This is a genomic window from Enterobacter sp. BNK-8 (assembly GCF_048685095.1).
Classification (GTDB): Bacteria; Pseudomonadota; Gammaproteobacteria; order Enterobacterales; family Enterobacteriaceae; genus Enterobacter; species Enterobacter quasiroggenkampii.
The window spans coordinates 1,367,797-1,482,000 of the sequence record NZ_JBLQTN010000001.1; the positions used below are offsets into that span (position 1 = coordinate 1,367,797).

A 114,204-nucleotide genomic window follows, 5' to 3' on the forward strand; every position below is an offset into this window, starting at 1 on the left:
TGCTAACTCCATGCAGCAGAACACCGGTGCGAACAATATCGTCGCGACCAGCCAGAATGGTTTTAAACCAGGCGACCTGGTGAGCTATCAAATCAACGACGACGGCACTGTGGTCGGTAACTATTCCAACGAACAGACCCAGGTTCTGGGCCAGATCGTGCTGGCAAACTTCGCCAACAACGAAGGTCTGAAATCAGAAGGTGACAACGTCTGGTCTGCCACCCAGTCCTCCGGCGTGGCGCTGCTGGGTACTGCCGGAAGCGGTAACTTCGGTACGCTGACCAACGGTGCGCTGGAAGCCTCTAACGTCGATCTGAGTAAAGAGTTGGTGAACATGATCGTCGCGCAGCGTAACTATCAGTCTAATGCGCAGACCATCAAAACCCAGGACCAGATCCTCAACACGCTGGTTAACCTGCGTTAAGCGGCTAACAGGAAAGCGCAATGGATCACGCAATATATACCGCGATGGGCGCGGCAAGTCAGACGCTCAATCAGCAGGCCGTTACCGCCAGCAACCTGGCAAACGCCTCAACGCCGGGCTTTCGCGCGCAGCTTAATGCGCTGCGCGCGGTGCCGGTAGAAGGGCTTTCCCTGCCGACCCGTACACTGGTGACCGCATCGACCCCTGGCGCCGATATGACGCCAGGGCAGATGGATTACACCTCACGCCCGCTGGACGTGGCTCTGCAGCAGGACGGCTGGCTGGCGGTGCAAACGGCGGACGGCAGTGAAGGCTATACCCGTAACGGGAACATCCAGGTGAGCGCGACGGGCCAGCTGACGATTCAGGGGCATCCGGTGATGGGGGAAGCGGGTCCGCTGACCGTACCGGAAGGCTCTGAGCTGACTATCGCTGCGGACGGCACCATTTCGGCGCTCAACCCGGGCGACCCGGCCAATACCGTTGCGCCCGTCGGTCGTCTGAAGCTGGTCAAAGCGGAAGGCAAAGAGGTGCAGCGTGGCGACGACGGCATGTTCCGTCTGACCCAGGCGGCACAGGCAACGCGGGGTGCCACCTTACAGGCCGACCCGAGCATCCGCGTGATGTCCGGCGTTCTGGAAGGCAGTAACGTCAAGCCGGTCGAAGCCATGACCGACATGATCGCCAGCGCCCGCCGCTTTGAAATGCAGATGAAGATCATCAGCAGCGTGGATGAAAACGCGGGCAAGGCTAACCAACTTCTGGCTATGAGCTAACAGGATTCCTTATGATCAGTTCTTTATGGATCGCGAAAACTGGCCTGGACGCCCAGCAAACCAATATGGACGTGATTGCCAACAACCTGGCAAACGTCAGCACCAATGGTTTCAAGCGTCAGCGCGCCGTTTTCGAAGATTTGCTTTATCAAACCATCCGCCAGCCGGGGGCGCAGTCTTCTGAACAGACGACGCTGCCTTCGGGTCTGCAGATCGGTACCGGTGTTCGCCCGGTGGCCACCGAGCGTCTGCACAGTCAGGGCAACCTGTCTCAGACCAACAACAGCAAAGACGTGGCGATCAAAGGCCAGGGCTTCTTCCAGGTGCAGCTGCCTGACGGGACTTCTGCCTACACCCGCGACGGCTCGTTCCAGGTCGATCAGAACGGCCAGCTGGTGACGGCGGGCGGTTTCCAGGTCCAGCCTGCGATTACCATCCCGGCGAACGCCCTGAGCATCACCATCGGTCGTGACGGTGTGGTCAGCGTAACCCAGCAGGGGCAGGCCGCGCCGGTTCAGGTTGGGCAGCTTAACCTGACCACCTTCATGAACGATACCGGTCTGGAAAGCATTGGTGAGAACCTCTACACCGAGACGCAATCCTCCGGTACGCCAAATGAAAGTACCCCGGGCCTGAACGGCGCGGGCCTGCTGTATCAGGGCTATGTTGAAACCTCCAACGTGAACGTGGCGGAAGAGCTGGTGAATATGATCCAGGTCCAGCGCGCGTATGAAATTAACAGTAAAGCAGTGTCGACGACCGACCAGATGCTGCAGAAACTGACGCAACTCTAAGGTGTAGCCCGGTGCGGTAAACGCCGCGCCGGCTCCCTGTTTTCGAAGATGAAGGCAATGCAAAAAAACGCGGCGTTTCGTTATCCGATACTGACTGTTCTGGCCGTCACCCTCAGCGGGTGTGCCTGGATCCCGTCTAAACCTTTGGTCCAGGGTGCGACGACTGCCCAACCCGTTCCTGGCCCTGCGCCAGTGGTAAACGGCTCCATTTTCCAGACCGCGCAGCCGATTAATTACGGCTATCAGCCGCTGTTTGAAGATCGCCGCCCGCGTAACGTCGGCGATACATTGACCATTGTGCTGCAGGAAAACGTCAGCGCGAGCAAGAGCTCGTCGGCGAACGCCAGCCGCGATGGCAAAACGAATTTTGGCTTCGACACCGTGCCACGCTATCTCGAAGGGCTGTTCGGCAACGCGCGTGCTGATGTGAACGCGTCCGGCGGCAATACCTTTAACGGTAAAGGCGGCGCGAATGCCAGCAACACCTTCAGCGGTACGCTGACGGTGACGGTTGACCAGGTACTGGTTAACGGCAACCTACATGTTGTGGGTGAAAAACAGATCGCCATCAACCAGGGCACTGAATTCATTCGCTTCTCGGGCGTGGTTAACCCTCGCACCATCAGCGGCACCAACACCGTTCCGTCCACTCAGGTGGCGGATGCGCGCATTGAGTACGTCGGGAACGGCTATATCAATGAAGCGCAAAATATGGGTTGGCTGCAGCGCTTCTTCCTTAATTTATCGCCGATGTAAGCGAGGTGACCCATGTTTAAATCGATCTTCGCCGTGGCGCTCGCGCTGGTGGCTACCTTTGCCCAGGCTGACCGTATTCGCGATCTCACCAGCGTCCAGGGCGTGCGTGAAAACTCGCTGATTGGCTACGGCCTGGTGGTGGGGCTGGACGGTACCGGTGACCAGACGACCCAGACCCCCTTTACCACCCAAAGCCTGAACAACATGCTTTCCCAGCTCGGCATTACCGTGCCAGCGGGAACTAACATGCAGTTGAAAAACGTGGCGGCAGTAATGGTCACCGCGTCCTACCCGGCGTTTGCGCGCCAGGGACAGACCATTGACGTGGTGGTCTCCTCAATGGGTAACGCCAAAAGCCTGCGCGGCGGTACGCTGCTGATGACCCCGCTGAAAGGCGTCGACAGCCAGGTCTATGCGCTGGCGCAGGGGAACATTCTGGTCGGCGGTGCGGGAGCATCCGCAGGCGGAAGCAGCGTGCAGGTGAACCAGCTCAACGGTGGACGGATTACCAACGGGGCGATCATTGAGCGTGAACTGCCGACCCAGTTTGGCGCGGGCAACACCATCAACCTGCAGCTCAATAATGAAGACTTCACGATGGCGCAGCAGATTGCCGATACCATCAACCGCAGCCGCGGCTACGGTAACGCAACGGCACTCGATGCGCGCACCGTGCAGATCCGTACCTCCACCGGCAGCAGCAATCAGGTGCGCATGCTGGCCGATATCCAGAATATGGAAGTGAACGTTCCGGTCCAGGATGCGAAGGTGATCATCAACTCCCGTACCGGCTCGGTGGTCATGAACCGGGAAGTGTCGCTCGACAGCTGCGCCGTGGCGCAGGGGAACCTCTCCGTGACGGTAAACCGCTCCGCGAACGTGAGCCAGCCGAATACGCCATTTGGTGGCGGTCAGACGGTGGTGACGCCGCAAACGCAGATTGATATGCGCCAGAGCGGCGGGTCACTGCAAAGCGTGCGCTCCAGCGCCAACCTGAACAGCGTGGTGCGTGCTCTGAACGCCCTGGGGGCAACGCCGATGGATCTGATGTCCATCCTGCAATCGATGCAAAGCGCGGGCTGCCTGCGCGCCAAACTGGAAATCATCTAATGCTGACCGATAGCAAACTGTTGACCAGTGCAGCCTGGGACGCCCAGTCGCTCAACGAACTGAAAACCAAAGCAGGAAAAGACCCGGCGGCGAATATCCGCCCGGTCGCCCGCCAGGTGGAAGGGATGTTTGTACAGATGATGCTGAAAAGCATGCGCGAAACCCTGCCGAAAGACGGGATGTTCAGCAGTGATTCAACGCGTCTCTACACCAGCATGTATGACCAGCAGATTGCGCAGCAGATGACCGCCGGGAAAGGCCTCGGTCTGGCTGACATGATTGTCAAGCAGACCGAAGCCGCGCAGGGCATTCAGCCTCAGGATCAGCCGCAGCAGGTACCGATGAAGTTCGACCTGGAAACGGTGACCAGCTATCAGAACCAGGCTCTGACGCAAATGGTGCGTAAAGCCATGCCGAAAGCCACGGGCAGCGGCGATGAGCCGCTCTCCGGTGACAGCAAAGACTTCCTGGCGCAGCTTTCTCTGCCTGCGCGCCTTGCCAGCGAACAGAGCGGCGTGCCGCATCACCTGATTCTGGCGCAGGCTGCGCTGGAGTCGGGCTGGGGTCAGCGCCAGATCCGCAAGGAAAACGGCGAGCCGAGCTTCAACATCTTCGGCGTGAAGGCTACCTCCAGCTGGAAGGGGCCAACCACGGAGATCACGACCACCGAATACGAGAACGGTGCGGCGGTGAAGGTGAAAGCCAAATTCCGCGTCTACAGCTCGTATCTGGAAGCCTTGTCCGATTATGTTGGCCTGCTGAGCCGAAATCCGCGCTATACCGCCGTGACGCAGGCGGCGACGGCGGAGCAGGGCGCTCAGGCGCTGCAAAACGCGGGCTACGCGACCGACCCGAACTATGCGCGTAAGCTCACCAGCATGATCCAGCAGTTGAAATCAATGGGCGAGAAGGTCAGCAAAGCCTATAGCACAGATATTGAAAATCTGTTCTGAAAGTTCTCAAGTCCCGGTGGAGGTTGCCGATAACCTTCATCAGGACTCGTGTCTGAACGTATAAAAGGAACCCCCATGTCCAGTTTGATTAACAGCGCCATGAGTGGCCTCAGTGCTGCGCAGTCGGCACTCAATACCGTCAGTAATAATATTTCAAGCTATAACGTGGCAGGCTATACCCGCCAGACCACGGTGCTGGGCGCATCTAACAGCACGCTGACCGGCGGTGGCTGGGTGGGTAACGGGGTGTATGTCTCCGGTGTCCAGCGTGAGTATGACGCCTTCATCACCAACCAGCTGCGCGCCGCGCAGACGCAGAGCAGCGGCCTGACGACGCGCTACCAGCAGATGTCAAAAATCGACGACGTGCTCTCCGATACCACCAACTCGCTCTCCACCACGCTGCAGGACTTCTTCAAGAGCCTGCAAACGCTGGTGAGCAACGCGGAAGACCCGGCGGCACGTCAGACGGTGCTGGGTAAAGCGGGCGGTCTGGTCAATCAGTTTAAAACCAACGATCAGTATCTTCGCGACCAGGATACGCAGGTGAATACCGCGATTAGCACCAGCGTTTCTCAGATCAACAACTATGCCAAACAGATTGCCAATCTGAACGATCAGATTTCCCGTCTGACCGGCGTCGGCGCGGGCGCATCGCCTAACGATCTGCTTGATCAGCGCGATCAGCTCGTCAATGAGCTGAACAAAATCGTCGGCGTGGAAGTCTCTGTCCAGGATAGCGGCACGTTTAACATCTCTTTCGGCAACGGTTACAGCCTGGTTCAGGGCAGCAAAGCCAACCAGCTGGCTGCCGTGAAGTCGAGTGCCGATCCGACCCGTACTACCGTGGCCTATGTCGATGACGTGGCCGGGAACGTCGAGATCCCGGAAAAAATGATCACCACCGGTTCATTAGGCGGTTTACTGACTTTCCGTACGGAAGATCTGGATAAAGCCCGTAATACCCTGAACCAGATGGCGCTGGCCTTTGCCGATTCGATGAACACGCAGCATGAAGCCGGTTTTGACGCTAACGGTGATGCGGGAGGTAAGCTGTTCAACTTTGGTTCTCCGGCGGTGCTGTCCAACAGCAAGAACGGCGGATCGGCGGTTGTTACGGCCTCTGTGACGGACAGCAAACAGGTCCAGGCGACAGACTATAAGCTGCAGTTCAATGGCACTGACTGGACGATCACCCGTACATCAGACAAAACCAGCTTTACGATGAGCCCGGATGCCAGCGGCAATCTGTCGTTTGATGGTCTTAACGTCAACGTGAGCGGCACGGCAAATACCAAAGACAGCTTTACCGTGAAGCCGGTTTCCGACGTCATCATGAACATGGATCTGGCGATCAGCGACGAGTCCAAACTGGCGATGGCGTCAGTGCAGAACGGCGGCGAAAGTGATAACCGTAACGGCCAGAAACTGCTCGATCTGCAAAACGCGAAAGTCGTGGGGGGCAACAAAACCTTCAACGATGCGTATGCCTCTCTCGTCAGTACCGTGGGTAGCTCAACGGCGTCACTGAAGGTGAGCAGCCAGACGAAAGCTAACGTAGAGACGCAGTTAATCAAGCAGCAGCAGACCATCTCTGGGGTAAACCTCGACGAAGAGTATGGCAATTTGCAGCGTTATCAGCAGTATTACCTGGCGAACGCCCAGGTTCTCCAGACTGCCAGTACGCTCTTCGATGCAATTATCAACATTCGTTAAGGTTGAGGTGAACAATGCGTATTAGCACCCAGATGATGTATGAGCAGAACATGCGTGGGATCACCGATTCCCAGAGCAGATGGCTGAGCTACGGTGAACAGATGTCCACCGGCAAGCGCGTCAACCGTCCGTCGGACGATCCTATCGCCGCGTCGCAGGCCATCGTTCTGTCACAATCGCAGTCGCAAAACAGCCAGTTCGCGCTTGCGCGTACCTTCGCCACGCAAAAAGTCTCGCTGGAAGATAACGTGTTAACTCAGGTGAACACCGCGATCTCAAGCGTGCGCGAGAAGCTCGTTTACGCCTCGAACGGCACATTAAGCGATGACGACCGTCTTTCTCTGGCGACCGATATTCAGGGGATCCGCGATCAGCTTATGAACCTGGCCAACACGACGGATGGTAATGGTCGCTTTATCTTTGCGGGATACAAAACCGAGAGCGCACCGTTTGATGCCGCGACCGGGGATTATAACGGCGGCGCTGAGGCCATCACGCAGCAGGTTGATACGGCGCGTAATATGGCCATTAGCCATACCGGGCAGCAAATTTTCGAAAGCATTACCAGTAATGCGGAACAGCTGCCGGGCGGTGGATATGGCGAGACGAACATGTTCAAAATCCTGGATTCTGCGATTGCGTCGCTGAAGACGCCGATTGAGAACGATCCGGCTGCCGCAACGGCGCAAAGCCAGGTGATTGCCAATGCGCAAATCGGCATCAAAAACTCTCAGAACAATATTCTGACGGTCGTTGCGGATGTGGGCACCAAGATGAACGAGCTGGAAAAACTCGATACGCTGGGCGATGACCGCGCGCTGGGTCAGACCAAGCAGATGAGCGACCTGGTTGATGTCGACTGGAACGAAGCGATTTCCTCTTACACCATGCAGCAGGCGGCCTTGCAGGCGTCTTATAAAGCGTTTAGCGATATGCAGGGCATGTCTCTGTTCCAGCTGAACAAATAACATCTTGACCTCTTGGAACATGTCTTGAAACTGGGCATGTTTTACTGCCCAATCCGTCTGGATTGGGCATTTTTTTTATGCGGCTTCCGCCGGTACGGAGGCGACACGCGCACTTTCTATCAGACGGATGGCCAGCGCAATGACGCCACAGACGGTGGCCAGCGCGACCACGCCCGTCCAGCCAGCCAGCGAGTAGATATTGCTGCCTAACGCGGATCCCAGCGCCATCCCGATAAAGACCACCGTAAAGAGCAGGGCGTTGAGACGACCACGCGCCTGCGGTTCAAGGCTGTACACCAGGTTCTGGTGGGCGACCAGGCTGGACTGCAGGCCCAGGTCGAACCCGACGGCAGAGATGGCGATCAGCATCAGCTGTCCATGAACGCCCAATGCGGGCATCAGGAACATCAGGGCGAAAGAGACGGTCACAAGAACGGCACCAAGCTGCGTGACTTTTCCGGCCCCCAGTTTGTCCGCCAGACCCCCCGCCAGTGGGGCAACTAACGCACCCGCGGCACCGGCAATACCAAAACCACCTGCGACGGCACTACCCAGGTGATAGCGTTCCAGCAGCATGACCGCAAGCGTTGACCAGAAGGCGCTAAAGGCAATCGACAGGAAACCCTGAGCCAGCGCCGCGCGGCGCAGCGCCGGATAGCGACGCCACAGGTGTTCCATCGAGCGCATCAGCGCGGGGTAGCTCAGCGTGGAGTGAATGGCAAAACGGGGAAGTACAAACCACATCATTACCCCGATGAACGCAATGCTCGCCGCTGCCAGCTGGTACATGACGCGCCAGCCAAACGCTTCGCCCACTACGCCGCTTACGGTTCTGGATAATAAGATACCCAGTAGCAGCCCGGTCATTACCGTGCCCACGGTTTTCCCCTGTTTGCCTTCCGGCGCAAGAATGGCCGCGGCAGGGACGATATCCTGTGCCATGGTGGCGGCCATGCCAATAAGCAGGCTTGCCAGCAGCAGAGAGTGGATCTGCCCGGTCAGGCTACAGCCGAGAAGAAACAGCGCCAGCGCCGCACTCTTTATCAGGATTAACGTCCTGCGGTCGTGGCGATCGCCCAGAGGAAGCAGGAACAGGATGCCAAGCGCGTAGCCTGCCTGCGTTAATGTTGGCACCAGGCCCATACCTTCAATACTCAAATGCAGGTCGGCACCCATCAGCGGCAGCAGGGGCTGCGCGTAATAGATTGATGCCACGCTGAAGCCAGCCCCCAGAGCCAGCATAAAGATCACCCAGCGGCTTGCAGCATGGGGAGTCGTTGTTGTGTTCATAAGTTGTTCCTCATTCATCGTGTGCGGCTATTTTTTATCAGTACGCCTTGCGACGGTAGCGGGCCCGGTGGTAAAACGCTTATACGTTGAACGTATAAGTGAAAATGCGATGAAAAGAGCTGAGCGTATAGACAGGGTAGAGCTAATGCGGACGTTTGTCCGCATTGTCGAGGCGGGTTCGCTCTCAGCGGCGGCGCGGCAGCTGGCAACAACCCAGGCCACGGTAAGCCGACGGTTGCAGTCGCTTGAAACCATGCTGGGCGTGCGCCTGTTGTTGCGCACCACCCACACGACGCGGCTAACGGATGACGGCGAGCGCTGCTATCAGCACGCCCGTCGGGTGATTGACAGCTGGCTGGCGCTGGAGGATGAGGTGGGGCAGACGGAAGATGAGCCGGTAGGCGTGCTGCGGGTGCGCGCCCCCCACGCGTTTGGTCAGGACCAGCTTCTGAAACCCGTAACCGAATTTTTGCAACGCTATCCGCAGCTTTCGATTGAGTGGATGCTCAACGATCGGTCGGCAGATTTTCTGGGCGACAACCTTGACTGCGCTATTCGGGTGGGTGTGGAGGTCGATCCGGCGACCGTATCCGTGCTGCTGGCGGAAGTGCCGCGCTCGGTGGTGGCCGCGCCGGCGCTGCTGGCCCGCTTCCCGGCGGTGAATACGCCGGAAGATTTGCAGCAGTTTCCCTGGATAGCCATCAGCTCTTTCTACCAGCGCCACGTGGAGCTATTTCACGATGCTTCGCCCGCCACCGCGCGGATTGCTATTACGCCACGCCTCAGCACCGACAGCCTGTACGTTGCACGCAATACGGCACTGACCGGGCTCGGTGTGGCGGTCGTATCAAGCTGGACGGTACAGGATGATATTCGGGAAGGGCGGCTGGTGCATTTGCTGCCGGAGTGGCAGCCAGCGGCGCTACCGGTGCATCTGGTTTATCCCTGGTCCCGTTATTATCCGGCACGCTTGCGGCGTTTTCTTGAGCTGATGCGGCAGGTCATGCCGGAGGTGACCGGAATGAGGAAGCCCGTACAGCAGCCATAAAAAAAGCCGACCTTAAGGTCGGCTTTTTACTTTCAGCGTTGTTTGTCGTTATTCGACAGACTGTGGACGCGTCGCGGGTGCAGTCGCCTGGTGCGTTGCACTGTGACCACCGGCTGCGCCTTTACCGTCGAAGCTGAAGGCCGGGCGAACCCAGTCGCTGTGACGCGGTGCTTCTGGCACGTAATCCGGCGCCGGAGCGCGGGTCATCGGTGCTGTCGCCACGTGGGCAGCGGCTGGTGCAGAGACAACCGGCTCAGGTTTCACTTCAGGCGCTTTCGGTTCTTCAACAACCGGTTCAACCGCAATCTCAACGTCCTGAACGATTTCTTCAGTGGTCGTTTCGACGATGGCTTCAGCGGTGTCTTCCACGGCGACTACAGGTTCAGCTTCTTCAGCGATTTCCTCAGCCACCACCACATCTTCTTCAGCAATAAGCTGCGGCGCGGCATCAACCGGCGCGGCAATCACTTCCGGATGCGTGGTTTCGACCTCAGCTGCCTGAGGTGCTTCCGCTTCAACAACCTGAGGTTCAACCACGGTTGCCGCTTCAGTCACAACGTCTTCTACCGCTGCCGCAGGTGCAATGATCTCTTCCGCAACTGGCTGTTCTTCAACAACCTGCTCCGGACGCGCTACCGGGTAGCGGATCCAGACTTTGCCGGAAGCCATTTCTGGCGAAGCACAGGCAATGGTCAGTGGCATTGGCGACTGAGTCGGGTAACGCTCGTCACGATAGCGGCGACGGCGCTGACCGCTGACGCGCAGATGACGTGGGGAACGACGTGAACGGCGCGGCATGCCGGCGTTATCACGGTTTTCACCGTTTTCATCCTGCTCAACGTTGTTATCAACGACCGCTGGCAGGTCAACTTTTGCCAGCTGCGTGCCGGTTGCGCTCTCGCGGGTTTCAACCGCGACGATTGCTGACTCTTCGGTTGCTTCGGAGGCGAAGCGGACTTTCTGAGCAAGCTGGCGCTGCTTACGACGTGGCATGACCTGAGTACGTTCTTCCTGCTCGCCGTCCTGCTGTTCAACCGGCTCTTCGCGGTTCAGGTTTTTGACTTCCTGCTGTGCCTGACGCTTCTCGTCGTTACGGCGACGGTTGCGTTCACGGCGCGGTTGCTGGTCGTCACGCTGTTTGCTCTTCTCAGACTCATCGCCCGCCTGCTGGCGAATTTCACGATCTTCAACATTCTGCTGCTGTTTCTCGCGACGGTTGCGACGATTGTCTTCGCGTTGCTCACGGCCTTCATTGTTCTCAGAGCGGTTGTCACGGTTGTCACGACGCTCGCTGCGGTCATTACGATCGCTACGGTCATTACGGTCGCGGCGGTTGTTCTGACGCTTACGGCGGTCCTGCTGACGTTCTGGCTTGGCCGCTTTTGGCTCTTCTTTCGGCTGCTCTGGCTGAACTTCCTCACCGGCAAACATCTTCTTCAGCGCGCCGAAGAAGCGGCTCAGCAGACCCGGCTGCGCCGGCTGGGCTTTCGCTGCGGTTGCTTCTGGTTTCTGCGCCGCAGGTTTGGCCGCTGGTTTTTCCAGGGCTGCTTCCGGTGGGGCTTCTGGCATGATGAAGGTGGCTAACGCAGGCTGCTCTGGCAGTTTACGCTCTGCTGGCTCTTCATCTGAAGGCAGGGCCATCTCTTCTTCGTGCAGCTTCGGCAGCAGGTAGCTGAGCGTTGACGTCTCTTCGCCTTTACGGACACGCAGCACGTGATAGTGCGGGGTTTCCATCTGATCGTTTGGCACGATGATGCAGCGAACGCCACCCTGACGCGCTTCAATCGCACTGACCGCTGCACGTTTTTCGTTCAGCAGGTAAGAGGCAATTGGCACAGGGACAATCGCGTGCACCTCTTTGGTATTCTCTTTCAGCGCTTCTTCTTCAATCAGACGCAGAATCGAGAGGGACAGCGATTCGTTATCACGCACGGTACCGGTGCCGGAGCAGCGCGGACAAACGTGATGGCTGGACTCACCCAGCGACGGGCTCAGACGCTGGCGGGACATCTCCAGCAGGCCAAAGCGTGAGATATGGCTAATCTGGATACGCGCACGATCCTGACGCACCGCTTCGCGCAGACGGTTTTCTACCGCACGCTGGTGGCGAACAGGAGTCATGTCGATGAAGTCGATAACAATCAGACCACCCAGGTCGCGCAGGCGGAGCTGGCGGGCGATTTCATCAGCGGCTTCAAGGTTAGTGTTGAAGGCGGTCTCTTCGATATCGCCACCGCGCGTTGCGCGAGCGGAGTTGATGTCGATAGCGGTCAGCGCTTCAGTGGTATCGATAACGATAGAACCGCCGGACGGCAGGCGCACTTCACGCTGGAAGGCGGATTCAATCTGGGATTCGATCTGATAGTGGCTGAACAGCGGGATTTCACCGGTGTACAGTTTAATTTTGCTGGTGAAATCCGGACGACCCAGCGCGGCGATGTGCTGGCGGGCCAGCTCAAGCACTTTCGGGTTATCGATCAGAATCTCACCGATGTCCTGACGCAGGTAGTCACGGAAGGCACGCACGATCACGTTGCTTTCCTGGTGGATCAGGAACGGAGCAGGGCGGCTTTCCGCTGCTTTCTGGATGGCTTCCCAGTGCTTCAGACGGAAGCTCAGGTCCCACTGCAGCGCTTCGGCGGATTTGCCGACGCCCGCGGTACGCACGATAAGCCCCATGCCATCAGGCAGTTCAAGGCTTGCCAGCGCTTCTTTCAGTTCGGTACGGTCATCACCTTCGATACGGCGAGAGATGCCACCCGCACGCGGGTTGTTAGGCATCAGCACCAGATAGCTCCCTGCCAGGCTGATAAAGGTAGTCAGTGCGGCACCTTTGTTGCCACGCTCTTCTTTATCAATCTGAACGATAACTTCCTGACCTTCACGCAGAACATCTTTGATGTTTGGTCGGCCATGGGCGTTGTAGTTTGCAGGGAAATATTCGCGGGCGATTTCTTTCAGAGGGAGGAAACCATGACGCTCAGCACCGTAATCGACAAATGCAGCTTCAAGGCTTGGTTCAATGCGGGTGATTTTACCTTTGTAAATGTTCGCTTTTTTCTGTTCGTGTCCAGGACTTTCGATATCCAGATCGTACAGGCGCTGCCCATCCACAAGGGCGACACGCAACTCTTCTTGCTGAGTTGCGTTGATTAACATTCTTTTCATCGTAACTTACTCGTTATTCTTACATTGACGACAAAGCTGCGGGCAAGGTGACGCTTTCCGGGGTATGAACCGATGGCCTCGTGTCTGTTCACGTCGCCAACCTCACGGTTGTCGCTCGCTTAAGAGGCGCAGAGTGTCGGTTGCCTGTATTTCATACGGAAACACAGCGCAATTATCAGGGGAATTGCCTGGGTAGAACTCTCCAGAGAACAATCCTTATACCGGGAAGTACTGCAACCCGCAGCCCGCTAACTGCCTGAAAGATCAATACGTCTTACGCCATTGCTGCGTGGATGATCGGTCAGACAAAATTGGTCATTCCGTCAACATCCTTACTTAACCAGGATTTAACACGGAAAACAGCCTCATTATTCCACTGCTCGCCGGGTTATAGCAAGATGACTTTTACCAATTATCACCCGGTTACTCACAGTTTCTTCACTTCAGAATGGCGATTGGTTTAATAACCACCAAATCGGTTGCGCGAAACGGGGGACAGGCCGGATAAAAGTAAATATAAGCATAGAAAAATGAGTGGCGCTAATGGCTGTCGATATTTAGAATCGCCAACCATGAAAACAGAGACTCCAGCCGTAAAAATGGTTGCCATCGCCGACGATGAAGCGGGGCAACGTATCGATAACTTTTTGCGTACCCAGCTGAAAGGGGTGCCAAAGAGCATGATTTATCGCATCCTGCGTAAGGGCGAGGTGCGGGTTAACAAAAAACGCGTGAAGCCTGAGTATAAGCTCGAAGCCGGTGACGAAGTGCGTATTCCGCCGGTGCGCGTGGCAGAGCGCGAAGAAGAGACCGTTTCACCAAAGCTGCAGAAAGTGGCGGCCCTGAGCGATGTCATCCTTTACGAAGACGACCATATTCTGGTGCTGAATAAACCGTCAGGAACGGCAGTCCATGGCGGTAGCGGTCTGAGCTTCGGCGTGATTGAAGGGCTGCGTGCCCTGCGTCCGGAAGCGCGCTTCCTTGAGCTGGTGCACCGTCTTGACCGCGACACTTCAGGCGTACTGCTGGTGGCGAAAAAGCGTTCCGCGCTACGTTCGCTGCATGAACAGCTGCGTGAAAAAGGGATGCAGAAAGACTATCTGGCGCTGGTGCGCGGCCAGTGGCAGTCCCATGTAAAAGTGGTGCAGGCGCCGCTGCTGAAGAACATTCTGCAAAGCGGTGAGCGTATTGTCCGCGTGAGCCAGGAAGGGAAACCGTCTGAGACGCGCTTTAAGGTTGAAGAGCGCTATGAGTTTGCCACGCTGGTGCGCTGCAGTCCGGTGACCGGTCGTACCCACCAGATCCGTGTGCATACGCAGTTTGCAGGGCACCCCATCGCCTTTGATGACCGCTATGGCGACCGCGAGTTTGATAAGCAGCTGGCGGGGACGGGACTGTCGCGTCTGTTCCTGCATGCGGCAGCGCTGAAGTTTACCCATCCGAATACCGGTGAAGTGATCCGTATTGAAGCGCCGCTGGATGAGCAGCTGAAACGCTGTCTTAAGGTTCTGCGCGGCTGATTTTGCCCGGCGGCGCTGCGCTTGCACGGGCCTACGGTTTTGTAGGCCGGGTAAGCGCAGCGCCACCCGGCGAAGGTCACATCGTCAGCGGATTACACTCTTCTCGCCGTAACATCTGACACAAGGCAATCAGCGGTAACCCCACCAGGGTGTTGGGATCGCGACCGTCCAGCTTGTCGAACAGCGCAATCCCCAATCCTTCACTTTTAAAGCTCCCCGCGCAGTTCAGCGGTCGCTCACGGCGCACATAATCCATAATCTCTTGTTCGCTGAGATGACGGAAGTGTACGTCGAACGGCTCACACTCGGTTTGCAGATGGCCTGACGCGGAGTTATAGAGGGCCAGGCCCGTATAGAAGGTCACGATAGTACCGCGCGCACGCAGAAGCTGCTGGCAGGCATTTTCCTCAGTATGGGGCTTGCCGGTGATTTCGCCGTCCAGCACGCAAACCTGATCGGAGCCTATAATCAAATGCGAAGGATAGTGTGCGGCCAGCGACTGCGCCTTCTCCTTAGCAAGACGCGTCACCAGATGGCGCGGTGACTCGCCCGGCTGTGGCGTCTCATCCACCTCTGGCGCGGCGCATTCAAACGGGATCCCGAGCTTTTCCAGCAGCATTCGGCGGTAGGGAGACGTGGAAGCAAGGACGAGATTTGGCATATTTTTATCACCAGATATAGCGTATCGATGCCAGCCATTTTAAACTACAGGCCGCAATGTGTGCGAATAATTGGCAAAAGGCAGCTCTGGTTGCCTTTTTCTTTGACTCTATGACGTTACAAAGTTAATATGCGCGCCCTATGCAAAAGGTAAAATTACCCCTGACTCTTGATCCGGTTCGTACGGCTCAAAAACGCCTCGATTACGAAGGTATCTATACTTCCGATCAGGCTGAGCGTATTGCCGAATCCGTAGTCAGTGTGGACAGTGATGTAGAATGCTCCATGTCGTTCGCTATCGACAACCAGCGTCTCGCCGTTTTAACCGGTGATGCAAAGGTGACGGTAACGCTCGAGTGTCAGCGTTGCGGGAAACCGTTTGTACAGCATGTTCACACAACGTATTGTTTCAGTCCGGTTCGTTCTGACGAACAGGCTGAAGCACTCCCGGAAGCGTATGAGCCGATTGAGGTTAACGAATTCGGTGAAATCGATCTTCTGGCTCTGGTTGAAGATGAAATCATCCTCACCTTGCCAGTGGTTCCGGTGCATGATTCTGAACACTGTGAAGTGTCCGAGGCGGACATGGTCTTTGGGGAACTGCCTGATGAAGCGCAAAAACCAAACCCATTTGCCGTATTAGCCAGCTTAAAGCGTAAGTAATTGAGGAGTAAGGTCCATGGCCGTACAACAGAATAAACCAACCCGTTCCAAACGTGGCATGCGTCGTTCCCATGACGCGCTGACTGCAGTTACCAGCCTGTCTGTAGACAAGACTTCTGGTGAGAAACACCTGCGTCACCACATCACCGCTGACGGTTTCTACCGCGGCCGCAAGGTTATCACTAAGTAATCACGCGTCAGCGTGATTAGGCTTAGTGAGGAGCTCCCCGTGCAAACGGGGAACTTACCGAACCAGGCTGCGACGATACCTTGACACGTCTAACCCTGGCGTTAGATGTCATGGGGGGAGATTTTGGCCCTTCCGTGACAGTGCCTGCAGCATTGCAGGCACTGAATTCTAATTCGCAACTCACTCTTCTTTTAGTCGGCAATCCCGACACAATCACGCCATTACTTGCAAAAGCTGACTTTGAACAACGTTCACGTCTGCAGATTATTCCTGCGCAGTCAGTTATTGCCAGTGATGCCCGACCCTCGCAGGCGATTCGTAATAGCCGCGGCAGCTCGATGCGGATAGCGCTGGAGCTGGTGAAAGAAGGTCGAGCCCAGGCTTGCGTTAGCGCGGGAAATACCGGCGCGCTGATGGGGCTGTCGAAATTATTGCTCAAACCGATTGACGGTATTGAGCGTCCGGCGCTGGTGACGGTGTTGCCGCATCAGCAAAAGGGCAAGACGGTGGTGCTCGATTTGGGCGCAAACGTCGATTGTGATAGTACAATGCTGGCTCAGTTTGCCGTCATGGGATCGGTGCTGGCAGAAGAGGTGGTCGGGATCAACACTCCCCGTGTTGCGTTACTGAACATTGGTGAAGAAGAGACCAAAGGCCTGGACAGCATTCGCGAAGCAGCTGAATTGCTCAAACAGGTTCCCTCCATCAACTATATTGGTTATCTCGAAGCCAATGAGTTGTTGACGGGTAAAACGGATGTTCTGGTGTGCGATGGCTTCACCGGGAACGTGACGTTGAAAACCATGGAAGGGGTCGTGCGGATGTTTCTTTCTCTGCTGAAATCACAGGGAGAGGGCAAAAAAAGCGCCTGGTGGCTGATTTTATTGAAGCGTTGGTTACAAAAGAGCCTGACGCGGCGATTCAGTCACCTCAACCCCGACCAGTATAATGGCGCCTGTCTGTTAGGATTGCGCGGCATCGTGATTAAGAGTCATGGCGCCGCCAATCAGCGAGCATTTGCTGTCGCGATTGAACAGGCAGTGCAGGCGGTGCAGCGACAAGTCCCTCAGCGGATTGCCGCTCGCCTGGGATCTGTATTAGCTAAAAGTGACTGAGCGTACATGTATACGAAGATTTTAGGTACCGGCAGCTACCTGCCAAAACAGGTGCGTACCAACGCCGATCTGGAAAAAATGGTAGATACGTCTGACGAGTGGATTGTCACGCGCACAGGTATCCGTGAACGTCGTATTGCCGCGCCAGACGAAACCGTGTCGACCATGGGTTACGAAGCCGCACAGCGTGCTATCGAAATGGCGGGCATTGATAAAGAACAGATCGGTTTGATCGTGGTGGCCACGACGTCTGCCACGCATGCTTTCCCAAGCGCGGCGTGCCAGGTGCAAAACATGCTCGGTATTAAGGGCTGCCCGGCGTTTGACGTCGCTGCCGCATGCGCAGGTTTTACCTATGCGCTGAGCGTAGCCGATCAGTACGTGAAGTCCGGTGCCGTTAAATATGCGCTGGTGATCGGTGCTGACGTGCTGGCGCGTACCTGCGATCCGACCGATCGCGGAACGATCATTATTTTTGGTGATGGTGCGGGTGCGGTGCTGCTGGGGCAGTCCGAAGAGCCGGGTATCATCTCTACGCATCTGCATGCTGACGGCAGCTATGGCGAACTGTTGACCCTGCCTAACGCCGATCGCGTAAATCCGGACAACTCGATTTACCTGACGATGGCAGGGAACGAGGTGTTCAAGGTGGCGGTGACTGAGCTTGCGCACATCGTTGATGAAACGCTGGAAGCGAATAACCTTGAACGCTCCGCGCTCGACTGGCTGGTGCCGCATCAGGCGAACCTGCGTATCATCAGCGCAACCGCGAAAAAGCTGGGCATGTCGATGGATAACGTTGTGGTGACGCTGGATCGTCACGGCAACACCTCTGCGGCGTCAGTACCGTGCGCATTTGATGAAGCGGTACGCGACGGGCGAATCAAACGGGGCCAGCTGGTCTTGCTTGAAGCCTTCGGTGGCGGGTTCACCTGGGGTTCCGCGCTGGTTCGTTTCTAGGATAAGGAATAAAAAATGACGCAATTTGCTTTTGTGTTCCCGGGGCAGGGCTCTCAAACCGTTGGGATGTTGTCTGAAATGGCAGCAACCTATCCGGTCATTGAAGAGACTTTCCGTGAAGCTTCTGATGCACTGGGTTATGATTTATGGGCGCTGACCCAGCAGGGTCCTGCCGAAGAGCTGAACAAAACCTGGCAGACCCAGCCCGCGCTGCTGACCGCGTCCGTTGCGCTGTGGCGTGTCTGGCAGCAGCAGGGCGGTAAAGCGCCCGCGCTGCTCGCAGGACATAGCCTGGGTGAATACTCAGCCCTGGTCTGTGCCGGTGTGATCGCGTTTGCTGACGCGGTACGTCTGGTGGAACTGCGCGGTAAATTCATGCAGGAAGCAGTGCCAGAAGGCACGGGCGGCATGTCAGCTATCATCGGTCTGGATGATGCCGCGATTGCAAAAGCGTGTGAAGAGTCTGCTGAAGGTCAGGTTGTCTCTCCGGTTAACTTCAACTCGCCGGGCCAGGTGGTTATCGCCGGTCATAAAGAAGCGGTTGAGCGTGCCGGTGCAGCCTGTAAAGCTGCGGGTGCCAAACGTGCGCTGCCGCTGCCGGTCAGCGTGCCGTCTCACTGTGCGCTGATGAAGCCCGCTGCCGAGAAACTGGCGGTTGAGCTGGAAAAAATTACGTTTAACGCACCGACGATTTCCGTTGTGAACAACGTCGATGTGAAATGCGAAACCGCGCCGGAAGCTATCCGCGACGCGCTTGTTCGCCAGCTCTACAGCCCGGTACAGTGGACCAAAACCGTTGAGTTTATGGCCTCTCAGGGCGTTGAGCATCTGTATGAAGTCGGCCCAGGGAAAGTCCTCACCGGTCTGACAAAACGTATTGTTGACACCCTGACAGCCTCGGCGATTAACGAGCCGGAAGCGATGTCAGCGGCACTCTCGCAATAAAAGAGGAATACCATGAGTTTTGAAGGAAAAATTGCCCTGGTCACTGGCGCAAGCCGCGGTATCGGGCGTGCAATTGCTGAAACACTGGTTGCGCGCGGCGCGAAGGTGATTGGGACAGCAACCAGCGAGAATGGCGCTCAGGCTATCAGTGAATATCTGGGTGCAAACGGTAAAGGTCTGGTACTGAATGTGACCGAACCTGCATCTATCGAATCTGTTCTGGAAAATATTCGCGCAGAGTTTGGCGAAGTGGATATTCTGGTAAACAACGCCGGGATCACTCGCGATAACCTGTTAATGCGAATGAAAGACGACGAGTGGAACGATATTATCGAAACCAACCTGTCATCTGTATTCCGTCTGTCAAAAGCGGTAATGCGCGCTATGATGAAAAAGCGTCATGGTCGTATTATCACTGTCGGTTCTGTGGTTGGTACCATGGGAAATGCTGGTCAGGCTAACTACGCTGCGGCGAAAGCCGGTCTGATTGGTTTCAGTAAGTCGCTGGCGCGTGAAGTCGCGTCCCGCGGTATTACGGTAAACGTTGTTGCTCCGGGCTTTATTGAAACGGACATGACGCGTGCGCTGACTGATGAGCAGCGTGCGGGTACGCTGGCGGCAGTTCCGGCGGGTCGTCTTGGCGACCCTAAAGAAATCGCCAGTGCGGTTGCATTTTTAGCCTCTGACGAAGCGGGTTACATCACTGGTGAGACCCTCCACGTCAACGGCGGGATGTATATGGTTTAACCACGATGAAAAATATTTGCGTTATTAGGGCGAATGGCCTCAAAATAACGTAAAATCGTGGTAAGAACTGCCGGGATTTAGTTGCAAATTTTTCAACATTTTATACACTACGAAAACCATCGCGAAAGCGAGTTTTGATAGGAAATTTAAGAGTATGAGCACTATCGAAGAACGCGTTAAGAAAATTATCGGCGAACAGCTGGGCGTTAAGCAGGAAGAAGTTGTGAACTCCGCTTCCTTCGTTGAAGACCTGGGCGCAGATTCTCTTGACACCGTTGAGCTGGTAATGGCTCTGGAAGAAGAGTTTGATACTGAGATTCCGGACGAAGAAGCTGAGAAGATCACCACCGTTCAGGCTGCCATTGATTACATCAACGGTCACCAGGCGTAAGTGAACATCTCCAGGCGGTCATTCGACCGCCTGAGTTTTATCTTTTTTAGTCCCACGAATCTCTTTTTTTATCCCTCCCTGGAGGACAAACGTGTCTAAGCGTCGTGTAGTTGTGACCGGACTTGGCATGTTGTCTCCTGTCGGCAATACCGTAGAGTCCACCTGGAAAGCTCTCCTTGCCGGTCAGAGCGGCATCAGCCTAATCGACCATTTCGATACTAGCGCCTATGCAACGAAATTTGCTGGCTTAGTAAAGGATTTTAACTGTGAAGAGATCATCTCGCGCAAAGAGCAGCGCAAGATGGATGCCTTCATTCAATATGGAATTGTCGCTGGCGTTCAGGCCATGCAGGATTCTGGCCTTGTGATTACGGAAGAGAACGCAACCCGTATCGGCGCCGCTATCGGCTCCGGGATTGGCGGTCTTGGCCTGATCGAGGAAAACCATACATCCCTGATGAATGGCGGCCCGCGTAAGATCAGTCCGTTCTTCGTTCCGTCCACGATTGTTAATATGGTGGCAGGTCACCTGACCATCATGTTCGGCCTGCGTGGGCCAAGCATTTCTATCGCCACCGCCTGTACGTCTGGCGTACATAACATCGGCCAGGCCGCGCGCATTATTGCGTACGGCGATGCAGATGCTATGGTTGCCGGCGGTGCTGAAAAAGCCAGTACCCCACTGGGTGTCGGCGGTTTCGGCGCGGCCCGTGCGCTCTCTACCCGCAACGATAATCCACAGGCGGCAAGCCGTCCGTGGGATAAAGACCGTGATGGCTTCGTGCTGGGCGACGGTGCGGGCATGATCGTACTGGAAGAGTACGAACACGCGAAAAAACGCGGTGCGAAAATTTATGCTGAAGTCGTTGGCTTTGGTATGAGCAGCGATGCGTATCACATGACGTCTCCTCCGGAGAACGGTGCAGGTGCTGCGCTGGCGATGGAAAACGCGATCCGTGATGCGGGTATTACCCCGGCTCAGATTGGCTACGTCAACGCGCACGGCACATCTACACCTGCAGGCGATAAAGCGGAAGCTCAGGCGGTTAAGTCTATCTTCGGCGAATCTGCCAGCCGCGTACTGGTGAGCTCCACGAAATCCATGACCGGTCACCTGTTGGGTGCGGCGGGTGCAGTAGAGTCAATCTACTCCATCCTTGCGCTGCGCGATCAGGCTGTTCCACCAACCATCAACCTGGATAACCCGGATGAAGGTTGCGATCTGGACTTCGTTCCTCACGAAGCGCGCCAGGTTAGCGGAATGGAGTATACCCTGTGTAACTCCTTCGGCTTTGGCGGTACCAACGGTTCTCTGATCTTCAAAAAGATCTGATCCTGACGTTCCGATCGCACTAAAAAAGGTCCGCTTGCCGGACCTTTTTTATTAAGGCTAATCTTCTTGTCGACTGCATGACATCCTGCCAGACTAAACGTCCACGCATAAGGAGCCACCATGTTTTTAATCAATGGCCTTGAGCAGGACACGCTGCCTGCCAGCGACAGGGCGGTACAGTTCGGGGATGGTTGCTTTACGACGGCGCGCATTCTGGATGGCCATGTTTGCCTTCTGGAAGCGCACATGCGACGCCTGCAGCATGGCTGTGAAAAGCTCATGATCCCCTTTACGTACTGGGACACCTTACGTCAGGAAATGTGCCAGCTCGCATCGGGGAAGCACAGCGGCGTACTCAAGGTTATCATCAGCCGCGGCAGTGGTGGAAGGGGTTACAGCGCTGCATCTTGTCTCGCCCCAACGCGTATTCTTTCCGTGTCTGCTTATCCCGCGCATTACTCTCGCTGGCGAGAAGACGGCGTCACGCTGACGCTAAGCCCGGTACGACTGGGACGAAACCCGATGCTGGCCGGGATTAAGCATCTCAATCGCCTGGAACAGGTGCTCATTCGTATTCATCTTGAACAGACGGACGCTGATGAGGCGCTGGTCCTTGACAGCGAAGGGTTCGTTACGGAATGCTGTGCGGCTAATTTGTTCTGGCGACAGGGCAGGAACGTGTTCACCCCCGCGCTGGATCAGGCTGGCGTGAACGGCATAATGCGCCAATTTTGTTTGCAGCAGCTGGCACACTCTGACTTTCACGTTGTCGAAGTTAACGCAAAGGAAGAGGTGCTACAGACTGCTGATGAAGTCATTATTTGTAACGCGCTGATGCCTGTTGTGCCCGTTCGCGCCTGTGGCCAGCTACGCTGGTCGTCGCGCGAGCTGTTTCAGTTTTTAGCCCCGATATGTGAGCAAACCAGATAGTCATGAAAAAAATGTTGCGCTTTGTCCTTCTCCTCATTGTTGCGCTGGGCGTTGCTGGCGGAGCAGGCGTATGGAAAGTTCGCCAGCTGGCAGACAGCAAGATCTTGGTTAAAGACGAAACGATCTTTACCCTGAAAGCGGGAACCGGCCGCCAGGCGCTTGGGGAACAGCTCTACGGTGATAAAATTATCAATCGTCCACGGGTATTCCAGTGGTTATTGCGTGTGGAGCCTGAACTGTCACATTTCAAAGCCGGTACCTATCGCTTTACGCCGGGAATGACCGTCAGAGAGATGCTGCAGCTGCTGGAAAGCGGCAAAGAAGCCCAGTTTCCGCTGCGATTTGTGGAAGGGATGCGCCTGAGTGATTACCTCAAACAGTTGCGCGATGCGCCGTATATCAAACATACCCTGAAGGATGACAGCTACCAGACGGTGGCCGACGTGCTCAAGTTTGAGCATCCCGAATGGGTGGAAGGCTGGTTCTGGCCAGATACCTGGATGTACACCGCCGGTACGACCGATGTGGCGATCCTGAAGCGGGCGCACAAAAAAATGGTCGCCGCCGTGGATGCGGCCTGGGAAGGGCGAATGGAGGGGTTACCCTATAAAGATCAAAACCAGTTTGTCACCATGGCCTCGATTATCGAGAAAGAGACCGCCGTTGCCGCCGAGCGCGATCGGGTGGCGTCAGTATTTATCAACCGTCTGCGCATTGGCATGCGCCTGCAAACCGACCCTACCGTCATCTACGGCATGGGCGAGAGCTATGCCGGTAAGATCTCCAGAAAAGATCTGGAGACGCCAACGGCGTATAATACCTACGTGATTAGCGGTTTACCGCCTGGCCCGATTGCCACGCCGAGCGAGGCTTCTCTCAAAGCCGCCGCGCATCCGGCGAAAACACCGTATCTCTATTTTGTGGCTGATGGAAAAGGGGGACACACCTTTAACACCAACCTTGCCAGCCACAATCGCTCTGTTCAGGACTATCTGAAGGCACTTAAGGAAAAAAATGCGCAGTAAATACATTGTGATTGAGGGACTCGAAGGGGCGGGTAAAACCACCGCCCGCAACGTGGTGGTGGATACGCTGAAATCGCTTGGCGTCGCCGACATGGTCTTCACCCGCGAGCCGGGCGGTACGCAACTTGCGGAGAAACTGCGCGGCCTGGTGCTGGACATTAAATCCGTTGGCGACGAAGTTATCACTGACAAAGCCGAAGTGTTAATGTTCTACGCGGCGCGCGTACAGCTGGTTGAGACGGTGATCAAACCCGCCCTGGCCGATGGCAAGTGGGTAATCGGCGATCGTCACGATCTGTCGACTCAGGCTTATCAGGGCGGTGGACGCGGTATTGACCAGACCATGCTGGCAACGCTGCGCAATGCCGTACTGGGGGATTTTCGCCCCGACCTGACGCTCTATCTGGATGTGACCCCGGAAGTGGGTCTTAAACGCGCCCGCGCGCGCGGCGAGCTCGACCGCATTGAACAAGAGTCGTTTGATTTCTTTAACCGCACCCGTGCGCGCTATCTTGAGCTGGCCGCACAGGACAGCTCCATTCGTACCATCGATGCAACGCAATCCCTGGATGAGGTGACGCGTGACATTCAGCAAACCGTGACGCAGTGGGTGCAGGAGCAGCAGGCATGAAATGGTATCCATGGTTGCGCCCGCACTTTGAACAGCTGATCGGCAGCTATCAGGCGGGGCGGGGGCATCATGCGTTACTGATTCAGGCATTGCCGGGAATGGGCGATGATGCATTGATTTATGCCATCACCCGTTTTCTGATGTGCCAGCAGCCTGAAGGGCATAAAAGCTGCGGCAAATGCCGTGGCTGTCAGCTGATGCAGGCGGGCACACATCCTGACTACTACACGCTTGAGCCTGAGAAGGGGAAAAGCGCGCTCGGTATCGATGCCGTGCGGGAAGTCAGTGAAAAATTGTACGAACACGCGCGGCTGGGCGGCGCTAAAGTGGTCTGGCTTAAAGACGCCACGCAGCTGACCGAGGCGGCAGCTAACGCCCTGCTGAAAACTCTGGAAGAGCCGCCGGTAAAAACATGGTTTTTCCTCTCGTGCCGTGACCCGGGACGCTTGCTGGCGACGCTGCGCAGCCGCTGTCGTCTTCATCACCTTGCTGTGCCTCAGGAATCGTGGGCGCTGAGCTGGCTGGAGCGAGAGGTGACAACGTCACCTGAGAGTGCGTTGTCCGCCTTGCGCCTGAGCAGCGGCGCGCCCGCAGCGGCGCTGGCATTGCTGCAGCCTGACGTCTGGTCACAGCGAGAAACGCTTTGCCGGGCCGTCGAAATGGCACTGAATAACCACGACTGGCTAAGCGTATTGCCTGCGCTTAACAGCGATCAGGCCGTTGAGCGCCTGCACTGGCTGGCCTCGTTACTGCTGGATGCCCTCAAACTTCAGCAAGGGGCAACGCTGCTGACCAACCCGGACGCGTGGACACTGGTGAATACGCTGGCGAACCGCCTCTCAGGGACGATTCTTCATGCGATGCTTCATGAAATTTGCCAGAGCCGAGAACAGCTTTTAACCGTGACGGGTCTTAATCGCGAGCTTTTACTGACCGACCAGTTACTGCGTATTGAACACTACCTGCAACCCGGCACCACACCGCCGGTTTCCCATCTCTGAGAGAGACATTATGTTTTTAGTCGACTCACACTGCCATCTTGATGGCCTGGATTATCAATCCCTGCATAAAAACGTGGATGACGTGCTGGAAAAAGCTGCCGCCCGCGATGTGAAATTCTGCCTTGCGGTAGCGACGACGCTGCCGGGCTATCGTACGATGCGCGAGCTGGTGGGCGTTCGCGATAACGTGGTGTTTTCCTGCGGCGTACACCCCCTGAACCAGGATGAAGAATATGACGTTGACGATTTGCGTCGTCTGGCGGCGGAAGAGGGCGTGGTGGCAATGGGCGAGACCGGGCTGGACTATTTCTACACGCCGGAAACCAAACCGCAGCAGCAGGCGTCCTTCCGCAACCATATTCGCATTGGCCGCGAACTGAACAAGCCGGTTATCGTCCACACCCGCGATGCGCGTGCGGATACCCTGGCGATCCTCCGGGAAGAAAACGTGACGGATTGCGGTGGCGTACTACACTGTTTCACAGAAGACAGAGAAACGGCGGGTAAACTGCTTGATTTGGGGTTTTATATCTCGTTTTCCGGGATTGTGACGTTCCGTAACGCTGAGCAGCTGCGTGATGCTGCACGTTATGTTCCGCTCGATCGCATTCTGGTAGAGACAGATTCTCCCTATCTGGCACCGGTTCCGCATCGCGGTAAAGAGAATCAGCCCGCGATGACGCGAGATGTGGCTGAGTACATGGCCGTCCTGAAGGGCGTCAGCATCGAAGAGCTGGCCCGCATGACGACAGAAAACTTCTCCACGCTGTTCCATATTGACCCTGCCCGCCTGCAATCTGTCTGATACACCTGTTTTTTTTAGGCTCGTAATTAATAAATAAACCGAGTAAAGTTCACCGCCTCATTTGGGGCGGTGATGCTGTTTTTAGACACATCCGGACATGCTTTTTGTAAATAACTGAAAGTTTTTCGACCGTCTTAAGCTGAAACGTGATAGCCGTCAAACAAACTCAGAGGGAATTATTTTACTCTGTGTAATAAATAAAGGGCGCTTAGATGTCCTGTCCACGGCACGGTACTCCCCCGGGCCAATGCGTGAAAGCGTAAAAAAAGCACAAATACTCAGGAGCACTCTCAATTATGTTTAAGAATGCATTTGCTAACCTGCAAAAGGTCGGTAAATCGCTGATGCTGCCAGTATCCGTACTGCCTATCGCAGGTATCCTGCTGGGTGTCGGTTCTGCTAACTTCAGCTGGCTGCCAGCCGTAGTGTCCCATGTGATGGCCGAAGCAGGCGGTTCTGTCTTTGCTAACATGCCACTGATCTTCGCGATCGGTGTGGCTCTGGGCTTCACCAATAACGACGGCGTATCTGCGCTGGCTGCAGTGGTTGCTTACGGCATCATGGTGAAAACCATGGCTGTGGTTGCGCCGCTGGTTCTGCATTTACCGGCAGAAGAGATCGCTGCGAAACACCTGGCAGACACCGGTGTTCTCGGCGGTATCATCTCCGGTGCGATTGCAGCGTATATGTTCAACCGCTTCTATCGCATCAAGCTGCCTGAGTACCTGGGCTTCTTCGCGGGCAAGCGTTTCGTTCCGATCATCTCTGGTCTGGCAGCGATTTTCACTGGCGTGATCCTGTCCTTCATCTGGCCACCAATCGGTTCCGCTATCCAGACCTTCTCTCAGTGGGCTGCTTACCAGAACCCGGTTGTGGCGTTTGGTATCTACGGCTTCATCGAGCGTTGCCTGGTGCCATTTGGTCTGCACCACATCTGGAACGTTCCATTCCAGATGCAGATTGGTGAATTCACCAACGCAGCAGGTCAGGTATTCCACGGCGATATCCCACGTTACATGGCGGGCGACCCAACTGCAGGTAAACTGTCTGGTGGCTTCCTGTTCAAAATGTACGGTCTGCCAGCAGCGGCGATTGCTATCTGGCACTCTGCGAAGCCAGAGAACCGTGCAAAAGTGGGCGGTATCATGATCTCCGCAGCGCTGACCTCGTTCCTGACCGGTATCACCGAGCCGATCGAGTTCTCCTTCATGTTCGTTGCGCCGATCCTGTACGTTATCCATGCTATTCTGGCGGGTCTGGCGTTCCCAATCTGTATTCTGCTGGGTATGCGTGACGGTACGTCCTTCTCTCACGGCCTGATCGACTTCATCGTTCTGTCCGGTAACAGCAGCAAACTGTGGCTGTTCCCAATCGTCGGTGCGTGCTATGCCGTTGTTTACTACACCATCTTCCGCGTGCTGATTAAAGCACTGGACCTGAAAACCCCAGGCCGTGAAGATGCGACAGAAGACAGCAAAGCGGGCGCGACCAGCGAAATGGCTCCTGCACTGGTTGCCGCGTTCGGTGGTAAAGAGAACATCACTAACCTGGACGCGTGTATCACTCGTCTGCGTGTGAGCGTTGCTGACGTCGCGAAAGTAGACCAGCCGGGTCTGAAAAAACTGGGTGCAGCTGGCGTAGTTGTTGCAGGTTCGGGTGTACAGGCAATCTTCGGTACTAAATCCGATAACCTGAAAACCGAAATGGATGAGTACATCCGCAACAACTAAGTTGTGACCCTGGGGAGACTAAGGCAGCCGAATGGCTGCCTTTTTTATTTGTGCTGTTTGTCATCCCCGGCGGCGCTGCGCTTACCGGGCCTACGAAATGCAAATGTAGGCCGGGTAAGGCGTAGCCGCCACCCGGCTTAACACTCAGAAGTCGTAGCTCGCGCTCACCGAGACGTTCAGCGGCGCACCATAAACCACATAAGAGCCGACGTAATCGTAATACTCTTTGTCGAACAGGTTGTTGACGTTCGCCTGAACAGCAAAATCTTTGGTGATCTGATAACGGCTGAACAGGTTAACCAGCCCGTAGCTGCCTTGCTCCGCGCGGGTACGGCCAGCCGGCGCGCCATCCACATCCGTCCACACCTTGTTTTGCCAGTTCACGCCTCCGCCCACGGTCAGTTCCGGCAGCATTGGCAGTTGATAACGGGTGAACAGCTTCATGGTTGTACGCGGCTGATCGGAGCTGACGGCGTTGCCATTCTTATCTTCCGCAATGTAGCGGGTCGCGCCGAAGGTCAGCTGCCAGTTATCGGTCAACGCGCCGTTCAGCTCGAACTCGATCCCTTTGCTCACTACGCCGTCCAGCGATTGGTAAATCGACTCACCGCTCGGCATATAGGTATAGGTATTGCTTGCTACGTTATCCTGCTCAATGCGGAAAATCGCCAGCGAGGTGGTAAGACGGGTATTGAACCAGTCTGCTTTCACACCGGCTTCGTAGCTTTTGCCCGTAGTGGGGTCGAGATAGCGTCCGCTGGCGTCCCGCTTGTCCTGGGGCTGGAAGATAGAGGTATAGCTGACGTAGGTCGACCAGTCTTCATTGATGTCGTAGACCAGGCCCGCGTAGGGCGTCACGTCATCTTTGGTACTTTCCAGACGGGTGTCCGGGGAGCCCGCAGGGTTATAGCGAATGTTATAGTGGGTATAACGTGCGCCGAGGATCAGATGCAGCGGATCGGCCAGCGAGAAGCGGGCGGAGGTATACGCTGAGGACTGGCGAATGTCGTCCTGGCTGTAGAGTTTCCACGGCGTCCACTGCGGGTCGGCAATGTTACCGTTCCAGTTCTTAAAGTTACCCACATCAACCATGCCGTAAACCGCGTCAGGCATTGAGTTGTCGTAATGGTTACGCTGACGACTGAAGCTGCCGCCGAACATCATCTCGTGCTGACGGCCGAAGAGATCGAAATCGCCGCGCAGGAAAGCGTCCACGGCATCCTGTTTCCGTTCGCCACGGTTCCAGCCGCCGTAGCCAACCATGCCTGCACCGGTCTCTTTATCCGGATAGCCGGAAATATACATCAGCTTAGAGTCGAAGTTGGTTTCAGCATGCATGCCGTTAATGTGTGCTTCCCAGCCATTATCGAAACGCTGCGTCAGATTAGCGAAGATGCGGGTGCTGTCTTTATCAGACCTGGCCCAGTCAGGCGCGACGGTCTGGCTGCGATCGTAATGGGTTTTACTCCCGTCACTGTACCAGGTCGGGAGTCCGCCCCAGGTTGGGTCGGCGGTATGGCTTTCCTGATATTCGTATCCCACCGAGAGAGTGGTGCTGTCGGTGACGTCCGCATCCATCACGCCATAGAGGAATTTCTTTCGGTAGTGATAGTTATCCACGAAGCTGTCGTTGTCCTGATAACCTGCGATCATCCGGCCCCGTAGCTTACCTGACTCCACCAGCGGCGCCTGGAGATCCAGCACGTAGCGCTGCTTATCCCAGCTGCCATAGCTGGCCGAAACATTGCCTTTGAATTCATTGCTGTCCGCATGCTTACGCACCATGTTGACGTACGCTGCCGGGTTGCCCGTACCGGACATCAGGCCGGTTGCACCGCGGACCACTTCGATGCGGTCATAAATCGCCGTATCGGCGGCGGTATCACCAAAGTTCCACACTTCGCTGATGGAGGTTGGCAGGTCGTCATAGGCGTAATTACTGACGAAAAATCCGCGCGAGTAAAACACGGTACGGTCGCTGTCCTGCACCTGCGCCGTTACGCCCGTGGTGTTGGTTAACACCTGGCCGATGGACTGCAGGTTCTGATCGGCCATGCGCTGCTGGCTAATCACGCTCACGGACTGCGGGATATCGCGGGGAACCAGCAACAGCTTCGTGCCGGTGGTAGTGGTTTTGACGCTGTAATCCCGCTCCTGACTTGCGGAAGGATCCTGCGTTTGGTCAAAACCGCCATCAACAATAACGGTATCTTCGGCTGTTGATGCAGCGAAAGCGGCGGCTGGCGTCAGTGCCATAGCAATGCAGACTGCCAGCAACGAAGGTGTTGCGACAGGCTGACGTTGCCCATCCCTGGTGTGATGAATGAAAGACATGATTAAACCCTTATGAACGATGAAGAGGGTATGCGTCAGTCCCGCGGACGCGGGCTGGCGTCGTTTTCTATGTTAAAAAAGCGCATGAAAATGCAAATGCGAAATATACGCATTGCCATTAATGCTGTAAACAGATGTGTCGACCGGAACTGAAATAATGTTTCAGCCCATTAAGGCCCGCGAGCGGTCACTCTTCACTCAGCTGATGAACATTCGGGAAAGAAATCGAGGGAGGAGGTTGAAAGGACAGGAGAAACTCGCTCATACTCTTGAATTGTGTCACACCCTCATCCAGAGCGTGTGTTAACAGCGGACGCATCGCGCCTGATTAATCAAAAAAGGAATAGGTCATGGCTGAAGAAACGATTTTCAGTAAAATTATCCGTCGCGAAATTCCGTCGGATATCGTCTATCAGGATGAACTGGTAACGGCTTTTCGGGACATTTCACCTCAGGCTCCGACGCACGTCCTTATCATTCCCAATATTCTGATTCCGACCGTAAACGACGTAAAAACCGAGCATGAAGTGGCATTAGGTCGTATGCTGACGGTGGCCGCGAAAATCGCCGAACAGGAAGGGATTGCAGAAGACGGTTACCGTCTGATCATGAACTGCAACCGTCATGGCGGCCAGGAAGTTTATCATATTCACATGCATCTGCTGGGTGGACGTCCTCTGGGGCCGATGCTGGCACATAAAGGTCTTTGACATGCGTAAAGGGCGTATTACAGCGCTGGTAATGACGATGATGATTGTGGGGTGCAGTTCGCGCCCGGCGATCCCCGTGAACGATGAACAGACGCTGGTGATGGAATCCTCCGTGCTTGCCGCGGGCATCACGGCGCAACAACCCGCGCTGACCATCAGTGAAATCAATTCATCTGCCTCCTCTACGCTCTTTAATGAAAGACACGAACCCGTGACGGTCCACTACCGTTTTTTCTGGTATGACGTAAGAGGTCTCGAAATGCATCCGCTGGAGGCGCCGCGCAGCGTCACCATTCCGGCCAGATCGTCGGTAACGCTCTATGGCAGCGCCAACTATCTGGGTGCGCATAAGGTGAGACTTTATCTTTATCTCTAAGGGGTGAACCTTGATTAAAAACTTGAGCCGCTATGCGCTCGTGACAGCTTTCGCGCTGTTCCTGGCGGGGTGTGTGACCCGAACTGAACAGCCAGCGCCTGTGGAAGAGGCGAAACCGGGCACTGAACAGCCGACACAGCCAACGCAGCCGCAGCCAACCGTGCCGTCCGTACCGTCTATACCGGCACAGCCAGGCCCGATTGAGCATCCGGACCAGACGTCGCAGCCCACGCCGCGCGTGCGCCATTACGACTGGAACGGCGCAATGCAGCCCATGGTCGGCAAAATGCTGCAGGCACAGGGCGTGACGGCAGGTAGCGTGTTGCTGGTTGATAGCGTGAACAACCGTACCAACGGTTCGCTGAACGCGGGCGAAGCGACTGAAACGCTGCGCAACGCCCTGGCAAACAACGGTAAGTTTACGCTGGTCTCGGCTCAGCAGCTCGCGGTAGCCAAACAGCAGCTGGGCCTGTCGCCGCAGGATAGCCTCGGCACACGCAGCAAGGCGATCGGCATTGCCCGTAACGTTGGCGCACAGTATGTGCTGTACTCTAACGCCACCGGTAACGTGAATACACCGGCCCTGCAGATGCAGCTGATGCTGGTTCAGACAGGCGAAATTATCTGGTCAGGTAAAGGTGCGGTTACGCAACAATGACAGCACGCGTGAAGAGATTCTGACGCGCTATTTTCCTCAGTACCGCCTTATCGCGCCGCAGGCCCACTCCGGGCTTGGCGGCGCGAGTTGCATTATAGCGCAGGGCGAACGACGTCTGGTCTTGCGGCAACATCACGACCCCTATGCGCCTGCCTCCCATTTCCGTCGTCAGTTTCGCGCCCTGAGGCGTCTTCCGTCAGATCTCGTGCCTGCCCCCCGTTTTTTCAGAGAGAGCTGGATGGCCGTCGACTATCTGGACGGTGACGTGAAAAGCGCGCTGCCGGACACGCCGGCGCTCGCGGCGATGCTGTATCATCTGCACCGGCAGCCACGTCTGGGATGGCGAATCACGTTATACCCGCTGCTGGAACGCTACTGGCAGCAGGCCGCGCCTGACAGACGCACCCCAGTGTGGCTGGCGCATCTCAAGCGGTTGCGTAAAACGGGCGAGCCGCAGCCGATTCGGCTCTCGCCGCTGCACATGGATGTTCATGCCGGAAATATTGTGCATACGTCAGCGGGCATCAGGTTCATCGACTGGGAATATGCCGGAGATGGCGATGTGGCGCTGGAGCTGGCGGCAGTCTGGACAGAGAGTGACGCTGCGCGGCAGACGCTGATCAGGGACTACGCCGAGGTGGCACATATCAACGCCGACGCGCTGAGGCGTCAGGTCAAACGCTGGCGGCCCTGGGTCGTCATGTTAATGGCTGGCTGGTTTGAAATGCGCTATCAGCAGTCCAGAGACAAACACTTTATTGCGCTGGCAGACGATGCCTGGCGTCAGTTACAAACGAAAGGATAAGAGAGGTGGATGTGGGTCCAGTCATGTTGGATGTAGAAGGGTTTGAACTGGATGCGGAGGAGCGTGAAATTCTGGCGCATCCGCTGGTGGGTGGTCTGATCCTGTTTACCCGCAACTATCACGATCCGGCGCAGCTGCGTGAGCTGGTGCGTCAGATCCGCGCCGCGTCGCGCAATCATCTGGTGGTCGCCGTCGATCAGGAAGGCGGCCGCGTGCAGCGTTTTCGCGAAGGGTTTACCCGCCTGCCGGCGGCCCAGTCTTTTGCCGCGCTGCTCGGCACGGAAGAGGGCGGGAAACTGGCGCAGGAGGCCGGCTGGCTGATGGCCAGCGAAATGATTGCCATGGATATCGACATCAGTTTTGCCCCGGTTCTGGACGTGGGGCATATCAGCGCCGCCATTGGCGAGCGCTCGTACCATGACGATCCGCGCATTGCGCTGGCCATGGCGACCCGGTTCATTGACGGCATGCACGATGCCGGGATGAAAACCACCGGCAAACACTTCCCGGGTCACGGGGCGGTAACGGCGGACTCACACAAAGAGACCCCGCGCGATCCGCGCCCGGAAGCGGAAATTCGCGCCAAAGATATGTCGGTGTTCAGGTCGCTTATCACTGACAACAAGCTGGATGCCATCATGCCTGCGCACGTGATTTATAGCGACGTTGACCCGCGCCCTGCCAGCGGCTCTCCGCACTGGCTGAAAACCGTTCTGCGTCAGGAACTGGGCTTCAATGGCGTGATCTTCTCTGACGATCTGTCGATGGAAGGGGCGGCGATTATGGGCAGCTACGCTGAACGCGGTCAGGCGTCGCTGGATGCAGGTTGCGATATGATCCTGGTCTGCAATAATCGTAAAGGTGCCGTGAGCGTGCTGGATAACCTGTCGCCGATCAATGCAGAGCGTGTTACACAATTGTATCATAAAGGTTCATTTAGCCGTCAGGAGCTGATGGATTCGGCGCGCTGGAAGACGGTCAACGCCCGGCTTGAAGACCTGAATGAGCGCTGGCAGGCACATAAAGCCAGCCTGTAAACCCTCCCGGAAGGCGTAGCGTGGTGAGAAGACGATGATCATCTATTTACACGGTTTTGACTCAAACAGTCCTGGTAATCATGAGAAGGTGCTGCAATTGCAGTTTATCGATCCGGATGTACGGTTGATCAGCTACAGCACGCGCCATCCGAAGCATGATATGCAGCATCTGCTCAAAGAGGTGGACAAGATGTTGCAGCTCAACGTCGACGATCGGCCGTTGATTTGCGGCGTGGGGCTGGGCGGCTACTGGGCAGAGCGGATTGGCTTCCTGTGTGACATCCGTCAGGTGGTATTCAATCCCAACCTTTTCCCGAACGAAAACATGGAAGGCAAAATCGACCGCCCGGAAGAGTATGTCGATATTGCGACCAAGTGCGTCAGCAATTTTCGTGAGAAAAACCGTGACCGCTGTCTGGTGATCCTGTCGCGTCACGATGAGGCGCTCAACAGCCACCGGGCTGCAGAACTTCTGCATCATTACTATGAGATCGTCTGGGACGAAGAACAGACCCACAAGTTCAAAAACATCTCCCCACACCTGCAGCGTATCAAAGCGTTTAAAACGCTGGGTTAATTCCTTGCCTGCAGGCGTCTAAGCCCGGCCGCGAAAGCGTGCCGGGCTTTCTTTTTGACCAGAATTGTCTACTTTTAAGCCATCAAAACTTGATGCATATCAATTTTGGTATGACCAATGCGCCTGACGTGGTATTCTCAATGCACCTGAATGGTTTCAGTGCTGTAACCTGTTGTTAATTAAGGGTTATTTTTATAACTTTTAATTAACAATTGGTTAATAATTTGAGGGGGTCACGTTGACTACGCCATTGAAAAAGATAGTGATTGTAGGCGGTGGTGCTGGCGGGCTGGAGCTGGCGACACAGTTGGGTAAGAAGCTGGGTCGCGGTAAAAAAGCCAAAATCACGCTGGTGGATCGTAACCACAGCCACCTGTGGAAACCGCTGCTGCATGAAGTGGCGACCGGCTCTCTGGACGAGGGCGTGGACGCGCTCAGCTATCTGGCGCACGCGCGCAACCACCATTTCCAGTTCCAGCTGGGCTCGGTGGTGGACATCAACCGTGAAAGCAAAACCATCACTCTGGCGGAACTGCGTGATGAAAAAGGGGAGCTGTTGGTTCCTGAGCGCAAGCTGCCGTATGACACGCTGGTCATGGCGCTCGGCAGTACCTCCAACGACTTCAACACGCCGGGCGTGAAAGAGCACTGTATCTTCCTCGATAACCCGCACCAGGCGCGTCGTTTCCATCAGGAAATGCTGAACCTGTTCCTGAAGTACACCAGCAATATGGGTGCGAACGGTAAGGTAAATATCGCCATTGTCGGCGGCGGTGCGACAGGCGTTGAGCTGTCTGCGGAGCTGCACAATGCGGTGAAACAGCTGCACAGCTACGGTTACAAAGGGTTAACGAATGAAGCGCTGAACGTCACGCTGGTCGAAGCCGGTGAACGCATTCTGCCTGCGCTGCCTCCGCGTATTTCCGGTGCGGCGCACAATGAACTCACCAAGCTGGGCGTCCGGGTGCTGACGCAGACCATGGTGACCAGCGCCGACGAAGGCGGCCTGCACACCAAAGACGGCGAGTATATCAAAGCGGATCTGATGGTCTGGGCGGCCGGTATCAAAGCGCCTGACTTTATGAAAGATATCGGCGGCCTGGAAACCAACCGCATTAACCAGCTGGTCACGGAGCCAACGCTGCAAACTACGCGTGACCCTGAAATCTTTGCTATCGGTGACTGCGCCTCCTGCGCCCGTCCTGAGGGTGGATTCGTGCCGCCGCGCGCGCAAGCCGCACACCAGATGGCAAGCCTGGTCCTGCACAACATTCTGGCGCAGTACAAAGGCAAGCCAATGAAGGCCTATGTCTACAAAGACCATGGTTCTCTGGTGTCTCTATCAAACTTCTCTACTGTCGGCAGTCTGATGGGTAACCTGATGCGCGGCTCGATGATGGTAGAAGGGCGCATTGCCCGCTTCGTGTATATCTCCCTCTACCGTATGCACCAGATTGCGCTGCACGGCTACTTCAAAACCGGGCTGATGATGCTGGTGGGCAGAATCAACCGCGTGATCCGTCCGCGTCTGAAGCTGCACTAATCTTTCACTCCCTCCGGGCTCTCCGGAGGGAGTTTTTAGCATTTCATGCTGTAGATCACAGATTGAGCGCTTAAGAGTTCTCCTAAATACAATATATCTCCTCTGAACGTCCCTTTTTTGATCCTTTATCTGATTGGCGAAGCCGTGCCTCCATTGCAAAATTGTTACCAATAGCAACAAAGGAGGAAGTCCCGTGAATAAATCAATGTTGGCGGGTATAGGGATTGGCGTCGCGGCTGCGTTAGGTGTGGCTGCCGTTGCCAGTCTCAACGTATTAGATCGCGGCCCGCAGTATGCGCAGGTGGTTTCTGCTACACCGATTAAAGAAACGGTAAAAACGCCTCGTCAGGAGTGCCGTAACGTCTCCGTGACGCATCGTCGTCCGGTGCAGGATGAAAACCGTATCGCCGGTTCTGTTCTGGGCGCGGTAGCGGGTGGCGTGATTGGTCACCAGTTCGGCGGCGGCCGGGGTAAAGATGTGGCGACCGTGGTCGGCGCGCTGGGTGGCGGCTATGCCGGTAACCAGGTGCAGGGCGCGATGCAGGATAACGATACCTACACCACGACTCAGCAACGCTGCAAAACCGTCTATGACAAGTCGGAAAAAATGCTGGGCTATGACGTGACGTACAAAATTGGCGATCAGCAGGGCAAAATCCGCATGGACAAAGACCCTGGCACGCAAATTCCACTGGATGGAAATGGTCAGCTGGTTCTGAATAACAAAGTGTAAAAAAGATGTTCTCTGAATTTAGCTCCTCATGCGCTCAGGCTGAGGAGCTTTTTTTTGCTTTAGATTTTGAGTAGCTCAGGCCACAGCCGCAGCGTGGTTTCGCTAATATTCTGCAGTTTTTCCAGCGTTGCCCCTTCACGGGCGCTGATCGACATCCCCTGCAAAATACAGCTCAGGTATTGTGCCAGCAGTTGGGGGTTGCACTGCGCAGGGATTTCACCGCGCTGCTGGCGCTGTGCCAGAAAGGCGCTCAGCGTCTCCTCCTGCATCGCATGACGCGATTTCACCGTATTGGCAATCTCTTTCGAGGACGCCGCCAAAGTGGCAGAGGTGTTAATCATAAAGCAGCCCGCAGGCGTATCTTTACTGGTGAAGCAGGTCGCGACGGCGGTGAAGTAATCCCGAAGCGCCTGTTCGACGCTTTTCTCTTCACAAAATAGCTGGGCTTCATGTTTCGCTGCAAAACGCGAAATGTATCTGTCCAGCACCGCCCTGAACAGCCCCTCTTTATTGGTAAATTCGGCATACAGCGTCGGCGCTTTGGCTCCGGTAGCTTCTACCAGATCGGAAAGCGAGGTTGCTTCATACCCATGTTGCCAGAAGAGAGTCATGGCCTTATCAAGCGCTGCATCCCTGTCAAACACTTTTGGTCGGCCACGGCTTTTCTTCGCACAACTCGTGACGTCGGTTGTCATGTGCCGTTGGTCCTCTGTTGGTTTGGTGAATAACCATTATAAAAATAAACGCAACCCACCACCAGTGCTGAATGCTTAAAAATATATTAATCATATCTATATGAAAAATAACGACTTTAAAATTAAGTTAATGGTCGTTATAAAATTATGTTGACGCGTGACCTGGATCACATTTATGATTTACCTATCGATCGTTAACTAAATAGATAACGACCTCCAAATTCATCTGCTAAAGGTAAACATCATGAAAAACGTAAAAACCCTCATCGCTGCTGCTGTTCTGAGTTCACTTTCTTTCGCAAGCTTTGCGGCTGTACAAGTACAGTCCACCCCGGTCGATCAGCATAAAGTCGGGACGATCTCTGCGTCTGCCGGTACTAACCTGGGTTCACTGGAAGATCAGCTGGCACAAAAAGCGGAAGAGATGGGTGCTAAATCTTACCGCATCACCTCTGTGACCGGTCCTAACACCCTGCACGGCACCGCCGTCATCTACAAATAAGCCGGGCATAAACCCTCATTTATGCCACTGCAATAAAAAACGCCCTGCTGAGCAGGGCGTTTTTTATTTATGATTTACATCGATTGCTGGATTACATCGTGATGCCGGGTGACATCGGTCGGCATGCCTGAACGGGCCTCCATTGCACGCTCCATCACCACGCTGTTGGTATTCGCATTCGTTTTGAAGCTCACCATTGCGGCATTCAGGTTAATGGGCAGCGTCTGCGGGTCATCGCCAATGTTTTTCGATAGCGGCTGATGAATTTCGACCAGCCGCACGCCGCCCGGCTCCTCAGAAACCTTAATCGGCGTATTGATGATATTCACTTTGGTACCCGGCGTAACAACGTTAAACAGCGTTTTGATATCGTCATCGCGCAGACGAATACAGCCGGAGCTGACGCGCATGCCGATGCCAAAGTCCGCGTTCGTTCCGTGCAGCAGGTAAACGCCACCGTAGGCCGCCAGGCGGATCGCGTGGTGACCCATCGGGTTATCCGGGCCTGCCGGCACCACGGCCGGAAGATCGATGCCCTGAGCTTTATAACGGGCACGAATATTGGCCGTCGGGGTCCAGGTTGGATTCGCACGTTTATCCGAGACGGTGGTGACCATCGTCGGCGTCAGGGTGTCGCCGCCCAGCTGACCAATACCAATCGGGTAGACGGTCACCTCATTTTTACCCGGCGGGTAATAGTACAGACGTAGCTCCGCCAGGTTTATCACAATCCCCTCGCGCGGGGCGTCCGGCAGGATCGTCTGTAACGGGATAGTCAACACGCTGCCCGCTCGCGGAACGTACGGGTCGACGCCGGGATTCGCCTGCAGCAGAGCCAGAAAACCGACGTTATATTTTTTGGCAATGGCTTCCAGCGAACCGCCATTATTTTCAACCACATGAAAGCGGTTTTCACCCACCACTTTGCTGCCGGGCGGAGGAAGGGGCCAGGTATTTGCGCGAGCAGGAAGCGCCACCGCAACGGTGGCTGCCAGCGCAAACAGGGTTAACCAGCGAGTAAAACGCGAAGAGGTCATCATCACCATAATCCATGCAAATGATAAGGTTATTGTTTTATAAGGCGTTAATGATAATTATGGCGAATGGGTGTGTCGGGAAGATCGGGTGAAGTGCAAAGAGTTTGTAAATTGTCCCCCCGTAGCGCTGGGCTAACAGGGGAAGGGATCCCCATAAAATAATGCCTGCACGGACGACCCCCTCTCCCTTGAGGGAGAGGGCTGGGGTGAGGGGGAACATACGACTCTGGTGGTCATTCCGTTCACTTTATGTCCCTTAGTACTCTGTAACGACATGACCTGTGAACGTGCCAGGGTGGCTCAGTCGCCACCACCCTGGCGACCCGGGCTCCCGGCGGTAAATCGCCGCTACGCGGTACCTTTGGCTTATTCCTTCCGGCTTTTCGGGGACGGGCGGAGGTAACATCCCTGTAAAGCCCGTCCTCTCGGCGCATCCCTGCGCCTCGCCCCGGCCTGCAGGAAACGCCTCAGCGATTTACAGCCGGACCAGGGTGTCGCTGTAGGCTATTCATTTTCCGGAAGCAACTTTCATCGCTTCCGGTTAATAAACTACATGAAATTCCTCAGTTAAGAGGGGAATGGAGGTTATGCGATCGCGTTCTCTTCCAGCTGGCGCATAAAGTTACGCACCCAGTCCATGCGGGTTTTGCGCTCCGTCAGCTCCTGAGTAAATTTCAGACGCGTTGGGCCATCCAGACGGAAATGCTGCGGCTGTTTTTGCAGCAGACCGATGAGCCACATCGGGTTGACGTGGTTCTTCTCCGCGAACTCAATCACGCCGCCTTTTTCGTTGCCCTCAAGCTTGCGAATGCCCAGCTTCTGCGCCTGCTGGCGCAGGCGAGCGATATCCAGCAGATTTCGCGCCGCATCGGGCAGCAGACCAAAGCGGTCGATCAGCTCAACCTTAATCTCTTCCAGCTCGTTTTCCGTCTTCGCACTGGCGATGCGCTTGTAGAACGACAGTCGGGTATTCACATCCGGAATGAAATCGTCCGGCAGCAGGGAAGGCATACGCAACTCGACCTCGGTTTGCTGGCTGGTGAGATCTTCCAGCGACGGCTCGCGCCCTGCCTTCAGGGCATCAACCGCGTTTTCCAGCAGTTCCATATAGAGCGAGAAGCCGATGGTCTCCATCGAGCCGCTCTGGTCCTCACCCAGCAGTTCACCGGCACCGCGGATCTCGAGATCGTGCGTGGCCAGTGCGAAGCCTGCACCGAGGTCTTCCAGAGAGGCGATGGCTTCCAGGCGCTTTTGCGCGTCGGTGGTCATCGCTTTTGGATGCGGCGTCAGCAGCCAGGCGTAGGCCTGATGGTGCGAACGCCCGACGCGGCCGCGCAACTGGTGAAGCTGCGCCAGGCCAAAGTGATCCGCACGTTCAATGATGATGGTGTTCGCCGTCGGAATGTCGATCCCGGTTTCGATGATGGTGGTGCACACCAGCACGTTAAAGCGCTGGTGGTGGAAGTCGTTCATCACCCGTTCCAGCTCGCGCTCGCGCATCTGCCCGTGACCGATAGCAATGCGCGCCTCCGGCACCAGCTCCGCCAGCCTGTCGGCCGCTTTCTGGATGTTTTCCACGTCGTTGTACAGGTAATAGACCTGACCCCCGCGCAGCACTTCACGCAGAATGGCCTCACGCACCACCAGATTATCGTACTCGCGGACGAAGGTTTTCACCGCCAGACGGCGCGCCGGCGGCGTGGCGATAATCGACAGATCGCGCATGCCGCTCATCGCCATGTTCAGGGTTCGCGGTATCGGCGTTGCGGTCAGGGTCAGGATATCGACGTCGGCGCGCATCGCTTTGATGCGCTCTTTATGACGCACCCCGAAGCGGTGCTCTTCGTCGACAATCAGCAGCCCCAAATCTTTCCACTTCACGTCGCTTTGCAGCAGCTTATGGGTGCCGATCAGAATATCGATCTTGCCTTCGCTTGCCTGCTCCAGGATCTGCGTCTGCTCTTTGGTGCTGCGAAAACGTGACAGCATCTCGATGCGTACCGGCCAGTTGGCGAAGCGGTCGCGGAAGTTGTCGAAGTGCTGCTGAGCGAGCAGGGTGGTCGGCACCAGCACCGCCACCTGCTTGTTGTTTTCCACCGCAAGGAAGGCGGCGCGCATCGCCACTTCGGTTTTACCGAAGCCAACGTCGCCGCAGACTAAGCGGTCCATTGCCAGCGGCTGGCACATGTCGCTCAGCACGGCGTTAATAGCCTGAGCCTGATCCGGCGTGGTTTCAAACGGGAAGCTGTCGCAGAACAGCTGATACTGTTCCTTATCATGCTTAAAGGCGAAGCCCTCTTTGGCCGCGCGCTGGGCGTAGATATCCAGCAGCTCGGCGGCCACGTCGCGCACTTTTTCCGCGGCCTTCTGGCGCGCGCGCGCCCAGGCATCGCCGCCCAGCTTGTGCAGCGGCGCGTTCTCTTCAGCACCGCCCGCGTAGCGGCTGATCAGATGCAGGGACGACACCGGGACATACAGTTTGGCATCGTTGGCGTAGGTCAGCATCAGGTATTCACCTTTAATGCCGCCCGCCTCCAGCGTGGTCATCCCCTGATAGCGTCCAACGCCATGCTCCAGGTGAACAATCGGCTGGCCCGGATGCAGCTCGGCCAGGTTGCGGATCAGCGTGTCCGGGTTGATGGTTCGACGGCTGTCCTGACGACGGCGCGCGACGCGCTCACCCAGCAGGTCGCTTTCGCAAATCAGCGCCAGGTTGTTGAGCGTGTCGATAAAACCGTGCTCGGCGGCGCCAATCATCAGGTAACGGCCGTTTCCGGTCGCTTCGCTCAGGCGCAGGATGCGCTTCGGCGCCACCTTAATGCGTCCCAGCAGCTCACCTAACGCTTCGCGGCGGCCTTCACTCTCAACGGAGAACACCACCGGGCCGGTAAAGGACTCCAGGAACTTGCGCAGATTATCCAGCGGGGATTTCTGCTGCGCCTGGACGGCCAGGTCCGGCAGCGTCCGGAAGGCGAGGTTGGTGTTGGCGGCCTTATCGGCAAGCGAATCGGTTTTCAGCTGCATGCGCGGCCAGCGCTTCAGCTCGGCGTTGAGCTCGTCGGTACGCAGCCACAGCGCTTCCGGCGGCAGCAGCGGACGCATCGGGTCAACGCCCCGGTTTTCGAAGCGAGCGCGGGTTTCGCTTTCAAAGCGGCTGGCGCTGACGTCGATATCCCCGGTGTTAACAATCAGGGTATTCGCCGGGAAGTAGCTGAACAGGGCAGGGAGCGGCTCGCTGAAGAACAGCGGTTGCCAGTATTCGATCCCTGCAGGCAGCGTGCCTTTACTGACCTGCTGATAAATATGTTCCGCGTCGCGCTTCACCTCGAACTTATCGCGCCACTGGCTGCGGAACAGTTCGATAGCGGTTTTGTCCGTCGGGAACTCATGTGCGGGCAGTAAATTGATGGACTCCACTTCCTCCAGCGTGCGCTGCGTGTCGGCGTCAAAGACGCGCAGGCTGTCGATTTCATCATCGAAAAAGTCCAGACGATACGGCTGGTCGCTGCCCATAGGGTAAAGGTCGAGCAGCGCGCCGCGGGTCGCGTATTCCCCGTGCTCCATCACCTGGTCGACGTGGCGATAGCCGGCACCGTCAAGCTGCGCCCGCAGGGCATCACGGGACAGGCGCTGGCCTTTTTTCATCACCAGCGCGTGGCCGTGCAGGTAGCTGTGCGGACAGACGCGCTGCATCAGGGTATTCACCGGCACAATCAGCACGCCGCGCTGCATGGTCGGGAGTTGATAGAGCGTCGACAGGCGCGAGGAGATGATCTCCTGGTGCGGAGAGAAGCTGTCATAGGGCAGCGTTTCCCAGTCGGCCAGGCTGAACACCAGATTATCGGTGAACTGGCGAATTTCATCGTGCAGGCGCAGGGCGTTTTGCATATCCGGGGCAACCAGGATCACCGGGCCAGGATGACGCTCGGCGATTTCCGCCACCAGCGTGGCGCACGCTGCGCCCGTGAGTTCACCCAACTGGCGCTGGTCGCCCGCTTTGACAGGCAAGGAATAACGATAGTGTTCAGGCATGGCTATGTCAGAGTCTCTTATGGATATACCAACAGTATTGGGGCATATCACTGATACGCAATGTCTTTATTATCCTCGATCGTTTTACATAAGCAAATCGTAACCGCACGGCAGGATTATACGCCCCCGGAAGGGGGGCGGTGAGGGCATTAACGGGTGGTGGGTGACAGCGTGAGCGGTGAAGGCGGAGAGAAGAAAATGTCGCCAAACAGCGCGGTGGAAATCTTACGCACCCCGAGTCCGGCAAGGGTACAGATCAGCAGGCTGGCAAACGGGTAGACCAGAATTAAGGTGAGTTCAGCCCAGACCGGCCAGTAAGCGGCATTCATCTCGCCAATCAGGAACAGGCTGAAGGCCTCAATGAGGATGCGGTGAGTGGTATAAATCGCAATGGTATTGGAGCCAATCACGTTCAGCAGGTTGTCAGGGTGAACGGCATAGCGCTGCTCAAAGCTGTAGAACAGCTTCATGATCAACACAATCGACAGCAATGAGAGCAGTAGCGGAACGTTAGCAAACCACAGCACCACGGAGACGGCGGCGAAAGCGCCGGTTGTAAGCCAGCTGCGGCGCAGGCTGAGGTTTTTCATCCACGTCATCAGCGCTGCGCCATACCACGCCCCGAGGCTGTAGTAGATCATGTTGCGTACCACGCTGTTCATTCCCCACCACGGCAGCGGCAGGAAGTTGATCGCGATGCTTGCCAGCGCCAGCAGCCCCAGCATCGGCAGCTTCCAGCGGCTCAACAGTTTACACAGCGTGAAGTACACAACCAGGGCATACAGATACCACAGGCTGGTGCTGGCAGTGAGCATGCCTCGCACAAATCCCGGGAGCGAGTCGGCGTAGGCCGCGTTCGACGAGGTGGCAAGCTCACGATCGGGGGCCAGCCAGGCATTCAGGTGGGTCAGCGCCTGCCATTGCAGAATTCCCCACAGCGCCAGGACCCAGACAATGCTCCAGATTCGCTTGTCGAGGCTGGTTCGCCAGTCCACCTCATCAATATAACGACGGATCAGATAGCCGGAGATAAAGAAAAAGACCGGCATACGGAAGGGGGCGAGGTAGAGATTAAAATAGACCCAGCATTTGGCGAGAAGGCCGGAGAGCGGGTGTTGCAGCCCGATCAGGTGCGGATAAAACGTGATAACCGAATGATAGATAACCACCAGGCAGATACACAGCCCTTTTATCTGGTTAATCCATAATGCTTTTTGCTTCATTGTTCGCAACTACCTTATTGCCATAGACGAACGAACAATTGTTGTTAAACGAAACCGGGCTGTAATGGGTAACAGTCTGTATCAGGAGATTTTTCGGAAAAGGTGGAGGTTGCGAGGGGCGGTTTCAGACATTAGTACCCTGATTTATCTGAATTTTTCGGAAAAATGATTACCAAAGCTTACGGTTTCAGTCATTTACGCTTAACGGATTCGCTTATATACTCGTGGGTCTGCTATCAGCAAACAGACGGATTTCATGTATCAACCTGTCGCACTCTTCATAGGCTTACGCTACATGCGTGGGCGCGCCGCGGACCGCTTCGGTCGCTTTGTCTCCTGGCTTTCGACTATTGGCATTACGCTTGGCGTGATGGCTCTGGTGACGGTGCTTTCCGTCATGAATGGCTTTGAGCGCGAGCTGCAAAACAATATCCTGGGGCTGATGCCGCAGGCCGTTCTCTCATCGACTAACGGTTCGGTTAACCCACAGCAGCTGCCGGAAAGCGCGGCGAAGTTACAGGGCGTCACGCGCGTTGCGCCGTTGACCACCGGTGACGTGGTGCTGCAAAGCGCCCGCAGCGTGGCGGTCGGCGTGATGCTGGGTATCGACCCTGCGCAAAAAGATCCGCTGACGCCGTATCTCGTTAACGTGAAGCAGACCGACCTGGAAGCCGGGAAATACAACGTGATTCTGGGTGAGCAGCTTGCCGGCCAGCTTGGCGTCAACCGTGGCGACCAGCTGCGCGTGATGGTGCCTTCAGCCAGCCAGTTTACGCCGATGGGGCGCCTGCCAAGCCAGCGCCTGTTCAACGTAATTGGTACCTTTGCCGCCAACAGCGAAGTCGATGGCTACCAGATGCTGGTTAACATCCAGGACGCGTCACGCCTGATGCGCTACCCGGCCGGAAATATCACCGGCTGGCGCCTGTGGCTTGACGCGCCGCTGAAGGTGGATACCCTCAGCCAGCAAAAACTTCCGGACGGCACCAAATGGCAGGACTGGCGCGAGCGTAAAGGCGAGCTGTTCCAGGCCGTGCGGATGGAGAAAAACATGATGGGGCTGCTGCTGAGCCTGATCGTCGCCGTGGCGGCATTTAACATCATCACCTCGCTGGGGCTGATGGTGATGGAGAAGCAGGGCGAGGTCGCTATCCTGCAAACCCAGGGGCTGACGCCGCGCCAGATCATGGCCGTGTTTATGGTGCAGGGCGCCAGCGCCGGTATCATCGGTGCGCTGCTCGGTGCCGTGCTGGGGGCACTGCTTGCCAGCCAGCTCAACAACTTAATGCCGATTATCGGCGCGCTGCTCGACGGCGCGGCGCTGCCGGTGGCTATCGAGCCGCTGCAGGTGGTCGGTATTGCGCTGGCCGCGATGGCCATTGCGCTGCTTTCAACGCTTTATCCTTCCTGGCGCGCCGCCGCCACTCAACCCGCTGAGGCTTTACGTTATGAATAAGATCCTGTTGCAATGCGACAACCTGTCCAAACGCTATCAGGAAGGCACTGTGCAAACCGACGTGCTGCACAATGTGAGCTTTAGCGTGGGCGAAGGCGAGATGATGGCGATTGTCGGCAGCTCCGGCTCCGGTAAAAGTACCTTATTACATCTGCTGGGCGGGCTGGATACCCCAACCAACGGCGACGTGATTTTCTCCGGCCAGCCGATGAGCAAAATGTCCTCGGCGGCGAAGGCCGAGCTGCGCAACCGCGAGCTGGGCTTTATCTACCAGTTCCACCACCTGCTGCCGGATTTCACGGCGCTGGAAAACGTGGCGATGCCGCTGCTGATTGGCAAGAAGAAACCCGCAGAAATTAACGCCCGGGCCTGCGACATGCTGAAAGCGGTAGGGCTGGGCCATCGCGGTAACCACCGTCCGTCGGAGCTTTCCGGCGGCGAACGCCAGCGCGTGGCGATTGCCCGTGCGCTGGTCAACAACCCGCGTCTGGTGCTGGCGGATGAGCCCACCGGTAACCTGGACGCCCGCAATGCGGACAGTATTTTCCAGCTGCTGGGCGAGCTGAACGCCTCACAGGGTACCGCGTTCCTGGTGGTGACCCACGATCTGCAGCTGGCAAAACGCATGGGGCGCCAGCTTGAGATGCGCGACGGTCATCTGAACGCGGAACTGACCCTGATGGGAGCAGAGTAATGGGGTCACCGTTATCGTTACTCATCGGTTTACGTTTTAGCCGCGGCCGCCGTCGCGGCGGCATGGTGTCGCTGATCTCCGTCATCTCGACCATCGGTATTGCGCTGGGTGTAGCGGTGTTGATCGTCGGCCTGAGCGCCATGAACGGTTTTGAGCGCGAGCTGAATAACCGCATTCTGGCGGTGGTGCCGCACGGGGAGATCGAACCGGTTAACCAGCCGTGGACGAACTGGAGCGATGCGCTCACCAAAGTTGAAAAAGTGCCGGGCATCGCCGCGGCCGCGCCCTACATTAACTTTACCGGGCTGGTGGAGAGCGGGGTAAACCTGCGCGCCATTCAGGTGAAAGGGGTGAACCCGGCGCAGGAAGCGCGTCTCAGCGCGCTGCCTAACTATGTGCAAAACGGCGCGTGGGCCAACTTCAGGGCGGGCGAGCAGCAGATCATCATGGGTAAAGGCGTTGCTGATGCCCTGAAGGTGAAGCAGGGCGACTGGGTGTCAATCATGATCCCCAACGCCAGCGCCGATCACAAACTGCAGCAGCCAAAACGCGTGCGCCTGCACGTTACCGGTATTCTTCAGCTGAGCGGCCAGCTTGACCACAGCTTTGCGATGGTGCCGATGGAGGATGCGCGCCAGTATCTCGACATGGGCGACAGCGTGACGGGCATAGCGATTAAGGTGAACGACGTCTTTAACGCCAACAAACTGGTGCGCGACGCGGGCAGCGTGACCAATAACTATGTCTACATCAAAAGCTGGATCGGCACTTACGGGTATATGTACCGTGATATCCAGATGATCCGCGCCATTATGTATCTGGCGATGGTGCTGGTGATTGGCGTCGCGTGCTTTAATATCGTCTCGACGCTGGTCATGGCGGTCAAGGACAAGAGCGGCGACATCGCCGTGCTGCGTACCCTCGGAGCTAAAGACGGTCTTATTCGCGCCATCTTCGTCTGGTACGGTTTGCTGGCGGGTCTGTTCGGCAGCCTGTGCGGCGTGGTGATTGGCGTGGTGGTTTCCCTGCAGCTGACGCCGATTATCAACGGGATTGAAAAGCTTATTGGTCACCAGTTCCTGTCGGGTGATATCTATTTTATTGACTTCCTGCCGTCTGAACTGCACTGGCTGGATGTTTTTTATGTGCTGCTTACAGCACTTTTACTGAGTCTGCTGGCAAGCTGGTATCCGGCGCGTCGCGCAAGCCGAATTGATCCGGCGAGGGTATTAAGTGGCCAGTAATTACGTCATGATCTAGCGGCTTTCGGGTCGCCAGATCGAAAGAGGAATGCGTTATGTATTATGGATTTGATATTGGCGGCACCAAGATTGCGCTCGGCGTGTTTGATAAAGACCTCAAACTGCAATGGGAAACCCGCGTTCCCACGCCGCGCGACAGCTACGACGAATTTTTAACCGCCATTGCCGCGCTGGTGGCGCAGGCCGATGAACGCTTTGGCGTGAAAGGCAGTGTCGGCATTGGTATTCCGGGCATGCCGGAAACCGACGACGGTACGCTTTACGCGGCCAACGTGCCTGCCGCCAGCGGTAAACCGCTGCGCGCCGATCTCTCTGCTCTCCTTGAACGCGACGTGCGTTTAGATAACGATGCCAACTGCTTCGCGCTCTCTGAAGCCTGGGATGATGAATTCCGTCGCTACCCGCTGGTGATGGGGCTGATCCTCGGTACCGGCGTCGGCGGCGGAATCGTCATCAACGGTAAGCCCATCACCGGCCGCAGCTACATCACCGGCGAGTTTGGTCATATTCGCCTGCCGGTGGATGCCCTCGAGGTGGTGGGACGTGATTTTCCGCTAACCCGCTGCGGCTGTGGCCAGCACGGCTGTATTGAGAACTACCTTTCCGGCCGCGGGTTTGCATGGCTTTACGAACACTTCTATCATCAGAAACTTGAGGCCCCTCAAATCATTACCCTGTGGGAGCAAGGGGATGCGCAGGCGCGTGAGCACGTCGAGCGCTATCTGGATCTGCTGGCGGTATGTCTGGGCAATATTCTCACTATCGTCGACCCGGATCTGCTGGTGATCGGGGGAGGGCTCTCAAACTTTACCGCGATTACGGAACGGTTGTCCGGGCGTTTGCCCCGACACTTATTGCCGGTTGCCCGCGTGCCGCGTATTGAACGCGCGCGACACGGGGACGCAGGAGGCATGCGCGGAGCCGCATTCCTTCATCTCACCGATTAGTTTACGAGGTTACTATGCTGTCGCGTCGCCAGGGTCGACTCAGCCGTTTTCGCAAAAACAAACGCCGCTTGCGTGAGCGTCTGCGCCAGCGGATCTTTTTCAGAGACAGAATGATGCCAGAAGCGATGGATAAACCCAGAGTGGTGGTGCTGACCGGGGCGGGGATCTCCGCCGAGTCAGGAATTCGAACCTTCCGCGCGGCGGACGGGTTGTGGGAAGAGCACCGCGTGGAGGATGTCGCCACGCCGGAAGGCTTTGCCCGCGACCCGGATCTCGTGCAGGCGTTTTACAACGCCCGCCGTCGTCAGCTTCAGCAGCCTGACGTCGCGCCGAATGCGGCGCATCTGGCGCTGGCGAAGCTGGAAGAGGCGCTGGGCGATCGTTTTCTGCTGGTAACGCAGAATATCGACAACCTTCACGAGCGGGCCGGTAACAAGAATATCATCCATATGCACGGCGAGCTGCTCAAGGTTCGCTGCGCCTGGAGCGGTCAGGTGCTGGACTGGAAAGAGGACGTGCTGCCGGAGGATAAGTGCCACTGCTGCCAGTTCCCGTCGCGCCTGCGTCCGCACGTGGTCTGGTTCGGCGAAATGCCGCTGGGAATGGATGAGATCTACAGCGCGCTGGCGATGGCCGACGTGTTTATCGCCATCGGCACATCCGGCCATGTTTATCCGGCGGCGGGGTTTGTCCACGAAGCGCGACTGCACGGCGCGCATACCGTTGAACTCAATCTTGAGCCAAGCCAGGTGGGCAGCGAATTTGAAGAGAAACACTACGGTCTGGCAAGCACGGTTGTTCCGGAATTTGTCGACAAGCTGCTGAAAGGGCTGTAACGCGAATCGCGTGAAAAGGCACCCGCTGGACGGGTGCCTTTTTATTTAAGAATGAAAGAACGCCAGCGTCTTCTCCAGCGATTTAGCCTGCTCGTCCAGCGAGAGCGCCGCCGCTGAGATCTGCTGAACCAGTGAAGCGTTCTGCTGGGTGGTGCTGTCCATCTGGTTAACGGCGGTACTGACCTGGCTAATCCCCCGATTCTGCTCGTCCAGCGCCTGAACAATGTCGTTGATGACCAGATGCACGTGCGACACCGCCTCAATCACCTGTTTCATCATTACGCCGGTCTCATTGACCAGCTCAACGCCTTTGCTGACGCGGCCTGAGGACTCGGCAATCAGTTGAGAGATTTCTTTGGCCGCGTTAGCGCTTCGCTGGGCAAGATTGCGCACTTCACCTGCGACAACTGCGAAACCGCGTCCCTGTTCGCCTGCGCGCGCCGCTTCAACGGCCGCATTCAGCGCCAGAATATTGGTCTGGAAGGCGATGCCGTCGACGATGCTGTTAATCTCACCGATCTTACGTGCGCTCTCGTCAATCTCCCCGATCACCATTACCACGTCGTTTACCAGCGTTTCGCCATGCCCGGCGAGGCTCGCGGCGCGATCGGTCAGCGTGGTGGCCTTGTGGGCGTTGTCGGCGTTATTCTTCACCGTGACCGAAATCTCTTCCATGCTGGCAGCTGTTTCAACAATCGCCGCCGCCTGTTCTTCGGTACGCGAGGCGAGGTCAAGGTTGCCCGCCGAAATTTCGCTGGTCCCGCCGTGCACCGAATGGCTGGCTTCGCTGATGTTGCCGACGATGCGCTTGAGCTGCGTCTGCATGGTGTGCAGGGCATAAAAAATGCTGTGGGTATCCCCGGAACGCACCGGGATAGTGTTGTTCAGATCTCCCCGGGCGACGGCAAGGGCAATACCGGCGGCCTCGGAAGGTTCTCCCCCCACCGGACGGTCAACCTTGCGGGTAAAGATCTGGGCCATCACCAGGCTGACCGCAACGATGCTTAACACCATCAGGACGATGGCTTTCAGTAAAAATGCGCGCGCTTCGGCCATCACTTCGCTGACCGGGGTGATAATAGCCAGTTTCCACGGCGTCTGGCTGTTGCCGACGGCGATGTCCTGCCAGGTGATAAACACCTCTTCCTTCAGCAGCGGATCGTTTACCCGGGTGACGTCATGACCGGCAATCTGACCCGCGTAAGGCTTGCCTGCAGCCCGTTTGTCCGGGCTGGACACCACGTTATTGCCCGCAGACAGGAGGAGGGCGTAGCCTGTGCCGTTCCACGGTTTAATTGCGCCGATCGTGGACTGCAGCGTGGCGAGCGAGAAGTCAGAGGTGACCGAGCCCAGAAACTGACCGTCACGCATGATGGGGGCGGCAATCGAGGTGAGCATCACGTCCACGCCGTTGTAGGGGTAAATATAGGGTTCGATGATCACATCTTTATGCCGCTGTTTCGGCAGCAGATAATAATCACCGCTGCCGGGCGTTTCGATGTCCGTCAGCAGGTGCAACGCCGGTTTGCCGGTGGCATCGCGGTCGACGTAGCGGGCGTAGCGGCCGGCAGGATCTTCACCGATCTGACCGGCAAAGGCGGTATCTTTATCGTCAAACGCGTTGGGCTCAAAGGCCATCGACATGGAGAGAAACGACGGGTGAGCCGAGAGGTAGTGGATGAGCAACTGGTTAAGGCTCTGGCGATCGGATACGCCCGCCTCGCGCAGCGCCAGGGCACTGTTGCCCATATCCCGGGCGGCAGTCAGGGCGGAATCCAGCTGTTTGCTGACCTGTAAAGCCTGTACCTCGGCTATCTGGCGGATATGTTTTTTGGCCAGCACCTCTTGCTGCGCCATCCACTGCCACATCATAAACCCGATCGTTGCCGTAAAGCCCACCGTCACGGTGAGGAAAATGGACAATAGCATCAACGTCTTGACTCTTATTTTTTGTTTTCGGACCATGGCGTCTTTCATTCTCATCTCCCGTAATGTCGTGCATGTCGGGCAGGCACACAGTACTTATCGGATATTTCGTTCTCTTTCTGTAGAGCGCCGGATATATTTAATTTAAATTCCAGAATATTAAATCCCGTTAATTAGTGTGGATGCTTTTATTTTGTGCATTCAATCAAAATAGCGCTCGATAATGCTCGTTATCATCGTGTAGAAAGAGGATGCTAATAAATATTAAGTGGTAGAGGAGGATGGGATATGTACGGATTTATCGCGCGACAACCCATTTTTAACCCAGAGATGAATACCGTGGCCTATGAGCTGCTTTTCAGAGACGGGATGACAAATCGTTTTCCGGATGTGTCGGCGGAATATGCCACGTCCAGGATGATATCCGATCAGTTTTTATGTGTGCCGTCCCAGCGCATCGCCGGGGCACATACGTCGTTTATTAATTTCCCTTCAAGGATGGTCATTGACCGCAGTGGCGAAGCGCTTGATAAAGAGAGCGTGGTGATTGAGATCCTTGAAGATGCTGTGCCGGGGGCCGAACTGCTGCAGGCTGTCAGGGAGATGAATGCGCATGGCTACCAGTTTGCGCTTGATGATTTCACCCTTGCGCCAGAATGGGATGCTTTTTTACCCTATATTTCGATCCTGAAATTCGACGTCAGAAATTATACTTTAGCGCAAATTAAAGCGTATCTGAAAGCACGTAAACATCTGACCGGTCATATTAAATATCTCGCTGAAAAAGTTGAGACTAAAGAGGAATTCAACCAATACAGGGACGAGGGGTTCTCGCTGTTTCAGGGCTATTTTTTCTGCCGTCCGGAGGTCATTAAATATAAACGGCTGTCGCAAAATCAGCTGGCGATTTTCCGGCTGCAAATGGAGGTCGGACGCAATAAACCTGATTTTCGAATCATCGAGTCGTTGATAAAAACGGATCTGACGCTCTCTTATAAAATCATGCGCTATATGAAGCATACGGCGTTTAAACATGTCGGCGCCTGTAATTTCAGCAAGTTAACCCTGAGCGAGGTGCTCAGGTATCTTGGCGAAAATCAGCTCCGACGGTTTGTTGCCGTCGTGGTCCTCGCCAGTGCGGGTAATGACACCGTCAGCGAGCTTTACCCGCTAAGCATGATGCGCGGCAAGTTCTGCGAACTGATTGCAGAGACGATGAAAGACCCGATTCTGGCTGAAAATGCATTCATGTGCGGCCTGTTTTCTTTGCTCGATACCCTCCTTGAGCTGCCGATGGCCGAGTTGATGAAGCAAATTGCGGTACCGCAGAGCGTGAGCAACGCGCTGTGCCATCAGGAGGGGCAGTTAGCCGACATGATTAACCTCTGTCGCTACTATGAACAGCAGCGCTGGGACGAGGCGACACAGGTTCGTCAGACGCTGGGTCTGTCTGATGAGGAGGTGGTGGAGGCGATGCGAAAGGCGACGATCTGGGCAGGAGAGAATGCGGTCAGTTAATTCCCCCTCACGCCGTACAGGCGGCGTGAGGAGGGGCGCGATACCGGTTAGCGGCCCGCTTTTAACTTCTGGTAATACTCTTCGTAGAGGCGGCTGGCGTCGCCGACATCGTTCTGCCATTCACCTTTGCTGATGGTTTCGGCGTCCGGGTAGAGCGACTTATCGTTAGCCACGTCAGGCTTCAGCAGCTTGCGTGCGGCCAGGTTGGGCGTCGGGTAGCCAATCGTCTCGGCAACCTGTTTCGCCACGTCAGGGCGCAGCAGGAAGTCAATCAGCTTATGCGCCCCGTCCACGTTTTTCGCGTTGGCCGGGATTGAAAGACTGTCCATCCAGAAAATCCCACCCTCTTTTGGCCAGACAACCTCAAGCGACGTACCGGCCTGGCGGGCGACATACGCGGAGCCGTTCCACACCATCCCCAGGTTCACTTCACCTTCCATATACGGGTTTGCCGGGTTATCGGAGTTGAATGCCGCCACGTTAGGCATCAGCTTTTTCAGCTCGGTATACGCCGCTTCAATCTCTTTTGGATCCGTCGTATTGCCCGAGTAGCCCAGCTTGCGCAGCGCGATCTGGAACACTTCACGCGCGTCGTCGGTCAATAACAGGCTGCCTTTGTACTCCGGTTTCCACAGGTCGGCCCAGCTTGTCACCGATTTCGGATCGACGGCCTCGCTGTTAACGCCAATCGCGGTTGCCCCCCAGATATACGGAATGGAGTAGTCGTTATTCGGGTCAAACGGCTTGTTGAGCATCTCCGGATCGAGGTTTGAAAAATGGGTTAGCTTCGTTTTATCGATCTTCTGGATCATGCCCTCTTTGCGCATCTTGTCGACAAAGTAGGTGGAAGGAACCACCAGATCGTATGCGCCGTCTTTGTAGGTTTTGAGCTTGGCATACATGGTTTCATTCGACTCGTAGGTCGAGTAGATCACCTTGATGCCCGTCTCTTTGGTGAACTGTTCCAGCAGTCCCGGCGGCACATACTCGGTCCAGTTGTAGAAGTAGAGCGTTTTGCCGTCATCAGCGTGCGCGGCACCCATGCCAAGCACCAGCGCCGCAGCGGCGAGCATTTTTTTCATTTCATTGTCCCCTGAGATTTTGTTTTATCACGAGCAATAACCTGGCTGGCGATCACCAGAACCAGCGAAAACACCAGCAGAATGGTCGCCAGCGCGTTCACCTCAGGTGAAACGCCGACTTTCACCATCGAATAGATTTTCAACGGCAGAATTTCATAGCTCGGCCCGGTCACGAAGGAGGAGACCACCACGTCATCCATCGACAGGGTAAAGCTCAGCAGCCATCCGGCCGCCACGGCGGGCATCGCCAGCGGCAGGATGATTTTGCGCAGGATGGTCATTTCGCTGGCACCCAGATCTTTCGCCGCCTCCAGCATGCGCACGTCGAACCCTTTCAGGCGCGCAAAGACGGTCACCACCACAAACGGCAGGCAGAAGGTGATATGGGAAAACAGCAGCGACCAGAAGCCAAGCTGAACGCCCAGCAGCATAAACAGCACCAGCAGCGAAATCGCCATCACGATGTCCGGCGACATCATCACCACAAACAGCATGCCGCTGACGAACGGCTTACCGCGAAAGCGATAGCGATAGAGCGCCACGGCGGTCAGGGAGCCAATCAGCGTGGCGAAGGTGGCGGAGAAAATCGCCATCGTCAGCGAGTGCTGAGCGGCCTGCAGCAGGCTGTCATTGTTCATCAGCAGGCTGTACCAGTCGGTGGTAAAGCCCTGCCAGTTAATCCCAAAGCGCGAGCTGTTAAACGAGTTCACGATCAAAATAATGATCGGGATATACAGGTAAGCGTAAATGGCGGTCATAAAACCGCCGCGAAGCAGTCGACCGATCATTCGAGTTCCACCTTCTTGTTCAGCAGCCGTGATGCGCGCCAGTAGACCAGCAGCATCAGACCCATCACCACCGTCAGCGTAATGCTGGTGGCGGACCCGAACGGCCAGTCGCGGATGTTGAGGAACTGGCTCTTGATCACATTCCCAATCAGCAGGTTTTTCGCCCCGCCCATCAGGTCAGAAACGTAGAACAAGCCCATCGCCGGGAGCATCACCAGCAGACAGCCCGCGATAATGCCGGGCATGGTCAGCGGGATGATAATGCGGATAAAGGTCTGGAACCTGTTGGCACCCAGATCTTTTGCCGCTTCCAGCAGCGGTTTATCCAGCTTCTCAATGCTGGAGTAGAGCGGCATCACCATAAACGGCAGCAGGATATAGACCAGACCGATAATCACCGCGCTCGGGGTGAACATGATGCGGATCGGCGTATCGATCACTCCCAGCCACAGCAGAAATTCATTGAGGTAGCCTTTGGTGCTGAGGAAGATTTTCAGCCCGTAAATGCGAATCAGCGAGTTGGTCCAGAACGGCACAATCAGTAAAAACAGCAGCAGGGGCCGCACCTTTTGCGGCAGGCCCGCGAGGAACCACGCGAAGGGATATCCCAGCACCAGACAGGCAATCGTGGCAATCAGCGCCATATTCAGTGAGTGCAGCAGCACGTCAAAATAGAGCGGATCGAGCAGGCGCGTGTAGTTGTCCAGCGTAAAGACCAGCGAAACGAAATGGGTATCGTCGCGGGTCAGGAAGCTGGTGGCGATAATCATCAGGTTGGGGAGAAAGACAAACAACACAAGCCAACCGACGATCGTGGCAATCACCACATTCTGGAACTTACTTGTGTTCTTCATCAGCCAGTACAACCTCCCAGCTTTCTACCCAGTTGATAACCATTTTCTGGTCGAGAGAGTGGTCGAAGTCAGGGTCGTCCTCGTTAAAGAACTCGCTGACCATCACCATTTTGCCGTTCTCCAGCTCGACGACAGACTCCAGCGTTATCCCTTTGTAGTTGCGCTCGCGGATATAGCCGATTAACCCTTCGGCCTCGGCATTGCCGTGGATTTCATCGACGCGCAGATCTTCCGGGCGCAGCAGAACGTTGAGCTTTTGTCCCTTTTCGACGGGGAAATTCACCGTGATGGCGCACTCCCGTCCTTCGACGCGGGCCCGGACGCGCTGGTCGTCCAGACGTTCGATCACCGTGGCGTCGAAAATATTGATTTCACCAATGAAGCTGGCGACAAACAGGTTCTTCGGCTCTTCGTAGATTTCACGTGGCGTGCCGTCCTGCTCGATTTTACCGTCACGCATCACCACGATGCGGTCGGACATGGTCAGGGCCTCTTCCTGGTCATGGGTGACGAAGACAAAGGTAATGCCGAGCTTGCGCTGCAGAGCCTTGAGTTCGTTCTGCATCTGCTTGCGCAGTTTGTAATCCAGCGCGGAGAGGGATTCATCCAGCAGGAGCAGACGCGGCTTGTTGACCACGGCGCGGGCGATGGCCACACGCTGCTGCTGGCCGCCGGAAAGCTGATGCGGTTTTCGCTGGGCGAACGTCTCAAGCTGCACCATGCGCAGGGCTTCGGTGACGCGCGGTTCGATTTCATTCGCCGGGGTTTTTTGCATCCGCAGGCCAAACGCCACGTTTTCAAACACGGTCATGTGCGGGAAGAGGGCATAGCTCTGAAAGACAGTGTTGACGTGGCGGTCTTCGGCGGGAACCTGGGTGATGTCCTGGTTTTCAAGATGGATATGGCCGTTATCGACGCTTTCCAGCCCGGCGATAAGGCGCAGTACGGTTGTTTTGCCGCAGCCGGAGGGGCCAAGCAGCGTCAGAAACTCACCGTCATTGATGGTGAGAGTGAGGTCGGAAATGACGTCCTTGCCATCAAAACTTTTACAAATTCGTTCCAGTTTCACCAGCGGTGAACGGGTTTGTGTATTCAATTTTTGCGCTGTCCCATATAGACGCCTCAGGCAGCAGACTGAAGCGGGGTTTGTGTGTAACCACCTTGGTGACTCGTAATGAGGGCGGACATTCTACGGCAATCCCCTGCAATCGCCAATCCTTGTCACTGATTCATAAGCTACATTTACTAACGCATAACGATATAAACGGAAAATATTCTCGTTTGCGGGATAAAAGTGACCTGACGCAATATTTGCGTTTTGATGCTTATTGATAATGTTGTCACAAAAAGTGAGGGTGACTGCATGGATAAATTACTTGAGCGTTTTTTACAGTACGTTTCGCTGGATACCCAATCTAAACCGGGTGTTCGCCAGGTGCCGAGCACCGAAGGCCAGTGGAAGTTATTAAACCTGCTTAAAGAGCAGCTTGACGCCATGGGGCTGGTCAACGTCACGTTAAGCGAGAAAGGCACTGTGATGGGAACGCTGCCGGCGAATGTCCCGGGTGACATTCCGGCGATTGGCTTTATCTCCCATGTCGACACCTCTCCGGATTTTAGCGGTAAACATGTGAACCCGCAGATTGTTGAAAACTACCGCGGCGGCGACATTGCGCTGGGCATAGGCGACGAAGTGCTCTCGCCCGTCATGTTCCCGGTGCTGCACCAGCTGCTGGGCCAGACGCTGATCACCACCGACGGAAAAACGCTGCTGGGGGCGGATGATAAAGCGGGGATCGCGGAAATCATGACGGCGCTGGCGGTGCTGAAGGGCAAAGATATCCCGCACGGCGATATCCGCGTGGCCTTTACGCCGGATGAAGAGGTCGGCAAGGGGGCGAAGCACTTCGACGTGGACGCCTTTAACGCGCAGTGGGCCTACACCGTTGACGGTGGCGGCGTCGGTGAGCTGGAGTATGAAAACTTCAATGCTGCCTCAGTGACGATCAAAATTGTTGGCAACAACGTTCACCCCGGTTCGGCGAAAGGCGTCATGGTGAACGCACTGTCGCTTGCGTCGCGAATTCATGCGGAAGTCCCGGCGGAAGAGAGCCCCGAACAGACCGAAGGGTATGAAGGGTTCTATCACCTGACCAGCATCAAAGGCACCGTGGACAGCGCGCAGATGCACTACATCATCCGCGATTTCGACCGTAAAGCCTTTGAGGCGCGCAAGCGTAAGATGATGGAGATCGCCAAGAAGGTGGGCAAGGGCCTGCATCCTGACTGCTATATCGAGCTCATCATCGAAGACAGCTATTACAATATGCGCGAGAAGGTGATGGCGCATCCGCATATTCTCGATATCGCCCAGCAGGCGATGCGCGACTGCGATATTGAACCGCAGCTGAAGCCGATTCGCGGCGGCACCGATGGTTCTCAGCTGTCATTCATGGGGCTACCGTGCCCGAATCTGTTTACCGGTGGCTATAACTACCATGGCAAACATGAGTTTGTGACGCTTGAAGGAATGGAAAAGGCGGTGCAGGTGATTGTGCGGATTGCGGAGTTGACCGCGAAGCGGTAGCCGCTTTAAGCCGGGTGGCGGCTACGTCTTACCCGGCCTACGTTAAAATTGTAGGCCCGGTAAGCGCAGCGCCACCGGGCATTAAGGCGAGTCAGTCCTCAAAGAACCAGTACCCGCTGTTGACCAGTGCGGCCAGCATCGCGAGGAAGGACGGGTCTTCCAGCGCATCGCCAAAGGTATCGGCAGTCAGCACCAGATGGCTGGCAATCGCTTCCAGCGCCGGACGGTGTGGAGAGTCCAGCTTCTCGCCGTTGACGAACACGTCCTCACCAATACGCAGCACGCGTAGTCCGCCCAAGCGCGTCAGCTTGTCGCCCTGCTGAAGCGCATCATAAATCTCGTCAGCTTGATAAGGCGGCTCCGGTGGTGCAACGTCCAGCTCGTGGCGGGACTGGCTGATAAACTCGCCAAACCACTGTTTGAAGTGCTCCGGCTCGTTAATCAGATCCAGCATCATGCCGCGCAGCTTATCCAGCTCTGCGGGCAGGATATCGGCCGGATGCTCGCGTGCAGGCACATCAGGGTCGCTGTAACGATAGCTGCCCAGCTCGCGCTGCAGAACATAGTCGGCAAATCCGCTGATCATCTCGCGCCCGCTTGGCGCGCGGAACCCGACGGAGTAGTTGAGGGAATTCTCCAGGGAGTAACCTTCGTGAGGGAATCCCGGTGGAATGTAGAGAATGTCACCCGGCTCCAGCTCTTCGTCGATAATCCCGTCAAACGGGTCAACCTGAAGCAGGTCCGGATGCGGGCAGTGCTGCTTCATGGGGACTTTTTCGCCCACGCGCCAGCGGCGGCGGCCCGTACCCTGAATAATAAACACGTCGTACTGGTCCAGATGCGGACCGACGCCACCGCCAGGAACGGAGAAGGAGATCATCAGATCGTCCATGCGCCAGTCGGGCAGGGCGCGGAACGGACGCATTAAGGCGGCCGTTGGCTCGTGCCAGTGGTTAACCGCCTGCACCAGCAGCGACCAGTTGTTTTCACCGAGGTGATCGTAGCTTTCGAAAGGACCGTGGCTAACCTGCCATTTCCCGTCCTGGTGGCTGACCAGACGGCTGTCGACTTCGTTTTCCATGGCCAGACCGGCCAGCTCGTCAGGCGAGATGGGGTCGACAAAATTGCTGAACCCGCGCTTCAGAACGACCGGGCGTTTTTGCCAGTAACGTTCAATAAACTCGGGCCAGTTAAGCGTTAAGTGATAATCCATATTTTTTTATTCCGCAGGCTCTTACTGACTCGGATTATAACGGAAGCTCAGCCCCCCGGCTGCGAGATCCTCGCATTTTTCACATAACGGGTTAACTATCGTTCGATGTGGGCTGCTGGCGACCAAAAATGACCTCCATTCGCGCGCCGCCCAGCAAACTTTCACTGGTTTCGATTTTCCCGTCGTACTGATCGACAATCTCACGCGCGACGGCTAATCCAACGCCCTGGCCAGGACGTAGCGTATCGGCGCGTTGACCGCGATCGAACACCACATCACGTTTATTGCGCGGGATCCCCGGACCATCATCCTCAACGATGATATGCAGTTCGTTATCCGTCTGCCGCGCCGACACTTCCACGAACTCCAGACAGTATTTGCAGGCGTTATCCAGCAGGTTACCCATCACTTCCATGAAGTCATTTTTTTCACCCACAAAGCTTATCTCTGGCGAGATATCAAGGCTGATGTTCACCCCTTTACGCTGATACACCTTGTTGAGGGCAGACGTGAGGTTATCCAGAAGCGGGGCGACCGGATGCAGCTCGCGGCTCAGCAGCGCGCTGCCGGAACGCATGCTGGCGCGGTGGAGGTAATAGCCAATTTGCTGGGAAATACGGCTGATCTGCTCCAGCATCACCGGCTCGGCATCGTCAACGCTCAGCTTCGAACTGCGCATGGAACGCAGGGTGCTTTGCATGACCGCGAGCGGGGTTTTCAGGCTGTGGGTCAGGTCGGTAAGCGTCGTACGGTATTTATCATAGCGTTCGCGTTCACTTTTCAGCAGGCGGTTGAGGTTTCGCACCAGGCTGGTGAGCTCGCGGGTGGTTTCCGGATTAAGCTTTTCGCGATGATGCTCTTCCAGCTCGCGAACCTCTTTCGCCAGTGATTCTATGGGGCGCAAGCTCCACCACGCCGCTACCCACAGCAGCGGGATCACCAGCAGCAGATTTGCCGCCAGAACGTAGATGAACCAGCTCCAGACCATATAAGAACGCTTCAGCTCGACCGGAATGGTGTCGATCACCACGATGGTCAACTGCGGCATGTTTAGCGTCGCCGGATAGAGGTTAATTGCGACGGAGTGCGTCATCTCCGTTTCGGCATCGTCGGCGCGGATCTCGTTCAGCTTTTGCTGCAGGGAGCGATCTTCACGGATCAGCGAGCTGGTGGTGTTGAGATCGGCTTCAATTTCATGAAACCCGTTGGTTTTAAGCCAGTCCGGACGAATGCTTTTGACCAGCCACGGAATGTCCCGCTGCGCCCACAGTAGCTTCCCCTTTTCGTCATAAATCAGGGCCAGCGTGGGGCTCTGCTGATTGAGGTTTTCCGGCATTTCGACGGTGATTTTATTGTCTTCCCACTTCGCCAGGGTATAAAACAGATTGCTTTCGCCACGCAGCAGGCGAAAGGTGGTTTTATCAAAGCTGACGCTGTAGCCCACCAGGGCGACCATGCCGTAGGAGAGCGACAGCACCAGCACGACGGCTGCCGTTGCCAGTAAAAAGCGCACCCGCAGCGAGAGGGGCAAAATATGGCGCAAGATCCGTCTCATTTAGCGTAATTCGAACAGGTAGCCCTGACCACGGACGGTGGTAATCACATCCTGTGGATATTGCGCCTGAATTTTCTTACGTAAACGTCCCATCAGCACGTCAATGGTATGGCTCTCACGCAGTTCAGCATCAGGATAGAGCTGGAGCATCAAGGAGTCTTTGCTCACGACCTTGCCGTTGTTGCGGATCAGCGTCTCCATGATGGTGTATTCGAAGGCGGTGAGCTTGATCACTTCATCATTGATGGATAATTCCCGGCGGGAGAGGTCGACCTGGAAAGGCGGGATGGAGATAACCTGAGATGCCAGCCCGCTGTTGCGACGAAGCAGCGCCTGCATGCGGGCCGCCACCTCTTCTATATGGAACGGCTTGGTGACGTAATCATCTGCACCCGCGCTGAGCACTTCGACCTTATCCTGCCAGCCTTCACGGGCGGTCAGCACCAGAACCGGCAGAGAAACATCGTGGCTGCGCCAGCGACGAATCAACGACAGACCGTCTTCATCAGGCAACCCTAAATCGACAATGGCGATATCCGGCAGGTGTTCATTGAGATAATAATCGGCTTCTTTTGCATCTTCAGCATCGTCCACCTGATGTCCCATCTCCTGAAGCTGAACCTTCAGGTGATGACGTAGCAATGCGTTATCCTCAACAACCAGTACGCGCATCATCTTTTCTCCCAGAATAAATAGTACGAATAGTTTAACGCTGATTATGTTGCTGTGGGGATAAACATTGAGTAAACCGGGGAAAAGCAACCCCCTTTCCGGGCGGAAAGGGGGAGAGGAGATTACTTCAGCTCGTCAACCATGGTGATGGCGCGGCCAATGTAGTTCGCCGGAGTCATGGCCTTCAGGCGGGTTTTCTCTTCTTCCGGCAGCGCCAGGCCGTCGATAAACTGCTTCATACCTTCGGCGTCAACGCGTTTGCCGCGGGTCAGCTCTTTCAGTTTTTCGTACGGCTTTTCGATGCCATAACGACGCATCACGGTCTGAATCGGCTCCGCCAGCACTTCCCAGTTGTGATCCAGTTCGTCCAGCAGACGATCGCGGTTCACTTCCAGCTTGCTCACGCCTTTCAGGGTGGACTGGTACGCAATCAGCGCGTAGCCGATGCCCACGCCCAGGTTACGCAGCACGGTGGAGTCGGTCAGGTCGCGCTGCCAGCGGGATACCGGCAGTTTGCTTGCCATATGCTGCAGCACGGCATTCGCCAGACCCAGGTTGCCTTCGGAGTTTTCGAAGTCGATCGGGTTCACTTTGTGCGGCATGGTGGAAGAGCCAATTTCACCCGCGATGGTTTTCTGTTTGAAGTGGTTCAGGGCGATGTAGCCCCACACGTCACGATCGAAGTCGATCAGGATGGTGTTGAAGCGCGCGATGCAGTCAAACAGTTCGGCGATATAGTCGTGCGGCTCAATCTGGGTGGTGTACGGGTTCCACTGAATGCCCAGAGAGGTCACGAACTCTTCGCTGAACTGGTGCCAGTCCACTTCCGGATACGCGGCGATGTGGGCGTTATAGTTACCGACCGCGCCGTTGATTTTGCCCAGAATTTCAACCTGTTCCAGCTGACGATACTGGCGCTCCATACGGTACGCGACGTTCGCCATCTCTTTACCCATCGTGGATGGGGTGGCTGGCTGGCCGTGGGTACGGGAGAGCAGCGGAATGTCGCGGTATTCCACGGACAGCGCTTTCACCGCATCGATGATTTTACGCCAGTAAGGCAGCACCACCTCTTTGCGCGCGGTAGAGAGCATCAGGGCGTGCGACAGGTTGTTGATGTCTTCAGACGTACAGGCGAAGTGGATGAACTCAGACACGGCGTGCAGCGCAGGAACGCTTTCCACTTTCTCCTTCAGGAAGTACTCGACCGCCTTCACGTCGTGGTTGGTGGTGCGCTCAATAGTTTTAATGCGCGCGGCATCTTCTTCATTGAAGTCGGCAACGATTTTATCAAGGTAATCGTTTGCCTTTTCATCAAAAGCAGGAACTTCCTTGATTGCTGCCTGGGCGGCCAGCTTTTGCAGCCAGCGTACTTCAACCTGAACACGGAACTTCAGCAAACCATATTCGCTGAAGATCCCGCGCAGCGCGCTGACTTTATCGCCGTAGCGTCCATCGACAGGGGATACGGCGGTCAGTGAGGATAATTCCATAATTCGCAACTCCGGGAGGTTAACAATGAGCAAGAATTTGTTTTGCCTGAGTGGTCAGGCGATTACGAGAAAACATTAGCTGCAGGCGGCCACCGCCAACCTGGTGCCACAGCACGGCGGCGCGGATCCCAGCCAACAGGGACGCGCGCACTTTTGCCTGTACCTGCGGACTTTGCAGCACGGCAGGGGAGCCGGTGACCTGTATACGCGGTCCCAGCGGGCTGATGACGTCAACATAAATGCCGGCCATGGCGCTCAGCAGCGTGTCGGACTGCAGGTCAAAATGATCGAGCTGACGCTGTAGCCCGGCAATGCGATCGCCCAGGGTATTAAGCGCGCCTTTTGCTGCGCTCAGCTTACGCTCCAGCACCATCAGGCTCAACGTGTAGCGGGTCAGCTCTGCGTTTAACCCCTGACGGCTGCTGGCGTTAAGCACGCCAAGCAGGGTTTCAAGACCGAGACGAAGATTGGTTTCACTGCCACCGAACACGCCCAGGGTTGAACCGGGGTTGAGGTCGATAACGCTGTTGAGTGAAACGTGCAGGGCGTCAGCGTCGCAATGACCCTGATGTGCCAGCTGTTGCACCAGACGGGCTGACTGGCAAATTCCCGCCAGCGCCAGGGTGATGTCATAGTAGTTCTTCGCCACACGGTCTCCTTTATGTGTGCAATCGCTGTTAAACAGCGGGCAGCGGCAGGCGCTGTTCAATGATCCCGCCGCCCAGGCAGATTTCTCCGCTGTAGAAGACAGCAGACTGGCCCGGGGTGACGGCGGCGACCGGCTCGTCGAAGCGCACGTCAATGCGATCGTCATCGAGCGCGGTAACGGTGCAAGGAATATCGGTCTGACGGTAGCGTGTTTTCACCGTGCAGCGCAGCGTGCCTTTCAGCGGCTCACGATCGACCCAGTGAAGCTGTTGCGCAATCAGGCCAACGGACATCAGACGCGGATGGTCGTGACCCTGAGCAACAACCAGAATATTGTTTTCGACATCTTTGTCGACCACGTACCACGGATCTTCGCTACCTTCTTTCGTCCCGCCGATACCCAGGCCTTTACGCTGGCCTAAGGTGTGGTACATCAGCCCCTGATGCTGGCCAATCTCTTCCCCGTCGACGGTGACAATTTTACCCGGCTGTGCGGGCAGGTAACGTCCGAGGAAATCGCGGAATTTGCGCTCGCCGATGAAGCAGATACCGGTAGAGTCTTTTTTCTTCGCGGTAATCAGGTCCAGCTCTTCGGCGATTTTACGCACCTGCGGCTTTTCCAGCTCGCCGACAGGGAACAGGCTCTGGGCGATTTGCTCGTGGCTCAGCGTATAGAGGAAGTAGCTTTGATCTTTGTTGCCGTCCAGACCGCGCAGCAGCTGGCTTTTGCCATTCACGTCTGCGCGACGCACGTAGTGACCGGTCGCAATGTAGTCTGCGCCCAGATCTTCCGCGGCGAATTCCAGGAAGGCTTTAAATTTGATCTCTTTATTGCACAGAATATCCGGGTTCGGCGTGCGGCCCGCTTTGTACTCTTCGAGGAACAGTTCAAACACGTTGTCCCAGTATTCTGCGGCAAAGTTAACGGTGTGCAGTTCAATGCCGAGCTTATCGCATACGGCCTGCGCATCGGCGAGATCCGCAGCGGCAGTGCAGTATTCCTCGCCATCATCTTCCTCCCAGTTCTTCATGAACAGGCCCTCCACCTTATAGCCCTGTTGCTGTAACAGGTAGGCGGAAACGGAGGAATCGACACCGCCGGACATGCCGACGATCACTTTTTTCTGGCTATTATCTGACATGGAATACTCACGACATTGAACTTCAAGGCGGCGTATTCTATCACGCCCCCCCACCATTGGCACCCTCTGTAAACGGCCAGTTAAAAGCGCCGATGACATCCAGCGGCAGGCGTGCGCCTGACTGCCAGCAGCGAATGCTTTCCGCAACCAGCGGCGAGCGCAGGTTTCGCGCGTTCAGGATCTCGTCGGCGGTGACCCACAGACAGCGGTCGATATCGTCATCCTGCGGCTCAGTGGCGCACGTTTCGCTAAGCTCAACGGCAAATAAAAAACGCAGGAAGGGGGTGCTATCGGGTGCAATCCACTGGTGCATACGGATGAAGTGCTGGGGTTCAGCGTGAATGCCGGTCTCTTCCCATAGCTCGCGTTTTGCGGCCTGAAGAAGGGTCTCATTGGCTTCAAGGTGCCCGGCTGGCTGGTTCCACAGCGCTTTGCCGTTAATGCTCTCTTCGACAACCAGGAATTTACCCCGGGCGTGGACCACGCAGGCAACCGTGACATGAGGTTTAAACATAGTGACTCCTTAACAGGTAACGTCTCGCCATTCACCGTTTGCCAGCGTTTCCAGGGTGTAGTTACCCATAGCGTAGCGAATCAGACGCAGGGTAGGGAAGCCGACGTGCGCGGTCATCCGTCGAACCTGACGGTTGCGGCCTTCATAAAGGGTGATTTTGAGCCAGCTGGTCGGAATGGATTTGCGTTCGCGGATCGGCGGATTGCGCGGCCACAGCCACTCCGGTTCATTCACGCGTTCAATACCTGCCGGCAGGGTGGGACCGTCGTTCAGCGTGACGCCTTTGCGCAATTTATCAAGCGTTTCTTCGTCCGGCTCGCCTTCGACCTGGACGAAGTAAATTTTGCCGGTGCGTTTTCCCGGCTGCGTGAGCTTCGCCTGCAGCGCGCCGTCGTTGGTCAAGACCAGCAGGCCTTCGCTGTCCCGGTCCAGACGCCCGGCCGCGTAGACCCCCTGAACAGGGATGTAGTCCTTTAGCGTGCTGCGTCCGGCTTCGTCGGTGAACTGCGGCAAAACATCGTAGGGTTTATTGAACAGAATCACCCGCTTTGGCTGGGTTTCTTGCGGTCGTCTGGCGGCTTGTCGCGAGCTGAATCGCTCAACCCGGTGTTTTGTAAAAGAAGTTTTCTTCATGGTATTTTCAGGCGTTATCAATTGCCGCATTATAGCCTAATAACGAAGACCTTTCATGGCGTCGGACAATCAGGTACTATCGAAGGGCTCATTACAATTTATTAACATAAGATCAGTAACAACCAGAAGCGCTCGAAGGAGAGGTTAATGGAAAGCAAAGTAGTTGTTCCGGCGGAAGGTAAAAAGATCACCCTGCAAAACGGCAAGATTAACGTTCCTCACAATCCGATTATTCCGTTCATTGAAGGTGACGGTATCGGTGTAGACGTTACCCCGGCAATGCTGAAAGTGGTTGATGCCGCTGTTGAGAAAGCCTACAAAGGCGAGCGTAAAATTTCCTGGATGGAAATTTACACCGGTGAGAAATCGACGCAAGTTTATGGCCAGGACGTCTGGCTGCCAGCAGAAACGCTGGACCTGATCCGCGACTACCGCGTTGCTATTAAAGGCCCCCTGACCACCCCAGTTGGCGGCGGTATCCGTTCTCTGAACGTGGCTCTGCGTCAGGAGCTGGACCTGTACGTCTGTCTGCGTCCGGTTCGTTACTATCAGGGCACCCCAAGCCCGGTGAAGCACCCTGAACTGACCGACATGGTTATCTTCCGCGAAAACTCAGAAGACATCTACGCGGGTATCGAATGGAAAGCGGACTCTGCTGACGCAGAAAAAGTGATTAAATTCCTGCGCGAAGAGATGGGCGTGAAGAAAATTCGCTTCCCTGAGCATTGCGGTATCGGCATTAAGCCGTGCTCCGAAGAAGGGACCAAACGTCTGGTGCGCGCGGCCATCGAATATGCGATCACCAACGACCGTGACTCTGTGACCCTGGTTCACAAAGGCAACATCATGAAGTTCACCGAAGGCGCGTTCAAAGACTGGGGCTACCAGTTGGCGAAAGAAGAGTTCGGCGGTGAGCTGATCGACGGCGGCCCATGGCAGAAGATCAAGAACCCGAACACCGGCAAAGAGATCATCATTAAAGATGTGATCGCCGATGCGTTCCTGCAGCAGATCCTGCTGCGTCCTGCAGAATACGACGTGATTGCCTGTATGAACCTGAACGGTGACTACATCTCTGACGCCCTGGCTGCACAGGTTGGCGGTATCGGTATCGCCCCTGGCGCGAACATCGGTGACGAGTGCGCCCTGTTCGAAGCAACCCACGGTACGGCACCAAAATACGCAGGTCAGGACAAAGTGAACCCAGGCTCTATCATCCTGTCCGCAGAGATGATGCTGCGTCATATGGAATGGTTCGAAGCCGCAGATCTGATCGTTAAAGGTATGGAAGGCGCAATCAACGCGAAAACCGTAACCTATGACTTCGAACGTCTGATGGAAGGCGCTAAGCTGCTGAAATGTTCAGAGTTTGGCGACGCGATTATCGCGAACATGTAATCCAGATTCTGGGTTAAACAAGAGCGGGGGCCTGAGGGTTCCCGTTTTTTTTGCCTCTGCCTGCGGGAGACAACTCGATGTTAGCCACTGTCCTTATCGCTGTCGTTGCACTCATCCATCTCTACATTCTTGTGCTGGAAATGTTCCTGTGGAATACCAAAACAGGGCACAAGGCTTTTAATCTGCGTCCTGATTTTGCGCGCGACACCCGCGTGCTGGCCGCGAATCAGGGGCTCTACAACGGTTTTCTGGCTGCCGGTCTGCTCTGGAGCCTCTGGCTCGGCGAAAAGGGGATTCAGGTAGCCATCTTCTTCCTGACCTGTGTACTGATCGCCGGACTTTTTGGCGCAGCCACCGCCAGCCGTAAAATTTTGTATGTGCAGGCCATGCCCGCGCTTGCAGCGCTGCTTGCGTTACTCCTCTGAAGCAATGCTTTGGTTGAGATAACGCCTCCGATATACTCGTGACGTTACCTTTATTGACCTGAGACGAGACTGTTATGCACAACGACATCCCACTGAAATATTATGACATTGCCGACGAGTACGCGACGGAAGCCGCAGAGCAAGTCGCGGAGTCAGAGCGCGACGCGCTGGCACACTATTTCCAGCTGCTGCTCACCCGCTTAGCGAATAATGAGGAGATCAGCGAGGAAGCCCAGCAGGAGATGGCCACTGAAGCCGGGATCCGTGCGGGTCGCATTGATGATGTTGCGAACTTCCTCAATCAGTGGGGAAATGAATAGCCTGCCTTAGAAACCGTTATGCTGATGCTTTGCGATACAGCTCAGCATCACGCTATCGGACCACATGCATTTTTTCCGCAGAATAGGCGAAGCGGGTTTATCAATAAACAGCGCGAAAATAACGATCAGAAAGAACAGTACCACTGGAAAAAGTAAGGATAATTTCACGTTTTTAACCAAAATAAGAGTGTGCTTCAGGGTAATCTACCGTCTGAATATGACGACTATATGTTTTGGCGGAAAAAATGGAAACGCCTGCGTGTAAAAAAACGTGCATGGCAGGCTTCTGATTACGGGGCGACGCCGGTGAGTCGCTTCGCCAGTTCGCTCCGGGTGAGTGCTTTTGAAAAATACCATCCCTGGATCAAGGCATCGGGATATCTGTCCGCAATGAAGCGATACTGAATTTCATTTTCCACGCCCTCGAAAACAAGGGTTTTATTTAACTTCGCAAGGGCATCGCTGAAGATAACAAAGATGTTTTGCTTATAATGCTCGCTGACGCCATCCACCAGCGACTTATCAATTTTAATTTCATCATATTCAAGCTGCGACAGCCGGGCCAGATTTGAATTTTGCACGCCAAAATCATCGATTGAAATTTTAACGCCAAGCGACTTCAGTTCCTGACAGAACTCCTCGAGGATACCCGCCGCGGAAACTGCTTTCTCAGAAAGCTCGACCTTCATCAGGGAAAGGGGGAGGCGATTGGCTAAGCACTCGCGACGCAAAATGTTAATAAACTGTCCATCTTCAATTTCTTTTCGCCCAACGTTGATTGAAACGATCAGCTGATGCTTAATCGCCAGCGGGGCAATTTCTGAAAGGGACTTCGCGATAATATTGCTGTAATATTTTTTATACAGACCGATTTTCTTAATTAATGGGATGAACAGCTCCGGCGAGACGTCTCCGTGCTTTTGATCGCGCCATCGCGACAGAACTTCGACACCCACGATTTTTTGATCGCGAATACGAATAATGGGCTGATAATTAACGCTGAAGGTATTCGTTATTACGGCTTTGATCAGCGTGCGTTCCAGCGAATAACGGTCTTCATAGAGACGGAAGATAAATAACGTTATCGCGACCCAGATAAAAAAGAGTATGACCGCGAGAAACGTAAAGATAAACGGGGGGAGCGAGGCCAGTCCCGCATCGTGGTGTTTTACAATCACGCATAGATCCCACGAGGCGCTGCACTGTGTAATGGTCAGGGTGAACAATGTCGCATGCAGCCAGCTCCGCGGCTTCAACTCAGGAGCGGCTGAAAAAAAGATCCGGCCAAAGTCCTTCGTGGTGGCGCTCAGAGAATAGCTTGCGGTTACCGGGGTAAATTTATCGTAAGCATAGCGGGAGGTGAAGATAATAATATTATTATAAATAGCCGCATTGCCGGTGAAAAAGTCTTTTCTGGAAAACTGCGCCAGCAGAAAACCTCTCGGCGTTTTATGCAGTTCCGCAGGAAGTGGAACGGGCGTCGCGAGTTTACCCCAAAAAGCGGTACAGACAATTTTTCCCTTTTCGATAAAACCGATATCGCTGAAATAGAGGTTATTAAGCTTTATTTGCCTGTAGCTATCAAGGCTGGCTTTATCACATCCCTGCGTCGTTATGCTTTTGAGGCCCAGCGCCACGCTTTGGGACAGATCTTCTGAATAATGTAAAAGGGTTTGGGATATTTCAAGCTGTTTGGTTTTTTGCTGGCCGATGATAACCACGTTGACCGCATAAAGAGACAGGATGACCAGAAGCGTTGAAACGATCGCAACGGCAATGCGCTTTTTCATTTTCCAGTTATCCTGTCCGCTCCCTGATTTCACAAAGCTTAACACAGCCAGGGCAAGGTACAAGCCTGATAGTCACGTCGGGTGAGCAAATTTGAACGGGTGAACTCATACGAAAGCATCAGTTTTTTAAGATAATTCTCAGCTAAGCTATTTTCATTGTGATAAGCAACGCCGGTTAAACCACGGGTTCTTCTTTCCGATCCTCCATGCTTGTTTATTCTATTAAGGAAAACATCGTGCGTAACGTGATGATCCCTGTTCTCAGTGCCTTGTTTCTTTTTCTGATCGGCATACTGATTATTAACTGGCAGTTATGGCAGATGGCGAAAATGAATAACGTTCATACCGCCACGGTAAGCACCCAGAAAATAGAAAACATTCTGTCGGAAGCCGTCAGTGCGGCCAGCACGGCGAAGCGCGTTGCGGAGCAGGGGTGTACCAGCAGCGGGCAGCTGGCGCTGGGGACAGAAGCCGCGCTAAAACCGCATCTGCGCGCCATCATGATCCAGCAGCAGGGGCAAATCATCTGTACATCCCTTCCCGGGAATGGCGTTTTGATTGTGCATCCGGAGACGTTACCTGAACAAAAATTAATGCTGCTACCCGGTAATCGACTGGTGAATGGCATCCCGGTGCTTGTCTTCCAGATGCCCATTGCGGGAGGGCGCGTCATCGTCAGCGTCAGTGATGCGCATTTGCAGGACGTCATCGCAAACGCATCAAACAGCGTTAACCTGGGGTTGGTTGTCGGCGACAGGATGTTTACGCGCAACGGTGAGGTGACCGGCTGGAAAGCGGCCTCGTGGGCGGGGTCACTGACGACCTCTTCGCACTTCCCCTTCAGTCTGGCCTGGCAACCGCCTGCCTTTTTTAGCCTGACGCGGCTACTGCAACAGGGATGGAGCCTGATTCTGCTGATTCTCGCGCTATCCGTGGCGGTGGGCATTTTGATCCGCCGCTACAAGGGGAAAAGTACCACCTTTGAAGACGATTTGCGTAAGGCCATTTTGCAGGGAGAGATCGTGCCTTATTACCAGCCGATCGTGAACGGCGATACCGGCGGGTTATACGGTGTTGAAGTCCTGGCAAGATGGAAGCATCCTAAGTCAGGCTTTATCCCGCCGGACGTTTTTATCCCGATAGCTGAACGTAGCGGGTTGATTATTCCGCTGACCAAAGGCTTGATGGCGAAAGTGGTCACACAGCTTAAGCCGCTCCTGCCTAAGCTGCCGGACGGGTTCCATATCGGGGTGAACATCAGCGCCAGACACATCAATGCCCCTTCTTTCATCGGTGACTGCCGAATCTTCGGCAAGGGGTTTCAGGGTAAAGCCGTGAAGCTGGTTCTTGAGGTGACCGAACGTGAACCGTTGATCGATAATCCTCATCTGGTGGAAAACCTCAACGCGCTGCATAACGCCGGTTTTGTCATAGCACTGGATGATTTTGGTACAGGCTATTCCGGGCTGTCATGTCTCAATGCGCTTGCCATAGATTATATTAAAATTGATAAAAGCTTTGTTAACCGGGTATCAGAGGAGAAGGACTCAACGATCCTGCTGGACTGCGTTATTGACCTGGCGAAAAAACTTTCGTTGCGGATCGTGGCCGAAGGCGTAGAAACGAAAGAGCAGCTGGAGTATCTCAACCGTAATGAGATTACCCTGCTGCAGGGTTATTATTTTGGTAAACCCGTCTCCTATATCGATTTTATTAAAGTCATTTTATCTAAGCCCAGGGAGACCGTGATGGTGTAAAACGCGGGCGTTGCTGAGCGTCAGGAATAGCGCTGGTTACCAGGCGGTGAAAAACAAAATAAAGACGATCTTCTGTTGTATGCTTAAGTGCAATTCATTTTCCTCTTATCCTGAGCTTTGTTACAGTGACAAGAGTTGTCAGCCAGGGATATCAGGCGTGATAAGGTGGAAAAGCTCGTGCATGTGAAAAATACTTTTTACACAACAACCATTACCGTCATCATTGTCTCATTGATCATCTCGCTGGCGCTTGCTGTCCAAATTGCCACGTCCAGACAGCAGTCAATCCAGCAAATTAATACCAGCGTCGCTAACCTGAGCCATACCCTTGATGTGTATACCGAAGGGATCATGCGCCAGAGTGAAATGTTAATTACTACCGTTTCCGACATAATCGAAATTTATGGCATGACCCCGCAGCAGGCGACTAATATTCAGCACATGATCAATAATCAGGATAACCTTCTTACCCAGATTAATAATGTGGTTGTTTACAATGCTCAGGGCGATATCTTTACCGCGCTGCATGAAACTTTTACGGGGCCACGCAAAGGCTCGGACAGAGAGTTTTTTATCTATCACAAAGAAAATAAAAATCAGGCGATTTTTATTGGGGAGCCGGTGGTAAGCAGAACCAATGGCAAATGGGTTATCACCATCAGCCGTCGCCTTGAAACCCAGACCGGGGCATTTAACGGTGTGGTGGTGGTGACGCTGGGTATCGAAAATTTTCTGGCGCTCTACGGGCAGATTAATATCGGTCACTCGGGCGTCATCGGCTTAACGACGCAATCAGGCGTGCTGCTGGTCCGGTATCCCTTTAAAAATACCTATATCGGCACGATTGTTTCTGATTCACCGCTCTTCAGGAAATATCTCAAGGTACAAAATACGGGGATAGCCAGCTCCATCTCACGGTTTGATAAAATCGAGCGCATTTATGCCTATGAGAAAAACAGACGCTACGGACTGGTCACTACCGTGGCGGTTAGCATTGATGAAGCTCTTGCCCCCTGGCGCAAGCAGGCGATTCAGCTGGCGGTACTCATTTTCGTGTTCACGGCGATACTCATCGTCGCGTCATACTTCCTCTATTCCGACCTGTCCCGTAAAACACGGGATAACAAAGCGCTGAAGATTATTGCCTCAGAAGATGCGTTGACCGGGCTGTACAATCGCCGCGTCTTTGATGAAAAAATCCTCTCGGACATCGCTCTGTGTGCCGCGCATGACGCACCGATTTCGATACTGATCGTGGACGTGGACTACTTCAAAAAATACAACGATAACTACGGCCATCCGGAAGGGGATCGGTGTCTGGCTATGCTTGGAAACAGCCTCAGGGAGAGCCTTACCCGTGATAATCAGCTTGTGGCGCGATACGGCGGAGAGGAGTTTGCGCTGATATTGCCGGATACGGATATTCAGGAGGCGCTTCGTCTGGCCCAGACGATTATTCGCAATGTGTTCTCGCTGCAAATCGCCCATGCCTTTAGCCCCTTCGGCCGGGTGACGGTAAGCGTCGGAATTTCTACCGCCCGTGCCGTCGACATCGCGGGCAGCCAGCAAAATATCATTATTGCCGCAGACCAGGCCCTCTATCAGGCGAAACGCGCGGGACGTAACCGGTACGCGTTTGTTGGGGTATGAGCTAAAAAAAAGCCCACTCAGGAGTGGGCAAGAAATACTGGAAGCAATGTGAGCAATGTCGTACTGAATACCTGAGTGTTTCTCTCAACTATTCAGTGTTGAGAAAGATAATCTTTCTCAACAAAAGTTGCAACCCCACAGTTTATGTGGCCCGTTCTTTTTGTTGATGAAAAATGACGCACTCTCTCACTGTGATGCTTATCACAAATTTCCTTTCTGGAATCCTGTGCTATTCTTTTTTGTGTCGTTGATTTAATGACAAAAACCATACAGAGAGGAAAGTTATGGGAATTTTATCCTGGATTATCTTTGGGCTTATTGCGGGTATTCTGGCGAAGTGGATCATGCCGGGCAAAGATGGCGGTGGGTTTATCGTCACCGTAATACTGGGTATTGTCGGCGCGGTAGTCGGCGGCTGGATCAGTACGCTGTTCGGTTTTGGCAAGGTCGATGGCTTTAACTTCGGCAGTTTCGCCGTCGCGGTGATCGGTGCGCTGGTTGTTCTGTTTATCTACAGAAAGATCAAAAGCTAAGTTCTGAAAGCGTTGAAAAAGGCTGCCGGATGGCGGCCTTTTTACGTATTGGGTTTACCACCAGCCAAGCTGCGTGCCAGTAAACGCTGCAATGGCAACGATCAGCATAATGACGGTTGTCTTCCGCATTTATGCCCCCGGCGCCGCGTAGCCGCCAACAAAAAACCATGCTAAAAAAACCACCGCCGTTATAAAAATAACGACCGGGAAGAGGATCCCTATTCTCATACCATCACCTGTTTCGGTTTCTGTAACGCCGTAGAGTGTACGGGGTTAATCCATAGTGAGAAAGCGTGTTTTGCTTTTTCCTTTCTTATCCTGATACATCGCTACATCCGCAGCGCGTAACGCGCTGTCAGGATCGGTTGCGGCAGGGTCCACTTCGATCACGCCGAAGCTGGCGCCCGGATAAATAATATGAACGCTGCCGAGCCAGTATTCGCCGGCGATGCAGGCGCTGAGGCGCGTTTTGAGCAGCGTAAGCTGCGCGTTATCCCCGTCCAGGTGGGGCTGGCTCAGCGACGCGACCAGAAATTCATCCCCGCCCAGACGACCGATAATATCGTCCTGCTGTTTCTCTTCGGTCAAACGCTTGCCCACTTCTATCAGGAACTGGTCGCCAGCCTCGTGGCCGTAACGATCGTTAATCAGCTTGAAATCATCCAGATCGATAAACGCGATGATGGCGTTACGCTTCAGGTGCCGGGCCAGAGAAAAGAGGGTGGTCAGATCTTCAAAAATGGCGCGACGGTTAGGTAAACCGGTAAGGGCATCTGTATAGGAGTGCGCGATGAGGGCCGCATTGGCTTCGCGAAGCTGGGTCACCAGCGACTCTTTCTGAATGGACTGGGCAATCAGCCCGGCGAAGAGCTTCAGCACCTGTTCAGCGCGCTCGCTCAGCGGCTTTCTGGCCGTGCTGGTGGCGCAGAGCGTTCCGTAAAGTGAACCATCGGCAAGATGGACAGGAATACTCATGTAGGTGGTAATGCCAAGTGCTTTTGCGGCTTCACACTCGGGCCAACGTTCAGGCACGTCATTACTGAACATCGTGTCACTATCCAGCGCGCGTTTGCACAGCGTCTCATCCCATGGGACGCTCAGCCCCTCCGGGATCGTCATCTGTTTGCTGTTGCGGGCGTAGAGGATGTGCTGTAGCCGCGCCTCGATATCCACCTTCGTCAGGTAGGTCGACTCCATGTCGGTGACAATTTCCAGCATCTCCAGCAGCTGGCGAACGAGGCTTTCAAGGGATTGCTCGGTGGCAAGGGTTTCTGAAACGCGAGCGAGGATAAGGTCCGACATGACGTAGAATGACTCCCAGGCAGAAGACGTCTGCATCTGCATGTTATGCTGAGTTTTTAGGCTTCAGGCATAGTAAAACATGAATACAGAAAATTTAATATATGCAGGAAGCGGGGAGCAGGCGAGAAAAAAAGCCCCGTTGTTGAGACCGGGGCAAAGACATCTTGATTACGGAATGATGTTCTCTGGTCATATCGAGAACATGCCACACTATAGTGCTGAAAAGTGCAGTTAAAATGGAGAAATCATGGAGAACGCGGCGATGACCCGTTACCCTTAGGGTGTAATGACGTCAAAAGGATCAATGAGATGAGATTTCTGCTTCTGACGCTGGCGCTTCCCCTGGCCGCCTGCACCGCAAAAACCACGCCACCCGATGCGCCGAAACCGCCGCACGTTATCGGTATGGCCAACCCGGCCTCCGTCTACTGCCTGGAGAAAGGTGGGGAACAGATCCCGGTTCAAAGCCCGCAGGGCGTTCGCACCGAGTGCAAATTACCGGGCGGGGAAGTGATCGATGAATGGACGCTCTATCGTCGCGATCATCCGCAACCCACCAGGTGACAGACGGATACCGCCTGCGATACACTTCTCTTTAGGATTAATCTTAGCCAGTATCTGGCGTTCGTTTCCGCGAGAGAAGTATGTTTCAGCTAAAACCGGGCAGCATGGCGATGATCGTGGGTGCCCGCACGGCGTCAGGCCGTCGCAATATTGGTAAATCTGTTGAGCTGTTTGGCCTTTGCCAGCCTGGCCTACGTTTCGTTAACCCGGTCAACGGCGTGATGACGCAATTACCGGCCACCGCAGATCGCGCGCTTTGGCTGGTGACGGGTGATGTCTACGCCTTCGATAATCAGCACGGCTTTGCGTTTGTCCGCGCCGAACATCTGATGCCGCTCACCCCGGATGATGCACCGCAAATCCTGGATGAACTGACGATCGGCTGATCACAGATGGCGTAGCCAGTCGGCTAAGACCAGGGCGTGATTTTGCTCCGTGTTTTTGGCAGCAAAGAGCAGGGTGATGGTCTGCCTGCGCGCCAGCGTCGCCAGCCGCGCGCCCTCGTCAGCCTGCTGCGCCAGCTCTTCCCGATAGGCCTGGCTGAAGGCGGTGAAATCAATCGTTTCGCTATGAAAGGCCTTGCGTAGTTCCGTTGAGGGCGCGAGCGCTTTACACCATTCGTCATACACAAGGTCCGTTTTCTTAACACCGCGCGGCCACAGCCTGTCCACCAGTATCCGATAGCCGTCATCAGAGCCTGCCTGTTCGTAGACCCGTTTGCACTGAATCATGATTTCACCCTCCCAATTTAAGGTATTGTGATAATTGCAAAAGATCGGTAGTCTGAGGTTCCTTATGTTATCTGATAATACTCTGGCATAAGGAACCTTTCATGGAACACCTCCCGGTTAAAACGACGCTGCGCATTGCGCTGGTTGGCGATTACAATCCCAATGTTATTGCGCATCAGGCGATCCCGCTGGCCATTGACGACGCCGCCGCAGTGCTTGACCTCACCGCCGATTACGACTGGCTGGCCACGACGGAGCTGACAAGCTCTGAAGATCTGGTGGGCTACGATGCCATCTGGCTGGTTCCTGCCAGCCCCTACAAAAACACCGAGGCCGCTTTTATCGCCGCGCGCTACGCCCGTGAAAACAGCATCCCGTTCCTGGGCACCTGCGGCGGGTTCCAGCATGCGCTGATTGAGTATGCCCGAAACGTGCTGGGCTGGGCTGATGCGGCACACGCTGAGACGGATACCGAAGGCACCATGGTGATTGCGCCGCTGACCTGCTCGCTGGTGGAAAAAACCGATGCGATTGAACTGCGCAGGAATACGCTGATCGCCAAAGCGTACGGCAAGCCGGAAATTGAAGAGGGATATCACTGTAACTATGGCGTGTCTCCAGCGTTTGCACAGGCGCTGGAAAACGGAGATATGCATGTGACGGGCTGGGACGATCAGGGTGAAATCCGTGCCGCGGAACTGGTCACGCACCCGTTCTTCGTGATCACCTTATTCCAGCACGAGCGTGCTGCGCTGGAAGGACGTCCGGTCGTGCTGGTACAGGCGATGCTGCGCGCGGCGCGCGGATAAAAAAGGCAGACCCGAGGGTCTGCCACACTGTTTAACGGGGCGCGATCTCCCGGTCTCGCCCGGCTAAGATGCCGCAGAGGGCCATTATCACGGCGGCCAGCGCGCAGCCCAAGAGCGGGATCCGCCAGTCTCCCGCGCTATCGTGTATTTTCCCCATTAGCGGAGGGCCGCAGGCGGCGAGCAGATAGCCAATCGACTGCGCCATGCCGGACAACGCCGCCGCCTGGTGTGCAGTGCTGGCGCGCAGACCGATAAACGTCAGGCCGAGGATCATCGTTGCCCCTGTGCCAAAGCCAAACACCAGCGTCCACATCACCGCCATGCCCGGCATAAACCATAATCCCGCCGCGCTTATCGCGCACATCAGCGCCACCGCGCCTGCGATCGCCCGCTGGTCTTTCAGACGGTGGAGGATCAGCGGAACGGCAAGTCCCGGCACGGCCGTGGCCAGCTGCAACAGACCGTGCACCGAGCCAGCCTGCGCTTCGCTGTAGCCGTGGCTCAGCAGTATTGCCGGCAGCCAGCCGATGATGACGTAGTAAATCAGGGAGTTAATCCCCAAAAAGAGCGTGACCTGCCAGGCGAGGGCCGAGCGCCAGATCGCGCGGTTATGCAGCGCGCCTGCGCCCGTTACGGTTGCGACGTGTTTCTGACGCCACTGCGGCAGCCAGAGCAGCAATGCGACCAGCGGAAACGCCATCAGCATCAGCAGCGCGCCATGCCAGCCCGCACTCCCCTGTGCAAGGGGAACGATCATCGCTGAGCCAAACGCCGCCGAAACGCCCATCGTCAGGGAATAGGCGCCGGTGAGCTTCGCCACCTGGCCTGGAAAATCACGCTTAATTAATCCGGGTAACAGCACGTTCCCGAGCGCAATACCGCAGCCGACGATCGCCGTTCCGGTGAAAAGCAAAGCGGCGGAGGGCAGCGAGCGAACGGCAATCCCGGCGCAAATCAGCAGCAGGGCAATAAACAGGCTGCGCTCCATGCCGATGCGCCGGGCAACGCCTGCGGCGAGCGGCGAGACGAGGGCGAAAGCCAGCAGGGGCAGGGTGGTCAGCAGACCGGTTTGCGCCGTGCTTAAGCCATAATCAAGACGAATGGTATCAAGCAGCGGCGCTGCGCCGGTAAAGGTGACGCGAAGCGTAGTGGCAATCATCAGGATGCCTGCAATCAACAGCGCGCCGTGTTTTCCTGAGGTGCGAATAGCAGTAGTCATTATGTTCTCATACGTTCAAGCGAGCGCACACAATACCGATTTTCTCAGCGGTTGAAATCAGGCTAAAATGACAGTTTATCGCTAATATCGGACAAACTGATGATTGGTCTGGGACTAGAAGGCTACGATCCAGATAGCCAGCACGATGCGGCCGTCGCATTTCGCATTCAGGTGGTGGCGGAGGAACAGTACATTCCCCGGCATCATCACCGTAAGGGGCAGCTGATTCTGGCTCTCGGCGGCGCAATCACCTGTGAAGTGGAAAATGCGATGCTGATGGTGCCGCCTCAGTATGCCGTCTGGATCCCCGGTCAGATGCCGCACAGCAACAGGGCCACGCCGGGCGCGCAGCTCTGCTTTTTGTTTATTGAGCCGGGGGCCGTCAGCCTGCCCGAGCGCTGCTGTACCCTGAAAATCTCCCCTCTGGTGCGGGAGCTGATTTTATCGCTGGCGGAAAAATCACGTGAGCAGCTCTCTCTTGCGACCACGTCGCGCCTGGTGGACGTGCTGTTTGACGAGCTACCGCTCCAGCGTCAGGAGCATCTGCAGCTGCCCGTGTCGCCCCATCCCAAAATCAGGCTGATGAGCGAGAAGATGGCGGAAGAGCCCGCCGCCTGGCAGACGCTAACGCAGTGGGCAAGCCACTTCGCCATGAGCGAGCGTAATCTGGCGCGGCTGGTGGTGAAAGAGACCGGCTTAAGCTTTCGCCGCTGGCGCCACCAGCTGCAGCTGATTGTGGCATTACAGCACCTGATCGGCGGGAAATCGGTACAGCAGGTGGCCCAGTCACTGGGCTATGACTCGACCACCGCGTTTATCACCATGTTCAGGAAGGGACTGGGCCAGACGCCGGCGCGTTATATGGCCAGCCTGACTACGACTTCCCAATAAACAGCGAGACAAGGCCAGCCGCAATCAGCGGGCCGACCGGCACGCCGCGAAAGAGCGCCACGCCCAGCACGGTGCCCACCAGCAGACCCGCCACCAGCGAGGGCTGGCTGCTCATCAGCGTGACGCCGCGACCGCCCAGCCACGACACAAAAATCCCCACCGCGATCGCCACCAGCGATTTCCAGTTTACAAACGAGTGCAGCAGCGTTGAGGCGGGAAGGGTACCGCTGGCAATCGGCGCCATCACCCCAATGGTTAAGATGATAATCCCGATGGTGAGGCCTTGTTTTTCTATCCACGGGAAAAAGGTATTTAACGGGGTCACGCGCACAATAATCAGCACCAGAATCGAGATGGCGACGGTAGTGTTATGGCTGATAAAGCCGAGCGCGGCGAGTGCCAGAAGAATGAGCAGAGTAGGGTCAAACATAGGGAATCCTTGCCAGAAAAATTGTTCTGTTTACTGTACGCGCAAACGCGGCAGAGAACAGTGTTAAAAAGATTTTGTCGTTGTCATAACCTTGTCATTTACGCGGATTAAAACGAAAGCAGATATCACAAAAGGGGTCGCCATCATGAACGATCACATGTTTGTGGAAACGCTGATTATCTCCTCATCGTTTTTCGCTATTGCCGTTATTCTCGTTGCCTCCGTGCTGTTTCTGGAACGAAAAGGCTGACAGGGCGTCAGCCATCGCAGTTACGCTTTATGGAAGGTGACGAGCTCAGGACGGGCGATGCGCAGGTAATCCTGGGTATCCATAATCACGGATTTCTCCAGCAGGCCGGCGTTAAACGCGATTTCGTCAAAGCGCTCGAACAGCAGCGGGTCGGCAACCAGTGCCAGGTCAGGATGAAAGCTAAAGGGCGGGATAGCGCCGAAAACGCAAGCGGTCAGGGCATCGACTTCGGCCGGGCTGGCGAGGGAGGCCTTTAGCCCGCCAAAATGGCTGGCAAGCTGGCTCAGGTCAGCCTGCAGGTCGGCGGCCAGAATCGCCAGAACGTGTTTTTTTACGCCGTTTCCCTTCACTTTGCAGACCAGGGCTTTGGCGCCTTGCCGCAGATCGGTTCCGCGAATTTCACTTACCGCTTCACATTTCCCGACCGCCTCATGCTCCATGACGCGAAAACGCGCGCCCTGCTCGGTAAGTAAGGTAATGAGCTGCTGGTGGGTTCCTGTTCCAATAACGTCGTCAGTCATAACGATTTTCCCGGTGATAATCCAGTATGCAGCTCTCTACATTAGCACGGGATGAACAGGGTCGAAAGAAAACAGCCAGCGGGTTCGCTGGCTGTGGGGTTATGCGTTGCTGGTAGCAGACTGCTTGTGGAACAGCTCCCTGAACACCGGATAAATGTCATCCTGGTCACGGATATGCTGCATGGCGAAATTATCGAACATCGCCTGCAGATGCTCATACTCCCGCCACAGGGTCTGGTGCGCGCGACGGGTGATTTCGATATAGCTGTAGTAACGCACGACCGGCAGAATTTTCTTCGCCAGGATCTCGTGACACAGCGGCGAGTCGTCGGCCCAGTTATCGCCATCCGACGCCTGCGCGGCATAAATATTCCACTGCGCCGGGTCGTAGCGCTCTTTGACCACTTCATCCATCAGCTTCAGCGCGCTCGAGACGATGGTGCCCCCGGTCTCCTGCGAGTAGAAGAACTCATGTTCATCCACCTCCTTCGCCTGGGTGTGGTGGCGGATATAGACTACCTCCACGTTCTTATAGGTTCTGCTCAGGAACAAATAGAGCAGGATATAAAAACGCTTCGCCATATCTTTGGTGGCCTGATCCATCGAGCCGGACACGTCCATCAGACAGAACATCACCGCCTGGCTGGAGGGCTCAGGGCGTTTTTCGTAGTTCTTGTAGCGCAGGTCGAAGGTGTCGATAAACGGTACCCGTTCGATCTTCGCCCTCAGCTCTGCAATCTCTTTACGCAGGCGCTCCTCTTCCAGCAGTTGCGCCGGTTCCGTGTTTTCCACCACCTTCAGGCTACTCTCCAGCTCGCGCAGTTCGCGACGTTTGCCTGCCGTCATGGCCGTGCGTCGCGCCAGCGAATTCTGCAACGAACGCACGACGCTGATGTTGGCGGGCACGCCGTTGGCGGTATAACCCGCGCGGTGGGTTTTATATTCATTAAGCTGACGATGCTGATTCTTTTTCAGATTCGGCAGCGCCAGGTCTTCGAACAGCAGGTCGAGATATTCATCTTTCGAAATCTGGAAGACAAATTCGTCCTGACCTTCACCGTCCTGGCTGGCCTGTCCCTGACCGCTTCCTGAACCACCGCCGCCGCCCTGAGGGCGCTCAATTCTGTCGTTCTGAACGAAGTGGTCATTACCTGGGTGTACGCGATGGCGCAGGCCGCCTCGCCCCTGATGAAACATCGGTTCGCTGATGTCATCGGTGGGGATGGAGACAGACTCGCCGCTGTCGACGTCGGTCACCGAGCGTTTGTTGATGGCCTCGGAGATAGACTGTTTAATTTGCGCTTTATAACGACGCAAGAAGCGCTGGCGGTTTACCGTGCTCTTGTTTTTGCCGTTAAGACGCCGGTCAATAAACCAGGTCATATACCCCCCGTACTGCATTTGCCAACTTGCATTTTGTAGGCCCGGCAGGCGCTAACCGCCGCCGGGCACTTGTTTTAAGACGATTTACGCACGCGCAGGTACCATTCGCAGAGCAGGCGGACCTGTTTGCGGGTGTAGCCTTTTTCCATCATACGGTCGACAAAATCGTCGTGTTTTTTCTGTTCATCGGTTGAGGTTTTGGCGTTAAACGAGATCACCGGCAGCAGCTCTTCGGTATTGGAGAACATTTTCTTCTCAATGACCGTGCGCAGTTTCTCGTAGCTGGTCCAGTTCGGATTGCGCCCGTTGTTATGCGCTCTGGCGCGCAGGACAAAGTTCACAATCTCGTTACGGAAGTCTTTCGGGTTGCTGATCCCGGCTGGCTTCTCGATTTTTTCCAGCTCCGCGTTCAGGGATTCACGGTCAAACAGCTGGCCGGTATCCGGGTCGCGGTACTCCTGATCCTGGATCCAGAAGTCAGCGTAGGTGACATAACGGTCGAAAATGTTCTGCCCGTACTCTGAATAGGATTCCAGGTAGGCCGTCTGGATCTCTTTGCCAATGAACTCGGCGTATTTCGGGATCAGGTAACCTTTCAGGAACTCAAGGTAGCGTTCAGCCTGCTCCTGCGGGAACTGTTCGCGTTCAATTTGCTGCTCCAGTACATAGAACAGATGCACCGGGTTGGCCGCCACTTCCGCATGGTCGAAGTTAAAGACGCGGGAGAGGATCTTAAACGCGAAGCGCGTGGACAGACCGTTCATCCCTTCATCAACCCCGGCGTAGTCGCGGTATTCCTGATACGATTTCGCTTTCGGATCGGTATCCTTCAGGCTCTCACCGTCATACACGCGCATTTTCGAGTAGATGCTGGAGTTTTCCGGCTCTTTCAGGCGCGAAAGGATAGAGAAGCGTGACAGCGTTTCCAGGGTGCCCGGTGCGCACGGCGCATGCACCAGCTCACTGTGGTTAAGCAGTTTCTCGTAAATTTTGATCTCTTCGGAGATCCGCAGGCAGTAAGGCACCTTGACGATGTACACGCGGTCAAGGAAGGCCTCATTGTTTTTGTTATTACGGAAAGTCACCCATTCAGATTCGTTCGAGTGGGCAAGAATGATCCCGTTAAACGGCAGGGCAGAGATACCTTCCGTCCCGTTGTAGTTTCCTTCCTGAGTCGCCGTCAGCAGCGGATGCAGCACCTTGATGGGCGCTTTAAACATCTCGACGAATTCCATAATCCCCTGGTTAGCCCGGCACAGCGCGCCCGAGTAGCCGTAGGCATCCGGGTCGTTTTGCGCGAAGTTTTCCAGCTTACGGATGTCGACCTTACCGACCAGCGCCGAAATATCCTGGTTATTCTCATCACCGGGTTCCGTTTTGGCGATGGCGATCTGTTCAAGGATCGACGGCCAGACTTTCACCACGCGGAATTTGGTGATGTCGCCACCAAACTCGTGCAGGCGTTTGGCCGCCCACGGGGACATGATGGTGCCGAGGTAGCGACGCGGGATGCCGTACTCTTTATCCAGAATCTGCGCATCTTCCTGCGGATTGAACAAGCACAGCGGATGGTCATTCACCGGGCTGCGCTCGCCGTTGGCGCTCAGCACATAGATAGGCACACGCTGCATCAGCGACTTCAGGCGTTCCGCCAGCGAGGATTTACCGCCGCCCACGGGGCCGAGTAAATAGAGGATCTGTTTCTTCTCTTCCAGACCCTGAGCGGCATGCTTCAGGTAGGAGACAATCTGTTCGATGGCATCTTCCATACCATAGAACTCTTCAAACGCCGGGTATCGGGCGACCACCCGATTCGAAAAGAGACGGGAAAGCCGGGGTTCCAGGGCAGTGTCAACCATGTTTGGCTCACCAATAGCCATTAATAGCCGTTCTGCCGCATTGGCATAGGCACTGCGATCTTGCCGACAGATGGTAAGAAACTCCTGCAGTGTGAACTCTTCGTCCTTGGCAGCTTCATAGCGCTGGCGATAGTGATCGAATATATTCATGGCATGCCGTCCTTTCGTTTTTTAGCACAGGATAAGAGCCGTTCGTATGAGTAGTGGAGGCTCCCGGAAGAGAATCTCTCGCACCTCACTGCCAGAGCAGCAACCTGTGTGCCAGGTCAGACGCTAAGAACCGCAGGTGTTCAGGAAAACTCTTCTTAAATTAAAGCGTAGATGGCATTTGCAAAACTTGCATGCCCATAAAATCTACTTTCAATGACATATCAATAACTCATCCAAAAATTTCCACTCTGGTAATAAGGCAAAAGCACGTTTTTCATTCAGCGGTCATGTAAATGAAAGCAGGTTGTCATCTGATAAGTTAAAAATAATGGGTTAATCGGACTGATTAGCAGGCAAAAAATTTTGGGATGTACGGGAATGGCGGTTACACTTCACCCGCTGATTATTTGACTACAGGAAAGAATGGATTGTGACCAAACTCAAACTTCTGGCATTAGGCATCCTTGCCGCGACCGCAGTAAGCACCGCACAGGCGGAAAGTCAGTGGACGGTTGGCGCGGGTGTTGGCGTCATTAACAGCCCGTACAAACAGTATGACCGTGATGTTTACCCTGTTCCCGTTATCACCTATGAAGGGGATAACGTCTGGTTCCGTGGGCTCGGCGGCGGCTACTATCTGTGGAACGATACTGCCGATAAGCTCTCCATCATGGCCTACTACGATCCGACGCACTTCAAGCCGGGTGACAGCGACAGCCACGCGCTTCGCCAGCTCGACAAGCGTAAAAGCTCAATGATGGCTGGCCTCTCTTATGTGCATAACACCCAGTATGGCTTCCTGCGTACGGCCCTGGCAGGCGATACGCTGGATAACAGCAACGGTTTTATCTGGGACCTGGCGTGGTTGTACCGCTATACCAACGGTGCATTGACCCTGACCCCGGGAATTGGTGTGCAGTACAACAGCGAGAACTACAACGACTACTATTATGGCGTCTCTAAAAACGAGTCCCGTCGTAGCGGTCTGAAGAGTTACAGTGCAGATGACGGCTGGGATCCGTACCTGGAGCTGACCGCGAGCTATAACTTCCTCGGCGACTGGAGCGTGTACGGTACTGGCCGTTATGAGCGTCTGAGCGATGAAGTGAAGGATAGCCCGATGGTCGACAAGTCTTGGGCAGGCATCTTCTCTGTCGGTGTGACCTACAAGTTCTGATTGTGCACTCAAAGTGTGCAATTGATGCATTAAAACGGGGCGCATGCGCCCCGTTTGCTTTAGTGTGGTGCAGCGAGATTATCGCTTAACAATGCGGATCGTCTGCCCTAAACGCGATGGCTTTTCTTCACTCGCTTTCTGCGGGGTGGTCACGCAGGCGGTTTCCACGCAGACGAACGTTTTATAACCGTCGTCAGGCACGTCGGCCATGCTGACAGACAGCGCCGGACCCGGGTTCCAGCCCACCACGTTGCTATGGTGGTGATGTACCACCTCGATGCCGCGGTTCAGGGCACCGTCGTGGATCATGCTGCATGCTTCCGGATGCAGATAGACGCGGTCGGTACGGTCAGGAAACGCCTGAACGCCGTCACTCAGCTTCCCTTCTTTGGCGTTATCGACTTTGTCGATAAAGGTATCGCCAAGGCCGCTCACCTTCACTGCGCTGATGTCACCCACGTTGAAATAGGTGTGCAGGGCGGAGGTGGTTTCGAACTCGCCGTGGGCTTCCAGTTCGATTTCACAAGTTTTACCCAGCTTAAAGCGGGCGTACAGGGTGAAATCGTGCGGCCAGAGCGCGCGGGTTTCGTCATTAGCCTGCAGCTCAAAGGTCAGCACGGCGCCGTTGTCGTCTTCGTTATACGCTTTCAGGGTCCACTGCTGGTTACGGGCAAAACCGTGAGAAGGCAAACTAGGCTGTGCGGACGGGCCGAACCACGGCCAGCAGATCGGTACGCCGCCGCGAATCGCCGCCCCTTTTTTGAAAGAGGTCACATCGCTCAGCCACAATCCCTCTGCTTCACCTTCGGGTTTCCAGGAGAGCAGGTGGGCGCCGTTCAGCGCCACGGAGGCCTTAACGCGTGGATGGTCAACGACGATAACGTCAGCACCGTCAATCTGGCGGCGGGAGAGCACAGGGGTAAGTTGTTCGACTACCGGAAGTGCAAAAATTTTATTAATCATTAAGCAATCCTCTGTCTTATAAATAAAAAAGGCGACCGAAGTCGCCTTTTTGGATCAAACACTCATCTCAACTTATTTGGAGATGTGAGCGATCAGGTCCAGTACTTTGTTAGAGTAGCCGGTTTCGTTGTCGTACCAGGATACCAGTTTAACGAAGTTGTCGTTCAGCGCGATACCTGCTTTAGCATCAAACACGGAAGTGCACACTTCACCGTTGAAATCGGTAGAAACAACGTCGTCTTCGGTGTAACCCAGAACGCCTTTCATTGGGCCTTCGGAAGCAGCTTTGATTGCTTTCTTAATTTCTTCATAAGAAGCAGCTTTTTCCAGACGAACGGTCAGGTCAACAACGGATACGTTAGGAGTTGGAACGCGGAACGCCATACCAGTCAGTTTGCCATTCAGTTCTGGCAGTACTTTACCTACAGCTTTAGCCGCACCGGTAGAGGATGGGATGATGTTCTGAGCCGCGCCACGGCCGCCGCGCCAGTCTTTGTGAGACGGGCCATCAACGGTTTTCTGAGTAGCGGTGGTTGCGTGAACGGTAGTCATCAGACCTTCGATGATGCCGAAGTTGTCGTTGATAACTTTAGCCAGCGGTGCCAGGCAGTTGGTGGTGCAGGATGCGTTAGACACGATATCCTGGCCAGCGTAAGTTTCGAAGTTTGCACCACGAACGAACATTGGGGTGTTGTCTTTGGAAGGACCAGTCAGAACAACTTTCTTTGCACCCGCAGTGATGTGTTTACGTGCAGTTTCGTCGGTCAGGAAGATACCGGTTGCTTCAGCAACAACGTCAACACCAATTTCGTTCCATTTCAGGTTAGCTGGGTCTTTCTCAGCAGTAACGCGGATGGTTTTGCCATTTACAACCAGGTGGCCGTCTTTCACTTCAACGGTGCCGTCGAAACGACCGTGAGTTGAGTCGTACTTCAGCATGTACGCCATGTATTCAGCGTCCAAGAGATCGTTGATACCAACGATTTCGATGTCAGAACGTTTCTGAGCAGCACGGAAAACAATACGGCCGATACGGCCAAAACCGTTGATACCTACTTTGATAGTCATATATTCCACCAGCTATTTGTTAGTGAATAAAAGGTTGCCTGTAAAATTACAAAAACCTTACGCAGCGTCAAGCGGAATCGTGTCAATCATTGCGACAAATCAATCCTGTGACTAACGTTTGTGCGACTGACTCGCCTCACTTTCCCTTTGAGCTTGCAACCACATGGGGGCTGCGCCCGGAATTTTAAAGTCCTCGCAGGATAAAAATGTGAATGTGATCACAATTGCCTGACCGCCTTTTCGCGACACATAAGTTTAGATCAAAAGTGCACGCAAGGGTGTTAATGTTTTGTTAGAATGCGGGGTAAAAGATGTCTGTTTCTACAGCGAGATGTAAGCATATGTCGAATCAACGTAACCCTGACGATTTGAAAAAAAACCTCACAGAAATGCAGTTTTACGTGACGCAGAACCACGGAACGGAACCCCCGTTCACCGGGCGTTTACTGCACAACAAGCGGGACGGTGTCTACCACTGCCTGGTCTGTGATGCCCCGCTGTTTAATTCACAAACGAAATTTGATTCGGGCTGCGGCTGGCCGAGCTTTTACGAGCCGGTGAGCGATGAGGCTATCCGCTATCTGACCGACTCGTCGCACGGCATGGTGCGCACGGAAATTCGCTGTGGCAACTGCGATGCGCACCTTGGACACGTGTTCCCGGATGGCCCTCAGCCAACGGGCGAGCGTTTCTGCGTGAATTCAGCCTCAATGAGCTTTACCGATGATGAGAATGGCGACCAGATCAAGGGTTGAAAAAACGATTCAGCAAATTATTCCTTCGAAAGGGCGGGATTGTGAATATTGAAGACATGATTAGCGGTATGACGCCGGAAATTTATCAGCGTCTGGTCACCGCCGTAGAGCTGGGAAAATGGCCCGATGGCGTCGCGCTGACCCCGGAGCAGAAAGAGAACAGCCTGCAGCTGGTGATGCTGTGGCAGGCGCGCAACAACACCGACGCGCAGCACATGACGATCGACACCCGTGGTCAGATGGTGATGAAGAGCAAGCGTGAGCTGAAAGAGGACTTCGGTATCACGCCGAAGCCGATTGTGACTTTCAAATAAGGCTCTCCCTGTAGGCCGGGTAAGCGCTAGCGCCACCCGGCACACTACACCTTAGTGTGGGATCCCGAGCGACGCCGCCAGCTGCTTCGCTAACTGGTTTTCGTCATCCGCGCCGTACTCCCAGAACATCGCTCCGGCGAGCCCTTTCTCTTTGATGTAGTCCGCTTTGATCGCCACGGATCGCGGGTTCTCATACGAAATCGCAAACAGCGCGCTGCCATCGGCACCTTTCACCGAGAGCCACGGCACCTTTGCCTGGTCGTCCCAGTGTTCGGTAAAGCGTTTCTGCGGATCGTTCAGCAGCTTTTTGACGATATCGTTGTACTTCACATAGGTATCTTTGGTCAGGTCATAGCCGAGTGACTTGAACAACCCAATCTCCTGCGGCCCGAAGTAGGGCTGAGTGGCCGGATTTTTTTGCGCATCGGGTTTTGTCCAGTCAATGCCCGGTTCCACGGCGCGTTTCGGTACGCGGCCATAGAAACCAATCCCGAGATTCATCTGCTGCGGCTTCAGCCCGGCGGCCAGATAGTTGTTCACCACAAAATCGACGCTGTATTTGTCCGCGGCGGCCACCGTCGGCCAGGTGCTGGAGTCATACAGGTTGGCGTTAAAATACTGCGTACCGTACGCCATGTCGTAGGTCATCAGGTTGATGTAGTCGAGCAGGGGCGCAATGGCTTTCACATCCACCCAGCTTTTCGGACTTTCCGCATTCGCGCCTACCGCAATGGTCACCAGCTTTTTATGCCCGAACGCGTCGCGCATCTCCTTCAGCAGGGCGGTAAAGTTATCCCGGTCGGCGGGCTGGCTTGCCACCAGCCCCCAGGCGCCGTTGACCGGATACTCCCAGTCGAGATCGATCCCGTCCAGACCATATTTTTCGACAATCTCCTGTGCGGAGCGGATGAACACCGCGCGGCTCTCTTGGGTTGCCGCTGCGCCAGAGAAGCCACGCGCGCCCCAGCCGCCGACGGAGAGCAGGACCTTAAGATTTGGGTTTTGCTTACGCAGAGTGGGGATTAAGGCCAGATCGGACGCCACTTTTGGCGATAGCCAGATTTGATGCAGCTTCGCCGGATCTTTCAGCGCGGCGTTGGTTTCGTCTTTTTCGTCGTTATAGACCAGACCAAAGGAGTAGTTCAGGTGGGTGATCTGGCGAACGTCCAGTTTATTGATATCGCCACCCGGTCCGGCGGTGACATCGCCACCCCCGTTAAAGTAGCCCACGGACATCAGGGAACTGGCGGAGGCAACTGACGCGCAAAGCAAGGGTAATGCTGCCAGCAAGGGCAAACGTTTCATACAAGTTCCTCTTTGACTTAATAAAATTAACCACGCCACGGAAAAGGCGTGGCGAAAAGACAGCCTAAAGAGAATAGCATTGCCGCTTCGCTGAGGTTGCGAGGGAGTTCACTTTATGGGAGAACGGAGGGGGTTTGCCGGGTGGCGCTGACGCTTACCCGGCCTACAAAACCAAAGAAGTAGGCCGGGTAAGGCGCAGCCGCCACCCAGCTTAAAAGGCCTAAGCCTGCGTTTCCAGCCAGTCTTCGAGCGTATACAGCGTTGCGCCTTCCGCTGCCATATCAATAAACGCCTGGGCGCTGTCCTGCGGGTGAATGTTCACCCCGCGGCAGCCGTCGGTGATGACGCTGACGGTGTAGCCTAACTGAAGCGCATCCAGCACGGTGAACTTCACGCAGTAGTCCGTTGCCAGCCCCAGCACAATCAGCTCCGTGATTTCGTGGTGACGTAACCACGCATCGAGAGCGGTTTTCTGACGATGCCCGTTATCAAAAAACGCGCTATAGCTGTCAATAGCCGGGTTTTCGCCTTTATGGAACACCGCATCGATGGCCTTTTGATTCAGGAGCGGATGCAGCGCCGCGCCTTCCGTCTGCTGTACGCAGTGATCCGGCCAGAAAGTTTGCGCCAGCCCGTCGAGCTCACCCTGGGTGAACGGCTCGACATTGTGCTGGCTGGCAAAGCTGCCGTGATTTGCCGGGTGCCAGTCCTGGCTTGCGACAACTGCTTCACCACGGGCTTTGCACCAGTCAATCAGCGTGTTGGCCACGTCAACGGTGCTGTCACCTTCGGCGACGGCCAGTGCACCGCCCGCGCAGAAATCATTTTGCAAATCGACCAGGAGCAGGGCGCGTTGCTTCATGAGACCTCCTTATTCGTCAGGCGTCAGTTCGCCGCGCAGGTTTTGCATCATCGCGCTGCGAATGGACTGAATGTCCAGATCCTGACTCAGTAAATAGTGAAGTTTAGTCAGCGTTGCCTCAACGGTCATATCGAAACCGCTGATCACCCCCGCATGCGCCAGCGCGTTGCCGGTGGCATAGCCGCCCATATTCACTTTACCGGACATACACTGGGTCAGGTTCACCACCACAATTCCACGCTCGCTGGCTTCCTGAAGCTCTTTCAGGAATTCACCGTTCTGCGGCGCATTGCCCACGCCGTAGGAGCGCAGGATCAGCGCCTTCACCGGCTGGCGCAGGAAGTTACGCACCACGTCCGCAGAGATACCCGGATAGATGGTGACCACGCCAATCGGTTGCGGAGTAATCGGATGCACAATCAGCTCGCCCGCGGTGTTCGGCGCAGGAGGGGTTCCCAGACGACGGATATGAATACCGGCCTCCAGCAGCGGCTGCAGGTTAGGTGAGGCAAAGGCGTCAAAGCCGTCGGCGTGGGCTTTGGTGGTGCGGTTACCGCGATAAAGACGATTGTTAAAGAACAACGACACTTCGTTAATCGGGTAATTCGCCGCCACGTACAGGGAGTTCAGCAGGTTGATCTGCCCGTCGGAGCGCAGCTCCGCCAGCGGAATTTGCGACCCGGTGACGATAACCGGCTTGCTCAGGTTCTCCAGCATGAAGGAGAGCGCCGAGGCGGTAAACGCCATGGTGTCGGTACCGTGCAGGATCACGAAGCCGTCGTACTGGTCGTAATGGGCTTTAATGTCATCCGCGATGTGCTGCCAGTCTTCCGGCGTCATGTCGGAGGAGTCCATCAGCGGCTCGTATTCGTGGATAGTAAAGTCAGGCATTTCCGGACGGTGGAATTCGGGCATCAGCGCAAGCTGACGCTGCAGGTGGCCGGAGACGGGGATATAGCCGTTTTCGGAGCGCTGCATACCGATGGTACCGCCAGTGTAGGCTACATAAATCGATTTCTTCTGCATGGTAGTGAGTTCTTGTTCTTCAAAAGAAAAAAATCCCCTCTTCGCGGGAAGAGGGGACGGTTTTTAACGGACGTTCGCGCAGGTCAGGCAAAACGCGTAACGACTCTGTGGATCGTTAAAGGCCGCAAGCTTATCGCTTTCCGCCTTCATCGCTTTTGCCGCCGTGGCGACCGGCGCAGGCAGGTAAGCCTGCAGCGCCTCCGGCAGCATGGCGCGTACCGAGCCGGACATGCTGTCCATGACCATATCGAAGAACGACGGTTCGTCCTGGTAATACTCGATATGCCACTGCTTCAGCTTCGCCAGTTCGGCGGCTTTCTTCACCGCGTCATCGAAGTCACCCAGGCTGTCCACCAGTCCGTTACTCTTCGCATCCTGACCGGTCCAGACGTGGCCCTGTGCAATCTGGTCGATCTGCTCAGGCGTCTTTTTACGCGAGTCTGCGACCAGGGTGATAAAGCGTTTATAGCCGTTCTCAATGCTGAGCTGCATCATCTCAGAGACTTCCGGCGGCAGGGATTTGGTCACCGAGACATCCGCCAGCGGAGAAGTCGCTACGCCGTCGGTATGCACGCCGAGAGAATCCAGGCTGTTCTCTACGGTGTTGATCACCCCGAAGATACCAATCGAGCCGGTCAGCGTGCTTGGGTTCGCCACGATGTAGTTGGCTGGCGTGGAGATCCAGTAACCTCCGGAGGCGGCCATTCCGCCCATTGAGACGACGACCGGCTTGCCGGCGGCGCGCGCCGCGGCCAGTTCAGCGCGGATCACTTCGGAGGCGCTGACGCTACCGCCAGGGCTGTTGACCCGCAGGACAATCGCCTTCACTTTCGGATCCAGGCGCGCATCGCGGATTTGTGACGCGGTAGTATCGCCGCCCACGTTCCCCGGGGTCTCCTGACCGTCCATGATCGCACCGTTAGCAAAGACCACCGCGACGCTGTCACCGTTCTCATCCGGTTTCTTCGTCGAGTAATCATACATGCTGATGGCACTGTAATTTTTGTCCTCTTTGCTCCAGCCAAACTGTTTGCTCAGGGATTTTTCAATCTCGGCGCTGGTGCCCAGGGCATCAACCAGTTTGTTATCGAGCGCATATTTCGCGGTATCGCCGTCAACCTTACGCAGGCCTGCCAGCACGCCCTGCGCGCCAGGGAACACCTGTTCAGGCGTAATCTGACGGTTCGCGGCAACGGTGCCCAGATAGTTCTGCCACAGCTCACCAATCCAGCGGCTGTCCGCTTCGCGGGCGGCAGGGGACATATCGTCGCGGATAAACGGCTCCACGGCAGATTTGTACGTACCGACGCGGAAGACGTGGGTGGTGACCTCCAGCTTATCGAGCAGCGATTTGTAGTACAGGCCGTTGGTGGCAAAGCCGTGCAGATCGACCGTACCCTGTGGGGAGAGCCAGATCTTATTGGCGAAGCTCGCCAGATAATATTGTCCCTGGCTGTAGCTGTCGCCCACGGCAATCACCGGCTTGCCGCTGTCGCGGAATTCGCGCAGCGCTTTACCGATGTACTGCATAGACGGCTGATCGCCGCCGGCAAAATCTTTCAGATCCAGCACGATGCCGGTGATGTTGCGGTCATCTTTGGCCTGACGGATGGCATCGACGATATCGAACAGGGAATTTTCCTGCAGACGGTCTGAAGTGGCGCCAAACAGCTGACGGCTGATTACGCCCAGACGGTTGCTGGCTGACGGTTTATCAACGATTACGCCGGTGATATCAAGTAACAAGGCCCCGCGAGTCGAATGCTGCGCCTGATTCGCGTTGCTGATGTGCATCCAGATACCCGCGCAAACCAGAACCAGAAGGATGAAGAAAATGTTCATCACCAGGTTGCGGACGAAGTTGAGCAGTCGCCACGTCCATTTAAAGAAACCGGCAATAATTCGCCAAAGGGTTCGCATGTATTCTCCCTAACCAGAAAATGACTGTTTCCGTCGCCACTGGACGGTAATGTTGGGTTATCGTAATGACCCAACCGCCACTTGTCAGCAGGAATCGCCTGCCAGGCTGTAACAAAATCTGCCGTCGTGTTAATTTTGTGAGTAAATTTCAAGAAAGGAGTTAACCAATGGACGCACTCGAACTGCTTGTTAACCGCCGTAGCGCTTCCCGTCTGGCCGAACCTGCCCCGGCAGGCGAGCAGCTGGAGAACATTCTGCGTGCCGGCATGCGTGCCCCCGATCATGGCACACTGCAGCCGTGGCACTTCTTTGTAATTGAAGGCGAAGGACGCGATCGTTTCAGCCAGCTGCTGGAGCAGGGGGCGGTGGCCGCAGGGCAGGATGAGAAGGGGATCGACAAGGCGCGCAATGCCCCGTTCCGCGCCCCGATGATCATCGCCGTCGTGGCAAAATGCCAGGCGGGCCATAAGGTGCCGGTCTGGGAGCAGGAAATGTCCGCGGGCTGTGCGGTGATGGCGATGCAAATGGCCGCCGTCGCGCAAGGCTTCAACGGTATCTGGCGCACCGGTGCGCTGACCGAAAGCCCGGCGGTCCGTGACGGTTTTGGCTGCGGTGAGCATGACAAAATTGTCGGTTTCCTCTACCTCGGCACCCCGCAGCTTAAAGCCTCCAGCACCATCAGCGTGCCGGACACCACGCCTTTCGTCAGCCGCTTCTGATAACGCACGCTAAACTGTCTGGATTCTGAGCATCTGCCGCAGAATTCAGACAGCCATACTTACCTCTTTATGGAATGAGCGCTACCATAGCGCGATTGAGATGACAGGAGACGTCCATGAGCGAGCAAACCATTCGTTTAACGCAGTACAGCCACGGAGCCGGTTGCGGTTGTAAAATTTCCCCGAAAGTGCTGGAGACCATCCTTCACAGTGAACAGGCGAAGTTTGTCGACCCGAACCTGCTTGTCGGCAATGAAACGCGCGACGATGCTGCAGTTTATGACTTAGGTAACGGCACCAGCATTATCAGTACCACCGACTTCTTTATGCCGATTGTCGACAATCCGTTCGATTTCGGGCGCATTGCGGCCACCAACGCCATCAGCGATATCTTTGCCATGGGCGGTAAGCCGATTATGGCGATCGCCATTCTGGGCTGGCCGATCAACACCATCCCGCCGGAAGTGGCCCGTGAAGTGATTGATGGCGGCCGTTTCGCCTGCCAGCAGGCAGGGATTGCGCTGGCCGGTGGTCACTCTATCGATGCGCCGGAGCCTATCTTCGGCCTGGCCGTCACCGGTGTGGTGCCGACCGAACGCGTGAAGCGCAACAGCACCGCGCAGGCGGGCTGCAAGCTGTTCCTCACCAAGCCGCTGGGCATTGGCGTGCTGACCACAGCCGAGAAAAAGTCCCTACTGAAACCGGAGCACAAAGGGCTGGCAACCGAAGTCATGTGCCAGATGAACCTCGCCGGTGCGGCGTTCGCCAATATCGACGGCGTGAAGGCGATGACCGACGTGACCGGTTTTGGTCTGCTGGGGCACCTCTCCGAAGTGTGTCAGGGCGCGGGCGTGCAGGCGCAGGTCTGGTATCAGGACGTGCCGAAGCTGCCGGGCGTGGAGGAGTACATTGCTCAGGGCGCGGTCCCGGGCGGTACCCAGCGTAACTTCGCCAGCTACGGTCACCTGATGGGCGAAATGCCAGAAGAATGGCGCAACCTGCTGTGCGATCCGCAAACCTCCGGCGGCCTGCTGCTGGCGGTCACGCCGGAATCCGAAGCCGAGGTCCAGGCCACTGCCGCCGAGTTCGGCATTACCCTGACGGCGATCGGCGAGCTGGTAACCGCGCGCGGTGGCCGACCGATGATTGAGATCCGTTAATTCGATGCGGTTGTTTATTGCCGAAAAGCCGAGCCTGGCCCGTGCCATTGCCGATGTGCTGCCCAAGCCGCATCGCAAGGGCGACGGCTTTATCGAATGCGGTAACGGGCAGGTGGTCACCTGGTGTATCGGTCACCTGCTTGAGCAGGCGCAGCCGGATGTCTACGACAGCCGCTACGCCCGCTGGAATTTGAACGATCTGCCCATCGTGCCGGAAAAATGGCGCCTGCAGCCCCGGCCTTCAGTCACCAAACAGCTCAACGTGATCAAGCGCTTCCTGCATGAAGCCGAAGAAATCGTGCACGCGGGTGACCCGGACAGGGAAGGACAACTGCTGGTCGATGAGGTGCTGGACTATCTGGAGCTGGCGCCGGAAAAGCGCCAGCAGGTGCAGCGCTGTCTGATCAACGACCTCAACCCACAGGCGGTCGAGCGAGCCATTTCGCGCCTGCGCGCCAACAGCGAGTTTATTCCGCTGTGCGTCTCGGCGCTCGCGCGTGCCCGCGCCGACTGGCTGTACGGTATCAACATGACCCGCGCCTACACCATCCTCGGGCGCAACGCGGGCTATCAGGGCGTGCTCTCCGTGGGGCGCGTGCAGACGCCGGTGCTGGGGCTGGTCGTGCGTCGTGACGAAGAGATTGAGAACTTCGTCGCTAAAGATTTCTTTGAGGTGAAAGCGCATATCGTCACGCCTAAAGACGAGCGCTTTACCGCCGTCTGGCAGCCGAGCGATGCCTGCGAATCGTATCAGGATGAAGAGGGGCGTTTGCTGCACCGCCCGCTGGCGGATCATGTGGTTAATCGCATTACCGGGCAGCCGGCTATCGTTACCAGCTATAACGATAAACGGGAATCAGAACCCGCGCCGCTGCCGTTCTCGCTGTCGGCCCTACAGATTGAGGCCGCGAAGCGCTTTGGCCTCAGCGCGCAGAACGTGCTGGACATTTGCCAGAAGCTCTATGAAACCCACAAGCTAATCACCTATCCGCGTTCAGATAGCCGCTATCTGCCGGAAGAGCATTTTGCCGGTCGTCATTCAGTGATGAACGCCATTAGCGTGCATGCGCCGGATCTGCTGCCGCAGCCGGTGGTGAACCCGGACACCCATAACCGCTGCTGGGACGACAAAAAGGTGGACGCCCACCACGCGATTATCCCGACGGTGCGCGCCAGCAACGTCAATCTGACCGACAACGAAGCAAAGGTCTATAACCTGATCGCCCGCCAGTACCTGATGCAGTTCTGTCCGGACGCGGTGTTCCGCAAATGCGTGATCGAACTGGAAATCGCGAAAGGGAAATTCATTGCGAAAGCCCGTTTCCTTGCTGAAGCAGGCTGGCGCACGCTGCTGGGGAATAAAGAGCGTGACGAGGAGAACGACGGCACGCCGCTGCCCGTCGTTGCCAAAGACGATGAGCTGCTGTGTGAAAAAGGGGAAGTGGTGGAACGTCAGACTCAGCCGCCGCGCCATTTTACCGATGCGACGCTGCTGTCCGCGATGACCGGCATCGCCCGGTTCGTGCAGGATAAAGATCTGAAGAAGATCCTGCGCGCCACCGACGGTCTGGGTACGGAGGCAACCCGCGCGGGGATCATCGAGCTGCTCTTTAAGCGCGGTTTTCTTGAGAAAAAGGGGCGCTATATCCATTCGACCGAGCCGGGCCGCGCGCTGATTCATTCCCTGCCGGAGCTGGCCGCCAGGCCGGACATGACCGCGCACTGGGAGTCGGTGCTGACGCAGATCAGCGAGAAGCAGTGCCGCTATCAGGACTTTATGCAGCCGCTGGTGGGGACGCTTTACCAGCTGATCGATCAGGCGCGCAGCACGCCGGTGAAGCGCTTCAGAGGGATGGTTGCACCCGGTGGTGGCGCGAAGAAACCTTTCAAAAAGAAAAAGAGCGCGGCCGCCTCTTAACCCGTAGGCCGGGTAAGGCGAAGCCGCCACCCGGCGAAAAGCAGCTCTGCGTCCTGAAAAAAGCCCGGTGGCGCTAACGCTTACCGGGCCTACACGTTGAGAACGCAGCGAAAACTTAAATCACACCCTGCCCAATCATCGCATCCGCTACCTTCACGAACCCGGCGATATTCGCCCCGCGCACGTAATTGGTTTGCGATGCTTCACCGCCATATTCCACGCAGGCGTGGTGAATATCCAACATGATATGGTGCAGGCGCGCATCCACTTTCTCCGCCTTCCAGCCGAGACGCGCGGCGTTTTGCGCCATCTCGAGGCCGGAGGTTGCGACGCCGCCCGCGTTGGCGGCCTTGCCCGGTGCAAACAGCACGCCTGCCTCCAGGAACAGGTCCGTCGCGTCGATCGTGGTCGGCATGTTTGCCCCTTCGGCGACCGCTTTTACACCATTGCTAATTAACGTGCGCGCGGCTTCAGCATCCAGCTCGTTCTGCGTGGCGCACGGCAGGGCGATATCCACCGGCACGCCCCACGGCTGTTTACCTTCGAGGTAGGTCAGGCCAAACTCCCGGGCGTAATCCGCTACGCGTCCATCGCGGCTGGCTTTGATTTCACACAGGCGCGCCAGCTTCTCTGCCGTGAAGCCCGCTTCATCCACCACCGTTCCGCTGGAATCAGAGGCGGTCACTACGCGAGCGCCAAACTGCATCGCTTTCTCAATTGCGTACTGCGCCACGTTACCGGAGCCGGACACCGCGACGCGCATACCTTCGAAACCTAAGCCGTGACGCTTGAGCATGGCTTCGGTGAAGTAAACCAGGCCGTACCCGGTCGCTTCCGGGCGGATCAGGCTCCCGCCAAACGACAACCCTTTGCCGGTAAAGACGCAGGCGCTGTTGTTGGAGAGCTTTTTCATCATCCCGGCCATAAAGCCCACTTCACGTCCGCCCACGCCGATATCACCGGCAGGCACGTCGGTGTCAGGACCAAGATGGCGATAGAGTTCGGTCATCAGTGCCTGGCAGAAACGCATCACTTCGCCTTCGCTTTTGCCTTTCGGGTCGAAATCGCTGCCGCCTTTCCCGCCGCCCATGGGCAGCGTGGTCAGCGCGTTTTTAAAGGTCTGCTCGAAGCCGAGGAATTTCAGAATCGACAGATTCACGGACGGATGGAAACGCATGCCGCCCTTAAACGGACCGATGGCCGAGTTAAACTGTACGCGCCACGCGCGGTTAACCTGCACCTGGTTGCGATCGTCCACCCACGTCACACGGAACTGGATCACGCGCTCTGGCTCGATAAGGCGTTCAAGCAAAGACATCTGGCGATAGCGCGGGTTTTGTTCAAGGAAGGGCCACAGGGTGGTCATCACTTCACGCACGGCCTGGGCGAACTCGCTTTGGTGCGGGTCGCGCTGCTGAACATGGGCAAGGAAACTTTCCAGAGAGCGTGTCTGATCCATAGATATAAGAACCTCTTATAATAATGTTTGTATATGACTTATGCGTTTTGTGTTGTTTTTTTGACTATACCACCCGTACTGCTTTGTCTGGCAAGCAGAAATTCAGGGCGAAAGGGAAATTAATGAAATGCGCTGCGTCATAACTAAAAGCGATGACGAGATATATTAAAGGTTCCGCGCTGGTTTACCGTTATAGTCATTATCAAGGGAACAACAGGAAGATGTGTCTATGAACCGTTATCTACTGACCGCGTTATGTGTGATCTTTACCGCAGGTGCGCAGGCTGACCGCATTCGCCCGGACGTGGAAGTGAATGTGCCGCCGGAAGTGTTTAGCTCCAGCGGCCAGAATCAAACGGTGCAGCCCTGTAATCAGTGCTGCATCTATCAGAATCAGAACTACTCGGAAGGGGCCGTGGTGAAAGCGGAGGGCGTTCTGCTGCAGTGCCAGCGCGACGAGCGCGTTATTGGCACGAACCCGCTGGTCTGGCGTCGCGTAAAACAATAAACGCTTCCAGAAGGGGGATATCCGCGGGGGCTAAGGCGTAGCCAAACGCCTCTTCCGGCGTACACCACGCCAGCTCGCTGTGGTAGTGCGCCGTGAGCTCGCCGCTAAACGCAGGAACGTGCCAGGCGTGCAGGTTGATTAACCGCTGCGAGACTACACGCTGGTGGCTGGCCACGTATTGCGCAGGGCGTGCTTCAATACCTAACTCTTCACGCAGCTCGCGGATAAGCGCCTCGGGCTGGGTTTCTCCCGCCTCGACTTTGCCGCCTGCAAATTCCCACATGCCCGGCTGGTCGGCGTGGGCAGGGCGCTGTGCCAGTAAAATTTTGTCGTCTTTTTCGATGATGGCGGCAACGACATCGAGTGTTTTCAGCATGGTCGTCAATAATTGATAGCGAAAAAAGACATATTATCGTGCCCTTTCTCAGAGTCCAGCTATCAGGAGAATCAGGTGAAAGAGACTACCGCCTGGGTTGCCCCTATCGAATCCCTTCCCGCCAGCCTTAAACCCATTACCGTGATGCAGAAAAAGCATTTTGGCGCCGTGCTGAATCCCACGCGCTGGTGGGGGCGCATGCCGCGTCTGTTCTGGCTGGTGGCGCTGTTCGTCGGTTTTCTGGAGCGTCGTCGCGCGCGCCTGACGCCCGTGCTTCGTTCGCTGCTCATGACGCGGGTGTCCCAGCTCTGCCACTGCGCTTTCTGTATTGATGCCAACAGCCTGCGGCTGGCCGAGCGCTGCGGGGCGCTGGATAAGGTGCAGGCCGTGAGCGACTGGCAGGGTTCCGCCTTGTTCACGGAGCAGGAGCGCGCGGCGCTGGCCTACGCCGAGGCGGTGACCGCCACGCCGCCCCGGACGGATGAGGCCATCAGAACGGCGCTGAAGCGCCATTTTACGGATGACGCCATCACCGAGATGACGGCGCTCATTGCCTTTCAGAATCTCTCTGCCCGCTTTAATGCCGCGCTGGATATTCCGGCGCAGGGGCTGTGCGCCACCTTTAACGAGACGCCTCATGCTTGATCGCCACCTTCATCCGCAGATAAAACCGGCGCTGAATCGTCTGGTCTCCGTGCTGGACCGACCGGGAATAACGCCCGACGGATTAACCCTGACCGGGTTTGCCATCGGCGTGCTGGCGCTGCCGTTTCTGGCCCTTGGCTGGTATCCGGCGGCGCTGGCCGTCATCGTGCTGAACCGCCTGCTGGACGGTCTGGATGGGGCGCTGGCGCGCCGCAGAGGGCTGACCGATGCGGGGGGATTTCTCGATATTGCGCTCGATTTTCTGTTCTACGCCCTGGTGCCGTTTGGCTTTGCGCTGGCAGCACCCGTTGAGAATGCGCTGGCCGCGGCCTGGCTGTTGTTTGCGTTTATCGGGACCGGCAGCAGTTTTCTGGCGTTTGCGGCGCTGGCCGCGAAGCACGACATCGACAACCCCGGCTATGCGCACAAGTCGTTTTATTACATCGGCGGGTTAACGGAAGGGACGGAGACCCTCGCGCTGTTTGTGCTGTGCTGCCTCTTTCCGGCGCACTTTACGCTCTTCGCGTGGGTATTTGGCGCGCTGTGCTGGTTGACCACCACAACGCGCATCTGGAGCGGCTACGTGACGCTGAAGTCACTTAACCCTTAGAGCGCGCTTTCAGGCCCGCGCTCACCGGTCGTCACCGGGTTCTGCGGGTGACTGCTCCATTCGTACCAGCCGCCGTCATAGACGGCGATATTCTTCCAGCCCATCGCCCGGGCGTACATAAAGGTTTCGGACGCCCGCCAGCCGGTGCCGCAGTAAAACGCGACGTGCTGTTCCGGCAGAATATTCCAGCGCTTCCACTGGGCGGCGATGTCGTCTGCGCTGCGCATGGTGCCATCCGGGTTATGGAAATCCTCCATGTGGGTAGCATCGCTGCCCGCGTGGCCCCAGCGGGCACCGGCAATTTCACCTTTTGGCTTGATGTAGCTGTAGCCGCTGGTTTCGCCGATGAACTCCGGCCACGAGCGAATGCTGACCAGGGAGGCATCCTGACGGTGCAGCATGCCACGCGCCTGTTCCATATCCACCATCAGCTGCGGCTGACCGGGTATCGGCGCGCCAAAATCGGGGGCTGGCGTTACTTTACCGGGCGTGCCGCGCTCAACCGGCAGGCCTGCATCTGACCACGCCTTCCAGCCGCCGTCGAGAATACGCACATCCTTCACGCCCGCATACAGCATAATCTGCGCCACGCGCGCGGCGGCGTAGACGTCGCGGCCATACAAGATGACGGTGGTGTCGTGACGGATCCCGTGCTTCGCCAGCATCGCTTTCAGCTTGTCGTCGGAGACTTTATTCCACAACGGTTCGCTTTCCACCTCGTTGGTGTCGATATAGCCCGCACCGGGAATGTGGTTCAGCAGGTAAAACTTCGGTGCACCCCAGGCGGCTTCGATCACTTTCCAGTCGCCCGCCGGTGCGGCAGTCACGGGTTTACCCTGCTGGAGCCGGTGGATCCACTGTGGGTAAACCAACTGTTCAAAGTGGGGCAGGCGCTGAAGGCGGTCTGGGGTCTGCAGTGCGTCGCTGAGCAGCGAAACGTGGCGGTAACCGGCTTTCTCCAGGCGGGCTTTCACCGCCTGGTTATCGTTCTCGTCGCCATACAGGGCGATGGTCGTCGCAGGGGTAAGCTGATGCTGTTTTGCCCACAGCGCAATCTGCTCATCGCTCATGGCGCTAAGCCAGGCAGCAGCAAGGTTGAGTGCGGCGGGTTCATGCCCGGAGGGGCCGCTGAGCGTCTGCGGCCAGCCGTTATAGAAGGCGCTGGCGCGTGTGTCGACAGGCGTGCCGTGCTGTGCCTGAAGCTGAGACAGCGTGATGGCGTTGGGCATATCAGCCGCCAGCGAGGAAAAAGAAGCGAGGCCGCAGAGCAGGGCCAGCGCGGTCAGTTGAGAAACACGTTTCATCGAATAACCTGACGTCAGTAAAAGAGGGGGGCATTGTCGTCTCTCCCGAATCGGAAAACATTGCGTTAGCACATTATTGCCAGCGAGAAATCTCAATCAGCTCGCCGCCGGGTGGAATATCGTCCTCATCGTGCGTGACCAGCACCACCGGAATATTGCGCGCGCGGACGGCGTCAAACACCCATGCCCGAAATGAGGCCCGCAACGCTTTATCGAGGCGGCTGAACGGTTCATCCAGCAGCAGCGCCTGCGGCTCCGCGAGCAGGGCCCGCAGCAGGCTGACCCGTGCGCGCTCCCCGCCGGAAAGGGTGGCCGGATCGCTGGCGTAATGGTCGCTCAGCCCGGCGGAATCCAGCGCCTGCGCGACCGCTTCCCGCCGCGCGCTGCCGGCGATCCGCTCAGGCAGCGCCAGCAGCAAATTTTGCCCGACGCTGAACTGGTCGAACAGCAGCGCGTCCTGAAAGAGAATACCCAGCCCGCGGGACTCCACGGGAAGACCGTCGCAGCGACGCGCGTCGAGCCACAGTTCGCCCCGCGCCTGGAAATCGTCTGACAGCGCGCCGATCATCCAGGCAAAAAGGGTCGATTTGCCGCTGCCGGACGGCCCCATCAGGGTGACGATCTCCCCCCGGGGCACGCAAAAACTAACCTCGCGGAAAAGCGGTTCGATGGTAAGATCTTTTACCTTCAGCATTAACGTAACCCTTGTCGGTAGCGGCCCACGAGCCGGGATAGCAGGGCGGCAAGACCAAACACCGTGCCCGTGACCAGCAGTAATCCCAGCGCCCGGTTAGCAAGAATCGGGATGCTGCCCCCGCTGCTCAGCGCCACGGTTTCGGTGGTCAGCGTGGCGAAACGCCCCGCGCCCAGCCACAGCGTCGGCATGTATTGCGCCATGCTGACGGAAAAGCCGGTGGCAAAGGCCAGTAGCGCAGGGCGCACCAGCAGGGGGCATTTCACCAGGCAGAAGACTTTGGCCCGTCGCCAGCCGAGGGTTCTGGCGGTGAGGAGCAGACGGGGATCGATCCGGCGCCAGGCGGGTTGCAGCACCAGCAGCGTCCACGGCAAGACCCACAGGAGGTGGCTCCAGAGCACGGCGGCGTAGTGCCCGTCGATGCCCAGGTGCAACGCAATCGCATACTGGCCGGTGACGAGCGGGAGGGCCGGAAGGGCGAGCGGTAACCATACCCACAGCGCGCCGCGCTGCGGACCCCATTCCAGCCAGAGTAAGCCGACGACCAGGGCAATCAGGGCTGAAAGCAGACCGAATGACACGCTGGTTCCCACCGGGCCAACGTCTTCCCGTTGCGCCAGCATCAGCAGCACCGCGGCGCACAGCACGCCGCAGGTGGGCAGGAACCCGCTCAGTGCTCGCTCAGGCAGGGCGAGTTGAGACCGGGGACGCGTTCCGGAGAAGTTCGCAAGCGTGCGAACCCATGCCTTCCAGATACCGTATCCCAGAGCGGCAAGCGCGGCCAGCAGCAGAAGGAGAATCAGGCACAGCAGCGTCCCTTTTGCCTGCTGTTGCGCGTCGCCCTGGCTCAGCCACTGCCAGGCCAGCACGGCCAGGGTAGGCGGGTTGCCCGGCCCGAGAACGATCGCCACATCGACGACCGACAGCGACCACGCCAGCACCGCCAGCATTACTGCCCCGAGGACAGGGGCGATAGCCGGAAGGATCAGCCAGCTGAGCGTCTGAAAACGCCCGTAGCCGAACGTCTGCAGGACGATTTTCTGCTGCGCGAGCCGTTTTTCCGGCAGCACGGCATAAATGGCCCACAGGACAAACGCGCTCTCTTTGACCGCGAGCGTCAGCCCCAGCCCGGCGCCGTAGCGGTCAAACGGTGGGGAACAGACGGTGCAGACCTGATAAAACAGACCGCCCTCGGCAAACAGCAGTAATGCGCCGGTGGCGAACGCCACATGGGGGATCGCCAGCAGCCACGGCAGGCGGGTTGTGAGACGTCGCCAGCGTTTCCCGGGCCAGACAAGGCTGACGAGGAGAAGGGCAATCAGCAACGCCCCCAGCGTGGCGATGAGCGTTGAGACCAGCGTGGCAATGGTTGCCTGAGGCAACTGCGGATCGTTCAGCAGCCGCTGCCAGTTTGTCACCGAAAACGCCGGGGCAAGCAGCATGGCGCCGGCGGGCAGGAGCGGCAGATAAATCACCGCCATCGCCAGCCAGACAAGCCTGCTCAGCGGGTGCCGTAACGACGCAGCCATTCCTGCTCCAGCGCATTTACCCAGGCGGACTGGGGCTCTGCAAGCACCTTCGGCAGCCCCTGCGGCGTGTGGGCCAGCAGCTGTCTGGCTTCATCTTCAGGCAGCGTTGTGGCATCCAGCACGCTCGGATCGCCCCAGATGACCGGGTCAGCTTTGCGGATCTGCGCCTGCGGTGAAAGCAGGAAATTGGCGACCACTTTCGCCCCTGCGCTGGCGCTGGCATTGGCCGGAATCGCCACAAAATGGACGTTGCCAATCGTTCCGCCGTGGAAACCAAAGCTGTAGCTGTCGGCGGGCAGTTCGCCGCTCGCCACTTTTTGCTGCGCATGTGCGGGGTTAAAGGTCAGGGACAGGTTAAGGCTGCCGCTGGCAAGCAGGGCATCCATTCGTGCAGGAGAAGGGGGGAAATCTTTCCCTTCGCGCCACAGCAGCGGGTGGAGTTTGTCCAGATAATCCCAGAGCGGCGCCGTCACCTCGGCAAAGGTGCTATCGGGGGCCTTTTGCAGCGCGTCCGGGTGAGCGGTCAGCGTCAGCAGCAACTGCTCAAGAAATGCCGTGCCGGTAAAATCTGGCGGGCGAGGATAGCTGATCTTGCCCGGATGCTGCTGCGCGTAAGCCAGCAGCGCCTGAGGATCCACAGGCGGCGTCGGCATGCTGGCCTTGCGGGCGATAAAGGTCAGCTGCGCGCTGCCCCACGGCGATTCCGCGCCGTCTGTGGGAATCGCAAAATCCTCCGTAACCGGTTTGCGGGTATCGACATAGCGCCAGTTGGGTAACGTCTGCGCCCATCCGGTCTGCAGCAGGTTTGCCTCTTTCAGCGTGCGGAAGTTCTCGCCGTTAACCCACAGCAGGTCGACGGAGCCGCTGGTCTTACGCCCCGCGGCGGCTTCGGTCTGAATACGTTTTACCGCGTCGGCGGCATCCGCCAGCGGGACAATTTTAAGGGTAATGGCATAGTGCGTTTGCATCTCACCGCTGACCCACTCCAGATAGCGGTTGACCGCCGGATCGCCGCCCCAGGCGTTAAACCAGACGGTCTGGCCTTTAGCCTGTTGCTGAATGGCCTGCCAGCCGTCGGCGGCAAATAGGGGGGCTGCCAGCAGCAGACCGGTCAGAAACGTGCAAAAACGCACACGGCGCATAATGCCTCACTTTTTAGCAGACGGGAGAAAACGGGAAAACAGCTGGCGGGTGACCAGCGGTAATAACCCCAGTAGTGTAAAGGCGAATACCATGCCCGGCGACAAAATATCGCGCAGCGAGGTCACTTTTCCCAGCTCGCGCCCGGCGTTCAGAAAGATAATCGTGGCGGGCAGCATGGCGACCTGGCTCACCCACCAGTAGCGAAATACCCCAATCCGGGTTAGCCCCATCAGCAAATTCACCAGAAAAAACGGGAACAGCGGCATCAGGCGCAGGGCAAAAAGAAAGTTCGCGCCGTCGCGTGCCATGCCGGTATTCACCGTACCCATCTGTCGGGCAAACCGCCGTTGCACCCAGTCGCGCAAAAGATAGCGGCTGGCGAGCATCGCCAGCGTGGCCCCAAGCGTGGAGGCAAAGGAGACCAGCACGGTGCCTTCCCACAGGCTAAACAACGTCCCGCCCAGCAGGGTCAGGATCGCCGCGCCGGGGATCGAGAGGGCGGAGACCGCCACATAGACCGCAAAGAAGATCAGCGCGCTGCGCAGCGGCGCGTGGTCGACATAGGAGAGTAATGCCTGCTGGTGCGTTTTAATCCCTTCCAGGGAGAGGATTCCCGGGGGAAGCATGACAAACGTCAACATAAATGCGCCCAGAAGGGCGCACAGGAAGAGTGTTTTTGGAATGTTCACGCGTCATTACAGCTTGAATTTAGCCCACACTGGCGCGTGGTCAGACGGTTTTTCCATGCTGCGGATGTCGTAGTCGATCCCGGTTTCGATGCAGCGCTCGGCCAGCGGTGTACTGGCGAGCAGAAGATCGATACGCAGGCCGCGGTTGTCGTCAAAGCCTTTAGAGCGATAGTCAAACCAGGAGAAGCGATCCTGCGTTTCCGGGTTGGCATTGCGGAAGGTATCCACCAGGCCCCAGCCCAGCAGGCGCTCCATCCACTCACGCTCTTCCGGCAGGAAGGAGCATTTGCCGGTGCGCAGCCAGCGTTTGCGGTTCTCTTCGCCAATACCGATATCGAGATCCGTCGGGCTGATATTCATGTCGCCCATGATCAGCACCGGATTCTCTTTTTTGAGTTCGGTGGTCAGGTAGTCCTGCAGATCCTGATAAAACTTCGCTTTCGCCGGGAATTTGGTTTCATGGTCACGGCTCTCACCCTGCGGGAAATAGCCGTTGATGACCGTGATATTACCGATCGCAGAAGGGACTTCCGCCATGATAATACGACGCTGCGCTTCTTCACCGTCGCCCGGGAAGCCGCGACGCACGGAAACCGGCGGCGCTTTGGTGAGCAGCGCGACGCCATAGTGACCTTTCTGGCCGTGATAAAAGACGTTGTAGCCGAGTTTCGCCACCTCTTCGAGGGGGAACATGTCGTCGTGAACCTTTGTCTCCTGCAGGCCGATCACATCTGGCTGATGTTGCTCAACGATAGCTTCAAGCTGATGAGGGCGGGCACGCAGGCCGTTGATATTAAAAGAGACAAATTTCATAGTCGCTGCCAGTGCAAGGTGAATAGTGCAAGGATGGTAGCAGAATTTGCGTCAACTGTTACCGGCTTCGACCAATAACTGCAACAGATAATGCCGGTGGTGCAATATTTGCACCATTCTGACGCGCTTCGCCCCCAAACAGGGCGTAAATGGCCGATAAATTTCGCGAGCGATCACAATTCCAGAATTATATTTGGCCTGTGCATACTCTTTCTGATTTTCATGCGGCAAAGCGCCGCTTGTCGTAAAAATATTCACTTTTTATGCATTAATAGTGAATAACTCCATATTGTAACTCATTGATATTCTGTTACATCAACCCGTTTATGCATTTTTATCGCTGGCTGGCACGAAGGCTGCAATCTACATTCACAGTGCAAACACTCAATTATTTAACATTCAAATAACCTTTTATTTACCGGATGAGGTCGCTATGTCTCTGTCAATTACGCGTGAAAATTTCGATGAATGGATGATGCCGGTTTACGCTCCGGCGGCTTTTATTCCGGTTCGTGGGGAAGGCTCGCGCCTGTGGGATCAGCAGGGTAAAGAGTATATCGACTTTGCAGGTGGGATTGCGGTGAACGCGCTGGGTCATGCGCACCCGGCGCTGCGTCAGGCGCTGAACGATCAGGCGGCGAAGTTCTGGCATACCGGCAACGGCTTCACCAACGAGCCCGCGCTGCGCCTGGCCAAAAAACTGATCGACGCGACGTTTGCGGAGAAGGTCTTTTTCTGTAACTCGGGGGCGGAAGCCAACGAGGCGGCGCTGAAGCTGGCGCGCAAATATGCGCACGATAAATTTGGAACCCACAAGAGCGGTATCGTGGCGTTCAAAAATGCCTTCCACGGACGCACGCTCTTTACCGTCAGCGCAGGCGGGCAGCCCTCCTACTCGCAGGATTTCGCACCGCTGCCGCCGGATATCCGTCACGGTATTTATAACGATTTGCAGTCTGCCAGCGAGCTGATTAACGACACCACCTGTGCGGTGATCGTCGAGCCGATGCAGGGTGAGGGTGGCGTGCTTCCGGCGAAAAAGGAATTCCTGCAGGGGCTGCGCGAGCTGTGCGATCGTCACAACGCGGTGCTGATTTTCGACGAAGTGCAGACCGGCGTGGGCCGCACCGGCGAGCTGTATGCCTATATGCACTACGGCGTGACGCCGGACGTGCTGTCGACCGCCAAAGCGCTGGGCGGCGGCTTCCCGATTGGCGCGACGCTGACCACTGATAAATTCGCCAGCGTGATGACCGTCGGCACCCACGGCACCACCTACGGCGGCAACCCGCTGGCCACCGCCGTCGCCGGACAGGTGCTCGACATCATTAACACCCCTGAGGTGCTGAAGGGCGTTAAGCAGCGCCACGACTGGTTTGTTGAGCGCCTGAATGCCATCAACAGCAAGGTTGGCCTGTTTAAAGAAATTCGCGGCCTGGGGCTGTTAATTGGCTGTGAGCTCACCGCTGAGTTTGCCGGAAAAGCTAAACTTATTTCACAGGAAGCGGCAAAAGTGGGCGTGATGGTGCTGATTGCCGGTGCTAACGTCGTGCGTTTTGCTCCCGCGCTGATTGTCAGCGAGGAAGAGGTGCAAACCGGTTTGGACCGCTTTGCGCTGGCGTGTGAAAAAGTGAAATCCGGGGTGTCATCATGATGGTCATCCGTCCCGTTGAGCGCGGCGATCTCGCCGGGCTCATGCAGCTTGCCGGTAAGACGGGAGGCGGGCTGACCTCGCTTCCTGCCGATGAAAAAACGCTGTCGGCGCGCATTGAGCGCGCCCTGCAAACCTGGCAGGGGACGTTGCCAAAAAGCGAACAGGGGTATGTGTTCGTGCTGGAAGACACCGATACGGGCACCGTGGCCGGGATCTGCGCCATTGAAGTGGCCGTCGGGCTGAACGACCCGTGGTACAACTACCGCGTGGGTACCATGGTTCACGCCTCGAAAGAGCTGAACGTCTATAACGCACTGCCCACGCTGTTTCTCTGCAATGACCACACGGGCGCCAGCGAGCTTTGCACGCTGTTCCTCGATCCGGCGTGGCGCAAAGAGGGCAACGGCTATCTGCTCTCCAAATCGCGCTTTATGTTTATGGCCGCCTTCCGCGATCGCTTTAACGAAAAAGTGGTCGCGGAGATGCGCGGCGTAATCGACGACACCGGCTACTCACCGTTCTGGGAGAGCCTGGGAGAGCGTTTCTTCTCGATGGAGTTCAGCCGGGCAGACTATCTTTGCGGCACCGGTCAGAAGGCCTTTATTGCCGAACTGATGCCGAAGCATCCTATCTATACCCATTTCCTCAGCCCGGAAGCGCAGGCGGTGATCGGCGAAGTGCATCCGCAAACTGCACCCGCCCGCGCGGTGCTGGAGAAAGAAGGCTTCCGCTACCGCAACTATGTCGACATCTTTGACGGAGGGCCTACGCTTGAGTGCGATATCGACCGCGTGCGCGCGATCCGTAAGAGCCGGCTGGTTGAGGTCTCTGAAGGCCAGCCCGCGCCGGGCGACTGGCCGGCGTGCCTGGTGGCGAACGAAAATTATGCCAACTTCCGCGCCATGCTGGTGCGGACCAACCCGAAATGTGAACGTCTGGTGCTGACGGCTGCAGAACTGGATGCCCTGAAATGTAACGCCGGCGATAAGGTTCGCCTGGTGCGTCTCTGCCCTGAGGAGAAAACAGCATGACATTATGGATTAACGGTGACTGGGTCACGGGCGAAGGCGAACAGCGCGTAAAGACCAATCCGGTAGGAAAAGAGGCGCTCTGGAAGGGGAATGACGCCAGCGCTGCGCAGGTGGAAAAAGCCTGCCATGCCGCTCGCCGCGCGTTTCCGGCGTGGGCAAAACAGCCTTTCGCGGTGCGCCAGGAAATTGTTGAAAAGTTTGCCGGGCTGCTGGAGGCAAACAAGGCCGAGTTGACGCGCATCATCGCGTCAGAAACCAGTAAACCGCGCTGGGAAGCGGCAACCGAAGTGACGGCGATGATCAACAAAATCGCCATTTCGGTGAAGGCATACCACACCCGTACCGGCGAACAGCACACCGAGATGCCGGACGGCGCGGCCACGCTGCGCCACCGTCCGCACGGCGTGCTGGCGGTTTTTGGGCCGTACAACTTCCCGGGGCATCTGCCGAATGGCCACATTGTGCCCGCGCTGCTGGCGGGCAATACCGTCATCTTTAAACCGAGCGAGCTCACGCCCTTCACCGGCGAGGCGGTGGTTAAGCTGTGGGAACAGGCTGGCCTGCCGCCGGGCGTGCTGAACCTGGTGCAGGGCGGACGTGAAACCGGCCAGGCGCTGAGCGCGCTGAGCGATATCGACGGCCTGCTGTTTACCGGCAGCGCCGGGACGGGCTATCAGCTGCATCGCCAGCTGGCGGGGCAGCCGGAAAAAATTCTGGCGCTGGAGATGGGGGGCAACAACCCGCTGATTGTGGAAGACCCGGATGATATTGACGCCGCGGTGCACCTGACGATTCAGTCCGCCTTTATTACCGCCGGACAGCGCTGCACCTGCGCCCGTCGCCTGCTGGTGAAAAGAGGCGCGCAGGGTGATGCTTTCCTGAAGCGTCTGGTAGAGGTAAGCGCGCGCCTGGTGCCAGCCGAGTGGGATGCCGATCCGCAGCCGTTTATCGGTGGACTGATTTCCGAACAGGCCGCGCTGAACGTGCTGAAGGCCTGGCAGGACCACGTCGCGCGCGGCGCGAAAACCTTGCTCGAACCGAAGCAGGTTCAGCCGGGTACCTCGCTGCTGACGCCGGGCATCGTTGAGATGAGCGGCGCGAGCAACGTGCCGGATGAAGAGGTCTTTGGCCCGCTGCTGTGCGTCTGGCGCTATGACGATTTCGATGCGGCGATTGCGATGGCGAATAACACCCGCTACGGCCTGTCGAATGGGCTGATTTCGCCGCATCGCGAGAAGTTTGAACAACTGCTGCTGGAAGCGCGCGCCGGGATTGTGAACTGGAATAAACCGCTGACCGGGGCCGCAAGCACCGCGCCGTTTGGCGGCGTGGGCGCATCGGGCAACCATCGCGCCAGCGCGTGGTATGCCGCCGATTACTGTGCCTGGCCGATGGCGAGCCTGGAAACCCCGGCGCTGACGCTGCCGGAGACGCTTAATCCGGGGCTGGACTTTACCGGAGGGGATCGTCATGAAAGCGCGTGAAGTCAACTTTGACGGGCTGGTGGGGCTGACCCACCACTACGCCGGTCTCTCTTTTGGTAATGAAGCCTCCACGAAGCACCGTTTTCAGGTTTCCAACCCGAAGCTGGCGGCGAAGCAGGGGCTGCTTAAGATGAAAGCGCTGGCGGATGCCGGTTTCCCGCAGGCGGTGATCCCGCCGCAGGAGCGTCCGAACGTGGCGGTGCTGCGTCAGCTCGGCTTTAGCGGTACCGATGAGCAGGTGGTCGAAAAAGCGGGGACGCAGACGCCGCACCTGCTCTCGGCGGCAAGCTCGGCCTCTTCGATGTGGGTCGCCAACGCGGCAACCGTCGCGCCGTCAGCCGATACGCTGGATGGCAAAGTCCATCTGACGGTGGCGAACCTGAATAACAAGTTCCACCGCGCCACCGAAGCGGAAACCACCGAGCGCGTGCTGCGCGCCATTTTCAACCAGGACGCCCATTTCGCGGTGCATCAGGCCTTGCCGCAGGTGGCGATGTTTGGCGACGAAGGCGCGGCCAACCATAACCGCCTGGGGGGCGATTATGGCGAGCCGGGTCTGCAGCTGTTTATTTACGGGCGCGAAGAGGGGGGCCACGCCGCGCCAACCCGTTATCCTGCACGTCAGACGCTGGCGGCGAGCCAGGCCGTTGCCCGCCTGAACCAGGTCAATCCTTCCCAGGTGATTTTCGCCCAGCAGAACCCGCATGTGATCGACCAGGGCGTGTTCCACAACGACGTGATTGCCGTTTCCAACCGCCAGGTGCTGTTCTGTCACGAGCAGGCGTTCGCCCATCAGGAAAAGCTGCTCGCCACGCTGCATGAGCGCGTACGCGGCTTTACGCCCATTCAGGTGCCAACGGCGGCGGTAAGCGTGCAGGACGCGGTTGAAACGTATCTGTTCAATAGCCAACTGCTGAGCCGCGATGACGGCAGCATGATGCTGGTTCTGCCGCAGGAGTCCCGGGATCATCAGGGCGTGTGGCGCTACCTGACCGAACTGGTGAAGGCCGATAACCCGATTGACGAACTGCGCGTGTTTGACCTGCGTGAAAGTATGGCCAACGGCGGTGGTCCCGCCTGTTTACGTCTGCGCGTGGTCTTGACTCAGGACGAAATGCAGGCGGTTAATCCGGCGGTCATGATGAACGATACGCTCTTTACGCGCCTGAATGACTGGGTCGATCGCTACTATCGCGACCGGCTAACGCAGGCCGATCTGGTTGACCCGCAGCTTCTGCGTGAAGGACGCGAGGCGCTGGACGCGTTGTCGACAATCCTGCAACTGGGATCGGTTTATCCGTTCCAGCGCTAAAGGAGTGGATATGGAAAATTTACTGGCGCTGACCCTGGCCGATGAAACGCCGGAACAGAAAGAGGGGGACGGTCCCTCATTTCGCTGGCGGTGGCTGGGGCGCGGAGTGCTTGAGCTGACGCCGACAGCAAAAAGCGATCTGTCGCTGCTGCTTTCAACGGGCATTCACGGGAATGAAACGGCACCGGTTGAGATTGTCGATCTGCTGCTGCGCGCGCTGTATCGCAATGAGATTGCCCTGACGTGCCGCGTGCTGGTGGTGCTCGGCAATCCGCCTGCGCTGGCGGAAAACAAACGGTATCTGGTGAGCGACATTAACCGCATGTTCGGCGGCCGCTGGTCGCAGTTTCCGCAGAGTGACGAAACGGCGCGGGCAGCGTGGCTGGAGAACGTCGTGACCGCGTTTTTTGCCGATGCGGGACCGGCGCGCTGGCATCTGGATCTGCATACGGCCATCCGCGCGTCCTACCATGTTCGCTTCGGCGTGCTGCCGCAGCGCAATCAGCCGTGGGAGGAAGATTTTTTGAGCTGGCTGGGAGACGCCGGGCTGGAGGCGCTGGTGTTTCACCAGTCGCCGGGCGGAACCTTTACGCACTTCACCTGTGAGCACTTTGGTGCGTTGTCCTGTACGCTGGAGCTGGGGAAAGCGCTGCCGTTTGGGCAAAACGATCTCTCTCGCTTTGCACCCACGCATCTCGCCCTGCGGGCGCTGCTGGGAGGAAAGGCTCCCGAGCCTACGCATCAGCCCGTCGAGCGGTACCGGGTCGTACAGCAGATCACGCGCCGCAGCGATGCCTTCCTGCTCCATATGGCCGCGCATACCCTGAACTTCACGCCGTTCCGCAAAGGGGCGCTGCTGGCCGAGGATGGCGAGGAGCGTTATGAGGTGCAGAAAACCACCGAGTATGTTTTATTTCCTAATCCCACCGTGGCGTTTGGCCTGCGTGCCGGACTGATGCTGGAAAAAATATCCTGACCCTTTCCCCTCTCTTCATCCGGGAGGGGAAGTAAAATACCCTTTCTTAGCAATTAAAGCGCCTGTGCGTGTTTTGCGGAATATTCCTGGTGAATTGCTTTATTATTCACCTTTACTCCGTTATACTTTTGCTAAATCGCTTTAAAATCATCGCATTGAATATTTTTTGTTGCAACTCTCCACGCTTTATCCTTATTTCCTCCACATTTGGCGAAAATTTGTTTTTTACACTTTCATTGTTTTACCGTTGCTCTGACTAATTGACGATAAACCCCGTAAAGTTAATCTCGTCAACACGGCATAGCGCCGAAGAATAACTGAAAGAAAGGAAATAAATTATGCGTAAGTTTACTGCACTGTTTGTTGCTTCTACCCTGGCTCTGGGCGCTACCAGCATGGCGTTCGCCGCAGATACTGCGACCACAACCGCTGCCGCGCCTGCTGAAGGCAAAATGATGATGCATCATAAAGGCCCGGGTATGCACAACGAGATGATGATGTTTAAGGATCTCAACCTGACGGATGCGCAGAAACAGCAGATCCGCGATATCCGGAAAAGCGAACGCGACCAGATGAAACGTCCGCCGCTGGAAGAGCGTCGTGCCATGCATGACATCATCGCCAGCGACAGCTTCGACAAGGCAAAAGCCGAAGCGCAGATCGACAAAATGGCCGAGCAGCACAAAGCCCGCATGCTGGCTCACCTGGAAACCCAGAACAAGATCTACAACATTCTGACCCCGGAACAGAAAAAACAATTTAATGCGAATTTTGAGAAGCGTCTGACAGAACGTCCGGCGATGGAAGGTAAAATGCCAGCACCAACCGAATAATCGGTTCACTCTCTTAAGACCGCCGGGATCCTGTCCACAAAAGCGAAAACGCTGTGGACAGGACCGGCGGTTTTTCTTTCCTGCCCTCTTGTCTGCCGCCGCCAGCGCGGTATGCTCCTGTAGTCGCATCAGAGAATGTTTGTAGAGTCATGGCGTTAGCATTTTTATTAACGTTCCGCTAAGGCCTGCCCGCTCTGCTGCCGATACTGTGTCTGTGAATACCTAACGATAACAAACAAGACAG

The 114,204-nt window shown here is 56.3% G+C and carries 110 protein-coding genes (1 of these 110 only partly in view); 66 read left to right on the top strand and 44 right to left on the bottom strand.

Annotation, left to right across the window (positions count from 1 at the left end; translation table 11 throughout):
- From flgE to flgL, 8 genes are all read left to right on the top strand, one after another.
- A protein-coding gene (gene flgE, locus ACMGGU_RS06560; protein ID WP_008500812.1) for a flagellar hook protein FlgE crosses the window boundary here: on the top strand, positions 1–424 show its 3' end. Its footprint begins 785 nt before the window's first position; 424 of the gene's 1,209 nt are visible here — the last part of the coding sequence; its start codon lies beyond the left edge, outside the window; its stop codon occupies positions 422–424.
- Between the two features lie 20 nt (positions 425–444).
- The gene (locus ACMGGU_RS06565; RefSeq protein ID WP_008500811.1) at positions 445–1,200 is read left to right on the top strand and encodes a flagellar basal body rod protein FlgF; all 756 of its coding nucleotides are present in this window, start codon (positions 445–447) and stop codon (positions 1,198–1,200) included.
- Between the two features lie 11 nt (positions 1,201–1,211).
- Positions 1,212–1,994, top strand: coding sequence for a flagellar basal-body rod protein FlgG (gene flgG, locus ACMGGU_RS06570; RefSeq protein WP_008500810.1), 783 nt, complete (start codon positions 1,212–1,214; stop codon positions 1,992–1,994).
- Between the two features lie 57 nt (positions 1,995–2,051).
- On the top strand, positions 2,052–2,750 hold the full coding sequence (gene flgH / locus ACMGGU_RS06575; RefSeq protein WP_032666985.1) for a flagellar basal body L-ring protein FlgH: 699 nt from the start codon (positions 2,052–2,054) through the stop codon (positions 2,748–2,750).
- Between the two features lie 12 nt (positions 2,751–2,762).
- On the top strand, positions 2,763–3,860 hold the full coding sequence (locus ACMGGU_RS06580; RefSeq protein WP_029740346.1) for a flagellar basal body P-ring protein FlgI: 1,098 nt from the start codon (positions 2,763–2,765) through the stop codon (positions 3,858–3,860).
- On the top strand, positions 3,860–4,813 hold the full coding sequence (gene flgJ, locus ACMGGU_RS06585) for a flagellar assembly peptidoglycan hydrolase FlgJ (RefSeq protein WP_021240767.1): 954 nt from the start codon (positions 3,860–3,862) through the stop codon (positions 4,811–4,813). Before ACMGGU_RS06580 ends, flgJ begins: the two co-directional genes overlap by 1 nt.
- Before the next feature lie 75 nt (positions 4,814–4,888).
- A complete protein-coding gene (flgK, locus tag ACMGGU_RS06590) occupies positions 4,889–6,529 on the top strand; it encodes a flagellar hook-associated protein FlgK (RefSeq protein WP_063621370.1) in 1,641 nt (546 codons plus the stop codon).
- Between the two features lie 14 nt (positions 6,530–6,543).
- Positions 6,544–7,497 carry a flagellar hook-associated protein FlgL gene (flgL, locus tag ACMGGU_RS06595; protein WP_045910193.1) on the top strand — a complete coding sequence of 318 codons (954 nt, stop codon included), beginning with the start codon at positions 6,544–6,546 and terminating at the stop codon, positions 7,495–7,497.
- A gap of 75 nt (positions 7,498–7,572) precedes the next feature.
- On the opposite strand, the gene ACMGGU_RS06600 is transcribed toward flgL, so the two are convergent.
- A complete protein-coding gene (locus tag ACMGGU_RS06600; protein WP_420300336.1) occupies positions 7,573–8,787 on the bottom strand; it encodes an MFS transporter in 1,215 nt (404 codons plus the stop codon).
- Between the two features lie 145 nt (positions 8,788–8,932).
- On the opposite strand from ACMGGU_RS06600, the gene ACMGGU_RS06605 reads away from it, so the two are divergent.
- On the top strand, positions 8,933–9,835 hold the full coding sequence (locus ACMGGU_RS06605; protein ID WP_420300337.1) for a LysR family transcriptional regulator: 903 nt from the start codon (positions 8,933–8,935) through the stop codon (positions 9,833–9,835).
- Between the two features lie 48 nt (positions 9,836–9,883).
- On the opposite strand, the gene rne is transcribed toward ACMGGU_RS06605, so the two are convergent.
- Complete coding sequence (gene rne / locus ACMGGU_RS06610; protein ID WP_420300338.1) at positions 9,884–13,003, bottom strand: ribonuclease E; 3,120 nt, start codon at positions 13,001–13,003, stop codon at positions 9,884–9,886.
- A gap of 572 nt (positions 13,004–13,575) precedes the next feature.
- On the opposite strand from rne, the gene rluC reads away from it, so the two are divergent.
- Complete coding sequence (rluC, locus tag ACMGGU_RS06615) at positions 13,576–14,523, top strand: 23S rRNA pseudouridine(955/2504/2580) synthase RluC (protein ID WP_048027428.1); 948 nt, start codon at positions 13,576–13,578, stop codon at positions 14,521–14,523.
- A gap of 76 nt (positions 14,524–14,599) precedes the next feature.
- Here the strand turns inward: rluC and ACMGGU_RS06620 are convergent, their stop codons facing one another.
- A complete protein-coding gene (locus ACMGGU_RS06620; RefSeq protein WP_277718601.1) occupies positions 14,600–15,184 on the bottom strand; it encodes a Maf family protein in 585 nt (194 codons plus the stop codon).
- Positions 15,185–15,324: 140 nt separating this feature from the next.
- On the opposite strand from ACMGGU_RS06620, the gene yceD reads away from it, so the two are divergent.
- The 14 genes from yceD to ptsG all read left to right on the top strand — a co-directional run bounded on the left by yceD (position 15,325) and on the right by ptsG (position 27,649).
- Entirely contained in the window at positions 15,325–15,846 is a 522-nt protein-coding gene (gene yceD, locus ACMGGU_RS06625) for a 23S rRNA accumulation protein YceD (protein ID WP_014883375.1), read from the top strand.
- Positions 15,847–15,862: 16 nt separating this feature from the next.
- Positions 15,863–16,036 (top strand): 50S ribosomal protein L32, encoded by a 174-nt coding sequence (gene rpmF / locus ACMGGU_RS06630; RefSeq protein WP_003857964.1) that lies wholly within the window; start codon positions 15,863–15,865, stop codon positions 16,034–16,036.
- A gap of 80 nt (positions 16,037–16,116) precedes the next feature.
- Positions 16,117–17,151, top strand: coding sequence for a phosphate acyltransferase PlsX (plsX, locus tag ACMGGU_RS06635; protein WP_063621375.1), 1,035 nt, complete (start codon positions 16,117–16,119; stop codon positions 17,149–17,151).
- A gap of 6 nt (positions 17,152–17,157) precedes the next feature.
- On the top strand, positions 17,158–18,111 hold the full coding sequence (locus tag ACMGGU_RS06640; protein ID WP_008500797.1) for a beta-ketoacyl-ACP synthase III: 954 nt from the start codon (positions 17,158–17,160) through the stop codon (positions 18,109–18,111).
- A 15-nt stretch (positions 18,112–18,126) separates the two neighbouring features.
- Positions 18,127–19,056: an ACP S-malonyltransferase gene (gene fabD, locus ACMGGU_RS06645; RefSeq protein ID WP_045910200.1), complete on the top strand. Its 930-nt coding sequence runs from the start codon at positions 18,127–18,129 to the stop codon at positions 19,054–19,056.
- A 12-nt stretch (positions 19,057–19,068) separates the two neighbouring features.
- Entirely contained in the window at positions 19,069–19,803 is a 735-nt protein-coding gene (gene fabG, locus ACMGGU_RS06650; RefSeq protein ID WP_008500795.1) for a 3-oxoacyl-ACP reductase FabG, read from the top strand.
- A 154-nt stretch (positions 19,804–19,957) separates the two neighbouring features.
- Complete coding sequence (gene acpP, locus ACMGGU_RS06655) at positions 19,958–20,194, top strand: acyl carrier protein (protein ID WP_003857954.1); 237 nt, start codon at positions 19,958–19,960, stop codon at positions 20,192–20,194.
- A 91-nt stretch (positions 20,195–20,285) separates the two neighbouring features.
- On the top strand, positions 20,286–21,527 hold the full coding sequence (gene fabF / locus ACMGGU_RS06660; RefSeq protein WP_045910201.1) for a beta-ketoacyl-ACP synthase II: 1,242 nt from the start codon (positions 20,286–20,288) through the stop codon (positions 21,525–21,527).
- 120 nt (positions 21,528–21,647) lie between these two features.
- On the top strand, positions 21,648–22,457 hold the full coding sequence (gene pabC / locus ACMGGU_RS06665; protein ID WP_420300339.1) for an aminodeoxychorismate lyase: 810 nt from the start codon (positions 21,648–21,650) through the stop codon (positions 22,455–22,457).
- Positions 22,458–22,459: 2 nt separating this feature from the next.
- The gene (gene yceG / locus ACMGGU_RS06670; protein WP_048027445.1) at positions 22,460–23,482 is read left to right on the top strand and encodes a cell division protein YceG; all 1,023 of its coding nucleotides are present in this window, start codon (positions 22,460–22,462) and stop codon (positions 23,480–23,482) included.
- Complete coding sequence (gene tmk, locus ACMGGU_RS06675; RefSeq protein ID WP_048027446.1) at positions 23,472–24,113, top strand: dTMP kinase; 642 nt, start codon at positions 23,472–23,474, stop codon at positions 24,111–24,113. The genes yceG and tmk overlap by 11 nt, the downstream gene beginning before the upstream one ends.
- The gene (gene holB / locus ACMGGU_RS06680; RefSeq protein ID WP_048027447.1) at positions 24,110–25,114 is read left to right on the top strand and encodes a DNA polymerase III subunit delta'; all 1,005 of its coding nucleotides are present in this window, start codon (positions 24,110–24,112) and stop codon (positions 25,112–25,114) included. The genes tmk and holB overlap by 4 nt, the downstream gene beginning before the upstream one ends.
- A 10-nt stretch (positions 25,115–25,124) precedes the next feature.
- A complete protein-coding gene (locus ACMGGU_RS06685; protein WP_420300340.1) occupies positions 25,125–25,919 on the top strand; it encodes a metal-dependent hydrolase in 795 nt (264 codons plus the stop codon).
- 296 nt (positions 25,920–26,215) lie between these two features.
- Positions 26,216–27,649, top strand: a complete 1,434-nt coding sequence (gene ptsG, locus ACMGGU_RS06690) for a PTS glucose transporter subunit IIBC (RefSeq protein WP_008500788.1) — start codon at positions 26,216–26,218, stop codon at positions 27,647–27,649.
- Positions 27,650–27,793: 144 nt separating this feature from the next.
- On the opposite strand, the gene fhuE is transcribed toward ptsG, so the two are convergent.
- Entirely contained in the window at positions 27,794–29,983 is a 2,190-nt protein-coding gene (gene fhuE / locus ACMGGU_RS06695) for a ferric-rhodotorulic acid/ferric-coprogen receptor FhuE (RefSeq protein ID WP_420300341.1), read from the bottom strand.
- Positions 29,984–30,333: 350 nt separating this feature from the next.
- Between fhuE and hinT the strand changes: the two genes are divergently transcribed.
- The 8 genes from hinT (at position 30,334) to ACMGGU_RS06735 (ending at position 36,422) form a co-directional block, all read left to right on the top strand.
- A complete protein-coding gene (gene hinT, locus ACMGGU_RS06700; protein ID WP_008500786.1) occupies positions 30,334–30,693 on the top strand; it encodes a purine nucleoside phosphoramidase in 360 nt (119 codons plus the stop codon).
- Between the two features lies 1 nt (position 30,694).
- Positions 30,695–31,069 carry a YcfL family protein gene (locus ACMGGU_RS06705; protein WP_126534326.1) on the top strand — a complete coding sequence of 125 codons (375 nt, stop codon included), beginning with the start codon at positions 30,695–30,697 and terminating at the stop codon, positions 31,067–31,069.
- Positions 31,070–31,079: 10 nt separating this feature from the next.
- A complete protein-coding gene (gene lpoB / locus ACMGGU_RS06710; RefSeq protein WP_045326975.1) occupies positions 31,080–31,727 on the top strand; it encodes a penicillin-binding protein activator LpoB in 648 nt (215 codons plus the stop codon).
- The gene (gene thiK / locus ACMGGU_RS06715; protein ID WP_126534327.1) at positions 31,708–32,532 is read left to right on the top strand and encodes a thiamine kinase; all 825 of its coding nucleotides are present in this window, start codon (positions 31,708–31,710) and stop codon (positions 32,530–32,532) included. The genes lpoB and thiK overlap by 20 nt, the downstream gene beginning before the upstream one ends.
- An 11-nt stretch (positions 32,533–32,543) precedes the next feature.
- Positions 32,544–33,569 (top strand): beta-N-acetylhexosaminidase, encoded by a 1,026-nt coding sequence (nagZ, locus tag ACMGGU_RS06720; protein WP_032655375.1) that lies wholly within the window; start codon positions 32,544–32,546, stop codon positions 33,567–33,569.
- Positions 33,570–33,603: 34 nt separating this feature from the next.
- Positions 33,604–34,146 (top strand): alpha/beta hydrolase YcfP, encoded by a 543-nt coding sequence (gene ycfP / locus ACMGGU_RS06725; protein ID WP_111966909.1) that lies wholly within the window; start codon positions 33,604–33,606, stop codon positions 34,144–34,146.
- A gap of 238 nt (positions 34,147–34,384) precedes the next feature.
- A complete protein-coding gene (locus ACMGGU_RS06730; RefSeq protein ID WP_008500780.1) occupies positions 34,385–35,689 on the top strand; it encodes an NAD(P)/FAD-dependent oxidoreductase in 1,305 nt (434 codons plus the stop codon).
- A gap of 193 nt (positions 35,690–35,882) precedes the next feature.
- The gene (locus ACMGGU_RS06735) at positions 35,883–36,422 is read left to right on the top strand and encodes a glycine zipper 2TM domain-containing protein (protein WP_008500779.1); all 540 of its coding nucleotides are present in this window, start codon (positions 35,883–35,885) and stop codon (positions 36,420–36,422) included.
- Positions 36,423–36,481: 59 nt separating this feature from the next.
- On the opposite strand, the gene comR is transcribed toward ACMGGU_RS06735, so the two are convergent.
- Positions 36,482–37,117, bottom strand: coding sequence for a TetR family copper-responsive transcriptional repressor ComR (gene comR, locus ACMGGU_RS06740; RefSeq protein WP_028015740.1), 636 nt, complete (start codon positions 37,115–37,117; stop codon positions 36,482–36,484).
- 244 nt (positions 37,118–37,361) lie between these two features.
- On the opposite strand from comR, the gene bhsA reads away from it, so the two are divergent.
- On the top strand, positions 37,362–37,619 hold the full coding sequence (gene bhsA / locus ACMGGU_RS06745; protein ID WP_045910210.1) for a multiple stress resistance protein BhsA: 258 nt from the start codon (positions 37,362–37,364) through the stop codon (positions 37,617–37,619).
- 74 nt (positions 37,620–37,693) lie between these two features.
- Here the strand turns inward: bhsA and ldtC are convergent, their stop codons facing one another.
- The 3 genes from ldtC to ACMGGU_RS06760 all read right to left on the bottom strand — a co-directional run bounded on the left by ldtC (position 37,694) and on the right by ACMGGU_RS06760 (position 43,911).
- A complete protein-coding gene (ldtC, locus tag ACMGGU_RS06750) occupies positions 37,694–38,659 on the bottom strand; it encodes a L,D-transpeptidase LdtC (RefSeq protein WP_111966908.1) in 966 nt (321 codons plus the stop codon).
- Between the two features lie 582 nt (positions 38,660–39,241).
- Entirely contained in the window at positions 39,242–42,688 is a 3,447-nt protein-coding gene (gene mfd, locus ACMGGU_RS06755) for a transcription-repair coupling factor (protein WP_095442446.1), read from the bottom strand.
- 149 nt (positions 42,689–42,837) lie between these two features.
- Complete coding sequence (locus ACMGGU_RS06760) at positions 42,838–43,911, bottom strand: acyltransferase family protein (RefSeq protein ID WP_196364747.1); 1,074 nt, start codon at positions 43,909–43,911, stop codon at positions 42,838–42,840.
- 256 nt (positions 43,912–44,167) lie between these two features.
- Here ACMGGU_RS06760 and lolC point away from each other — a divergent pair, with 256 nt between their 5' ends.
- From lolC to cobB, 5 genes are read left to right on the top strand one after another with little or no spacing between them, the layout of a single operon-like run.
- Complete coding sequence (gene lolC, locus ACMGGU_RS06765) at positions 44,168–45,367, top strand: lipoprotein-releasing ABC transporter permease subunit LolC (protein WP_045372942.1); 1,200 nt, start codon at positions 44,168–44,170, stop codon at positions 45,365–45,367.
- The gene (gene lolD / locus ACMGGU_RS06770) at positions 45,360–46,061 is read left to right on the top strand and encodes a lipoprotein-releasing ABC transporter ATP-binding protein LolD (RefSeq protein ID WP_417928990.1); all 702 of its coding nucleotides are present in this window, start codon (positions 45,360–45,362) and stop codon (positions 46,059–46,061) included. The genes lolC and lolD overlap by 8 nt, the downstream gene beginning before the upstream one ends.
- Positions 46,061–47,305 (top strand): lipoprotein-releasing ABC transporter permease subunit LolE, encoded by a 1,245-nt coding sequence (gene lolE, locus ACMGGU_RS06775; RefSeq protein WP_417928991.1) that lies wholly within the window; start codon positions 46,061–46,063, stop codon positions 47,303–47,305. The genes lolD and lolE overlap by 1 nt, the downstream gene beginning before the upstream one ends.
- A gap of 53 nt (positions 47,306–47,358) precedes the next feature.
- Entirely contained in the window at positions 47,359–48,270 is a 912-nt protein-coding gene (nagK, locus tag ACMGGU_RS06780; protein WP_023292773.1) for an N-acetylglucosamine kinase, read from the top strand.
- A gap of 14 nt (positions 48,271–48,284) precedes the next feature.
- Positions 48,285–49,106 (top strand): Sir2 family NAD+-dependent deacetylase, encoded by an 822-nt coding sequence (gene cobB, locus ACMGGU_RS06785; RefSeq protein WP_021240739.1) that lies wholly within the window; start codon positions 48,285–48,287, stop codon positions 49,104–49,106.
- Between the two features lie 45 nt (positions 49,107–49,151).
- On the opposite strand, the gene ACMGGU_RS06790 is transcribed toward cobB, so the two are convergent.
- Positions 49,152–51,083, bottom strand: coding sequence for a methyl-accepting chemotaxis protein (locus ACMGGU_RS06790; protein ID WP_417928992.1), 1,932 nt, complete (start codon positions 51,081–51,083; stop codon positions 49,152–49,154).
- Positions 51,084–51,320: 237 nt separating this feature from the next.
- Here ACMGGU_RS06790 and ACMGGU_RS06795 point away from each other — a divergent pair, with 237 nt between their 5' ends.
- Entirely contained in the window at positions 51,321–52,550 is a 1,230-nt protein-coding gene (locus tag ACMGGU_RS06795; RefSeq protein WP_196352582.1) for an HDOD domain-containing protein, read from the top strand.
- A gap of 47 nt (positions 52,551–52,597) precedes the next feature.
- On the opposite strand, the gene potD is transcribed toward ACMGGU_RS06795, so the two are convergent.
- The 4 genes from potD to potA are packed head-to-tail and all read right to left on the bottom strand — an operon-like array spanning position 52,598 to position 56,400.
- Positions 52,598–53,632 (bottom strand): spermidine/putrescine ABC transporter substrate-binding protein PotD, encoded by a 1,035-nt coding sequence (gene potD, locus ACMGGU_RS06800; protein WP_420300342.1) that lies wholly within the window; start codon positions 53,630–53,632, stop codon positions 52,598–52,600.
- Positions 53,629–54,420 (bottom strand): spermidine/putrescine ABC transporter permease PotC, encoded by a 792-nt coding sequence (gene potC / locus ACMGGU_RS06805; RefSeq protein WP_008500765.1) that lies wholly within the window; start codon positions 54,418–54,420, stop codon positions 53,629–53,631. Before potC ends, potD begins: the two co-directional genes overlap by 4 nt.
- Positions 54,417–55,274, bottom strand: coding sequence for a spermidine/putrescine ABC transporter permease PotB (gene potB / locus ACMGGU_RS06810; RefSeq protein ID WP_069719437.1), 858 nt, complete (start codon positions 55,272–55,274; stop codon positions 54,417–54,419). Before potB ends, potC begins: the two co-directional genes overlap by 4 nt.
- Entirely contained in the window at positions 55,258–56,400 is a 1,143-nt protein-coding gene (gene potA, locus ACMGGU_RS06815; protein ID WP_420300959.1) for a spermidine/putrescine ABC transporter ATP-binding protein PotA, read from the bottom strand. The genes potB and potA overlap by 17 nt, the downstream gene beginning before the upstream one ends.
- Positions 56,401–56,637: 237 nt before the next feature.
- Here potA and pepT point away from each other — a divergent pair, with 237 nt between their 5' ends.
- Complete coding sequence (gene pepT / locus ACMGGU_RS06820; RefSeq protein WP_044596805.1) at positions 56,638–57,861, top strand: peptidase T; 1,224 nt, start codon at positions 56,638–56,640, stop codon at positions 57,859–57,861.
- Between the two features lie 91 nt (positions 57,862–57,952).
- On the opposite strand, the gene ACMGGU_RS06825 is transcribed toward pepT, so the two are convergent.
- From ACMGGU_RS06825 to rluE, 8 genes are all read right to left on the bottom strand, one after another.
- Complete coding sequence (locus ACMGGU_RS06825) at positions 57,953–59,074, bottom strand: cupin domain-containing protein (RefSeq protein ID WP_021241031.1); 1,122 nt, start codon at positions 59,072–59,074, stop codon at positions 57,953–57,955.
- 91 nt (positions 59,075–59,165) lie between these two features.
- On the bottom strand, positions 59,166–60,629 hold the full coding sequence (phoQ, locus tag ACMGGU_RS06830) for a two-component system sensor histidine kinase PhoQ (protein ID WP_045417076.1): 1,464 nt from the start codon (positions 60,627–60,629) through the stop codon (positions 59,166–59,168).
- Positions 60,630–61,301, bottom strand: coding sequence for a two-component system response regulator PhoP (gene phoP, locus ACMGGU_RS06835; protein ID WP_024908594.1), 672 nt, complete (start codon positions 61,299–61,301; stop codon positions 60,630–60,632).
- Between the two features lie 122 nt (positions 61,302–61,423).
- Positions 61,424–62,794 carry an adenylosuccinate lyase gene (gene purB / locus ACMGGU_RS06840; protein ID WP_045910223.1) on the bottom strand — a complete coding sequence of 457 codons (1,371 nt, stop codon included), beginning with the start codon at positions 62,792–62,794 and terminating at the stop codon, positions 61,424–61,426.
- Positions 62,795–62,813: 19 nt separating this feature from the next.
- Positions 62,814–63,443 carry a high frequency lysogenization protein HflD gene (hflD, locus tag ACMGGU_RS06845; RefSeq protein WP_008500756.1) on the bottom strand — a complete coding sequence of 210 codons (630 nt, stop codon included), beginning with the start codon at positions 63,441–63,443 and terminating at the stop codon, positions 62,814–62,816.
- Positions 63,444–63,471: 28 nt separating this feature from the next.
- Positions 63,472–64,584, bottom strand: a complete 1,113-nt coding sequence (gene mnmA / locus ACMGGU_RS06850; protein ID WP_021241033.1) for a tRNA 2-thiouridine(34) synthase MnmA — start codon at positions 64,582–64,584, stop codon at positions 63,472–63,474.
- 40 nt (positions 64,585–64,624) lie between these two features.
- Positions 64,625–65,098 carry an NUDIX hydrolase gene (locus ACMGGU_RS06855; protein ID WP_032674552.1) on the bottom strand — a complete coding sequence of 158 codons (474 nt, stop codon included), beginning with the start codon at positions 65,096–65,098 and terminating at the stop codon, positions 64,625–64,627.
- Positions 65,099–65,107: 9 nt separating this feature from the next.
- On the bottom strand, positions 65,108–65,761 hold the full coding sequence (gene rluE / locus ACMGGU_RS06860; RefSeq protein WP_126534334.1) for a 23S rRNA pseudouridine(2457) synthase RluE: 654 nt from the start codon (positions 65,759–65,761) through the stop codon (positions 65,108–65,110).
- A 117-nt stretch (positions 65,762–65,878) separates the two neighbouring features.
- On the opposite strand from rluE, the gene icd reads away from it, so the two are divergent.
- From icd to ACMGGU_RS06875, 3 genes are all read left to right on the top strand, one after another.
- A complete protein-coding gene (gene icd / locus ACMGGU_RS06865; RefSeq protein WP_008500752.1) occupies positions 65,879–67,129 on the top strand; it encodes an NADP-dependent isocitrate dehydrogenase in 1,251 nt (416 codons plus the stop codon).
- A gap of 77 nt (positions 67,130–67,206) precedes the next feature.
- A complete protein-coding gene (locus ACMGGU_RS06870) occupies positions 67,207–67,554 on the top strand; it encodes a DUF1304 domain-containing protein (protein ID WP_048222579.1) in 348 nt (115 codons plus the stop codon).
- A gap of 74 nt (positions 67,555–67,628) precedes the next feature.
- A complete protein-coding gene (locus tag ACMGGU_RS06875; protein WP_025911748.1) occupies positions 67,629–67,874 on the top strand; it encodes a DUF2543 family protein in 246 nt (81 codons plus the stop codon).
- Between the two features lie 290 nt (positions 67,875–68,164).
- On the opposite strand, the gene ACMGGU_RS06880 is transcribed toward ACMGGU_RS06875, so the two are convergent.
- A complete protein-coding gene (locus ACMGGU_RS06880) occupies positions 68,165–69,664 on the bottom strand; it encodes a cyclic diguanylate phosphodiesterase (protein WP_196346147.1) in 1,500 nt (499 codons plus the stop codon).
- A 236-nt stretch (positions 69,665–69,900) separates the two neighbouring features.
- Here ACMGGU_RS06880 and ACMGGU_RS06885 point away from each other — a divergent pair, with 236 nt between their 5' ends.
- The 3 genes from ACMGGU_RS06885 (at position 69,901) to ACMGGU_RS06895 (ending at position 73,604) form a co-directional block, all read left to right on the top strand.
- Positions 69,901–71,421, top strand: a complete 1,521-nt coding sequence (locus ACMGGU_RS06885; RefSeq protein ID WP_126534337.1) for a cyclic diguanylate phosphodiesterase — start codon at positions 69,901–69,903, stop codon at positions 71,419–71,421.
- 165 nt (positions 71,422–71,586) lie between these two features.
- Complete coding sequence (locus ACMGGU_RS06890) at positions 71,587–73,071, top strand: sensor domain-containing diguanylate cyclase (protein ID WP_409337795.1); 1,485 nt, start codon at positions 71,587–71,589, stop codon at positions 73,069–73,071.
- A gap of 284 nt (positions 73,072–73,355) precedes the next feature.
- Entirely contained in the window at positions 73,356–73,604 is a 249-nt protein-coding gene (locus ACMGGU_RS06895) for a GlsB/YeaQ/YmgE family stress response membrane protein (protein ID WP_008500746.1), read from the top strand.
- A gap of 129 nt (positions 73,605–73,733) precedes the next feature.
- On the opposite strand, the gene ACMGGU_RS06900 is transcribed toward ACMGGU_RS06895, so the two are convergent.
- Together ACMGGU_RS06900 and ACMGGU_RS06905 are read right to left on the bottom strand one after the other, a co-directional pair.
- Entirely contained in the window at positions 73,734–73,832 is a 99-nt protein-coding gene (locus ACMGGU_RS06900; RefSeq protein ID WP_014883431.1) for a YoaK family small membrane protein, read from the bottom strand.
- 45 nt (positions 73,833–73,877) lie between these two features.
- Complete coding sequence (locus tag ACMGGU_RS06905; RefSeq protein ID WP_111967085.1) at positions 73,878–74,906, bottom strand: sensor domain-containing diguanylate cyclase; 1,029 nt, start codon at positions 74,904–74,906, stop codon at positions 73,878–73,880.
- Between the two features lie 309 nt (positions 74,907–75,215).
- On the opposite strand from ACMGGU_RS06905, the gene ACMGGU_RS06910 reads away from it, so the two are divergent.
- On the top strand, positions 75,216–75,470 hold the full coding sequence (locus ACMGGU_RS06910; protein ID WP_045910230.1) for a DUF333 domain-containing protein: 255 nt from the start codon (positions 75,216–75,218) through the stop codon (positions 75,468–75,470).
- 80 nt (positions 75,471–75,550) lie between these two features.
- Entirely contained in the window at positions 75,551–75,856 is a 306-nt protein-coding gene (locus ACMGGU_RS06915; protein WP_048027499.1) for a periplasmic protein, read from the top strand.
- Here the strand turns inward: ACMGGU_RS06915 and ACMGGU_RS06920 are convergent, their stop codons facing one another.
- On the bottom strand, positions 75,857–76,201 hold the full coding sequence (locus ACMGGU_RS06920) for a DUF488 domain-containing protein (RefSeq protein WP_223540294.1): 345 nt from the start codon (positions 76,199–76,201) through the stop codon (positions 75,857–75,859).
- A 101-nt stretch (positions 76,202–76,302) separates the two neighbouring features.
- On the opposite strand from ACMGGU_RS06920, the gene ACMGGU_RS06925 reads away from it, so the two are divergent.
- Entirely contained in the window at positions 76,303–77,010 is a 708-nt protein-coding gene (locus ACMGGU_RS06925; protein WP_048222585.1) for a CTP synthase, read from the top strand.
- 31 nt (positions 77,011–77,041) lie between these two features.
- On the opposite strand, the gene ACMGGU_RS06930 is transcribed toward ACMGGU_RS06925, so the two are convergent.
- Positions 77,042–78,229 carry a CynX/NimT family MFS transporter gene (locus tag ACMGGU_RS06930; RefSeq protein WP_048027504.1) on the bottom strand — a complete coding sequence of 396 codons (1,188 nt, stop codon included), beginning with the start codon at positions 78,227–78,229 and terminating at the stop codon, positions 77,042–77,044.
- Between the two features lie 99 nt (positions 78,230–78,328).
- Here ACMGGU_RS06930 and ACMGGU_RS06935 point away from each other — a divergent pair, with 99 nt between their 5' ends.
- Positions 78,329–79,120 carry an AraC family transcriptional regulator gene (locus tag ACMGGU_RS06935; protein WP_045910235.1) on the top strand — a complete coding sequence of 264 codons (792 nt, stop codon included), beginning with the start codon at positions 78,329–78,331 and terminating at the stop codon, positions 79,118–79,120.
- Here ACMGGU_RS06935 and ACMGGU_RS06940 read toward each other — a convergent pair.
- Positions 79,104–79,550 (bottom strand): DUF441 domain-containing protein, encoded by a 447-nt coding sequence (locus ACMGGU_RS06940; RefSeq protein WP_008500737.1) that lies wholly within the window; start codon positions 79,548–79,550, stop codon positions 79,104–79,106. The genes ACMGGU_RS06935 and ACMGGU_RS06940 overlap by 17 nt on opposite strands.
- Before the next feature lie 145 nt (positions 79,551–79,695).
- Here ACMGGU_RS06940 and yoaI point away from each other — a divergent pair, with 145 nt between their 5' ends.
- Positions 79,696–79,800 (top strand): small membrane protein YoaI, encoded by a 105-nt coding sequence (gene yoaI, locus ACMGGU_RS06945; RefSeq protein WP_010430055.1) that lies wholly within the window; start codon positions 79,696–79,698, stop codon positions 79,798–79,800.
- Positions 79,801–79,820: 20 nt separating this feature from the next.
- Here yoaI and ACMGGU_RS06950 read toward each other — a convergent pair whose 3' ends face one another.
- From ACMGGU_RS06950 to yeaG, 3 genes are all read right to left on the bottom strand, one after another.
- Complete coding sequence (locus ACMGGU_RS06950) at positions 79,821–80,321, bottom strand: YbaK/prolyl-tRNA synthetase associated domain-containing protein (protein WP_008500735.1); 501 nt, start codon at positions 80,319–80,321, stop codon at positions 79,821–79,823.
- Positions 80,322–80,420: 99 nt separating this feature from the next.
- Entirely contained in the window at positions 80,421–81,704 is a 1,284-nt protein-coding gene (locus tag ACMGGU_RS06955; RefSeq protein ID WP_032651499.1) for a YeaH/YhbH family protein, read from the bottom strand.
- Positions 81,705–81,778: 74 nt separating this feature from the next.
- A complete protein-coding gene (gene yeaG / locus ACMGGU_RS06960; RefSeq protein ID WP_008500713.1) occupies positions 81,779–83,713 on the bottom strand; it encodes a protein kinase YeaG in 1,935 nt (644 codons plus the stop codon).
- Between the two features lie 430 nt (positions 83,714–84,143).
- On the opposite strand from yeaG, the gene ACMGGU_RS06965 reads away from it, so the two are divergent.
- Positions 84,144–84,890, top strand: coding sequence for a MipA/OmpV family protein (locus ACMGGU_RS06965; RefSeq protein ID WP_045910236.1), 747 nt, complete (start codon positions 84,144–84,146; stop codon positions 84,888–84,890).
- A 78-nt stretch (positions 84,891–84,968) separates the two neighbouring features.
- On the opposite strand, the gene ACMGGU_RS06970 is transcribed toward ACMGGU_RS06965, so the two are convergent.
- Entirely contained in the window at positions 84,969–85,853 is an 885-nt protein-coding gene (locus ACMGGU_RS06970) for a D-hexose-6-phosphate mutarotase (RefSeq protein WP_420300343.1), read from the bottom strand.
- A 72-nt stretch (positions 85,854–85,925) separates the two neighbouring features.
- Entirely contained in the window at positions 85,926–86,921 is a 996-nt protein-coding gene (gene gapA, locus ACMGGU_RS06975) for a glyceraldehyde-3-phosphate dehydrogenase (protein ID WP_006809136.1), read from the bottom strand.
- Between the two features lie 341 nt (positions 86,922–87,262).
- Here gapA and msrB point away from each other — a divergent pair, with 341 nt between their 5' ends.
- On the top strand, positions 87,263–87,676 hold the full coding sequence (gene msrB, locus ACMGGU_RS06980) for a peptide-methionine (R)-S-oxide reductase MsrB (protein ID WP_008500710.1): 414 nt from the start codon (positions 87,263–87,265) through the stop codon (positions 87,674–87,676).
- 41 nt (positions 87,677–87,717) lie between these two features.
- Positions 87,718–87,990, top strand: coding sequence for a YeaC family protein (locus tag ACMGGU_RS06985; RefSeq protein ID WP_420300344.1), 273 nt, complete (start codon positions 87,718–87,720; stop codon positions 87,988–87,990).
- 51 nt (positions 87,991–88,041) lie between these two features.
- Here the strand turns inward: ACMGGU_RS06985 and ACMGGU_RS06990 are convergent, their stop codons facing one another.
- The 4 genes from ACMGGU_RS06990 to sppA form a co-directional block, all read right to left on the bottom strand.
- Complete coding sequence (locus tag ACMGGU_RS06990; protein WP_048027506.1) at positions 88,042–89,295, bottom strand: glycoside hydrolase family 18 protein; 1,254 nt, start codon at positions 89,293–89,295, stop codon at positions 88,042–88,044.
- A gap of 220 nt (positions 89,296–89,515) precedes the next feature.
- On the bottom strand, positions 89,516–90,157 hold the full coding sequence (pncA, locus tag ACMGGU_RS06995) for a bifunctional nicotinamidase/pyrazinamidase (RefSeq protein ID WP_420300345.1): 642 nt from the start codon (positions 90,155–90,157) through the stop codon (positions 89,516–89,518).
- Between the two features lie 9 nt (positions 90,158–90,166).
- The gene (gene ansA / locus ACMGGU_RS07000) at positions 90,167–91,183 is read right to left on the bottom strand and encodes an asparaginase (protein WP_008500705.1); all 1,017 of its coding nucleotides are present in this window, start codon (positions 91,181–91,183) and stop codon (positions 90,167–90,169) included.
- A gap of 63 nt (positions 91,184–91,246) precedes the next feature.
- Positions 91,247–93,103, bottom strand: coding sequence for a signal peptide peptidase SppA (gene sppA, locus ACMGGU_RS07005; protein ID WP_420300346.1), 1,857 nt, complete (start codon positions 93,101–93,103; stop codon positions 91,247–91,249).
- A 167-nt stretch (positions 93,104–93,270) separates the two neighbouring features.
- Here sppA and ACMGGU_RS07010 point away from each other — a divergent pair, with 167 nt between their 5' ends.
- From ACMGGU_RS07010 to ACMGGU_RS07020, 3 genes are all read left to right on the top strand, one after another.
- Entirely contained in the window at positions 93,271–93,822 is a 552-nt protein-coding gene (locus ACMGGU_RS07010) for an NAD(P)H nitroreductase (RefSeq protein WP_023327148.1), read from the top strand.
- A 116-nt stretch (positions 93,823–93,938) separates the two neighbouring features.
- Positions 93,939–94,982: a selenide, water dikinase SelD gene (gene selD / locus ACMGGU_RS07015; protein WP_008500702.1), complete on the top strand. Its 1,044-nt coding sequence runs from the start codon at positions 93,939–93,941 to the stop codon at positions 94,980–94,982.
- 4 nt (positions 94,983–94,986) lie between these two features.
- Positions 94,987–96,900, top strand: coding sequence for a DNA topoisomerase III (locus ACMGGU_RS07020; protein WP_420300347.1), 1,914 nt, complete (start codon positions 94,987–94,989; stop codon positions 96,898–96,900).
- A gap of 115 nt (positions 96,901–97,015) precedes the next feature.
- Here the strand turns inward: ACMGGU_RS07020 and gdhA are convergent, their stop codons facing one another.
- Entirely contained in the window at positions 97,016–98,359 is a 1,344-nt protein-coding gene (gene gdhA / locus ACMGGU_RS07025) for an NADP-specific glutamate dehydrogenase (RefSeq protein ID WP_420300348.1), read from the bottom strand.
- Between the two features lie 229 nt (positions 98,360–98,588).
- Between gdhA and ACMGGU_RS07030 the strand changes: the two genes are divergently transcribed.
- Positions 98,589–98,867 (top strand): DUF1496 domain-containing protein, encoded by a 279-nt coding sequence (locus ACMGGU_RS07030; protein WP_045910243.1) that lies wholly within the window; start codon positions 98,589–98,591, stop codon positions 98,865–98,867.
- Here the strand turns inward: ACMGGU_RS07030 and ACMGGU_RS07035 are convergent.
- Positions 98,824–99,243 carry a pyrimidine (deoxy)nucleoside triphosphate diphosphatase gene (locus tag ACMGGU_RS07035; RefSeq protein ID WP_045910244.1) on the bottom strand — a complete coding sequence of 140 codons (420 nt, stop codon included), beginning with the start codon at positions 99,241–99,243 and terminating at the stop codon, positions 98,824–98,826. The genes ACMGGU_RS07030 and ACMGGU_RS07035 overlap by 44 nt on opposite strands.
- Before the next feature lie 75 nt (positions 99,244–99,318).
- Here ACMGGU_RS07035 and ACMGGU_RS07040 point away from each other — a divergent pair, with 75 nt between their 5' ends.
- Positions 99,319–99,888 carry a carboxymuconolactone decarboxylase family protein gene (locus ACMGGU_RS07040; protein WP_262805302.1) on the top strand — a complete coding sequence of 190 codons (570 nt, stop codon included), beginning with the start codon at positions 99,319–99,321 and terminating at the stop codon, positions 99,886–99,888.
- Positions 99,881–100,498: a CDP-alcohol phosphatidyltransferase family protein gene (locus tag ACMGGU_RS07045; RefSeq protein ID WP_048027512.1), complete on the top strand. Its 618-nt coding sequence runs from the start codon at positions 99,881–99,883 to the stop codon at positions 100,496–100,498. The genes ACMGGU_RS07040 and ACMGGU_RS07045 overlap by 8 nt, the downstream gene beginning before the upstream one ends.
- Here ACMGGU_RS07045 and ACMGGU_RS07050 read toward each other — a convergent pair.
- The 6 genes from ACMGGU_RS07050 to xthA all read right to left on the bottom strand — a co-directional run bounded on the left by ACMGGU_RS07050 (position 100,495) and on the right by xthA (position 106,670).
- On the bottom strand, positions 100,495–101,802 hold the full coding sequence (locus ACMGGU_RS07050; protein WP_248221159.1) for a sulfurtransferase: 1,308 nt from the start codon (positions 101,800–101,802) through the stop codon (positions 100,495–100,497). The two genes, ACMGGU_RS07045 and ACMGGU_RS07050, sit on opposite strands and share 4 nt — an antisense overlap.
- A gap of 73 nt (positions 101,803–101,875) precedes the next feature.
- Positions 101,876–102,496: an ATP-binding cassette domain-containing protein gene (locus ACMGGU_RS07055; protein ID WP_395299127.1), complete on the bottom strand. Its 621-nt coding sequence runs from the start codon at positions 102,494–102,496 to the stop codon at positions 101,876–101,878.
- Entirely contained in the window at positions 102,496–104,025 is a 1,530-nt protein-coding gene (locus ACMGGU_RS07060) for a thiamine ABC transporter permease (protein ID WP_395299128.1), read from the bottom strand. Before ACMGGU_RS07060 ends, ACMGGU_RS07055 begins: the two co-directional genes overlap by 1 nt.
- Complete coding sequence (locus ACMGGU_RS07065) at positions 103,998–105,158, bottom strand: ABC transporter substrate-binding protein (protein WP_420300960.1); 1,161 nt, start codon at positions 105,156–105,158, stop codon at positions 103,998–104,000. Before ACMGGU_RS07065 ends, ACMGGU_RS07060 begins: the two co-directional genes overlap by 28 nt.
- Before the next feature lie 15 nt (positions 105,159–105,173).
- A complete protein-coding gene (locus ACMGGU_RS07070; protein WP_395299129.1) occupies positions 105,174–105,857 on the bottom strand; it encodes a TVP38/TMEM64 family protein in 684 nt (227 codons plus the stop codon).
- Between the two features lie 6 nt (positions 105,858–105,863).
- Positions 105,864–106,670, bottom strand: a complete 807-nt coding sequence (gene xthA, locus ACMGGU_RS07075) for an exodeoxyribonuclease III (protein WP_032667291.1) — start codon at positions 106,668–106,670, stop codon at positions 105,864–105,866.
- Between the two features lie 433 nt (positions 106,671–107,103).
- Here xthA and astC point away from each other — a divergent pair, with 433 nt between their 5' ends.
- The 6 genes from astC to spy all read left to right on the top strand — a co-directional run bounded on the left by astC (position 107,104) and on the right by spy (position 113,960).
- Positions 107,104–108,324 carry an aspartate aminotransferase family protein gene (gene astC / locus ACMGGU_RS07080; RefSeq protein ID WP_032674580.1) on the top strand — a complete coding sequence of 407 codons (1,221 nt, stop codon included), beginning with the start codon at positions 107,104–107,106 and terminating at the stop codon, positions 108,322–108,324.
- Complete coding sequence (astA, locus tag ACMGGU_RS07085; RefSeq protein WP_008500686.1) at positions 108,321–109,355, top strand: arginine N-succinyltransferase; 1,035 nt, start codon at positions 108,321–108,323, stop codon at positions 109,353–109,355. The genes astC and astA overlap by 4 nt, the downstream gene beginning before the upstream one ends.
- A complete protein-coding gene (gene astD / locus ACMGGU_RS07090) occupies positions 109,352–110,839 on the top strand; it encodes a succinylglutamate-semialdehyde dehydrogenase (protein WP_252077292.1) in 1,488 nt (495 codons plus the stop codon). Before astA ends, astD begins: the two co-directional genes overlap by 4 nt.
- On the top strand, positions 110,826–112,151 hold the full coding sequence (gene astB / locus ACMGGU_RS07095; protein ID WP_111966877.1) for an N-succinylarginine dihydrolase: 1,326 nt from the start codon (positions 110,826–110,828) through the stop codon (positions 112,149–112,151). The genes astD and astB overlap by 14 nt, the downstream gene beginning before the upstream one ends.
- A gap of 10 nt (positions 112,152–112,161) precedes the next feature.
- Positions 112,162–113,127 (top strand): succinylglutamate desuccinylase, encoded by a 966-nt coding sequence (gene astE, locus ACMGGU_RS07100; RefSeq protein ID WP_048222625.1) that lies wholly within the window; start codon positions 112,162–112,164, stop codon positions 113,125–113,127.
- 338 nt (positions 113,128–113,465) lie between these two features.
- Positions 113,466–113,960 carry an ATP-independent periplasmic protein-refolding chaperone Spy gene (gene spy, locus ACMGGU_RS07105; RefSeq protein ID WP_008500682.1) on the top strand — a complete coding sequence of 165 codons (495 nt, stop codon included), beginning with the start codon at positions 113,466–113,468 and terminating at the stop codon, positions 113,958–113,960.
- Positions 113,961–114,204 lie beyond the last annotated feature (244 nt).

Coding starts and splice junctions, on each gene's coding strand:
- ACMGGU_RS06565 (WP_008500811.1), top strand. CDS start 445: ATGGATCACGCAATATATACCGCGATGGGCGCGGCAAGTCAGACGCTC.
- flgG (WP_008500810.1), top strand. CDS start 1,212: ATGATCAGTTCTTTATGGATCGCGAAAACTGGCCTGGACGCCCAGCAA.
- flgH (WP_032666985.1), top strand. CDS start 2,052: ATGCAAAAAAACGCGGCGTTTCGTTATCCGATACTGACTGTTCTGGCC.
- ACMGGU_RS06580 (WP_029740346.1), top strand. CDS start 2,763: ATGTTTAAATCGATCTTCGCCGTGGCGCTCGCGCTGGTGGCTACCTTT.
- flgJ (WP_021240767.1), top strand. CDS start 3,860: ATGCTGACCGATAGCAAACTGTTGACCAGTGCAGCCTGGGACGCCCAG.
- flgK (WP_063621370.1), top strand. CDS start 4,889: ATGTCCAGTTTGATTAACAGCGCCATGAGTGGCCTCAGTGCTGCGCAG.
- flgL (WP_045910193.1), top strand. CDS start 6,544: ATGCGTATTAGCACCCAGATGATGTATGAGCAGAACATGCGTGGGATC.
- ACMGGU_RS06600 (WP_420300336.1), bottom strand. CDS start 8,787: ATGAACACAACAACGACTCCCCATGCTGCAAGCCGCTGGGTGATCTTT.
- ACMGGU_RS06605 (WP_420300337.1), top strand. CDS start 8,933: ATGCGGACGTTTGTCCGCATTGTCGAGGCGGGTTCGCTCTCAGCGGCG.
- rne (WP_420300338.1), bottom strand. CDS start 13,003: ATGAAAAGAATGTTAATCAACGCAACTCAGCAAGAAGAGTTGCGTGTC.
- rluC (WP_048027428.1), top strand. CDS start 13,576: ATGAAAACAGAGACTCCAGCCGTAAAAATGGTTGCCATCGCCGACGAT.
- ACMGGU_RS06620 (WP_277718601.1), bottom strand. CDS start 15,184: ATGCCAAATCTCGTCCTTGCTTCCACGTCTCCCTACCGCCGAATGCTG.
- yceD (WP_014883375.1), top strand. CDS start 15,325: ATGCAAAAGGTAAAATTACCCCTGACTCTTGATCCGGTTCGTACGGCT.
- rpmF (WP_003857964.1), top strand. CDS start 15,863: ATGGCCGTACAACAGAATAAACCAACCCGTTCCAAACGTGGCATGCGT.
- ACMGGU_RS06640 (WP_008500797.1), top strand. CDS start 17,158: ATGTATACGAAGATTTTAGGTACCGGCAGCTACCTGCCAAAACAGGTG.
- fabD (WP_045910200.1), top strand. CDS start 18,127: ATGACGCAATTTGCTTTTGTGTTCCCGGGGCAGGGCTCTCAAACCGTT.
- fabG (WP_008500795.1), top strand. CDS start 19,069: ATGAGTTTTGAAGGAAAAATTGCCCTGGTCACTGGCGCAAGCCGCGGT.
- acpP (WP_003857954.1), top strand. CDS start 19,958: ATGAGCACTATCGAAGAACGCGTTAAGAAAATTATCGGCGAACAGCTG.
- pabC (WP_420300339.1), top strand. CDS start 21,648: ATGTTTTTAATCAATGGCCTTGAGCAGGACACGCTGCCTGCCAGCGAC.
- yceG (WP_048027445.1), top strand. CDS start 22,460: ATGAAAAAAATGTTGCGCTTTGTCCTTCTCCTCATTGTTGCGCTGGGC.
- tmk (WP_048027446.1), top strand. CDS start 23,472: ATGCGCAGTAAATACATTGTGATTGAGGGACTCGAAGGGGCGGGTAAA.
- holB (WP_048027447.1), top strand. CDS start 24,110: ATGAAATGGTATCCATGGTTGCGCCCGCACTTTGAACAGCTGATCGGC.
- ACMGGU_RS06685 (WP_420300340.1), top strand. CDS start 25,125: ATGTTTTTAGTCGACTCACACTGCCATCTTGATGGCCTGGATTATCAA.
- ptsG (WP_008500788.1), top strand. CDS start 26,216: ATGTTTAAGAATGCATTTGCTAACCTGCAAAAGGTCGGTAAATCGCTG.
- fhuE (WP_420300341.1), bottom strand. CDS start 29,983: ATGTCTTTCATTCATCACACCAGGGATGGGCAACGTCAGCCTGTCGCA.
- hinT (WP_008500786.1), top strand. CDS start 30,334: ATGGCTGAAGAAACGATTTTCAGTAAAATTATCCGTCGCGAAATTCCG.
- ACMGGU_RS06705 (WP_126534326.1), top strand. CDS start 30,695: ATGCGTAAAGGGCGTATTACAGCGCTGGTAATGACGATGATGATTGTG.
- ycfP (WP_111966909.1), top strand. CDS start 33,604: ATGATCATCTATTTACACGGTTTTGACTCAAACAGTCCTGGTAATCAT.
- comR (WP_028015740.1), bottom strand. CDS start 37,117: ATGACAACCGACGTCACGAGTTGTGCGAAGAAAAGCCGTGGCCGACCA.
- bhsA (WP_045910210.1), top strand. CDS start 37,362: ATGAAAAACGTAAAAACCCTCATCGCTGCTGCTGTTCTGAGTTCACTT.
- ldtC (WP_111966908.1), bottom strand. CDS start 38,659: ATGATGACCTCTTCGCGTTTTACTCGCTGGTTAACCCTGTTTGCGCTG.
- mfd (WP_095442446.1), bottom strand. CDS start 42,688: ATGCCTGAACACTATCGTTATTCCTTGCCTGTCAAAGCGGGCGACCAG.
- ACMGGU_RS06760 (WP_196364747.1), bottom strand. CDS start 43,911: ATGAAGCAAAAAGCATTATGGATTAACCAGATAAAAGGGCTGTGTATC.
- lolC (WP_045372942.1), top strand. CDS start 44,168: ATGTATCAACCTGTCGCACTCTTCATAGGCTTACGCTACATGCGTGGG.
- lolD (WP_417928990.1), top strand. CDS start 45,360: ATGAATAAGATCCTGTTGCAATGCGACAACCTGTCCAAACGCTATCAG.
- lolE (WP_417928991.1), top strand. CDS start 46,061: ATGGGGTCACCGTTATCGTTACTCATCGGTTTACGTTTTAGCCGCGGC.
- nagK (WP_023292773.1), top strand. CDS start 47,359: ATGTATTATGGATTTGATATTGGCGGCACCAAGATTGCGCTCGGCGTG.
- cobB (WP_021240739.1), top strand. CDS start 48,285: ATGCTGTCGCGTCGCCAGGGTCGACTCAGCCGTTTTCGCAAAAACAAA.
- ACMGGU_RS06790 (WP_417928992.1), bottom strand. CDS start 51,083: ATGAAAGACGCCATGGTCCGAAAACAAAAAATAAGAGTCAAGACGTTG.
- ACMGGU_RS06795 (WP_196352582.1), top strand. CDS start 51,321: ATGTACGGATTTATCGCGCGACAACCCATTTTTAACCCAGAGATGAAT.
- potD (WP_420300342.1), bottom strand. CDS start 53,632: ATGAAAAAAATGCTCGCCGCTGCGGCGCTGGTGCTTGGCATGGGTGCC.
- potC (WP_008500765.1), bottom strand. CDS start 54,420: ATGATCGGTCGACTGCTTCGCGGCGGTTTTATGACCGCCATTTACGCT.
- potB (WP_069719437.1), bottom strand. CDS start 55,274: ATGAAGAACACAAGTAAGTTCCAGAATGTGGTGATTGCCACGATCGTC.
- pepT (WP_044596805.1), top strand. CDS start 56,638: ATGGATAAATTACTTGAGCGTTTTTTACAGTACGTTTCGCTGGATACC.
- ACMGGU_RS06825 (WP_021241031.1), bottom strand. CDS start 59,074: ATGGATTATCACTTAACGCTTAACTGGCCCGAGTTTATTGAACGTTAC.
- phoQ (WP_045417076.1), bottom strand. CDS start 60,629: ATGAGACGGATCTTGCGCCATATTTTGCCCCTCTCGCTGCGGGTGCGC.
- phoP (WP_024908594.1), bottom strand. CDS start 61,301: ATGCGCGTACTGGTTGTTGAGGATAACGCATTGCTACGTCATCACCTG.
- purB (WP_045910223.1), bottom strand. CDS start 62,794: ATGGAATTATCCTCACTGACCGCCGTATCCCCTGTCGATGGACGCTAC.
- mnmA (WP_021241033.1), bottom strand. CDS start 64,584: ATGTCAGATAATAGCCAGAAAAAAGTGATCGTCGGCATGTCCGGCGGT.
- ACMGGU_RS06855 (WP_032674552.1), bottom strand. CDS start 65,098: ATGTTTAAACCTCATGTCACGGTTGCCTGCGTGGTCCACGCCCGGGGT.
- rluE (WP_126534334.1), bottom strand. CDS start 65,761: ATGCGGCAATTGATAACGCCTGAAAATACCATGAAGAAAACTTCTTTT.
- icd (WP_008500752.1), top strand. CDS start 65,879: ATGGAAAGCAAAGTAGTTGTTCCGGCGGAAGGTAAAAAGATCACCCTG.
- ACMGGU_RS06870 (WP_048222579.1), top strand. CDS start 67,207: ATGTTAGCCACTGTCCTTATCGCTGTCGTTGCACTCATCCATCTCTAC.
- ACMGGU_RS06875 (WP_025911748.1), top strand. CDS start 67,629: ATGCACAACGACATCCCACTGAAATATTATGACATTGCCGACGAGTAC.
- ACMGGU_RS06880 (WP_196346147.1), bottom strand. CDS start 69,664: ATGAAAAAGCGCATTGCCGTTGCGATCGTTTCAACGCTTCTGGTCATC.
- ACMGGU_RS06895 (WP_008500746.1), top strand. CDS start 73,356: ATGGGAATTTTATCCTGGATTATCTTTGGGCTTATTGCGGGTATTCTG.
- ACMGGU_RS06900 (WP_014883431.1), bottom strand. CDS start 73,832: ATGAGAATAGGGATCCTCTTCCCGGTCGTTATTTTTATAACGGCGGTG.
- ACMGGU_RS06905 (WP_111967085.1), bottom strand. CDS start 74,906: ATGTCGGACCTTATCCTCGCTCGCGTTTCAGAAACCCTTGCCACCGAG.
- ACMGGU_RS06910 (WP_045910230.1), top strand. CDS start 75,216: ATGAGATTTCTGCTTCTGACGCTGGCGCTTCCCCTGGCCGCCTGCACC.
- ACMGGU_RS06915 (WP_048027499.1), top strand. CDS start 75,551: ATGTTTCAGCTAAAACCGGGCAGCATGGCGATGATCGTGGGTGCCCGC.
- ACMGGU_RS06920 (WP_223540294.1), bottom strand. CDS start 76,201: ATGATTCAGTGCAAACGGGTCTACGAACAGGCAGGCTCTGATGACGGC.
- ACMGGU_RS06925 (WP_048222585.1), top strand. CDS start 76,303: ATGGAACACCTCCCGGTTAAAACGACGCTGCGCATTGCGCTGGTTGGC.
- ACMGGU_RS06930 (WP_048027504.1), bottom strand. CDS start 78,229: ATGACTACTGCTATTCGCACCTCAGGAAAACACGGCGCGCTGTTGATT.
- ACMGGU_RS06935 (WP_045910235.1), top strand. CDS start 78,329: ATGATTGGTCTGGGACTAGAAGGCTACGATCCAGATAGCCAGCACGAT.
- ACMGGU_RS06940 (WP_008500737.1), bottom strand. CDS start 79,550: ATGTTTGACCCTACTCTGCTCATTCTTCTGGCACTCGCCGCGCTCGGC.
- yoaI (WP_010430055.1), top strand. CDS start 79,696: ATGAACGATCACATGTTTGTGGAAACGCTGATTATCTCCTCATCGTTT.
- ACMGGU_RS06950 (WP_008500735.1), bottom strand. CDS start 80,321: ATGACTGACGACGTTATTGGAACAGGAACCCACCAGCAGCTCATTACC.
- ACMGGU_RS06955 (WP_032651499.1), bottom strand. CDS start 81,704: ATGACCTGGTTTATTGACCGGCGTCTTAACGGCAAAAACAAGAGCACG.
- yeaG (WP_008500713.1), bottom strand. CDS start 83,713: ATGAATATATTCGATCACTATCGCCAGCGCTATGAAGCTGCCAAGGAC.
- ACMGGU_RS06970 (WP_420300343.1), bottom strand. CDS start 85,853: ATGATTAATAAAATTTTTGCACTTCCGGTAGTCGAACAACTTACCCCT.
- gapA (WP_006809136.1), bottom strand. CDS start 86,921: ATGACTATCAAAGTAGGTATCAACGGTTTTGGCCGTATCGGCCGTATT.
- msrB (WP_008500710.1), top strand. CDS start 87,263: ATGTCGAATCAACGTAACCCTGACGATTTGAAAAAAAACCTCACAGAA.
- ACMGGU_RS06990 (WP_048027506.1), bottom strand. CDS start 89,295: ATGAAACGTTTGCCCTTGCTGGCAGCATTACCCTTGCTTTGCGCGTCA.
- pncA (WP_420300345.1), bottom strand. CDS start 90,157: ATGAAGCAACGCGCCCTGCTCCTGGTCGATTTGCAAAATGATTTCTGC.
- ansA (WP_008500705.1), bottom strand. CDS start 91,183: ATGCAGAAGAAATCGATTTATGTAGCCTACACTGGCGGTACCATCGGT.
- sppA (WP_420300346.1), bottom strand. CDS start 93,103: ATGCGAACCCTTTGGCGAATTATTGCCGGTTTCTTTAAATGGACGTGG.
- ACMGGU_RS07010 (WP_023327148.1), top strand. CDS start 93,271: ATGGACGCACTCGAACTGCTTGTTAACCGCCGTAGCGCTTCCCGTCTG.
- selD (WP_008500702.1), top strand. CDS start 93,939: ATGAGCGAGCAAACCATTCGTTTAACGCAGTACAGCCACGGAGCCGGT.
- ACMGGU_RS07020 (WP_420300347.1), top strand. CDS start 94,987: ATGCGGTTGTTTATTGCCGAAAAGCCGAGCCTGGCCCGTGCCATTGCC.
- gdhA (WP_420300348.1), bottom strand. CDS start 98,359: ATGGATCAGACACGCTCTCTGGAAAGTTTCCTTGCCCATGTTCAGCAG.
- ACMGGU_RS07030 (WP_045910243.1), top strand. CDS start 98,589: ATGAACCGTTATCTACTGACCGCGTTATGTGTGATCTTTACCGCAGGT.
- ACMGGU_RS07035 (WP_045910244.1), bottom strand. CDS start 99,243: ATGCTGAAAACACTCGATGTCGTTGCCGCCATCATCGAAAAAGACGAC.
- ACMGGU_RS07045 (WP_048027512.1), top strand. CDS start 99,881: ATGCTTGATCGCCACCTTCATCCGCAGATAAAACCGGCGCTGAATCGT.
- ACMGGU_RS07050 (WP_248221159.1), bottom strand. CDS start 101,802: ATGAAACGTGTTTCTCAACTGACCGCGCTGGCCCTGCTCTGCGGCCTC.
- ACMGGU_RS07055 (WP_395299127.1), bottom strand. CDS start 102,496: ATGCTGAAGGTAAAAGATCTTACCATCGAACCGCTTTTCCGCGAGGTT.
- ACMGGU_RS07060 (WP_395299128.1), bottom strand. CDS start 104,025: ATGGCTGCGTCGTTACGGCACCCGCTGAGCAGGCTTGTCTGGCTGGCG.
- xthA (WP_032667291.1), bottom strand. CDS start 106,670: ATGAAATTTGTCTCTTTTAATATCAACGGCCTGCGTGCCCGCCCTCAT.
- astC (WP_032674580.1), top strand. CDS start 107,104: ATGTCTCTGTCAATTACGCGTGAAAATTTCGATGAATGGATGATGCCG.
- astA (WP_008500686.1), top strand. CDS start 108,321: ATGATGGTCATCCGTCCCGTTGAGCGCGGCGATCTCGCCGGGCTCATG.
- astD (WP_252077292.1), top strand. CDS start 109,352: ATGACATTATGGATTAACGGTGACTGGGTCACGGGCGAAGGCGAACAG.
- astB (WP_111966877.1), top strand. CDS start 110,826: ATGAAAGCGCGTGAAGTCAACTTTGACGGGCTGGTGGGGCTGACCCAC.
- astE (WP_048222625.1), top strand. CDS start 112,162: ATGGAAAATTTACTGGCGCTGACCCTGGCCGATGAAACGCCGGAACAG.
- spy (WP_008500682.1), top strand. CDS start 113,466: ATGCGTAAGTTTACTGCACTGTTTGTTGCTTCTACCCTGGCTCTGGGC.